This window comes from Psychroserpens sp. SPM9 (genome assembly GCF_025153525.1).
Lineage (GTDB): Bacteria > Bacteroidota > Bacteroidia > Flavobacteriales > Flavobacteriaceae > Psychroserpens.
In genome coordinates, this window is the sequence record NZ_JANZNR010000003.1 from 403,700 (window position 1) to 519,042 (window position 115,343).

At 35.4% G+C, this 115,343-nt stretch carries 112 protein-coding genes and 2 tRNA genes (2 of these 114 running past the window's edge); 56 read left to right on the plus strand and 58 right to left on the minus strand.

The features are described from left to right. A protein-coding gene (locus N4270_RS08140) for a DNA replication/repair protein RecF (protein WP_260096530.1) crosses the window boundary here: on the minus strand, positions 1 to 695 show its 5' portion. Its footprint begins 385 nt before the window's first position; 695 of the gene's 1,080 nt are visible here — the first part of the coding sequence; its start codon is at positions 693 to 695; the stop codon falls past the left edge of the window. Between the two features lie 121 nt (positions 696 to 816). Here N4270_RS08140 and N4270_RS08145 point away from each other — a divergent pair, with 121 nt between their 5' ends. From N4270_RS08145 to N4270_RS08175, 7 genes are all read left to right on the plus strand, one after another. Beyond that, positions 817 to 1,593: a tol-pal system YbgF family protein gene (locus N4270_RS08145; RefSeq protein WP_260096531.1), complete on the plus strand. Its 777-nt coding sequence runs from the start codon at positions 817 to 819 to the stop codon at positions 1,591 to 1,593. A gap of 14 nt (positions 1,594 to 1,607) precedes the next feature. Next, positions 1,608 to 2,093 carry a 6,7-dimethyl-8-ribityllumazine synthase gene (gene ribH / locus N4270_RS08150; protein WP_260096532.1) on the plus strand — a complete coding sequence of 162 codons (486 nt, stop codon included), beginning with the start codon at positions 1,608 to 1,610 and terminating at the stop codon, positions 2,091 to 2,093. 383 nt (positions 2,094 to 2,476) lie between these two features. Then, on the plus strand, positions 2,477 to 2,764 hold the full coding sequence (locus N4270_RS08155) for a riboflavin synthase subunit beta (RefSeq protein WP_260096533.1): 288 nt from the start codon (positions 2,477 to 2,479) through the stop codon (positions 2,762 to 2,764). Then, complete coding sequence (gene mutL, locus N4270_RS08160; protein WP_260096534.1) at positions 2,764 to 4,626, plus strand: DNA mismatch repair endonuclease MutL; 1,863 nt, start codon at positions 2,764 to 2,766, stop codon at positions 4,624 to 4,626. Before N4270_RS08155 ends, mutL begins: the two co-directional genes overlap by 1 nt. Further along, on the plus strand, positions 4,626 to 5,381 hold the full coding sequence (locus tag N4270_RS08165; RefSeq protein ID WP_260096535.1) for a rhomboid family intramembrane serine protease: 756 nt from the start codon (positions 4,626 to 4,628) through the stop codon (positions 5,379 to 5,381). The genes mutL and N4270_RS08165 overlap by 1 nt, the downstream gene beginning before the upstream one ends. Continuing rightward, entirely contained in the window at positions 5,378 to 6,265 is an 888-nt protein-coding gene (locus N4270_RS08170) for a rhomboid family intramembrane serine protease (protein WP_260096536.1), read from the plus strand. The genes N4270_RS08165 and N4270_RS08170 overlap by 4 nt, the downstream gene beginning before the upstream one ends. Positions 6,266 to 6,270: 5 nt before the next feature. Continuing rightward, positions 6,271 to 7,290 (plus strand): endonuclease/exonuclease/phosphatase family protein, encoded by a 1,020-nt coding sequence (locus N4270_RS08175; protein ID WP_260096537.1) that lies wholly within the window; start codon positions 6,271 to 6,273, stop codon positions 7,288 to 7,290. 25 nt (positions 7,291 to 7,315) lie between these two features. On the opposite strand, the gene N4270_RS08180 is transcribed toward N4270_RS08175, so the two are convergent. The 19 genes from N4270_RS08180 to N4270_RS08270 all read right to left on the minus strand — a co-directional run bounded on the left by N4270_RS08180 (position 7,316) and on the right by N4270_RS08270 (position 26,200). Then, entirely contained in the window at positions 7,316 to 7,624 is a 309-nt protein-coding gene (locus N4270_RS08180; protein WP_260096538.1) for a DUF6122 family protein, read from the minus strand. Next, positions 7,624 to 8,244, minus strand: a complete 621-nt coding sequence (locus N4270_RS08185; RefSeq protein ID WP_260096539.1) for a WbqC family protein — start codon at positions 8,242 to 8,244, stop codon at positions 7,624 to 7,626. Before N4270_RS08185 ends, N4270_RS08180 begins: the two co-directional genes overlap by 1 nt. Continuing rightward, entirely contained in the window at positions 8,241 to 9,476 is a 1,236-nt protein-coding gene (locus N4270_RS08190) for a lipopolysaccharide assembly protein LapB (protein ID WP_260096540.1), read from the minus strand. Before N4270_RS08190 ends, N4270_RS08185 begins: the two co-directional genes overlap by 4 nt. Continuing rightward, positions 9,460 to 10,782 carry an AAA family ATPase gene (locus N4270_RS08195; protein ID WP_260096541.1) on the minus strand — a complete coding sequence of 441 codons (1,323 nt, stop codon included), beginning with the start codon at positions 10,780 to 10,782 and terminating at the stop codon, positions 9,460 to 9,462. The genes N4270_RS08190 and N4270_RS08195 overlap by 17 nt, the downstream gene beginning before the upstream one ends. Before the next feature lie 18 nt (positions 10,783 to 10,800). Next, positions 10,801 to 12,381 carry a signal peptidase I gene (lepB, locus tag N4270_RS08200; protein ID WP_260096542.1) on the minus strand — a complete coding sequence of 527 codons (1,581 nt, stop codon included), beginning with the start codon at positions 12,379 to 12,381 and terminating at the stop codon, positions 10,801 to 10,803. 62 nt (positions 12,382 to 12,443) lie between these two features. Beyond that, positions 12,444 to 13,145 carry a 4-hydroxy-tetrahydrodipicolinate reductase gene (dapB, locus tag N4270_RS08205; RefSeq protein ID WP_260096543.1) on the minus strand — a complete coding sequence of 234 codons (702 nt, stop codon included), beginning with the start codon at positions 13,143 to 13,145 and terminating at the stop codon, positions 12,444 to 12,446. A gap of 3 nt (positions 13,146 to 13,148) precedes the next feature. Next, positions 13,149 to 13,745: a DUF5683 domain-containing protein gene (locus tag N4270_RS08210; RefSeq protein WP_260096544.1), complete on the minus strand. Its 597-nt coding sequence runs from the start codon at positions 13,743 to 13,745 to the stop codon at positions 13,149 to 13,151. Continuing rightward, on the minus strand, positions 13,735 to 14,634 hold the full coding sequence (locus N4270_RS08215) for a ParB/RepB/Spo0J family partition protein (RefSeq protein WP_260096545.1): 900 nt from the start codon (positions 14,632 to 14,634) through the stop codon (positions 13,735 to 13,737). The genes N4270_RS08210 and N4270_RS08215 overlap by 11 nt, the downstream gene beginning before the upstream one ends. Further along, positions 14,634 to 15,398, minus strand: a complete 765-nt coding sequence (locus N4270_RS08220; protein ID WP_260096546.1) for a ParA family protein — start codon at positions 15,396 to 15,398, stop codon at positions 14,634 to 14,636. The genes N4270_RS08215 and N4270_RS08220 overlap by 1 nt, the downstream gene beginning before the upstream one ends. A 125-nt stretch (positions 15,399 to 15,523) precedes the next feature. Beyond that, the gene (locus tag N4270_RS08225) at positions 15,524 to 18,376 is read right to left on the minus strand and encodes a pitrilysin family protein (RefSeq protein WP_260096547.1); all 2,853 of its coding nucleotides are present in this window, start codon (positions 18,374 to 18,376) and stop codon (positions 15,524 to 15,526) included. A gap of 174 nt (positions 18,377 to 18,550) precedes the next feature. After that, entirely contained in the window at positions 18,551 to 18,937 is a 387-nt protein-coding gene (locus tag N4270_RS08230; RefSeq protein WP_260096548.1) for a hypothetical protein, read from the minus strand. After that, positions 18,930 to 21,056: a methylmalonyl-CoA mutase gene (scpA, locus tag N4270_RS08235; RefSeq protein WP_260096699.1), complete on the minus strand. Its 2,127-nt coding sequence runs from the start codon at positions 21,054 to 21,056 to the stop codon at positions 18,930 to 18,932. Before scpA ends, N4270_RS08230 begins: the two co-directional genes overlap by 8 nt. Further along, positions 21,053 to 21,664: a hypothetical protein gene (locus N4270_RS08240; RefSeq protein ID WP_260096549.1), complete on the minus strand. Its 612-nt coding sequence runs from the start codon at positions 21,662 to 21,664 to the stop codon at positions 21,053 to 21,055. Before N4270_RS08240 ends, scpA begins: the two co-directional genes overlap by 4 nt. 3 nt (positions 21,665 to 21,667) lie before the next feature. Continuing rightward, entirely contained in the window at positions 21,668 to 22,312 is a 645-nt protein-coding gene (locus N4270_RS08245; RefSeq protein WP_260096550.1) for a hypothetical protein, read from the minus strand. 11 nt (positions 22,313 to 22,323) lie between these two features. After that, entirely contained in the window at positions 22,324 to 23,685 is a 1,362-nt protein-coding gene (locus N4270_RS08250; RefSeq protein ID WP_260096551.1) for a methylmalonyl-CoA mutase subunit beta, read from the minus strand. Continuing rightward, positions 23,678 to 23,983, minus strand: coding sequence for a septum formation initiator family protein (locus N4270_RS08255; protein WP_260096552.1), 306 nt, complete (start codon positions 23,981 to 23,983; stop codon positions 23,678 to 23,680). The genes N4270_RS08250 and N4270_RS08255 overlap by 8 nt, the downstream gene beginning before the upstream one ends. Then, the gene (gene udk / locus N4270_RS08260; protein ID WP_260096553.1) at positions 23,983 to 24,591 is read right to left on the minus strand and encodes a uridine kinase; all 609 of its coding nucleotides are present in this window, start codon (positions 24,589 to 24,591) and stop codon (positions 23,983 to 23,985) included. Before udk ends, N4270_RS08255 begins: the two co-directional genes overlap by 1 nt. A gap of 50 nt (positions 24,592 to 24,641) precedes the next feature. After that, on the minus strand, positions 24,642 to 25,097 hold the full coding sequence (locus tag N4270_RS08265; RefSeq protein WP_260096554.1) for a cytochrome c: 456 nt from the start codon (positions 25,095 to 25,097) through the stop codon (positions 24,642 to 24,644). Then, positions 25,094 to 26,200: a PQQ-dependent sugar dehydrogenase gene (locus N4270_RS08270; protein WP_260096555.1), complete on the minus strand. Its 1,107-nt coding sequence runs from the start codon at positions 26,198 to 26,200 to the stop codon at positions 25,094 to 25,096. Before N4270_RS08270 ends, N4270_RS08265 begins: the two co-directional genes overlap by 4 nt. Positions 26,201 to 26,327: 127 nt before the next feature. Between N4270_RS08270 and N4270_RS08275 the strand changes: the two genes are divergently transcribed. The 5 genes from N4270_RS08275 to N4270_RS08295 all read left to right on the plus strand — a co-directional run bounded on the left by N4270_RS08275 (position 26,328) and on the right by N4270_RS08295 (position 27,948). Next, positions 26,328 to 26,402 (plus strand) — tRNA-Pro (locus N4270_RS08275). 9 nt (positions 26,403 to 26,411) lie between these two features. Next, positions 26,412 to 26,485: transfer RNA gene (locus N4270_RS08280), tRNA-Arg, on the plus strand. Positions 26,486 to 26,543: 58 nt separating this feature from the next. Beyond that, positions 26,544 to 26,792 carry a GIY-YIG nuclease family protein gene (locus N4270_RS08285; protein ID WP_260096556.1) on the plus strand — a complete coding sequence of 83 codons (249 nt, stop codon included), beginning with the start codon at positions 26,544 to 26,546 and terminating at the stop codon, positions 26,790 to 26,792. Positions 26,793 to 26,902: 110 nt separating this feature from the next. Continuing rightward, positions 26,903 to 27,151, plus strand: coding sequence for a GIY-YIG nuclease family protein (locus N4270_RS08290; RefSeq protein ID WP_260096557.1), 249 nt, complete (start codon positions 26,903 to 26,905; stop codon positions 27,149 to 27,151). Positions 27,152 to 27,522: 371 nt separating this feature from the next. Further along, complete coding sequence (locus N4270_RS08295) at positions 27,523 to 27,948, plus strand: hypothetical protein (RefSeq protein ID WP_260096558.1); 426 nt, start codon at positions 27,523 to 27,525, stop codon at positions 27,946 to 27,948. Here N4270_RS08295 and N4270_RS08300 read toward each other — a convergent pair. The 9 genes from N4270_RS08300 to N4270_RS08340 form a co-directional block, all read right to left on the minus strand. Next, positions 27,945 to 29,126: an rRNA adenine N-6-methyltransferase family protein gene (locus N4270_RS08300; RefSeq protein WP_260096559.1), complete on the minus strand. Its 1,182-nt coding sequence runs from the start codon at positions 29,124 to 29,126 to the stop codon at positions 27,945 to 27,947. The two genes, N4270_RS08295 and N4270_RS08300, sit on opposite strands and share 4 nt — an antisense overlap. A gap of 7 nt (positions 29,127 to 29,133) precedes the next feature. Then, positions 29,134 to 30,222 carry an AI-2E family transporter gene (locus tag N4270_RS08305; protein ID WP_260096560.1) on the minus strand — a complete coding sequence of 363 codons (1,089 nt, stop codon included), beginning with the start codon at positions 30,220 to 30,222 and terminating at the stop codon, positions 29,134 to 29,136. Positions 30,223 to 30,260: 38 nt separating this feature from the next. Continuing rightward, complete coding sequence (locus N4270_RS08310) at positions 30,261 to 30,767, minus strand: TrmH family RNA methyltransferase (RefSeq protein WP_260096561.1); 507 nt, start codon at positions 30,765 to 30,767, stop codon at positions 30,261 to 30,263. A 3-nt stretch (positions 30,768 to 30,770) separates the two neighbouring features. Beyond that, complete coding sequence (locus N4270_RS08315; RefSeq protein WP_260096562.1) at positions 30,771 to 31,319, minus strand: hypothetical protein; 549 nt, start codon at positions 31,317 to 31,319, stop codon at positions 30,771 to 30,773. Then, a complete protein-coding gene (locus tag N4270_RS08320; protein ID WP_260096700.1) occupies positions 31,309 to 31,884 on the minus strand; it encodes a DUF4159 domain-containing protein in 576 nt (191 codons plus the stop codon). The genes N4270_RS08315 and N4270_RS08320 overlap by 11 nt, the downstream gene beginning before the upstream one ends. Positions 31,885 to 32,207: 323 nt before the next feature. After that, complete coding sequence (locus N4270_RS08325) at positions 32,208 to 32,912, minus strand: 16S rRNA (uracil(1498)-N(3))-methyltransferase (RefSeq protein WP_260096563.1); 705 nt, start codon at positions 32,910 to 32,912, stop codon at positions 32,208 to 32,210. Then, positions 32,912 to 33,550, minus strand: a complete 639-nt coding sequence (locus N4270_RS08330) for a peptidylprolyl isomerase (RefSeq protein ID WP_260096564.1) — start codon at positions 33,548 to 33,550, stop codon at positions 32,912 to 32,914. Before N4270_RS08330 ends, N4270_RS08325 begins: the two co-directional genes overlap by 1 nt. A gap of 107 nt (positions 33,551 to 33,657) precedes the next feature. After that, on the minus strand, positions 33,658 to 34,038 hold the full coding sequence (locus N4270_RS08335) for a Rid family detoxifying hydrolase (protein WP_260096565.1): 381 nt from the start codon (positions 34,036 to 34,038) through the stop codon (positions 33,658 to 33,660). Between the two features lie 13 nt (positions 34,039 to 34,051). Beyond that, positions 34,052 to 36,829, minus strand: a complete 2,778-nt coding sequence (locus tag N4270_RS08340; protein WP_260096566.1) for a putative LPS assembly protein LptD — start codon at positions 36,827 to 36,829, stop codon at positions 34,052 to 34,054. Between the two features lie 123 nt (positions 36,830 to 36,952). Between N4270_RS08340 and N4270_RS08345 the strand changes: the two genes are divergently transcribed. From N4270_RS08345 to bshA, 12 genes are all read left to right on the plus strand, one after another. Then, entirely contained in the window at positions 36,953 to 38,071 is a 1,119-nt protein-coding gene (locus N4270_RS08345; protein ID WP_260096567.1) for an N-acetylmuramoyl-L-alanine amidase, read from the plus strand. A gap of 53 nt (positions 38,072 to 38,124) precedes the next feature. Then, positions 38,125 to 39,069, plus strand: a complete 945-nt coding sequence (locus N4270_RS08350) for an MlaD family protein (protein WP_260096568.1) — start codon at positions 38,125 to 38,127, stop codon at positions 39,067 to 39,069. Between the two features lie 8 nt (positions 39,070 to 39,077). Then, positions 39,078 to 40,388: a 4Fe-4S dicluster domain-containing protein gene (locus N4270_RS08355; RefSeq protein ID WP_260096569.1), complete on the plus strand. Its 1,311-nt coding sequence runs from the start codon at positions 39,078 to 39,080 to the stop codon at positions 40,386 to 40,388. Next, on the plus strand, positions 40,388 to 40,726 hold the full coding sequence (locus tag N4270_RS08360; protein WP_260096570.1) for a hypothetical protein: 339 nt from the start codon (positions 40,388 to 40,390) through the stop codon (positions 40,724 to 40,726). The genes N4270_RS08355 and N4270_RS08360 overlap by 1 nt, the downstream gene beginning before the upstream one ends. 17 nt (positions 40,727 to 40,743) lie before the next feature. Then, positions 40,744 to 41,535: a (Fe-S)-binding protein gene (locus tag N4270_RS08365; RefSeq protein ID WP_260096571.1), complete on the plus strand. Its 792-nt coding sequence runs from the start codon at positions 40,744 to 40,746 to the stop codon at positions 41,533 to 41,535. 1 nt (position 41,536) lies between these two features. Then, positions 41,537 to 41,740, plus strand: coding sequence for a hypothetical protein (locus tag N4270_RS08370; protein WP_260096572.1), 204 nt, complete (start codon positions 41,537 to 41,539; stop codon positions 41,738 to 41,740). A gap of 15 nt (positions 41,741 to 41,755) precedes the next feature. Continuing rightward, positions 41,756 to 42,274 carry a PH domain-containing protein gene (locus N4270_RS08375; RefSeq protein ID WP_260096573.1) on the plus strand — a complete coding sequence of 173 codons (519 nt, stop codon included), beginning with the start codon at positions 41,756 to 41,758 and terminating at the stop codon, positions 42,272 to 42,274. Continuing rightward, the gene (locus N4270_RS08380; protein WP_260096574.1) at positions 42,261 to 43,754 is read left to right on the plus strand and encodes a PH domain-containing protein; all 1,494 of its coding nucleotides are present in this window, start codon (positions 42,261 to 42,263) and stop codon (positions 43,752 to 43,754) included. Before N4270_RS08375 ends, N4270_RS08380 begins: the two co-directional genes overlap by 14 nt. Positions 43,755 to 43,789: 35 nt before the next feature. Continuing rightward, the gene (locus N4270_RS08385; RefSeq protein ID WP_260096575.1) at positions 43,790 to 44,275 is read left to right on the plus strand and encodes an ABC transporter ATPase; all 486 of its coding nucleotides are present in this window, start codon (positions 43,790 to 43,792) and stop codon (positions 44,273 to 44,275) included. Between the two features lie 14 nt (positions 44,276 to 44,289). After that, entirely contained in the window at positions 44,290 to 45,513 is a 1,224-nt protein-coding gene (serB, locus tag N4270_RS08390) for a phosphoserine phosphatase SerB (RefSeq protein WP_260096576.1), read from the plus strand. 150 nt (positions 45,514 to 45,663) lie between these two features. Further along, a complete protein-coding gene (locus N4270_RS08395; protein ID WP_260096577.1) occupies positions 45,664 to 48,618 on the plus strand; it encodes a glycoside hydrolase family 3 N-terminal domain-containing protein in 2,955 nt (984 codons plus the stop codon). Between the two features lie 51 nt (positions 48,619 to 48,669). Then, positions 48,670 to 49,806: an N-acetyl-alpha-D-glucosaminyl L-malate synthase BshA gene (gene bshA / locus N4270_RS08400; RefSeq protein WP_260096578.1), complete on the plus strand. Its 1,137-nt coding sequence runs from the start codon at positions 48,670 to 48,672 to the stop codon at positions 49,804 to 49,806. Between the two features lie 6 nt (positions 49,807 to 49,812). Here bshA and N4270_RS08405 read toward each other — a convergent pair whose 3' ends face one another. Next, positions 49,813 to 50,322: a DUF421 domain-containing protein gene (locus N4270_RS08405; protein ID WP_260096579.1), complete on the minus strand. Its 510-nt coding sequence runs from the start codon at positions 50,320 to 50,322 to the stop codon at positions 49,813 to 49,815. 292 nt (positions 50,323 to 50,614) lie between these two features. On the opposite strand from N4270_RS08405, the gene N4270_RS08410 reads away from it, so the two are divergent. Continuing rightward, on the plus strand, positions 50,615 to 50,932 hold the full coding sequence (locus N4270_RS08410; RefSeq protein ID WP_260096580.1) for a four-helix bundle copper-binding protein: 318 nt from the start codon (positions 50,615 to 50,617) through the stop codon (positions 50,930 to 50,932). A 55-nt stretch (positions 50,933 to 50,987) separates the two neighbouring features. Beyond that, on the plus strand, positions 50,988 to 52,514 hold the full coding sequence (locus tag N4270_RS08415; RefSeq protein WP_260096581.1) for a GH3 auxin-responsive promoter family protein: 1,527 nt from the start codon (positions 50,988 to 50,990) through the stop codon (positions 52,512 to 52,514). Here N4270_RS08415 and N4270_RS08420 read toward each other — a convergent pair. After that, on the minus strand, positions 52,511 to 53,119 hold the full coding sequence (locus tag N4270_RS08420; RefSeq protein ID WP_260096582.1) for a hypothetical protein: 609 nt from the start codon (positions 53,117 to 53,119) through the stop codon (positions 52,511 to 52,513). The two genes, N4270_RS08415 and N4270_RS08420, sit on opposite strands and share 4 nt — an antisense overlap. 158 nt (positions 53,120 to 53,277) lie before the next feature. On the opposite strand from N4270_RS08420, the gene N4270_RS08425 reads away from it, so the two are divergent. Together N4270_RS08425 and N4270_RS08430 are read left to right on the plus strand one after the other, a co-directional pair. After that, positions 53,278 to 54,540: a putative DNA modification/repair radical SAM protein gene (locus N4270_RS08425; RefSeq protein ID WP_260096583.1), complete on the plus strand. Its 1,263-nt coding sequence runs from the start codon at positions 53,278 to 53,280 to the stop codon at positions 54,538 to 54,540. 1 nt (position 54,541) lies between these two features. Further along, a complete protein-coding gene (locus N4270_RS08430) occupies positions 54,542 to 55,315 on the plus strand; it encodes a TIGR03915 family putative DNA repair protein (RefSeq protein ID WP_260096584.1) in 774 nt (257 codons plus the stop codon). Here N4270_RS08430 and N4270_RS08435 read toward each other — a convergent pair whose 3' ends face one another. Together N4270_RS08435 and N4270_RS08440 are read right to left on the minus strand one after the other, a co-directional pair. After that, positions 55,316 to 57,028 (minus strand): FAD/NAD(P)-binding protein, encoded by a 1,713-nt coding sequence (locus N4270_RS08435; RefSeq protein ID WP_260096585.1) that lies wholly within the window; start codon positions 57,026 to 57,028, stop codon positions 55,316 to 55,318. A gap of 95 nt (positions 57,029 to 57,123) precedes the next feature. Continuing rightward, positions 57,124 to 57,936: a DUF1853 family protein gene (locus tag N4270_RS08440; protein WP_260096586.1), complete on the minus strand. Its 813-nt coding sequence runs from the start codon at positions 57,934 to 57,936 to the stop codon at positions 57,124 to 57,126. Positions 57,937 to 58,012: 76 nt separating this feature from the next. On the opposite strand from N4270_RS08440, the gene N4270_RS08445 reads away from it, so the two are divergent. From N4270_RS08445 to N4270_RS08460, 4 genes are all read left to right on the plus strand, one after another. Next, positions 58,013 to 59,134 (plus strand): DEAD/DEAH box helicase, encoded by a 1,122-nt coding sequence (locus tag N4270_RS08445; RefSeq protein WP_260096587.1) that lies wholly within the window; start codon positions 58,013 to 58,015, stop codon positions 59,132 to 59,134. A gap of 230 nt (positions 59,135 to 59,364) precedes the next feature. Beyond that, positions 59,365 to 59,796 (plus strand): PepSY-like domain-containing protein, encoded by a 432-nt coding sequence (locus N4270_RS08450; RefSeq protein ID WP_260096588.1) that lies wholly within the window; start codon positions 59,365 to 59,367, stop codon positions 59,794 to 59,796. 74 nt (positions 59,797 to 59,870) lie between these two features. Next, on the plus strand, positions 59,871 to 60,422 hold the full coding sequence (locus N4270_RS08455) for a DUF4251 domain-containing protein (protein WP_260096589.1): 552 nt from the start codon (positions 59,871 to 59,873) through the stop codon (positions 60,420 to 60,422). Positions 60,423 to 60,514: 92 nt separating this feature from the next. Next, positions 60,515 to 60,970 (plus strand): DUF4440 domain-containing protein, encoded by a 456-nt coding sequence (locus N4270_RS08460; protein WP_260096590.1) that lies wholly within the window; start codon positions 60,515 to 60,517, stop codon positions 60,968 to 60,970. Here the strand turns inward: N4270_RS08460 and N4270_RS08465 are convergent. Genes N4270_RS08465 through N4270_RS08475 form a run of 3 tightly spaced genes read right to left on the minus strand, consistent with a single transcriptional unit; the run spans position 60,967 to position 62,337 of the window. Beyond that, positions 60,967 to 61,158: a CpXC domain-containing protein gene (locus tag N4270_RS08465; protein WP_260096591.1), complete on the minus strand. Its 192-nt coding sequence runs from the start codon at positions 61,156 to 61,158 to the stop codon at positions 60,967 to 60,969. The genes N4270_RS08460 and N4270_RS08465 overlap by 4 nt on opposite strands. A 12-nt stretch (positions 61,159 to 61,170) precedes the next feature. Next, complete coding sequence (locus N4270_RS08470) at positions 61,171 to 61,758, minus strand: hypothetical protein (RefSeq protein WP_260096592.1); 588 nt, start codon at positions 61,756 to 61,758, stop codon at positions 61,171 to 61,173. A gap of 9 nt (positions 61,759 to 61,767) precedes the next feature. Further along, positions 61,768 to 62,337 (minus strand): YceI family protein, encoded by a 570-nt coding sequence (locus tag N4270_RS08475; protein WP_260096593.1) that lies wholly within the window; start codon positions 62,335 to 62,337, stop codon positions 61,768 to 61,770. 123 nt (positions 62,338 to 62,460) lie between these two features. Between N4270_RS08475 and N4270_RS08480 the strand changes: the two genes are divergently transcribed. Then, entirely contained in the window at positions 62,461 to 63,327 is an 867-nt protein-coding gene (locus N4270_RS08480) for a winged helix-turn-helix domain-containing protein (RefSeq protein WP_260096594.1), read from the plus strand. A 2-nt stretch (positions 63,328 to 63,329) separates the two neighbouring features. Here N4270_RS08480 and N4270_RS08485 read toward each other — a convergent pair whose 3' ends face one another. The 6 genes from N4270_RS08485 to N4270_RS08510 all read right to left on the minus strand — a co-directional run bounded on the left by N4270_RS08485 (position 63,330) and on the right by N4270_RS08510 (position 78,717). After that, positions 63,330 to 64,334 (minus strand): type IX secretion system membrane protein PorP/SprF, encoded by a 1,005-nt coding sequence (locus N4270_RS08485; RefSeq protein WP_260096595.1) that lies wholly within the window; start codon positions 64,332 to 64,334, stop codon positions 63,330 to 63,332. A gap of 29 nt (positions 64,335 to 64,363) precedes the next feature. Beyond that, on the minus strand, positions 64,364 to 72,580 hold the full coding sequence (locus tag N4270_RS08490) for a T9SS type B sorting domain-containing protein (protein ID WP_260096596.1): 8,217 nt from the start codon (positions 72,578 to 72,580) through the stop codon (positions 64,364 to 64,366). 63 nt (positions 72,581 to 72,643) lie between these two features. Further along, on the minus strand, positions 72,644 to 75,118 hold the full coding sequence (locus N4270_RS08495; protein ID WP_260096597.1) for a PorP/SprF family type IX secretion system membrane protein: 2,475 nt from the start codon (positions 75,116 to 75,118) through the stop codon (positions 72,644 to 72,646). 1 nt (position 75,119) lies between these two features. Next, the gene (locus N4270_RS08500) at positions 75,120 to 76,583 is read right to left on the minus strand and encodes a gliding motility-associated C-terminal domain-containing protein (RefSeq protein WP_260096598.1); all 1,464 of its coding nucleotides are present in this window, start codon (positions 76,581 to 76,583) and stop codon (positions 75,120 to 75,122) included. A gap of 90 nt (positions 76,584 to 76,673) precedes the next feature. Beyond that, positions 76,674 to 77,990 (minus strand): hypothetical protein, encoded by a 1,317-nt coding sequence (locus tag N4270_RS08505; protein ID WP_260096599.1) that lies wholly within the window; start codon positions 77,988 to 77,990, stop codon positions 76,674 to 76,676. Positions 77,991 to 78,264: 274 nt separating this feature from the next. Beyond that, the gene (locus N4270_RS08510; RefSeq protein WP_260096600.1) at positions 78,265 to 78,717 is read right to left on the minus strand and encodes a hypothetical protein; all 453 of its coding nucleotides are present in this window, start codon (positions 78,715 to 78,717) and stop codon (positions 78,265 to 78,267) included. A 448-nt stretch (positions 78,718 to 79,165) separates the two neighbouring features. Here N4270_RS08510 and N4270_RS08515 point away from each other — a divergent pair, with 448 nt between their 5' ends. Then, positions 79,166 to 79,774 carry a hypothetical protein gene (locus tag N4270_RS08515; protein WP_260096601.1) on the plus strand — a complete coding sequence of 203 codons (609 nt, stop codon included), beginning with the start codon at positions 79,166 to 79,168 and terminating at the stop codon, positions 79,772 to 79,774. 4 nt (positions 79,775 to 79,778) lie between these two features. Here N4270_RS08515 and N4270_RS08520 read toward each other — a convergent pair whose 3' ends face one another. Next, positions 79,779 to 80,702 (minus strand): M23 family metallopeptidase, encoded by a 924-nt coding sequence (locus tag N4270_RS08520; protein WP_260096602.1) that lies wholly within the window; start codon positions 80,700 to 80,702, stop codon positions 79,779 to 79,781. A 217-nt stretch (positions 80,703 to 80,919) separates the two neighbouring features. On the opposite strand from N4270_RS08520, the gene N4270_RS08525 reads away from it, so the two are divergent. The 9 genes from N4270_RS08525 to N4270_RS08565 all read left to right on the plus strand — a co-directional run bounded on the left by N4270_RS08525 (position 80,920) and on the right by N4270_RS08565 (position 87,068). Continuing rightward, positions 80,920 to 81,525 carry a Crp/Fnr family transcriptional regulator gene (locus N4270_RS08525; protein ID WP_367399956.1) on the plus strand — a complete coding sequence of 202 codons (606 nt, stop codon included), beginning with the start codon at positions 80,920 to 80,922 and terminating at the stop codon, positions 81,523 to 81,525. Positions 81,526 to 81,612: 87 nt separating this feature from the next. Further along, positions 81,613 to 81,963, plus strand: coding sequence for a hypothetical protein (locus N4270_RS08530; protein ID WP_260096603.1), 351 nt, complete (start codon positions 81,613 to 81,615; stop codon positions 81,961 to 81,963). Between the two features lie 26 nt (positions 81,964 to 81,989). Next, a complete protein-coding gene (locus N4270_RS08535) occupies positions 81,990 to 82,862 on the plus strand; it encodes a pirin family protein (protein ID WP_260096604.1) in 873 nt (290 codons plus the stop codon). A 56-nt stretch (positions 82,863 to 82,918) separates the two neighbouring features. Beyond that, positions 82,919 to 83,236 carry a GNAT family N-acetyltransferase gene (locus N4270_RS08540; protein ID WP_260096605.1) on the plus strand — a complete coding sequence of 106 codons (318 nt, stop codon included), beginning with the start codon at positions 82,919 to 82,921 and terminating at the stop codon, positions 83,234 to 83,236. A gap of 4 nt (positions 83,237 to 83,240) precedes the next feature. Continuing rightward, positions 83,241 to 84,128: a pirin family protein gene (locus N4270_RS08545; RefSeq protein WP_260096606.1), complete on the plus strand. Its 888-nt coding sequence runs from the start codon at positions 83,241 to 83,243 to the stop codon at positions 84,126 to 84,128. A gap of 29 nt (positions 84,129 to 84,157) precedes the next feature. Next, positions 84,158 to 84,757, plus strand: a complete 600-nt coding sequence (locus N4270_RS08550; protein WP_260096607.1) for a TMEM175 family protein — start codon at positions 84,158 to 84,160, stop codon at positions 84,755 to 84,757. Positions 84,758 to 84,885: 128 nt separating this feature from the next. Beyond that, the gene (locus tag N4270_RS08555; protein WP_260096608.1) at positions 84,886 to 85,449 is read left to right on the plus strand and encodes a TetR/AcrR family transcriptional regulator; all 564 of its coding nucleotides are present in this window, start codon (positions 84,886 to 84,888) and stop codon (positions 85,447 to 85,449) included. A gap of 72 nt (positions 85,450 to 85,521) precedes the next feature. Then, the gene (locus N4270_RS08560; protein ID WP_260096609.1) at positions 85,522 to 86,085 is read left to right on the plus strand and encodes a carboxymuconolactone decarboxylase family protein; all 564 of its coding nucleotides are present in this window, start codon (positions 85,522 to 85,524) and stop codon (positions 86,083 to 86,085) included. A 155-nt stretch (positions 86,086 to 86,240) separates the two neighbouring features. Then, complete coding sequence (locus tag N4270_RS08565) at positions 86,241 to 87,068, plus strand: DUF6503 family protein (protein WP_260096610.1); 828 nt, start codon at positions 86,241 to 86,243, stop codon at positions 87,066 to 87,068. Between the two features lie 54 nt (positions 87,069 to 87,122). Here N4270_RS08565 and N4270_RS08570 read toward each other — a convergent pair whose 3' ends face one another. After that, the gene (locus tag N4270_RS08570) at positions 87,123 to 87,887 is read right to left on the minus strand and encodes an arylesterase (protein WP_260096611.1); all 765 of its coding nucleotides are present in this window, start codon (positions 87,885 to 87,887) and stop codon (positions 87,123 to 87,125) included. 26 nt (positions 87,888 to 87,913) lie between these two features. Between N4270_RS08570 and N4270_RS08575 the strand changes: the two genes are divergently transcribed. The 4 genes from N4270_RS08575 (at position 87,914) to N4270_RS08590 (ending at position 93,707) form a co-directional block, all read left to right on the plus strand. After that, entirely contained in the window at positions 87,914 to 88,603 is a 690-nt protein-coding gene (locus N4270_RS08575) for an ABC transporter ATP-binding protein (protein ID WP_260096612.1), read from the plus strand. Positions 88,604 to 88,650: 47 nt separating this feature from the next. Next, positions 88,651 to 91,149 carry an ABC transporter permease gene (locus N4270_RS08580; protein ID WP_260096702.1) on the plus strand — a complete coding sequence of 833 codons (2,499 nt, stop codon included), beginning with the start codon at positions 88,651 to 88,653 and terminating at the stop codon, positions 91,147 to 91,149. Positions 91,150 to 91,307: 158 nt separating this feature from the next. Continuing rightward, positions 91,308 to 92,366, plus strand: coding sequence for a serine hydrolase (locus N4270_RS08585; RefSeq protein ID WP_260096613.1), 1,059 nt, complete (start codon positions 91,308 to 91,310; stop codon positions 92,364 to 92,366). A 405-nt stretch (positions 92,367 to 92,771) separates the two neighbouring features. Beyond that, the gene (locus N4270_RS08590) at positions 92,772 to 93,707 is read left to right on the plus strand and encodes a lipase family protein (protein ID WP_260096614.1); all 936 of its coding nucleotides are present in this window, start codon (positions 92,772 to 92,774) and stop codon (positions 93,705 to 93,707) included. Positions 93,708 to 93,783: 76 nt separating this feature from the next. Here the strand turns inward: N4270_RS08590 and N4270_RS08595 are convergent, their stop codons facing one another. The 3 genes from N4270_RS08595 to N4270_RS08605 form a co-directional block, all read right to left on the minus strand. After that, complete coding sequence (locus N4270_RS08595) at positions 93,784 to 94,506, minus strand: hypothetical protein (RefSeq protein ID WP_260096615.1); 723 nt, start codon at positions 94,504 to 94,506, stop codon at positions 93,784 to 93,786. Positions 94,507 to 94,518: 12 nt separating this feature from the next. Next, positions 94,519 to 95,247 (minus strand): DUF6090 family protein, encoded by a 729-nt coding sequence (locus N4270_RS08600; protein WP_260096617.1) that lies wholly within the window; start codon positions 95,245 to 95,247, stop codon positions 94,519 to 94,521. A 120-nt stretch (positions 95,248 to 95,367) separates the two neighbouring features. Then, positions 95,368 to 97,842 (minus strand): zinc-dependent metalloprotease, encoded by a 2,475-nt coding sequence (locus tag N4270_RS08605; protein ID WP_260096618.1) that lies wholly within the window; start codon positions 97,840 to 97,842, stop codon positions 95,368 to 95,370. A gap of 203 nt (positions 97,843 to 98,045) precedes the next feature. Here N4270_RS08605 and raiA point away from each other — a divergent pair, with 203 nt between their 5' ends. The 5 genes from raiA to N4270_RS08630 all read left to right on the plus strand — a co-directional run bounded on the left by raiA (position 98,046) and on the right by N4270_RS08630 (position 103,256). Further along, the gene (gene raiA / locus N4270_RS08610) at positions 98,046 to 98,348 is read left to right on the plus strand and encodes a ribosome-associated translation inhibitor RaiA (protein ID WP_260096619.1); all 303 of its coding nucleotides are present in this window, start codon (positions 98,046 to 98,048) and stop codon (positions 98,346 to 98,348) included. A gap of 135 nt (positions 98,349 to 98,483) precedes the next feature. Beyond that, the gene (locus N4270_RS08615) at positions 98,484 to 99,311 is read left to right on the plus strand and encodes an OmpA family protein (RefSeq protein WP_260096620.1); all 828 of its coding nucleotides are present in this window, start codon (positions 98,484 to 98,486) and stop codon (positions 99,309 to 99,311) included. Positions 99,312 to 99,501: 190 nt separating this feature from the next. Then, entirely contained in the window at positions 99,502 to 101,679 is a 2,178-nt protein-coding gene (locus N4270_RS08620; RefSeq protein WP_260096621.1) for a T9SS type A sorting domain-containing protein, read from the plus strand. A gap of 45 nt (positions 101,680 to 101,724) precedes the next feature. Further along, positions 101,725 to 102,015 carry a DUF3817 domain-containing protein gene (locus N4270_RS08625; RefSeq protein WP_260096622.1) on the plus strand — a complete coding sequence of 97 codons (291 nt, stop codon included), beginning with the start codon at positions 101,725 to 101,727 and terminating at the stop codon, positions 102,013 to 102,015. Continuing rightward, a complete protein-coding gene (locus tag N4270_RS08630) occupies positions 102,015 to 103,256 on the plus strand; it encodes a mechanosensitive ion channel family protein (protein ID WP_260096623.1) in 1,242 nt (413 codons plus the stop codon). Before N4270_RS08625 ends, N4270_RS08630 begins: the two co-directional genes overlap by 1 nt. Here the strand turns inward: N4270_RS08630 and N4270_RS08635 are convergent. Both N4270_RS08635 and N4270_RS08640 read right to left on the minus strand, forming a co-directional pair. Beyond that, on the minus strand, positions 103,253 to 103,642 hold the full coding sequence (locus N4270_RS08635) for an acyl-CoA thioesterase (protein WP_260096624.1): 390 nt from the start codon (positions 103,640 to 103,642) through the stop codon (positions 103,253 to 103,255). The genes N4270_RS08630 and N4270_RS08635 overlap by 4 nt on opposite strands. Before the next feature lie 50 nt (positions 103,643 to 103,692). Continuing rightward, positions 103,693 to 104,577: a DUF72 domain-containing protein gene (locus N4270_RS08640; protein WP_260096625.1), complete on the minus strand. Its 885-nt coding sequence runs from the start codon at positions 104,575 to 104,577 to the stop codon at positions 103,693 to 103,695. A 195-nt stretch (positions 104,578 to 104,772) separates the two neighbouring features. Between N4270_RS08640 and N4270_RS08645 the strand changes: the two genes are divergently transcribed. Continuing rightward, a complete protein-coding gene (locus N4270_RS08645) occupies positions 104,773 to 105,186 on the plus strand; it encodes a glyoxalase (RefSeq protein WP_260096626.1) in 414 nt (137 codons plus the stop codon). After that, the gene (locus tag N4270_RS08650) at positions 105,183 to 105,632 is read left to right on the plus strand and encodes a hypothetical protein (RefSeq protein WP_260096627.1); all 450 of its coding nucleotides are present in this window, start codon (positions 105,183 to 105,185) and stop codon (positions 105,630 to 105,632) included. Before N4270_RS08645 ends, N4270_RS08650 begins: the two co-directional genes overlap by 4 nt. On the opposite strand, the gene N4270_RS08655 is transcribed toward N4270_RS08650, so the two are convergent. The 5 genes from N4270_RS08655 to corA all read right to left on the minus strand — a co-directional run bounded on the left by N4270_RS08655 (position 105,625) and on the right by corA (position 109,405). Beyond that, a complete protein-coding gene (locus N4270_RS08655) occupies positions 105,625 to 106,305 on the minus strand; it encodes a DUF2461 domain-containing protein (protein ID WP_260096628.1) in 681 nt (226 codons plus the stop codon). The two genes, N4270_RS08650 and N4270_RS08655, sit on opposite strands and share 8 nt — an antisense overlap. A 78-nt stretch (positions 106,306 to 106,383) precedes the next feature. After that, entirely contained in the window at positions 106,384 to 106,602 is a 219-nt protein-coding gene (locus N4270_RS08660; RefSeq protein WP_260096629.1) for a hypothetical protein, read from the minus strand. Positions 106,603 to 106,659: 57 nt separating this feature from the next. After that, positions 106,660 to 107,562 (minus strand): mechanosensitive ion channel family protein, encoded by a 903-nt coding sequence (locus N4270_RS08665; protein WP_260096630.1) that lies wholly within the window; start codon positions 107,560 to 107,562, stop codon positions 106,660 to 106,662. Between the two features lie 150 nt (positions 107,563 to 107,712). Continuing rightward, complete coding sequence (locus tag N4270_RS08670) at positions 107,713 to 108,216, minus strand: Dps family protein (protein ID WP_260096631.1); 504 nt, start codon at positions 108,214 to 108,216, stop codon at positions 107,713 to 107,715. Positions 108,217 to 108,334: 118 nt separating this feature from the next. Next, positions 108,335 to 109,405, minus strand: coding sequence for a magnesium/cobalt transporter CorA (gene corA, locus N4270_RS08675; protein ID WP_260096632.1), 1,071 nt, complete (start codon positions 109,403 to 109,405; stop codon positions 108,335 to 108,337). 121 nt (positions 109,406 to 109,526) lie between these two features. Between corA and N4270_RS08680 the strand changes: the two genes are divergently transcribed. Beyond that, positions 109,527 to 109,829, plus strand: coding sequence for a hypothetical protein (locus tag N4270_RS08680; protein ID WP_367399957.1), 303 nt, complete (start codon positions 109,527 to 109,529; stop codon positions 109,827 to 109,829). A gap of 132 nt (positions 109,830 to 109,961) precedes the next feature. Beyond that, the gene (locus N4270_RS08685; RefSeq protein ID WP_260096633.1) at positions 109,962 to 110,384 is read left to right on the plus strand and encodes a hypothetical protein; all 423 of its coding nucleotides are present in this window, start codon (positions 109,962 to 109,964) and stop codon (positions 110,382 to 110,384) included. Between the two features lie 115 nt (positions 110,385 to 110,499). Here N4270_RS08685 and N4270_RS08690 read toward each other — a convergent pair whose 3' ends face one another. The 4 genes from N4270_RS08690 to N4270_RS08705 all read right to left on the minus strand — a co-directional run. After that, the gene (locus tag N4270_RS08690; protein ID WP_260096634.1) at positions 110,500 to 111,360 is read right to left on the minus strand and encodes an N-acetylglucosamine kinase; all 861 of its coding nucleotides are present in this window, start codon (positions 111,358 to 111,360) and stop codon (positions 110,500 to 110,502) included. Positions 111,361 to 111,421: 61 nt separating this feature from the next. Then, positions 111,422 to 112,423 (minus strand): type I glyceraldehyde-3-phosphate dehydrogenase, encoded by a 1,002-nt coding sequence (gap, locus tag N4270_RS08695; protein ID WP_260096635.1) that lies wholly within the window; start codon positions 112,421 to 112,423, stop codon positions 111,422 to 111,424. A 46-nt stretch (positions 112,424 to 112,469) separates the two neighbouring features. Further along, a complete protein-coding gene (gene pfkA / locus N4270_RS08700) occupies positions 112,470 to 113,456 on the minus strand; it encodes a 6-phosphofructokinase (RefSeq protein ID WP_260096636.1) in 987 nt (328 codons plus the stop codon). Between the two features lie 137 nt (positions 113,457 to 113,593). Continuing rightward, positions 113,594 to 115,343, minus strand: partial view of a translocation/assembly module TamB gene (locus N4270_RS08705; protein ID WP_260096637.1) — the 3' end only. It continues 2,651 nt past the right edge of the window; 1,750 of the gene's 4,401 nt are visible here — the last part of the coding sequence; its start codon lies beyond the right edge, outside the window; its stop codon occupies positions 113,594 to 113,596.

Here is a 115,343-nt window from a genome sequence, read left to right on the forward strand (position 1 = left end):
TCAAATAAATCACTTTTATAGGTTAGGTCAACACTTTCATTTTGATTACTTATAGCGTCATATCGCGCTTTGAAAATAGGAATAAAGGTTTCTAAAAATGCCTTACGCGTTTTAAAAATAGTAGTTCCGTAGGTATGTAGTTGTTCATTATAAACCTCAAGCGTCTGAGCATTAAACGTATTATTTAATGCAAAGTATTTGAGTAAGGCATTACGTTGTGTGAGGACTTTATTATAGTTTATAAGTGCATTCAAGTACGTTTTGTCGCTTTGCGAAATAACGCTATCGATAAATTTGCGTCGTGTATCACTACCTTCTATAATCAAATCGCGATCTGCGGGTGAAATAATGACTAAGGGAATAAAGCCAATATGATCGCTAAACTTTTCGTAGGCTTTCCCATTGCGTTTAATCATTTTTTTTTGTCCGCGTTTTAAAGACACAATGATTTTTTCGGTTTTTTCGTTTTTATTGAAAATACCATCAACGACAAAAAAATCTTCATTGTGTTTAATATTTTGGGTTGCAATAGGATTGAAATAGCTTTTTCCGAAGGCTAAATGGTAAATAGCATCTAAAGCATTGGTTTTTCCAACACCATTAGAACCTACAAAGCAGTTAATTTTAGTATCGAATTCAAAATCCTGACTTTCAAAATTCTTGTAATTCACTAAGCTTAACGTGTTTAAAATCATAAAATTAATGGAGATATTACCAATTCTACTTCTATTATTAGAAGCGGAAGTAAAAATAACAAATAATTTACCTTTTAAATCCCAATAAAAATTTTATTTTTGCGGGCACAAATAGAGAATTATGGCAACATATAAGAAAAGAGGATATAAACCGAAACCGGTTAAGGAAAAAGGTGAAAGCATAGACGTATCAGAACAAGATTCAACAACTGCTGAAGTATTTAACACCTTAGATGAAGGTGCTAATAAAGCTGAAGACTTTGTGGCGAGAAACCAAAAAGGGATTTTTATAATCATTGGTTTAGCCGCTCTAATCGTATTAGGTTATTTAGGTTACGGAAAATTTATTGCTGAGCCTAAAGCTCAAGAAGCGATGAATGAAATGTATACGGCTCAAAAATACTTTGATGAAGCAGTGAATGCCGCTTCAGGAAAAGATTCTTTATACACTTTGGCACTTAATGGAGGTGAAGGAAAATTTGGAATGGTAGATATTGCAAGTGAATACAGTAGTACTCCTGCTGGAAACTTAGCAAACTACTACGCAGGAATGGCGTATTTAAACACAAAAGACTACACAAATGCAGTGAAGTATTTAGGTGATTTTAGTACAGATGATGCTGTTTTAGGACCTGTTGCTAAAGGCGGAATGGGTGATGCGTTTGTTCAGTTAGAACAATTACCTGAAGCTTTAGAATATTACGAAAAGGCTATTGCAGCTTCTACAAATGACTATACAACACCTATGTATTTATTGAAGGCTGCTAATGTGGCTCAAACCTTAGGTCAATCAGATAAAGCTTTAGGATATTATAAAAGAATCAAAACTGAATTCTCTGATTCTGATCAAGCTAAAAACATCGATACATTTATTGGTAGAGCCGAAGCGAGTAAATAATTTATTTTATACTTATGGCAACTGCAAATCATAATTTATCAAATTACGATAAACGTACAATCCCAAACGCGAAAGACTTTCGGTTTGGGATTGTTGTTTCAGAATGGAATGAAACCATAACCAAAGGACTTTCAAAAGGCGCTTATGATGCGTTAATTGATTGTGGAGCTTTACCTGAAAACATCATCGAATGGGATGTTCCAGGAAGTTTTGAACTCATCTATGGCAGTAAAAAAATGCTGGAACAAAAGGTAGATGCTGTTATCGCTATTGGTTGTGTCATACAAGGAGAAACCAAGCACTTTGATTTTGTATGTGAAGGTGTTACGCATGGAATTAAAGAACTCAATCTAAGCTCAGATACTCCTGTTATTTTTTGCCTGCTCACCGATAACACCATGCAACAATCCATTGACCGTTCTGGTGGTAAGCACGGAAACAAAGGAACCGAAGCGGCTATTGCTGCTATTAAAATGGCCGACTTAAGGCGTAAGGCTTAAATTTTAAGCTATTAATTTTTATCTGCTTTACGGAGTTGTTCTAAATTTAAAATATTCTTCATTGTAAAAGAAAGCGCTGTTTGTTAACAATTTTTAGCAGATGTAAGGCTTAATTTCCTTGTAAATTCTGTACTTTTGATACACTAAGACTAATGACGTTTTGAGTTTATTTAAACAGAAAAAACCTAAGCGCTTTAATTATACTCCTAGACACCTTAAAGACTCTCAAGACGACGAGGATTTTAAAACCCAATGGGAATCTATAAGACAAAAAGGAAAGTATAAAGGTAAGCGAACAATAACTTTGCCAGTACTTTTGGTTATTTTAGGTATGATAATTGCAATATGGTATATTTTAACTCACTACGAAACATCATAGCATTATGGGAATTTTAAGCACAAGGAAAAACAAAAAATACAACTACCAACCGCGTTACTACAAAGGTGAAGGCAACCCTTATGAATTAAAGCACAAGTTTGACGATTACAGAGTTACCGTCGGAAATAATAAAGGTTTAAAAACGAAACTTAACAATGCTGTTGGAGATTATAAGTATAATGCAGACAAAACTGGCGCTAATCGTCGGGTGCTTATTATTATCGGACTATTAATTTTGGTCTTTATGTTTATTATTGATTTCGATTTATCCATATTCTCCCTAAAGCGCTAATGGCAGACATTATTCAATTGTTACCCGATCATGTTGCGAATCAAATTGCAGCAGGTGAAGTTGTACAGCGACCAGCTTCGGTTGTTAAAGAGTTGCTGGAAAACGCTATCGACGCAAATGCCGATACTATAAAACTTATTGTTAAAGATGCAGGTAAGACCTTAATTCAGGTTATTGATAACGGTAAAGGCATGAGTACCACCGATGCACGATTGAGTTTTGAACGTCATGCCACCTCTAAAATACGAACTGCCGAAGATTTATTCAGCCTTAATACCAAAGGGTTTCGAGGTGAAGCATTAGCCAGCATCGCTGCGATTGCTCACGTGGAAATGAAAACTAAACAAGCGCAAGACGAATTAGGAACACTTCTGGAAATTGAAGGCAGTACTATCAAATCTCAAGAGGTGACTGTGACGCCTAAAGGCACTTCGATTGCAGTAAAAAACTTATTTTTTAATATTCCAGCGCGACGTAATTTTTTGAAATCTAATAATGTCGAGCTCAAACATATCATTGACGAATTTCATCGTGTGGCTTTAGCCCATCCAAATATTGCATTTGTAATGTATCACAACGGAAGTGAGAATTTTAATCTTCCCGTGAGTAATTACAGACAACGTGTTGTTAATATTTTCGGCGGAAAAACGAATGAAAAATTAGTGCCTGTTGAAGAAGAAACCGAAGTCTTAAAAATCTCAGGTTTTGTTGGGAAACCCGAATTTGCGAAACGGACAAAAAATGAGCAGTTTTTCTTTGTCAATGACCGATTTATTAAAAGTGCCTATCTCAATCATGCGATTAATTCTGCCTATGAAGGCTTGTTAAAAGATGGGAGTCATCCTAGTTATTTTTTAAATCTAACGGTAGATCCTAAAACCATCGATATTAATATTCATCCGACAAAAACCGAAATAAAATTTGATGATGAGCATACACTGTACGCTATTTTACGTTCTTCTGTTAAGCATAGTTTAGGCCAATTTAATATTGCTCCTGTGTTGGATTTTGAGCGTGACATGAATTTGGATACACCTTACGATTACAAAAATAAAAATGCGGCAACGCCTCGTGTTGATGTGGATCGTTCTTTTAATCCGTTTCAAGATGAAAGAACCGTTTCAAAAGCTAACGGATTTTCATCAAACTCCTATAAAAAAGAACCCGCTGCTCAATGGGAAAGTTTATATGTAGGATTAGAATCTAAAGGCACCAAAACAGACCTGAATTTTAGTGAAGTTGAATTTGAAAGCGAACCAGAAACCAAATCACTTTTCACAAAAGAAACTTCTGTAGAAACCAATCAGACGACTTATCAGTTTCATAACAAATACATCATTAGTACCATAAAATCGGGAATGATGGTTTTAGATCAGCATCGTGCACATCAACGGGTTTTGTATGAAGGATTTTTAAAACACCTTACAGTAAAAGAAGCGGTGAGTCAGCAATTACTTTTTCCGTTAGTCTTAGAATTTTCTTCCGTAGAAATGGAACACCTTAAAGAGTTAAAGGAGGATTTAGAGCATACAGGTTTTGTGTTTTCGGCTTTTAGGGCTCATCAGATTGAAATAACAGGCGTACCCATAAATGTTCCTGAAAGCGAAGTATCTATCATTTTAGAGCAATTGTTGAGCGATGTTGAACAAGAGGTTCCCGATAGTAATTTTAGTGCTACCGATTTATTGGCAAAATCGATGTCGAAGAGTTTAGCCATAAAAACAGGGCAATCACTTACACGTCAAGAGCAAGAACATTTGGTTAATAGTTTATTTGCTTGTAAAGAACCATCGGTTTCACCTACTAATCGAACAACATTCATCACCATGAGTGTTGATGATTTTGACAAAAAATTTATGTAATGTTTAGAATCACAGACACTGTAAAGCATCTTATTATTATAAATGTGATCATTCTCATTGGTGCATTAACTATTGGCGGTGGTCATTTGTTTTTAGATTGGTTTGCGATTTATTTTCCGCAGAATGACCTATTCAAACCCTGGCAAATTATAACGCATATGTTTATGCATGCTGGTCCAGATCATCTTATTGGAAACATGTTACTATTGTTCTTTTTTGGAGTAGGTTTAGAATTGGCTATAGGAAAATCTAAATTTCTGTTTTTATATATTTCTGCCGGATTAGGAGCGACCTTATTGCCAATGATTATTGACTATATTCACTATATTCCTTTAGAGCAAAGTTTGATTAATGATGGATTGACGAAGGTTCAAATTAAAACCATGCTAACACAAAATGAAATACTAACGACGGTAACTGAAGCTCAAAAAGTTAAGTTACAGGAATTGTTTGAAATTTTTCATAAACGATCTTTAGGTGCTTCAGGCGCTGTGATGGGTGTGGTAACGGCTTTTGGATTTTTATTCCCTAACAGAGAATTTATATTGTTATTCCCTCCAATTCCTGTCAAAGTTAAATATCTGGTTGTTGGAATGGTTGGCGCAGACCTTATCTCGGCATTCTTTATGGGAAGTCCGTTATTAGCAGGAAATAATACAGGATATGTGGCTCATGTTGGTGGTGCAGCTACCGGATTATTGATGGCTTGGTATTGGAAAAAAAATCAGTTTAATAAAAATCGTTGGGATCGATGAGTTTAATTCAAGATCTAAAATATAAGTATAAGCTTTGGGCAATTAATGAAAAGTATATGTTCATTAATGTCCTTGTATTTGGTATTATAGCGCTCATTGGAGCGATTTATTTTTTAGCAACTAAAGGCAGTTTCAATAATTTTGTAGCGGATTGGTTTGCGCTTCATTCGGATTTTAAGGAGATGGTTTTTAAGCCATGGACGTTCTTTTCCTATTTTTTCTTGCATTTTGGGTTCATGCACCTCTTTGGAAATATGATTGGCTTGTATTTCTTCGGAAGGGTGTTTTTGACCTTTTTTAATGTCAAACAGTTTGTGAGTTATTACATTCTTGGTGGTTTATTTGCCGGATTAATTTTTGCTATTTCCTATAATGTATTTCCTGCATTAGTTGATCAAAACACCTATTTAGTAGGGGCTTCGGCTTCGGTGTTTTCGGTTCTGTTTGGTGCAACTGCAAAAGCGCCTAATTACACTTTCAATTTATTTGGAATGCTTAGAATTCCGCTTTGGGTCATTGCCGGATTGTACACCTTGTTGTTTTTGTCTTCTATTCCGTTAGGAAATACTGGAGGCGAATTAGCACATTTAGGTGGTGCATTTTTCGGGTATTTTATGACCTATCAGTTAGAGAAAGGCCGAGATATAAGTAAGAGTTTTCAAAATCTACTGGATTGGTTTAGTCAATTATTTAGTTCTAAAACCTCATTAAAAACGGTTCATAAAAGTGGAAAGTCTAAAGTAGCTGGTCATAATAAAGCTGAGTTTAATGAGTTTAATAAGCAGAAGAAAGTCGATTTAATTTTAGATAAAATCAGTAAAAGCGGTTACGAAAGTTTAACAGAAGAAGAAAAAGCATTCTTATTTAAAGCAGGCAAGGATTAAGCACTATGCGAAAACTCAAAAGATTTGAGAAACTTATATTTGTCATCAATTCGTTGGTTGCTTTTGCGTTGCTCTTATCTTATTTATTACCTTATTTAGAACCTAAAAAATTTGCCTTTCTTTCGGTTTTAAGTTTAGCAGTTCCGTTTTTAATTATCATCAATATTTTATTCGCTATTTACTGGTTGCTTAAAGTGAAAAAGCAATTATTAGTGTCGCTCGTGGTTTTAATTATTGGCTATAACTACGTGTTTTCATTGTACAAGTTTTCATCGTCTACAAATATTGATGACAGTAAAAACTTGTCTGTAATGAATTATAATGTCAGACTATTTAATGCTTTCGACTGGATTGACGATCCGCAATTAAAACAACATATTTCCAGTTTTATTTCTGAAAAAAAGCCTGATATTTTATGTATGCAGGAGTACAGACCAGATGAGGACATCAAACTTGAAGGCTACTATAAATATGAAGAACTTTCGGGACAGAAGGTTAAGAATGGCCAAGCGATTTTTACCAGATTTCCTATAATTAATTCTGGATCGATAGAATTTCCGAAGACCTCTAATAATGCCATATTTGCCGATATTGTTGCGGCAAGAGATACGATTCGGATTTACAATGTGCATTTACAATCTTCTGGGATCGATCCAACAGTTGAGAAATTATCTAAAGAGAATTCTGAGAATTTATTCAAACGGGTAAGTACGACGTTTAAAATGCAACAAGCACAAACAGAATTATTTTTACAGCACAAAAACAAATCACCTTACCCAATGATTATTTGTGGTGACTTTAATAATACTGCTTATTCTTATGTGTATAAAGAAATAAAGGGAGATTTAAAAGATGCTTTTAAGCAGGCAGGTAATGGTTTCGGACGTACTTTTGATTTTAAGTTTTTCCCTGTGAGAATAGATTTTGTGCTCGTCGATGAAGGTTTTGATATCAATGCCTTTAAAACTTTTGACGTGAAATACTCAGACCATTATCCTGTGATGGCAAAAGTAAAACTGAAGTAATATTTCCTATTAGTAAGGTCTTAAATCACATCATCCAACAATCAACCACATCGGCAAGCATATGAATGAGCAAACCGATTCCTATTAAACGCGTTTTTTTTATAAGGGCTAATACAAGGTAAATTCCCATAGCATAATAGGAGTGAAGCGGATGAAAATTAATACTACAACGTGTTGGGTCAAAAATTGGTGTCGCGAGTAAATGATCAAGGTCAATTATAATTGCCAAAGCCATAATAGTATATGCTTTTAGCCAATTTTTTCTAAAACAAACGAAAGCGATTAGCAAGGGAAAAACAAAATGAATGCCGTAATGTAAAATGGGCTGTACCATTAGAGAGTTAGTTGTTGAGACTCTAAGTACATTTCTGTATTTGGGCCTTCATTAAAAAGCAAATCGAGAATGCTTAAGTTAGATAAAAAGCCGTGTTTATCATCAAACATTTGCGCATAAGGTTTGAAATTTTGCTCAATTTCTTTTCGGCTATTGGCTAAACTTCTGGCATCTAACACATTTTTAGGCGCTAAGTCAAAGTGTTCTGTTGTTGTGTAGGATAAGGGAATTTGTAAGCAGTCAAAAATCACTTCAATACATTTAAAATTGAAATCCATAATAGTATCGACTTCCATTTCAAATAACGGCATTAAATCGTCAATATAAAATTCAAAAAAAGGCGATGTGCGATAGGCCGATTCTAAAGACTTGAGGTGTTGGGTTTGCCAGTTTTCAGTGTTAAAAACGGCAACATTTTGATATAATTGTCTGTTTTTTTGAGAGTAAACAACAGGAATATTTAAATCTAATTTACCATTAGCTCCAAAAATAGAGGTGCGATTTCTATAGGTTTGCTTCTGGTAATTATCACAAACTTCAAAAACCAAATCGTCGGCTTGAACCATAGCAACAACATGTGCAATGTTAGGGAAATACACAGGATGCAAAAGCGTTGTCATAAGCCAGAAATAAAGTTGCCAAGCCAGGTATATGCAATAAACATAATACCAACAATGAGTCCGATAGTTCCAAAAGGTACACCCATTAAGGTTCCTACAAGCGCAATTAAAATCATGAGTGAACCATAGGCAATGTTAACGAGTCTCGGATTTTGTTTTTCCGAAGAAAAACCTCTCGTAAGCGGTAAAATGGCAGCCAAAAAAGTAAGACTCATCAGTACAAAGCCATCAGCAGCAATCACTAAAGAACACAAGAACATGATTAATGATGCCAGTAATAAGCCGAACATGACTTGTCCGGTTAGTTTTTCTCTTTCATCGAGTAGAAATTTACCAAACTTATCAAATAGCAGAAGCATATTAGATAAAGGATCCATAATCCAGCTTCCTAAAGCAAACAATAAGTATGCAATGATAAGAGGAATGGCTAAATAAGTCATTCCTGTGGCCGATAATGCCTTGATGGAAAAGCGATACACCAGATAAATTCCGATGATAAATACCCATTGATTGGCTTGCGATTTGTTACTCATCCAAAACGCATAACGCAAATAGAGATTATAAATCTTATTTTTCGATTTTACAGCAGTAAGCATACCACTTCTGGCATATTCCAGGTTGGGATTGAGTTTTAATGCTTCTTTAAAATGCGTTAATGCTTTTTGTGTTTTATTATTTTCTAAATAACTCCAGCCTGCATTAGCGTGAGAATAGGCGTTTTCCGGATTATCATTTAATAAATCACTTATAGTATCGACAACTTCATCTTTACGATTAAGTTTGGTTAAAGCTGTTGTTCGAGCATTTAAACAAAAGGTACTTTTTGCATTGATTCGCAAGCCTTCATTTGCAAAATCTAAAGCCTCAGTATATTTTTTCTGATAGAGATAGATGTACGACTTTTGCCCAAAATAGTTTTCGTCGTAAGGGTTGAGTTCTATCGCCTTATTGATACTCATTAAAGCTTCTTTATCATCTTCTTTATGAAGGTAAAGCTGTGATAATAAAAAATAGACGTCACCATTATTGGGCTGAACACGTCTCAACTCTAAAGTGAGATGAAAGGCTTTATCAATCGCATCAGTTTGAAAAAGGCAATTGGCTAATAAGAATTTTGCATAAAAATCATCAGTGTCTTCGGAAATGGCCGACTTAAAATAAGGGATGGCCTCTTTGTATCGTCCGATTTCAAAAAGCTGAATTCCTCTTTGCAGATTAGCGCTTTCCATCATATTTCTTGATTTTTAAATAGCTTAAAATATCATCGTATAAACCAGAATCGTTGGCATAAAGCGCATAATTTTTAGCAGAATTAAACCATTCTTTAGTGGAAGGTTTCATTTTAGAAAATGCTTTGATAAGATCTTTAGTCACCAAAGGCTTTGGAATACCATCCTTAAATGATTCCATGAGTTTAGACTCTATGGCAATGTCTATACTGGATTTGATATCGGCTCCAGAATATTCAGCACTTTTTTTAGCGAGTAAACTTACATCGATGTCTTTAACAGGCTTATCTTTTAGTTGAATTTGAAAAATAGATTTTCTGGCTTCAGCGTCTGGTGGTGCCACAAAAATGATGCGATCAAAACGACCAGGTCGTCTAAAAGCCGGATCAATATACCAAGGCGCATTGGTGGCTCCTAAAATTAAAATGCCATCGTTATTAGAATCTATTCCATCTAATTCTGATAAAAACTGATTGATAACGGTACGTCCAGCCGTTTTATTAATATCATTTCTATTGGCTCCTAGCGCATCGATTTCATCTATAAAAATAACACAAGGCTTATGGTCTCTGGCCGCTTCAAAAATTTCATGGAGGTTCTTTTCAGAATTCCCCAACCACATATCTAAAATGTCGTTAATACCAACATTGATAAAATTGGCATTGATTTCTCCAGCTGTAGCTCTGGCAATATGGGTTTTTCCGCAACCCGGAGGACCGTATAATAAAATACCACCACCTATTTTTTTTCCGTAGGCTTTGTATAAATCTTTATGGAGTAGGGGTTTGATTATTTTTAAATCGATTTCTTCTTTTACCTTTTCCATACCACCAACATCAGAAAAATTAACGGTTGGTTTTTTTAGGAATGTGGTCGCATCTTCATCAAAAAAGTCATCGTCATTTGCTGTTGTTGCTATTTTGAATACAGATTCAAATTCTGAATTTGAATAGTTAGGATGGTCTTCTAAAATGGACTTGTATACCTCTAAAGCTTCGGCATGATTATTTTGCTTCATGAGGCATTGGCAATACAATTCTTGATAGGCTATACGGCTGTCATTCTGTTCAAGAAGTTCTTCAAGAATAACTTCGGTTAAATTGTATTTCCCTTGTTCGAAATAACACTTAGCGAGTAGATATTTATTCTCGCTACTATCATCTTTATCTATAATTTTAACCAGATGAAACTCAGCCTCATCATAGTTAAAATTAGTCATATATATTTTGGCAACTTGCAGTCTTAGAGGCGTATTTCCGGGGGAAACTTCTAAAGCTTCTAAAAGACTTTCTAAAAGCGAATCGTCCATGATGGTTGTAATTTTAAATTAGTTGGCTTTTTTCTTTTTTCTCCATTTACTAAAGCCAAACCATGCTGCTAATAAAATTAAAAAAGGAATAAGATAAGAGGTACGTTCTCCATTACCACCAACAGTTGTAAACCAGCGTTCCCATCGCGGATTTTTAAGTCCGTCCCAACTCATCCAGATAAATACAGGTTTTCCAACCACATGATTAAAAGGAACAAATCCCCAGCCACGAGAATCTACCGAATTATTGCGATTATCTCCCATCATCCAGTAGTAATCATTGTCAAAAGTATAGGTTGCGGAAGCTAGTCCTTCAATAAGAATTTGATTGCCTTGAGTGGTAACTTTTTTGCCTTCGTATTCAGAAATTAAACGTTTATATAAAGGCAATACTTCTAGGTTTAATTGTATCGTTGCGCCTTTCTTCGGAATATAAATTGGTCCGAAGTTATCATAATTCCAATTGTATTGTGGGCTATGAGGAAATACTCTTTCATCTCTCACGCCTTTTTCGCTGGCAGCAGGAGTGATTTTGGCAACATTAGGATGGTTTTTAAAACGCGCTAAAGCTTCATCAGTAATGGCTGAAAAATAATAGGTTTTTCCATCATTAAGAAGCACCATCTGATCGGTGATATCATAACGGTTTTTTAATTCGTTAGGATCGAAGGTTCTGTTTTTGGCTTCCACATAGTAACTAAACTGAAGCTTAGCACGATCGGGCAATGTGTTTTTTTGTCCGTTAATGTACACCACACCATTTCTAACTTCTAAGGAATCTCCAGGAACACCTACACAGCGTTTAACCAGATTGGTTTTTTTATCAATAGGCTTATAATAATTTCGATCTGGTGTAAAATCGTTCATATCGAGAAGCGTATCTGCTGGTTGGTTGAATACCACAATGTCGTTGCGATCAATAGATTCAAATCCGGGAATCCTCATATAAGGCAATTGCAATTTATTGATCAAAGAAGTTTTTCGTTCTTCAAAATTATCGTTGAAAGCATACGATTTAACATTTAATACAGGAATAGTATCATGTACCATAGGTGCAGCCACAGTCGTCATAGGAATACGTGCGCCATAATGAAATTTACTAACGAATAAGAAATCGCCAACATATAATGATTTTTCAAGCGAAGAACTCGGAATTGTAAACGGTTGAATAAAGTAAGTATGCACAACCGTAGCAGCAACAATAGCGAATAAAATTGAACTGGTCCAATCACCAGAGCTTGATTTCGGATTGATATCTCGGTCTTCTACATAGCTAACATCGGTTGCATAGTTTAAGTAGTAATTATAAAACCCAAGAGTGACAACAGCTAAAAACGTATCTAAATATTCATTTTTCCCAAAGCTTCTAGAGGTTTCTACCCAAACCACAGGTAGCATAATTAAGTTCACAATAGGAACAAATAATAGGATAGTCCACCACCAAGGACGTTTAATAATTTTCATCAAAATGATGGCATTATACACAGGAATAAATGCTTCCCATGCTTGTCGTCCTGCTTTAATATATAGTTTCCATGTTCCTAATCCGTGAACGAATTGGATGATTAGAATAAAAATTAACCACTGTGTAATAGTCATAATCCTGATTGGTTTCTTAGTGAGTTGAAAAGTATTTAAAAACGTTATATACTCTAGGCAAATTAACTAATATTTAAGACATCTTTCATTGTAAATATGCCTTTTTTGTCATGAATAAATTCTGCTGCAATAACAGCTCCCAAAGCAAATCCTTTTCTGCTATGTGCTGTATGTTTAATTTGGATACTGTCAACTTCAGAGTTGTAATTAACTTCGTGAGTTCCAGGCACATTTTCAATACGTTTTGCTAAAATACCAATCTCATTTTGTTTTGGCGCATCTAAGGTCCACTTTTTATAATTGGATCTTTCTATAATAGTTTCAGCAAGCGTAATGGCCGTTCCACTTGGTGCATCCAGTTTTTCGGTATGATGAATTTCTTCCATTGAAGCCGTATATTCTGGAAGCTTAGCCATCAATTTTGCCAAGGTTTTATTCAGCTCAAAAAAGATATTTACCCCTAAACTAAAATTGGACGCATATAAAAAAGACCCATTTTTTTCTTTGCATAAAGCCACCATAGATTCATAAGACTCTAACCATCCGGTAGTTCCCGAAATAACAGGCGTATTATGGTTTAAGCATGTAGAAATATTAGCCACAGCCGAGGACGGCAAACTAAAATCTATAGCAACATCAATCCCTTCCAATGTGTAATTTTCTGTAGCGCTGGATACTTTAAGGGTAATAGTATGACCACGTTGTTTGGCAATAGTTTCGATTGCTCTTCCCATTTTTCCGTAGCCCAAAAGTGCGATATTCATAATTTAGAATTTAAAATTCAAAGTGATCCCCAAATCTGTAGTATTTTCCATTTGGTTGTACTTGACGTGTGGTCTAAAAGACAAGTCTTCATCGACATTAAACTGAAGTAAATGCGCATCTACATTGGCATCAATAATATTTAAGGCATACATACCAATGGTAATCAACAACGCCAATTCTTTGTTACGCCTCAACTGTTGCTGCGCGCGTATGAGTCCGTCATCAGAAACATTAGGAAAGGGATCACCATCAGAACCTTGAGGAAATCCAGCCAAACGTCTTTTATAAGCATCACGATACAAGTCATAATCCTTATCATTTTTGACATAGAGATATGCAGGAATCCCAATCGCAGCATAAACGAGAGGAATTTTCCAATATTTTTTATTGTAAGCTTGTCCTAAACCCGGAAGTACAGCAGAGTAGAAGGCCGCTTTAGAAGGCGCTAAAACATTGATAGGTTCACGCTTTGTTTTTATTGAATCCTGGACGACAATTAAATCGGTTTTTACATCTTGAGGTGTTTTATCTTCCTGCGAAAATGAAAAACAACTAAATACGAGAGTAATGAATAAACTATATACTAATTTATTTGGCACGCTGAACGAGTTTTTTAATGCGGTTAAAATCTTCTTCGGAATGAAACGGAATGGTAATTTGTCCCTTTCCATTCTTTGCTACTTTAACGGCAATTTTATGGCCAAAGTATTCTGAAAATTCTTTTATGCCTTTTTTAACAAATTTAGGGAGTTCCTGAGGTTCAGACGTTTTTTTTGCTGAAGGGTTTTGGTAATTTTTAACCAGACTTTCTGTGGCTCTTACCGATAGTTTTTCAGAAATAATCTTCTCATAAATATCCAGCTGTACATTTTGGTCTTCAATATTAATAATCGCACGACCATGACCCATAGAAATAAACCCGTCTCGCATTCCGGTTTGAATGATAGGATCTAATTTTAGTAACCGAAGATAATTGGCGATTGTAGAACGCTTTTTTCCAACACGTTCGCTCATTTGCTCTTGAGTGAGGCTAATTTCGTCAATTAAACGTTGGTAGGATAAGGCAATTTCGATTGGATCTAAATCCTGGCGCTGGATGTTTTCAACCAAAGCCATCTCTAAAGATTCCTGATCATTAGCGATTCTTATATAGGCAGGAATTGTCGTGAGACCAATTAATTTGGAAGCTCTAAAACGACGTTCACCAGAAACAAGCTGAAACTTATTAAATTCCAGTTTACGAACTGTAATAGGTTGAATAACGCCTAATTCTTTTATAGAAGACGCTAGCTCGCGTAAAGTTTCTTCGTTAAAATTGGTTCGTGGCTGAAAGGGATTAATTTCGATAGCATCGATATCTAATTCAACGATATTACCAATTATAGTATCTGCATTTTTATCTTGAGCAGATTGAATATCATTTGAAGGGTCTTTCAACAATGCCGATAAACCTCTACCTAGTGCCTGTTTTTTTGTTGCCTTCGCCATTATACATTCTTATTTATAATTTCTTTTGCCAAACTTAAATAATTTGTGGCGCCTTTACTACTAACATCATATTTAATAATGCTTTCACCATAACTAGGTGCTTCACCTAATCTTACATTTCGCTGAATAATCGTTTCAAAAACCATATCACTAAAATGCTTTTGGACTTCTTCCACAACTTGATTTGATAAGCGTAGACGCTGGTCAAACATTGTGAGTAACATGCCTTCAATATCTAAATCCTTATTGTGGATTTTTTGAACGCTTTTTACAGTATTTAAAAGTTTTCCTAAGCCTTCTAAAGCAAAGTATTCACATTGAATTGGAATAATAACCGAATCCGAAGCCGTTAGAGCATTAAGTGTTAGCAAGCCTAAAGAAGGCGCACAATCTATTAAAATATAGTCATAAGCAGACTTAAGATGTGTGATTGCTTTTTTAAGCATATACTCGCGTTCGTCTTTATCTACAAGTTCAATTTCGATCGCTACAAGGTCTATATGCGCCGGAATGATATCTACGTTTGGCGAATCGGTTTCTATAATCGCTTCTTCGGCTGAAGCTGTATGTTCTAATAACTGGTAGGTTCCAATTTCAACTTGTTCGACGTCAATACCAAGACCAGACGTTGCATTAGCTTGTGGATCGGCATCTATAAGTAATACTTTTTTTTCTAAAACGCCTAAAGATGCAGCTAAGTTCACTGAAGTTGTTGTTTTACCAACACCTCCCTTTTGATTGGCAATTGCAATGATTTTACCCATTAATGATTTGGTTTAATTAAGCTCAAAAATACGATTTATTATGACTTTATAAAATGTAAGTTGTTAACAGTATTGCACAAAAAAAGCAGCCTTTTACCGCTGCTTTTTATGAATGGACTTAAAATCTACTTTTCTTCTGGTAAAAGAATCGCTTTTAAATAGCCATCTTGTAAATATTTTTTGGCAACATTATGAATGTCTTCAGTAGTTAAAGCATTAATATTTGCCTCATAATTTATCACATTATCAATATCTGATTGGTTGTAATCTGCATTTTTAATTGTAGATAACCAGAAACGGTTTTGTTCTAATTGTTCTTTACGTGTTAATAATAAGGCCTTTTTCACTTTGTCTAAATCTTTTGCTTCCGGACCGTTATCAATAATTTTTTGAAGTTCGGCAATGGCAGCAGCTGCAAGTTTTTCCGCATTTTCAGGTGCACATGGAAAAGAAATACTAAAGTTAAAAGTTCCGTAAGGTATTTTTCTAATCGAACCTCGGGCTCCAGCACCATAGACACCACCTTCATCTTCTCTTAGTTTTTCAATAAGCTTGATGCTTAAAATTTCACCTAAAGCGTTCATAGCTCTGGCTTCGTTTACATCATATTCGGTCTCACCTCTAAAGATAAGGTTGACCTGACTTTTAGGTTCTGAACCTTTGTTATAGATAAATTCTTGCGCACCATATTTTGGTCTAAATGATGGTACTTTGTACGCTTCTTTTGCTGCTGTTCCTGGTAATGAAGCGATATAGGTTTCAGCTAGCTCTGCAATTTGACTAGCATCAACATTCCCTACAAAATAAAAGTTGAAATCTCCTGCATTTGCAAAACGTTCTTGAAACTTTTCATAAGCTAAATCGTAATTAGCCTTGTCTAAAGCTTCACCATCTGGAAAGCCTGTATATCTTGGGTTTCCTTCGTTTAAAAATTCACCTAAAGCAATTGAAAATGAAATATTTGGATTTGATAAAATGTTTCCTAAAAATGCTTTTTGTTTACTGATATACGACTGAAACGCTTCTGGGTCTTTGTCTAATTTTGTAAAATACAAATGAATCATCTGAAACATGGTCTCCATGTCTTTAGGCGTTGTTGCACCTCGCATACCTTCATCTAAAGATCCAATATATGGACGAACATTTGCGATTTTACCAGACATAACTTTAGTCATGTCGTTCTTTTTTAAACCGTCAATTCCAGCTTCAAATAAACCACCATTGGCACTAGCTGTTTCTTTTAAAACATCGTCAGCGTATAACGACGTTCCTCCATAACTAAAGGCTTCAAAAAGAATTTCGTCATTTTTAAAATCGGTTTTTTTGTAAATAACCTTGGCGCCATTACTAAGTGTTAAGGTTGTTGTTTCATTAATTTGACCTTGATTATTAACTTCAGTGTTTGTAATGCTACCTTTTGTTGGTTTATTTGGCATTAATTCTGAACGTACCGCTTCATCTTCATAACCTTCAATGTCACTGTTTTTAACACTGTCTAGTAAATCAATAACTTCCTTTTCGGTTACTTTTGTGAGTCCTTCTTTTTTCGGACCTGTTAAAACCACCAAACGATTATCGTCGTGCAAGAAATTTTTAATTAGACCGTTAACTTCTTCAATTTTGATAGTTGGTAATTGTGCTTCAGCAAATTTATAAGACCATTCTACACTTGGCATCGGACTCTCCTGAAGGAAGTTTTGAATGTATGAATTCACTAATCTGCCAGATTCTTGTTTGTCTCTATCTTTGTATGCACGTTCTAATCTTGCTAAATAATCTTTTTTTGCACGTTCCAATTCCGAAGCATTAAATCCGAAACGCTTTACACGTTCATTTTCTTCTAACAAAGTTTTTAAAGCTTCTAATTGTCCGGTTTCATTGGTTTGTGCTACCGATTGATAAGCATCTTTGTTTCCAATAATTCCTCCGTGATACGAAAATCCGAAAATAAATGGCGGATTAGGTTTGTTGCTGTATTCACGTAATCTATTATTAATCATTCCTGTAAAAAGGCTTTCGACCATATTGTCTCTGTAATCTTTTACAGTTCGGGTCTTTTTAGAAGCGCCTTTATCTTTGTAATAAATTTGAACCTGACTTCCGGTAGCTTCTTCATCCCATTCAATCGCAACGAAAGTACCTTCGTGGTTATCGGATCCAAATTCTTCCCTAGGTTTCGGATTTTCTGGATTTTTTAAACCTGAAAAGTTTTCTTTAATCTTTTTTTCAAGGGTTTCAACATCTAAATCACCCACAGCGATAACAGCCATTAAATTTGGACGATACCAATCGCTTTGGAAGTTTCTCAGACTTTCATAACTAAACGTTTCCAGATTTTCTTTGGTTCCGATAGGTAAGCGGTCTGCGTATTTAGAATTATAGGCAATTTTATCAAGATATTTTGATTGCATTCGGGTTGAAGCGCCAAGACGTGTTCTGTATTCTTCGATAACAACACCACGTTCTTCATCAATATCTTTTTCGGTTAATAAAGCGCCGCCAGCCCAATCCTGAAGAATTTGAAATCCTTTATCCAGCTTTTCTGGATCGTCACTAGGAATTGGAAGGATATAAACGGTTTGATCAAAACCTGTATAGGCGTTCAAATCGGCACCAAATTCCACACCAATACTTTGCAGGTAATCTACCAGCTCGTTTTTCTTAAAATTGGTAGTCCCATTAAAGTTCATATGCTCCATGAAGTGCGCTAAGCCTTTTTGATCATCTGTTTCCAGAATGGAACCGGCTTTTATAGCTAAACGTAATTCTACTTTGTCTTCAGGTTTTCCGTTGTTTTGAATGTAATAGGTGAGACCGTTACTAAGTACGCCCGTTTTGACATCTGGATTCATTGGAATTTCTTCGGCAGCCGAAATTTCTTTCTTCTCTACAGTGGTTTCTTGAGCAAAAGAAATGGTAGACATAACGAAGGCCACAACCATGCTAAGCATGAGTTTTGTTGATGGTTTTTGATACATGTTTTTGAGTTTAATTGTTTTAATGATAAATATAACTAAGTTTTTAGTTGAAAAGAAATAGATTGTACTATTTTTCTTATTAATCTTCCGAAGATAAAAAACAAGTTATTGATTTAAAGAAGTTTAACAAGTTTTAACGCTTTAAACTGTGTAGAGGTGTAGTGATGTGAGTGTTTATTTTTTTACAGATTTAAACACGAGTTTTTGCTTGGATGTGTTTCTGGAAAGCGTGATTTGTTTCGACTGAAGATCATGAATAGTCCATAATGTTTCACCTCTTTTGTTTTTAATACTAATCACATTGCTATTGAGTGACCAAGTGCCTTCTAAGTCTTGTACAAAGCTAAATACGGAAGTAAAATCTTTATTTAATAGCATGGTCGTGCCTTCTAAGAAGGACAGCATTTCTTTTAATTCTTCCTCAGTTCTATCGGGATTGATAATGTCTACAAGTTCCCATTTTTTGGAAAGATTGTCGGTATTAATTTCTAAAGTCTCTTGTGCTTCTGTTGTATACAGACCTAAGAAGAAAATGATTAATAAGTACATGGATTTATTCATCGATAAGAATTTCTAAAATTTTAATAGCAGCATCGCTGATTTTTGTTCCTGGACCAAAAACGGCCACAGCACCAGCATCAAATAAATACTGATAATCTTGCTTCGGAATTACGCCTCCTACGATGACCATAATATCATCGCGACCATATTTTTTAAGTTCTTCTATTACTTGAGGTACAAGTGTCTTATGTCCTGCAGCTAAGGATGATACACCTAAAATGTGAACATCATTTTCAACCGCTTGCTTAGCGGCTTCTTTTGGGGTTTGAAATAACGGACCAATATCCACATCAAAGCCAACATCGGCATAACCTGTAGCAACAACTTTTGCACCACGATCATGACCATCTTGTCCCATTTTGGCTATCATAATTCGAGGTCGGCGACCATCTTGCTCAGCAAATTTATCGGCTAAGGCTCTAGCTTTTTTAAAGCTTTCATCATCTTTTATTTCTTTACTATACACGCCAGAAAATGATTTTATTTGTGCTTTGTAACGCCCGAATGCAACTTCTAAAGCATCACTAATTTCTCCTAAAGTAGCACGTTCTCGTGCTGCATCTACTGCTAAAGCTAATAAATTATCGTCACCTGAACGTGCTGCTTTGGTTAATTTTGAAAGTGCGTCTGTTACCGCCTGTGAGTTTCTTGTCGATTTAATCTGCTCCAAACGTTTAATTTGTCCGTTTCTCACCGTTTGATTATCAACTTCTAAGGTTGTGATAGGATCTTCTTCTTCTAAGCGGTACTTGTTAACGCCAACGATAATATCTTGACCAGAATCGATACGCGCTTGTTTACGCGCAGCTGCTTCTTCAATTCTCAGTTTGGGAATACCTGCTTCAATAGCTTTGGTCATACCGCCTAAAGTTTCAACTTCTTCGATTAATGTCCAAGCTTTTTGAGCAATATCATGTGTTAGTTTCTCTACATAAAAGCTTCCTGCCCAAGGGTCAACTGTTTTTGTGATTCCTGTTTCTTCTTGCAGAAATAATTGGGTGTTTCTTGCAATACGTGCAGAGAAATCGGTAGGAAGTGCAATCGCCTCATCAAGTGCATTGGTGTGCAAACTTTGAGTGCCTCCAAAGGCAGCCGCAGCAGCTTCAATGGTTGTACGCGCTACATTATTAAATGGATCTTGCTCTGTTAAACTCCATCCCGAAGTTTGGCAATGGGTTCGTAATGCTAAGGATTTCGGGTTTTTAGGTTGAAATTGACTTACGAGTTTTGCCCATAACATTCGGGCAGCTCGCATTTTGGCGATTTCCATAAAATGATTCATACCAATGGCCCAAAAGAATGATAATCTAGGCGCGAAAGTATCAATATCCATTCCGGCTTCGAGCCCCTTTTTAATGTATTCTAATCCGTCAGCTAAGGTGTAAGCCAATTCAATATCACAAGTAGCTCCAGCTTCCTGCATATGATAACCTGATATGCTAATGCTGTTAAATTTTGGCATATACTGACTCGTATATTCAAAGATATCAGAAATGATTTTCATTGAAGGTGTTGGCGGATAGATATAAGTATTTCTCACCATAAACTCTTTCAGAATATCATTTTGAATGGTTCCTGCTAATTGTTCAGGAGCGACGCCTTGTTCTTCCGCAGCAACAATATAAAAGGCCATAATAGGTAAAACAGCACCATTCATGGTCATTGACACCGACATTTTATCAAGAGGAATCTGGTCGAAAAGAATTTTCATGTCTTCAACCGAATCGATAGCAACACCTGCTTTACCAACGTCGCCTACCACACGTTCATGATCGGAATCATAGCCTCTATGTGTGGCTAAATCGAAGGCTACAGACAATCCTTTTTGTCCGGCAGCGAGATTTCTTCTGTAAAATGCATTACTGTCTTCCGCAGTTGAAAATCCAGCATATTGACGAACGGTCCATGGTCTACGAACATACATGGTTGAGTAGGGGCCTCTGAGATGAGGCGCAATACCAGCCACAAAATTTAAATGCTCAATATTATCTAAGTCATTAGCAGAATAAGTTGATTTCACGTCTATGCCTTCCGCAGTAAGAAAGGAGTTCTTAGCTTTAGGTTTTTGATTGTCACCTTCGGACTTTAATGTTATATGTTGAAGATTTTTTCGCATTATTTCACGACTATTTTTTCAATGAATGAATTATAGTTTTTGTTGGTATTTGAAAAGATATTAATGGCAAAGGATTTGTAATTTGATGAAATAAAATACATCGTGTTAAAGCTATCTATGGCATTAGCATCGGTCATTTTATAAGCTGCTTTAAAGACTTTAGTTAAGGTGGTTCCAGAATAGCCTGCATTCAACTTTTCGCAATTCATGTTTAATAAGTCGGCATAAGCACTACAAGAACTAGATAACAAGCCTAGTAATTGAGCAGATTCTTGCTTAGAAAAGGGCACAAAATCCATCATTTTCACGCTAATTAAGGTTGAAGAGGCAATATCTCTAAAATAATAGATGTTTCCTTTGCTAAATTTTAAATAGTTGAAACGCGCTCTTTCAATGCGTCTTTCTTCAGAATTAGGGATTATATCAATCAACTCATCGTATTCTTTTTCAGAAAATTTCTGAAAATACACGGGAAGAAATATCTTGATATTGTCTTCTCCTAATTCAAAATAGTCACCAGGCACATCATTACGTTTCGTGTCTTTGGACGCCTCTTGACAGGCAAAAAGCACCATACATAATAAAGTTATGATATACCAGTATTGCTTCATGAATTAGTGGTTGTGACCTGCGTGAGGATCGTGTGCTTCTTCTTGTTTCGCTTCAGTTTTTGGAACTTCCTGGCTAAAGTCCATATCGTAAATTCTAGAGTAGTACAAATCTAAAGCAACATATAATGCCAGATTTTTATCGTCCTTCATTCCAAAAGTTTTACGTCTTAACTGATCGCCAAACATACGTAAGCTCATGCTATTAGTGTCAATCAACGCATTAAAGGTTTTACGTAAAGGTTCGTCTTTTATTTTTGGGCCAATACATTTAAAAATAGGATGGCTAAAGTTGGTTTTGCTTCCATCAGGATTTGTAGTCCATAAATTCTTGTCTTGTTTTAAGGCTTCTAATACTTTTTTAGAATGTTCAGACACCATGGTTCTGTAGTCTACTTTATAAGAAACGGCCTGACTTACGAACAGACTATAAGCACGAGAAAGAATAGGTTTATCTGGAGTGTAGAAATTGCCTAAGTCTTCTTCAAATGATTGCACAGCTTCCTGAAAAAGCGCAGTATCCATACCTTCACAATCGATTAATTTTTCAACACTAGGATATTTATAGTCAAAAGCTACGTTTTGAGGTTTATCGTCTTTACAATTAAAAAGACATAGACATACTACTAGAAGTGTAAGTTTTAATTTCATAATTGATGATTTTATTCGTTTTTAAGTCGTTCTTGTTCTACGGTTTCTGCTAAGCGTTTTTCAATAATAGGCTCGATCAATGTTTTTACTGGATTGGTTTTAACAAAAGGATACAATTCTAAATCAGCTTTCATTTTATCTTGCAGATTAGGGTGTTTATTAGTACCTAGCAAAACATGGTCTCCGGTATCAAACAGCGCCTGTTCTTTGGCAGCACTTTCTTTGATTTTCTTTTGAATGGTTCCAGCCTTGAGTTGGGCAAGGAAGCCACCATTACTTTCAATATCTTTAAATAATTCTAAAGCTTTTTCGCTCAATTGGGTGGTTAATGATTCAATATAGTAGGCACCATCTGAGGCGTTATTGACTTTATCAAAATAGCTTTCATTTTTTAAAACCAATAACTGGTTACGTGCGATACGCGTTCCAAATTCATTGACTTTGTGATAAACAGCATCATAGGGTAAATTAGTGATTAGAGATGCGCCACCTAAAATAGCACTCATGCATTCGGTAGTTGTGCGAAGCATGTTGGTGTTGTAATCGTAAATGGTTTTGTTACGTTTAGTAGGTGTGACATGAATATCGCAAGTTGTATTTATATTGTACGCTGAAGCCAAGGTTTTATAAAGTAAACGTAAGGCTCTGAGTTTGGCAATTTCAAAAAAATAATTGGTGCCAACCGAGCAATTGAAAATGACGTTTAGATCTTGTTTTTGAGCGGCATTGCGTTCAGAATCAAAATGATTAAAATATTCGTTTAGATGTGCAACAGCATAAGCAAGTTGCTGAATCATATTAGCTCCAGCATTCTGATAGAGACTTACATCAATACAAAGTGTATTGGTATGTTTTACAATGCTCTCAAACTGTTTATGGTCTTCATTTAAGTTGTGGTACCAATTTCCTGTTCTCGCCAGATGACCAACGATATCCGTATGAATTGTAATTTGTTTTTTTGAAGGTATGGTTTTTACATATTCAGATGAAAGAAATTGTAAGTTGAAATGCATTGGAGTAGAAGTGACGTCTATATCTTTTAAGAGGTCGCTTACCGAAATGTTATCATTTGGAATGATAAACTCAATGGCTTCAACACCTTTTGAAATAGCATCTATAGCAGTAGCATTGGATTTTTCGGTATTAGAAACGAATATTGATTGGCAAATTTTGAAAGCACTTGCTTTGGTTTCAGAAATTGTAGGTAATGCTTCAAATTCGTCGGCATGATAAAAAGGTTTCACGTCAATACCTTCTAGCGTATGCCATATTAAAGTATCGTTATAATCGGCACCTTTTAAATCGGCTTGTATTTTTTGTTTCCATTGTTTAGAAGAGACCTCAGGAAAATCGCTAAATAATTTTTCACTCATCGGTTTTTTCTAGTTTTAAGCTGTCTTCATATTCAATAATGTAAATATCTTCATCATCTTTCTTCATATAGTATTTCTCTCGTGCGAGTTTCTCGACACCTTCATCGGTGCTTAATTCTTTGATGGCTTTTTTGTCTTTTTCGATTTCGTTTCGGTAATAAGCCTTTTCATCTTCTAAATCGGAAATATCGTTATTCAATTCATTGTGAATTAATAAGGAATTAGAATCAATAAAGAGCATCCATACCGCAAACACGATAAAGACAATTACAAATATGTTTTTTAAATATTTAAGCATTAGTTTAACTTTTCGTTGATAATAGTTTTTACTATATCAACTGCAACAGTGTTGTATTTGTTGTTTGGTATTATAATATCTGCATATTCTTTCATAGGTTCAATGAACTGCTGATGCATAGGTTTCAGGGTGTTTTGATATCTGGTTAAAACTTCGTCAATATCGCGACCACGTTCAGAAATATCACGTTTTAATCGTCTTATTAAACGTTCATCACTATCGGCATGGACAAAGATTTTAATATCAAATAATTTTCTTAATTCAGGATTGGTTAAAATTAAAATCCCTTCAACAATCATTACTTTTCTCGGCTTTGTATTGATGGTGTCTCCAGTACGATTATGTTTTACAAATGAATACACAGGTTGGTCTACCGCGTTACCTTTGCGTAGTTCCCGAAGGTGTTTTTCTAATAGTTCAAAGTCGATAGACCTTGGATGATCAAAATTAATTTTCACACGTTCTTCATAGCTCAAATGTGTGGTGTCCATATAATAGGAGTCTTGTGAAATCACGCCAACTTCTCCTTCGGGTAATTCGTTTAGTATTTGATTAACTACAGTTGTTTTACCACAACCTGTTCCGCCTGCGATTCCTATTATAAGCATAAATTAAGACTGAATTTTTGATGAACAAATTTAATAATTATGAAAGAAAATCACTCCTCAATTTTTGAAACTTCTTCGGGAGTTATCAACTTATCATTAGTATTGCCCCAACTGTTGGTGATATAGTTCATTACATCAGCAACTTCGGCATCTTCGAGTCCTAGAGGCGTCATTGTTCCATTGTATTTTACGCCATTAACTGTGATTTCACCAGATTGGCCGTATTTGATAGATTTTATGCTTTCTATTCGGTTATTCATTAGGTAATCAGATTTTGCTAAAGGCGGAAATGCTTTTGGAACACCTTTACCGTTAGGTAAATGACAACTCACGCAGAAATTGGTATAGACGTCTTTACCACGTTTCATGCTTTCAGTTAATTTAGGATCTTTTTGAATCTTATTATTTGTAGGATTACTTACTTCGGAAAGAGTTTTGTTTTTTTCTGAAGAATTACAAGATACAAGTAACGCAACAGCTACCATTGTGACTATTTTTAGTTTCATTTTGTTTTGATGAGTTTAACGATTCCTAAATTTTCAATACCAACATAGATGAAGCCATCTGGACCTTGATTGACAGAACGCACGCGTCCTAAACCGTCCAAAAGACGCTCTTCTTTGACGACTTTTCCATCTTTGATATAACAATTGTCTAAGTACTGAAATTTAAGTGAGCCTACCAAAAGATTGCCTTTCCAGCCTTTGTATTTATCGCTAGAAATAAATTCCATTCCGCTAGGTGCAATTGATGGTACCCAGTAGTGGAGCGGTTGTTCCATTCCGGCACGTGCGGTTTCATCTGTGATTTTAGTCCCTATATAATTGACACCATAAGTAATTATTGGCCAACCATAATTTTTTCCCGATTGGATAATATTGATTTCATCGCCACCTTTCGGGCCATGTTCATGCGTCCATATGGCTCGTGTTTCAGGATGAATTACCATACCTTGCGGATTACGATGTCCGTAAGAATAAATCGCTGTCTTAGCATTTTTACTGTTTATAAACGGATTGTCATTGGGAATAGAGCCATCAGCATTGAGGCGATAAACTTTGCCACCATCACGTGTAATATCTTGCGGATTTTCATCACGATTGCCGCGTTCACCAATAGTAAAGTATAAATAACCTGCATCATCAAAAACGATACGGGATCCAAAATGCTGACCTCTCGCGGTATTTGGCGTCGCTTTATAAAGAACTTCTTTGTCTGTAAGCATATTGTTTTTGAGTTTTGCCCTCATCAACGCAGTGTGACCGCCTTTTTCTTCGCCTTCAGATGAGGCGTAAGTGAGATAAATCCATCCGTTAGCTTTATAGTTGGGATGCAGTTTAATATCAAGCAAGCCCCCTTGGCCACGATTGTAAACTTCTGGAACCCCTTCGATTAGTGTTTTTTGTCCATTTTTAAAATGAATGATCTCACCAGATTTCTCGTTGATTAACATGGAGCCGTCAGGCAAAAAAGTAAACGCCCAAGGATTCGAAAGATCAGAAACGACGAGTTCGTAAGTGTGTTCATTATTGACAGGGTTTTTATCCTGAGCACAGGCACAAACACTGAGCAAACAAATAAAAAATACAGAAAGTCTTATAAATTTCATGAAAAATTAATTTAAGCTTAAATTTAATAATAAAAGTTATCAATTTTTAAAGAAAAGGTATATATTTGCACCTCGAAATTTTAGAGAAATTATTAATTTTGTAACTCTAAAAATAGATAACCATTTTCGGGGTGTAGCGTAGCCCGGTTATCGCGCCGCGTTTGGGACGCGGAGGTCGCAGGTTCGAATCCTGCCACCCCGACTTTATTGAGGGCTCTTAGCTCAGCTGGATAGAGCACCTCCCTTCTAAGGAGGCGGTCGAAGGTTCGAATCCTTCAGGGCTCACAGAATCCCTTTCATTTATTTGGAAGGGATTTCTTATTTTAATTTGACATGATAACTGATGTGTTTTACTTATATATTGTATTCTGAGTCTATAGATCGTTACTACGTTGGCTATACTTGTGACGATTTAGAAGAAAGGTTACGCAAACATAATACTAATCATAAAGGGTATACAGGTCAAACTAATGATTGGCGAATAGTCTATAAAGAATCATACAATAGTAAAAGCGAAGCTTATGCAAGAGAGCGTTTTATAAAGCAAAAAAAGTCACGACATTTTATAGAACGTCTCATTGCCGACACATAGAGCATTCCGCATTTAAGCGGAACGGTCGAAGGTTCGAATCCTTCAGGGCTCACAGAATCCCTTTCATTTATTTGGAAGGGATTTCTTGTTTTAATATGACATGATAACTGATGTGTTTTACTTATATATTGTATTCTGAGTCTATAGATCGTTACTACGTTGGCTATACTTGTGACGAGTTAGAAGAAAGGTTACGTAAACATAATACTAATCATAAAGGGTATACAGGTCAAACTAATGATTGGCGAATAGTCTATAAAGAATCATACAATAGTAAAAGCGAAGCTTATGCAAGAGAGCGTTTTATAAAGCAAAAAAAGTCACGACATTTTATAGAACGTCTCATTGCCGACACATAGAGCATTCCGCATTTAAGCGGAACGGTCGAAGGTTCGAATCCTTCAGGGCTCACAGAATCCCTTTCATTTATTTGGAAGGGATTTCTTGTTTTAATTTGACATGATAACTGATGTGTTTTACTTATATATTGTATTCTGAGTCTATAGATCGTTTTTGATGTTTTATTCAAATAAACTCATAGTTTTATTTCCAAATCTTGCAAACTAGTATAGAAATTCTTGTTTTTCAGTAAATTAGTGTTGTATTTCATCGGTTTTCTGAATCTTAACTTGCATTACATCGAGTATTTTGGTCACTTAATCGATATTTTTGTTTGAAATCATAGAATTTAGACGTACCTTTGACCTATATTTCATTAAACCCCAAATCGATGAAAAACCTACTTAAAAACACAATTGCGTGTGTAATTGTTATGACTTCATGTTTTAATTGTTCAGTTGAATCAATTGAAAACGACCAATTAGAAGCCTCTATGTTAGAGAGCTCTGCACTTCAGTTAGACCCTTGCAGTAATCAAGATCCACAAGCCAGAATCACTAATAACGGGACTGTTCCTGTGACTTTAGAAATTGCAACTATTGATGGTACGATACTACATACTGTTGTAGATTTAGCTCCTGGAAGTGTGTCTGGATATTTGACTTTTGCTTCTGATGATATTATTTTCAATGTATCAAAGAATACTACTGGAATTACTGATGAAAAAGTGACCCATACTATGGAGCAGTGTATGAGTTTTGATATGGAAGTGGATACAGACAATTATTTAATTGACACTGTGCCTGTAAGCCTTTAATTGAGCTTGGAGCAAACAATTAGTATTTTTTCGTTACAATGATTTGTGGTGAAAAATAGATATTCCTTACCGCCATCTTTAATGCGATATTTTTTTCGAAGGTTCTGAACAGATTCTGGAAAATTTCTTATCGTCATATTAGCCTTAGTAATTTTAAGGGCTTTTAGATTTTTTTTATTGTAATCTATAATGGATTCAATTTTAAATGTGCGACCAGGAAAATCAATTAATTTACTGCTGGTGTATAAGTGGGAGTGTTGATGCAGCTTGATAAGATTCAGTTGTTCAGCTAAAATATTAAATCCTCCCGATTTTAAAATAGCCGAATTAGGTTCGTAAAGATAGTTTTGAGGATCGTCAAATGTCACTATGGCTTTAGATTCATCTTCTAATTTATACGAGAACTCATCTTTATCGCCTTCAATAATATTAACGGTTTTGATAGTTATTTCACTATTAAAACCGTTTTCTATAATCCATAAAAGCTCTTTTACTTCATTTTTAATTGCAATGATATGGATTTCTTTAACGTGTTTTAATTCACTAATGCCAACAGAAAGGTCTAATAAAGGTGATGTTTTAATTGCAATATTTTTAGATACTTTCAATAAGTCATCTAAATGATTTGGAACATTAGGCTCACAATCCTTTAAGAAAAACACTTTTCCTTTTTGATCATGTCTTCTTGAGGGATCTATATAAATCCAATCATAATCTTGTTTCGTAGAAGTGATATAATCGATACCATCATCGGCAATCATTTGTATGTTTTCAACGCCTAACTTGGTGTTGTTGTGGGTTACTATTTGCGATAATTCAGTATTTATTTCACAATGAGTCACGTTTTTAAATACTTTTGAAAAGTAGTAGGAGTCTACTCCAAAACCTCCAGTAACATCAATAATTGAAGTGCCTTTAAGTAATTCGGATTTGTATAAGGCGGCAATTTCAGAAGATGTTTGCTCAATATTTAGTTTATTAGGATAGTAAATACCTTCCGTCAAAAACCAGGTAGGTAATTTGGTCTTGCATTTTGCTTTGGCTTCAATTTGTGCTACAATGTCTGAAGTACTCACATCTTCAAAAGTTGTGCCTTTGAGTAGAATTTTTGAGATATCAGACTTAAGATTAAGGCCAATAAATGCTTGGATATCGCTATTTAAAAGTTTGGTATTCAATTGTAGATTACAACCCTTGAGTTAATTTTTTTACCATTTTATTATCAGATAAAAATTCTTTCAAAATCACCTTTATAGCTGTGTATGCTGGTACAGCGACAACCATCCCTACGACACCAAAAAGCAAACCAGCGATGATTATTACTAGGAAAATCTCTAATGGATGCGATTTTACACTTTTTGAAAAGATATAGGGCTGACTGAAAAAATTGTCCACTAGTTGCGCAACAACAATAATGATACATGTGTAAAGCATTTTTGGTAAAGCTACATCACTAAAGCTATCTCCTAAATTATTGGTCATAACTAATAGAAGCATTAGAAACCCGCCAATCAACGGACCTATATACGGAATTAAATTAATAAGCGCGCATAAAAAGGCAATCACAACAGCGTTCTTCACACCAATAATTAAGAGTCCGATAGTATAAATAACAAACAGAATCAAGATTTGAAAAAAGAGACCTACAAAATAACGCGACAGTAAATCTGAAATTTTTGTAAAGGAGCGTTTAGTGTTGGATTCTTTATCATTAGGAACAAAAGTCAAAATACCTTGTTGAAATAAATTGCTGTCTTTTAAAAAGAAAAATGCAATAAAGAGCACAGACATGAGTCCGATACTAAAGCTTCCAAAGCCTGAGACAATACTATTTAAAAAGTTAGGAATCACACTATAATCCAGATTCGTAAGAATTTTAGATTCTTTAATTGCTTTTTCGGCGTCGATATGATTAAGTTCGAGATAAGCAATACTCGATCGGTAAAGTTCTTCAATTTTTTCTTGTAAAGCAGCTATGTCTAGTAGTGATAAGTTTTGGCCTTGTTCAACGAGTAATGGGATCAATAGACTTACAATACCAACAAAAACACCAATAAGAAATAGCATTGTTGTAATAACAGCCAAGGTGTTTTTAAACTTTAAACGTCGTCTCAAAAAGATAACGATTGGTCTTCCAATGAGTGAGATTACGGCAGCAATTAGAAGGTAAACAATGACCGATTGAATTTTATAAAGAAAATATAATACTAGAGCAATAGCCACAATAATACCGATAGCTCTGAGTATTCCGTTGGCAATAGTTTTTGAGTTCATTAGATTGATTTTACTTTATTAATATATAAAGACTTTACTTAATTTGATTTAAGTTGCTTCGTTATTTCATATAAAGTGATGCTTGTCGCCTGTACAACATTCATACTGCTATTTTGTCCGTACATATCGATATGAATCACCGCGTCTGAAGACTTTAAAACCTCTTGTGAAACCCCAAAATTTTCATCGCCAATGACTAATGCAATTGGTGTGTTCTTCGGAAAGGTGTAATGGGTTAAAGCAGTACTTTGGGTTGTGATCTCTAAGGATACTATATAAAAACCTTTGCGCTTCAATTCTGAAATGACATCATTAATCTCTGTTTCAACTGAATGTTTTACAGCTTTCTCTGTTGCTCGAGACGTTTTAGTCATCTTTCGTCCTAAAGGAATTTGTGCACCACAAAAAATTAATTCTGTAATACCAAAAGCATCAGCAGTTCTAAACAAACTTCCAATGTTTGGCGCATTTGTGACATTCTCACAAACCAGAGTAATGGGAAATGTGTGTTTTTCAAAATGAGTCGAGTAGTGGTCGAGTTGCATAATTCAATCTAGTTGTATAGAATTTAATAAGGTTTTTATTTTCTCAGGAGGACTAAATATGTATATACCCGTTTCTTCTCTTGGGTAAGATAACTGAATGATATATGTGATGGCACCAGTGCGTTTTAGTAGGACTTCATGAAGCATATACTGGTCATCAACAAAAATCAGAAAGTTTAACTGATGAAAGCTTTGGCCATTTATTTCTGTATTGCGTTCCTGGTAAAAAGAATTAAATTCATGTGTGTCTAACACCATTTGTTTCACAGCCTCATAATAAACGCTGTTAGATAGGTTATCTTGAGAGGTGTCTTTAGTGATTTTTAGAACAAAAGAAGCTTTGTCAGTGTCGTCTATTAATGAGAATAAAACCTTGTCTTTAAGGTTGTAAACGGGTTGAATCACGCGCCATTGCTGACTGTTGTATCTTATGCTGAATGGATGCTGTTTTGCCTCAAAACCTTTGATGTTACTTGAATTTTTACAAGAACAACTTATTAAAAACCCGATAAGAATTAGGTGTTTTGAAATGGTATTGATTTTAGTTTTCAAAAGCATATTTCACAATATTAGCGCCCATTTTAAGTGCTTTTTCTCTAACATCTTCTGGGTCATTGTGAACTTCTGAATCTTCCCATCCGTCTCCTAAATCACTTTCAAAAGTAAATAATAGCACCAGTCGGTTTTTGTGAAAGATTCCTAGAGCTTGCGGACGTTTACCATCGTGTTCATGGATTTTAGGCAAACCATCAGTGAATTTGTACGCCGTACTAAAAATTGGGTGTGTTTTGGGTAATTCTACCAGTTCCAGATTAGGAAATACTTTTTTAAGCTCTTTTCTAATATAAGGTTCCATACCATAATTGTCATCAATATGTAGAAATCCGCCAGAAAGTAGATATTTTCTTAGGTTATCAGCATCTTCATCCGAAAAAAATACATTCCCATGACCTGTCATATGCAGTAACGGAAATTGAAAAATATCGATGCTACCAACTTCGACGACCTGAGGTTTTGTGTTCATTTTTGTTTTAATATGGTCATTACAATATTCGATTAAATTAGGTAAAGCAGTAGGGTTGCTGTACCAATCACCACCACCTTTGTATTTAAGCATTGCTAAGTCTTGAGCTAATGCTACAGAGCTTATTAAGCTTATCACAAGTGTGCATGTTATTGTAAGATTCTTAAAGTGTTTTGAACTAATCCTCATAAGTTCAAAAATAAAAAAAATAGAGTTATGAAACATATCCTTTTAACGTTATTTATGACCTTATTATTTTTTTCTTCGGAAAAAAGAAAGTGCTAGATCAATAATTATGATGCTTACATTTCTTTCGTATTGAGGCTGTTCTGATAGTTTACGGACTAATAATCTTATAAAGTATAATCATTCAAAATACTGATTGTAAATGCTTTAATTTTTATCAATTAAACTTATTATTCATTTATATACGATACAGAATGACAAGCGACAATGGCAGCAGTTTCCGTGCGTAATCGTGTATTACCCAGGGTTACTGGAATGAATTGTTTTTCGATGGCTTGATTGATTTCTTTAGGACTAAAATCGCCTTCTGGTCCAATAAGAATTGTAACGGCTTCATTTGCTTTTAGTTCTTGCTTTAGTGATTTTTTGTCGGTTTCCTCACAATGCGCAATAAATGTTTGTCCGTTGAATTCCTGATTCATATACGTTTTAAAAGAAATAGCCTCATGAAGTTCTGGTAAATAGCAATGTAGCGATTGCTTCATGGCTGCTTGCAGTATTTTTTCATAGCGATCAGCTTTTATGACACGACGCTCGCTATTATCACAAAAGATAGGAGTAATACTGTCTATCCCTATTTCGGTTGCTTTTTCTAAAAACCATTCGTAGCGATCGTTCATTTTGGTTGGCGCCACAGCTAAGTGAAGCCTGTAGTTTCGTTTAGGCTGTAGTGTTGCTGAAGTGATTTGTGCCATGCAGTTTTTGATGTCAGCAATCGTGATTTCAGCAGTAAACAACCAGCCCTTTCCATTGGTAATATGCAAAACATCGCCTACAGATTTCCGCAACACTTTGGCAATGTGTTTACTTTCTTCTTTAGAAAACTGAATCTCAGAATCCTGTTCTGTTAAATCTTGATTATAGAAAAGTTGCATTATTTTCTAGGTTCGGTCACTTTTAAAACCTTAGCTTCTTCAATTAGTTTTTTGTCTTGTGTCATTAAAACCACATAATAAGCCTTGATTTCTGGAATATCAATGGTGAAAATATCATTGACACTGTGATTTTCTTTGAGGACTTGTTTTTCAAACTCAGGATGTAAATCACCATAAGTAAACCATCCCAGATCACCTCCTTGTTTTGCAGTGTTATCCATTGAATAGCGTTTCGCTAAATCTGTAAAACGGTAACCTTGTTTGTATTTAGAAATGACATCTTGACGAATGTTATTGATTTCTTCCAAAGATTTAATAGAGCCGTCTAAGTATACACAGCTGACTCTATAGTAAGGGATTTCATATTTTTCAATGACCTTATAATAGGTTTTTTGTGGTGCATCCTTGAAATATTTTTTAGAACCTATTCCCATTTTAAGAATGTCTTCAGCCATTTTGGTCTTATGCTTTTCTTCGTTGAAGACAATAACTTTTCCTTTAGCTTTTTTATTCTTTTTGAAGAATAAGTTGACATCGTCAAGTGTTTGAACAGAATCTAATGATTTTTCAAAATTATCTTGAGCAACGACTATTGAAGTCATAAAAATAAGTGTGGCAGACAGTAATGTTTTAAGCATAGTAAAGTGTTTTAATAGGTTTCAAAAATAAAGCTAAGAAGTAACTATAAAACACATGTTTCTTGAAGTTTTTAAGAATTGATTGTTTATAACTCTTAAAAGGGCTTTTATTTTACGGCGATCATGCTGATTTCTACATTGACAAACTTTGGTAAATTGGCAACTTCAACTGTTTCGCGAGCTGGAGCTGTATCGGCATCAAAGTATTTGGCATACACTTCGTTTATTTTTGAAAAGTTATGCATGTCACTAATAAAGATAGACGTCTTAATCACATTTTCGAATGTCATATTTGCAGCCTGTAAAACGGCTTTAAGATTGGTCATCACCTGTTCTGTTTCTAAAACAATTGAATCTAAAACCAATTCACCTGTATTAACATCAATAGCGATTTGACCCGAAGTATATAAAGTGTCTCCTGTTAAAATCGCTTGATTATAAGGACCAATTGGAGCAGGAGCATTAGGTGTATTGATGATGGTTTTCATGATATTGTATAAATTAAAGTTGTTGATCTCTTTGTTTACGCTTATCGTATTTAAGGTCTTTAAGTAAGTTTGAACGAATGCCGATAAAGAAGTTCCATGAGTTATAAGGTCCAAACGGTACCCAGGTAAAGTTCATTCGCCAGCTTAATAAATCACGCTCAAAACGTAATTGTGTAGCTGTGAATCCTTGGTTGACAAAGTCATAACCAGAAGACGCACCAACCGACCATCGTGGTGACAATTCAATATCGCCAGAAAACATTAACGAATTGTTAGAGATGGTATTCTGCCTTGCCGAATTGGTATAATTCACAGCATAGGCTAATCTCAAACTCCAGGGGATGCTATAATTATAAAACTCTGAAGGCTCTTCTTTTTTCTTTTTATCTCTGTCGTCATCTGTGAGACGCTGATCTGCAAAATCCTGAGGTCGACCAAATAAATCATCGGCGCGACCACCACTTCTTAGATTTTCTTGTATAGCGGCATCATTTTCAGGGTCACCACCTTCAAATTGTTTGCTGGATAAGGAATAACTAATATTAAGATTAGCAGATGTTAGTCTGAAAAGACTTCCGCCATTGTTGATATTAAATTGATCGATTCTTTGGTTATTATTATTCAAAGCATACGGATCGAGTACCATTCCGAAGTTAATATTCATCTTATCTTGAAGAATAGTTGTACCTCCCGAAATTCTCAAAGGACTCCATTGCAATGAGTCACCTGCAAAATTATAAGAGGTCTGAAAATTAAGGTTGTTTAAAAGTTTGATTTTTTTAGGTTCAGTAGCTGTACTGTCTTTGTCTCTAACTTTGGCTTCAAAATTATTTCCTATAGAAATCCCCATCGAGCTAGAGAATGTACGGCTTGGAACACCAAATAATGAGCCTTCAAACCGTGTGTACTGAACACGTTCGGCTTCACCAGCAGTAGTACCATCGGCATCAACGATTTCAAAAGTATCGTAATAATTATCAAAGGCCGGATTGATATTATAACTAATTGACGGTCGCATGACATGACGAATTTTTTTAATCAAAGGGTCTTTGCCTTCCTTTTCAAAATCAAACATGCCGTAAATAGTTGTTCCTAAACTTGCGCTAAAATTATAGGTAAAGAAACGGTCAAAATGGTTTAACTCTTCGGTAACAATTTCTTCCGCATCTTCATCGTAATATCTATTAATGGTATTGAGTGTCCAGTTCTCTTCAAAATTTGCATTGGCACTCATACTGAAGTAATCAAATATCTTAAAGTTAGTAGACACAGGTATAGAATGCACAGCGCCAACCTGAGCATCATCGAACATTTCCGATTTAAAAAACAGTGAATCGGTGGTTTGAATTCTGTTTTCAGCTCTTACGTTGTATTGGACATTTATATTCTGAATGATCCCTTTTTTAGTTCCCGTTTTAGGTTCAAAAGGGAAAACTCTGCTAACACTTCCTTGAAATGTAGGTAGAGTTAAATTGATTTGTTCGGTATTAGTATTTTGCGAATGGGTAGCTGTAACACTCATGTTTACCTGAGGTTCGCCTTGAAATGTTTTAGAGTAAGAAACCGAAGACGCTAAGGTATTGTTTAGTGAGTTGGTTAAATTCAACTGATTAATCGATTGTCTGTAATATTGACTACTTCCTAGGTTCACAGAGGCAGAGAATCGAGAACTCGGATTGGATTTAGCATCTTGGCTGTGCGACCATCTAATATTGTAAATGGTCGATTTTGAAAAATCTGGAAACCCACGTTCGCTATTAATTAAATTCTCGTAACGAAAACTTAGATTTCCTCTAAATTTATAGCGTAGCGCGTAATTACTTTCAATTCGAAGTCCATAACTTCCATTGGTGTAATAATCACCTAACACAGCTAAATCTAAATAATCACTAATGGCAAAATAATAACCACCATTTTGTAAAAAGTAACCTCTGTCGTTTCCTAAATCTTGTCCGGGAGTAGGCATTATCACACCAGATGTTTGTTTTTTGGTCATCGGAAAATATGCAAAGGGCAATCCGATTGGCGTCGGAACATCATAAATAAACAAGTTGGTGAGTCCGGTAACTACTTTAACTCCAGGAACCACCTTAGCAGTTCGCATTAAAAAATAATATTCGGGATCGTCTAAGTTTTCAGAGGTCGTAAACTTTCCGTTCTGAATAAATAAAATCGAATCATTTTCAATCTTTGTTTTCTCAGCGATGATGGTACCGCCACTTTGTTCGGTTCTCGAATTAAAAACCAGACCTTTTTTGTTTTCAGTATTAAAAATGATAGAATCAGGTTCTATCACACTTTGTCCTTGTGTAAATACAGGTGCTTGAGAGTAAACACCAGCCGAATCCTTTAAGCGTCCCGCAAACACTAGGTTTTTGTTATGGTCGATGACAATAATGCCTGCTTTGATATTCATATCCTGATAATCAACTTCAGCATTGTTATAAAGGGTCGTTTGGTTTTTTCGTTGATCTAACCTAACGTAATCTGTGGCTTTGTATTTGACAATATCAGCAAGCGCTTCCTTTTTCTTCGGAACAGAATCTTTTTTGGTGCTATCTATTTCTTTGGTATTTATAGGTGGTGTAAGTAGAGAGTCGACATTAATTCTTACCGAATCGTTAACCGTTTTGGGTTTGATGGGTTCTTTAGAATTTGGCAACTCTTGTGCAAAGCAAAACATGTTAATAAACATGGTAAAACTTAGGGTAAAAAGTATGTGTAAGCTTTTTGTACGCAATGCTTTTAAATGTATTTTTGCTAAAGTATGGCTCGGTTTTTGAATTGCCAAAATTACATATATTTTTTATGATTAATTTATAATTCAATCAATTTATATAAAGTATTCAAAGTACGAAAACGATTGTATTTTAATACCCTAAAATAAAACGAGTTGATAAAACGTTAAACATCTATGAAAACGACACTACCATATAGATTCTTACTAACACTTTTGTTAATTACCAGTTTTTTAACATCTGCGCATGCACTTCAAGGTGATAAAGATAAGTTTATTGTGGTCTTAGATGCTGGTCATGGCGGTCATGATTCTGGAAATCTTGGAAGCGGTTATAAAGAAAAAGACATCGCGTTAAATATTGTTAAGCAAATTGGAAACACTTTAGAAAAACACAAAGACATTAAAGTTATTTATACCAGAACAAAAGATGTTTTTGTGACTTTAAGAGGTCGTGCTAAAATTGCTAATGATGCCGATGCAGATTTGTTTGTTTCTGTGCATTGTAATGCTCATAATTCTTCGGCTAACGGAACAGAAACTTTTGTTTTAGGTCTACACGCCAATCAACGAAATTTTGAAATTGCAAAAAAAGAGAACGAAGTGATTTTTTTAGAGGCCGATTATGAACAACACTACGAAGGGTTTGATCCTAATTCTCCAGAGTCTTTTATTACGTTGAGCATTTTACAAGAAGATTATCTCGATCAAAGTATTAGACTAGCAAGACATATTGAAGATAATTTTAAGGCCCAGCAAAAACGTAAGAGTAGAGGTGTAAAACAAGCTGGTTTTTGGGTGCTTCACAATACCTATATGCCAAGTGTTCTGGTTGAAACGGGATTTTTAACCTACAAAAAAGAAGGGGCGTATTTAAACTCTAAAAACGGACAATCAAAAATGTCTAAATCCATTTCGGATGCCATTTTAGATTATAAGAAACAGTTAGATTTAAACGTCGGTAAAAATATTTATCAGGATAATTCAGAAACTGCCGATGTAGCTATTGAAGGTGAGCCACAAATTATAGAAAATGTGGTTTTCAAGGTTCAAATTGCAGCAAGCTCTAAAGAATTAGCGCCAAAATCCTATAACTTTAAAGGTCTAAAAGATATTTCTAGAGAGAAAGTGGGTTCGGTTTATAAGTATTATTATGGTTATACTTCAGATTATAATATTGTAAAACAGTTGCAAACCGAAGCACAATCTAAAGGGTATACCGACTGTTTTGTAGTTGCTTATAAGGATGGAAAAAAAATTGATGTTTCCGAAGCATTGAAATCTGCCTCTAATTAGACACATTCTTTATATTATTTTGTTAATTTTGTTGTAACCCAAAATTGTAAAATTTGAAAGTTTCAAGAGAAGTAAAAACAGCCATACTGGTACTTTCGGGTATCGTATTATTGGTATTCTTATTTAATTATCTCAAAGGAGAAAATCTATTTGAATCGCCAGACACCTATTACACCGAATTTGATTACAACGCTTTAAGTAGCTCATCTCCAGTAACCGTTAAAGGAAATAATGTTGGTAAAATAAAAAACATCAAATACGATTATAATACGGGTAAAACCCGTGTTGAGTTTACTGTTGATGATCAACTTCATTTTTCGAAACTAAGTAAAATTAGACTCTACAAAACAGGTTTGATGGGTGGTAATGCACTAGCTATCGTTATAAGTACAGAAGGAGAACAAGCCAAACCCGGTGATTTTTTAGAGTCTGAAGTCGAAGATGATTTAGTCTCTAGTTTGACTAAAAACTTTTCGGGTGTTAGTGATAATTTAGATTCGACCTTAAAAACAGCCGATTCTCTTTTAATCAATTTAAATGGGATTGTTGCGGATGAGTCTGAAGACGGACTTAAAAACGCGATTGCCGAATTAAATGCAACCATGAAGTCGTTTAAAGCCGTATCGTATTCGGTAAATGCACTGGTAAAGAAAAATGATGAAAAACTGAGTTCGGTTTTGGGTAATGTAGATTCTATTACTAAGAATCTCTCTGCAATTACTTCAGATTTACAGAACGTTAAATTTTCAAAAACTGTTGCAGAACTTGATAAAACTTTGGCTTCTGTTAATGCTTTGATGACCAGTATACAAAATGGAGATGGTACTATTGGCAAGCTCTTAAAAGACGAGGGTTTGTATGATCACTTAGAAGCTGCATCTCAGGAAATGGAAGAATTAATTAGAGATATTAAGTTGCATCCTGCGCGTTACAGACGTATTCTTTCTAAGAAAGAAATACCGTATACACCACCAGAAGAAGACGATCAAAATAATTAAAATCACTTATGGAATATTTACCACAACTATTATTTGCCATAGCATTGGTTCTGGGCATTGGTTATTTTGCTAAAAATGTTCGAAAACTATCACGTAATATCAAACTTGGTCGCGACCTGGATATTAGCGATAACAAATCGCAGCGTTGGAAAAATATGGCCATGATTGCACTTGGGCAAAGTAAAATGGTAAAACGACCTATTGCAGGTATTTTGCATGTGGTGGTGTATATTGGATTTGTAGTCATCAATATTGAGGTTCTTGAAATTATAATTGACGGACTTACAGGACAACATCGAGTGTTTTCTTCTTTGGGAAGTGTTTACGGATTCCTGATTGGTGTTTTTGAAGTGCTTGCAGTATTGGTTTTTGTTTCTGTAATTATATTTTGGATTCGTCGAAACGTAATACGATTAAAACGATTTCTAAGTTCTGAAATGAAAGGCTGGCCTAAAAATGACGGGAATAACATCCTGTATTTTGAAATGGTATTGATGACCTTATTTTTGGTGATGAATGCTACAGATTTAAAGTTTCAGGCGATGGATTCTGGAAATATAGTGAGTCAGTACATCGCGCCTTGGTTTAGCAATTTTTCAGAAAATACCATTCATATGATTGAAAGATCAGCTTGGTGGTTACATATTATTGGTATTTTAATCTTCTTAAATTATCTGTATTTCTCTAAGCATTTGCATATTCTGTTGGCGTTTCCAAATACCTACTACGGAAAACTAACACCAAAAGGGCAATTTGAAAACAATGAGACTGTAACGAATGAGGTGAAAATGATGATGGATCCCAATGTTGATCCTTTTGCCGCGCCCGCTGAAGGAGCAGATGCAACGGTTCCTGCTAAATTTGGTGCTAGTGATGTTCAGGATTTAAGTTGGCTCAATCTGTTGAATGCTTATACCTGTACTGAATGCGGACGTTGTACAAGCGAATGTCCGGCTAATCAAACCGGAAAGAAATTATCACCTAGAAAAATCATGATGGATACACGTGATCGTTTGGAGGAAGTTGGTAAAAATATCGATGCCAATAAAGGTGAATTTAAAGAAGATGGTAAGCAATTGCTTGGTGATTATATCACAAACGAAGAACTTTGGGCGTGTACCAGCTGTAATGCTTGCGTTGAAGCTTGTCCGGTAAGTATCGATCCATTAAATATTATCATGCAAATGCGTCAATATTTAGTTATGGAACAAAGTGCTGCACCAATGGAGTTGAATAATATGATGACCAACATTGAAAATAATGGCGCGCCATGGCCTTATAATCAAATGGATCGCCTCAATTGGAAAAATGAGTCGTAATGATGTTTTTTCTTCGGAAATATCAACTCTTACTACTAAGCATTGTTTGTTTAAATAGTGCTTTTGTAAGTGCGCAATCATATAAAAAAGATTCATTACAGATAAAAAGTTATATCCGTATTGAATACCGTAATAATTATGTGAAAGATATCAAGCTTTTAAGAGTGATGTGCGATTATTGTACAGATATTCAAAAAGAAGCTATAGGAGAAGAAGCCGTTCGCAGAGGTGAATATGAGAGCTTAAATCCTAAGAATAAATTAAAAGATGGTGATAAGAAACTCGCCATATATATTAGAATTGCAAAAAAGGATTTTGCTGCAATTAAAGAGAATTAAAACACAAGATTAAACCTATGAGCGAATTACTCAAAGTGCCAACAATGGCAGAATTTATGGCAGCAGGCAAGCAACCCGAAGTACTGTTTTGGGTAGGTTGCGCAGGAAGCTTTGACGATAGAGCAAAAAAAATCACCAAGGCATTCGTGAAACTTTTAAATAAAGCTAATGTCGAATTTGCGGTATTAGGAACCGAAGAAAGTTGTACAGGTGATCCAGCCAAGCGTTCTGGGAATGAGTTTTTATTTCAAATGCAGGCAGTGACTAATATTGAGATCATGAATGCTTATGAAATTAAAAAAATAGTAACTGCTTGTCCGCATTGTTTCAATACCATAAAAAATGAATATCCAGGTTTAGGCGGAAACTACGAGGTGATGCATCATACGCAGTTTTTAAAAGCATTGCTTTCAGAAGGTCGCTTAACTATTGAAGGAGGACAATATAAAGGCAAGCGTATTACATTTCATGATCCTTGTTATTTAGGTCGTGCTAATGATGTGTATGAAGCGCCTAGAGATTTAATTAGAAAGTTAGACGCCGAATTGGTAGAAATGAAAAGCTGTAAATCTCGCGGATTATGCTGTGGTGCAGGTGGTGCGCAAATGTTTAAAGAGCCAGAGCCGGGTAATAAAGACGTTAATATTGAACGTACTGAGCAGGCTTTAGAAACCAAGCCACAAATTATCGCTGCAGGTTGTCCGTTTTGTAATACCATGATGACCGATGGTGTGAAAAATAAAGAAAAAGAACAAGATGTCGCTGTTATGGATATAGCTGAGTTAATTGCTAATGCACAAGATTTATAAGATGGCACAAGTTGATAAAAAACGGGTTGTTGTTGCTGCATTGGTAGGCGGTATAGTGTTCTGCGTAATTATTGTGATTTTCGATTATTTATTAGGAAGGGGATTTTCTTTAAAACGTTTAGCTTTTTATTTCCCTTTTGCGGTTTTGATGTACGGGTTTTTAACCTACAGAAATTTCAAAAAACACGATAAAAACAATCAGTAATCTTAGGATCTTAACATGGACTTCACCAATACACAAATCCACCATGATACGTTGCCAGATATTGATGATGTTGTTTTAAAGCCTATTTCGAGCCAGTATATTAAAGTTATTATAATTAATAAACTTCTACTTTATACGGTGTGTTTCGGATTCTTAATTCTCGGAAAATTCATGATCACAAAAGCTGGGTTTCAGAATAATTTTTGGCTGATTATCTCTATCGTTTTTATTTTCTGCGTGATTAATTTTGTTTTGGCCTTATTAGCCTTTCGTAAACGTAAATATGCAATACGAGAACACGATGTGATTTATGCACATGGTTTAATTGTTAATACGATTACTACAGTTCCTATTTCCAGAATTCAACATATCGAAGAATCCCGTAGCTGGTTGTCTAGACAGTTCCATTTGGCTACTCTTAATATTTATACAGCAGGCGAATCAGGGAGCGATCTAAGTATAAAAGGTTTGCCACAACATGAAGCTCGCCAGGTTAACGACTTTATAAGCGCTAAGGTGAATGAAAATAACTGATTTTTCTCAACCTATACGACAGTCTTCAAAAGGAATTATAATCATTTTTGCTTTTAATGCCTTTAAGTTTTTTAAGCGCTTTTTTGTGCTTTTTATTGCTTTCGGCTTGTCACTTTCCAAAAAGAAATCATTTGCAAACCTGACATTAACAAACCTTATTTTGATTTGTGTCGGAATTCTCGTGGTGCTTCTCATAATTGCTGTTCTGAAATATTTAAACTTCAAATTTCATCTAAGCAAAGACGATTTTCATTTATCGACAGGCATTTTTAATAAAGACAATACGATCATTCCGAAATCGAAAATTCAAAATGTTTATATCAAGCAAAATTTTTTACAGCAAATCATCAATGTGGTTTCTCTAAACATCGAAACTGCTGGTGATACTAAATCGGAAATACAAATCAGTGCATTAGATAAACCAACAGCTTTAAGGCTTAAATCTGAATTGTTTCAAAAAGCGAAGCAAATCGATGTTCAAACGGAAGTCACTGAAGCAGAAAATGTGTTTTTTCGGGTGTCTATTAAGCGTTTACTACTTGAAGGAATTTCACAAAACCACCTGAGAAGTTTTGCGATTATTGCGTCTTTTGTCTTCGGATTGTATTATGAGTTTAAAGATTATGTAGAAGAACTTCGATTAAGAGAGCGCCTGGAAGACATCGTACATCTGGATCAGGAAAGTGTTTTGAATATCATTCTTCTAAATTTAGTTGGTATTCTGGCCGCTGTGATTATTTCTTTATTGTTTTCTGTAATCAAAACAGTGATAACCAATTTTAATCTTGAGGTTATTGAAAATCAAAAAACAATTGAGATAAATAAAGGGTTGATTAACAAAGTTTCTTTGAGTTTAACACCAAGTAGAATTCAGAATATTGTTATAAAAACGAATCGTGTAAAAAGATATTTTGGTTTGCATACATTGTTTGTAAAACAAGCGATGGTGAATGCTAAACAGCGAAAAAACTTTGTGATTATTGCATTAGAACAACAGCAAGTCAAGCATTTAGTTAATAAGCTTTTGGTTAATTATTCAGGCAAGTCTGAAGCATTTAAGCCTAAACCTTACTATAAGAGAATCATGGCTTTACGAGCGGTCATTACAGTGGGATTACTCACTGTTTTAGGGGTTTTAATCTTCGGACGAAATTTTTGGTGGATTACAGGTTTACTGCTAATCTTGAGTGTGTTATACGTTTGGATAGGTTATAAAAAAGCGTATTATAAGATTGATGAAGACTATGTGAGCATTGGAGGAGGTGTCATTGATACAACCACTAATATTCTCGAAATCAATAAAATTCAAGCTGTTAAATTACGACAAACCATATTTCAAAAGCGTCATAAAATTGCGTCTGTATTTATTGCAACTGCTTCTAAAACCGTAAAGATTCCCTACATTTTGGAAAATGATGCAAAATCAATCGCTAATTTCTTGTTATTTAAGGTGGAATCACAACACAGAGATTGGATGTAAAATCGTATGTTTGTGTCTGTAAAAATAAGTGATATATGCTAGTAGATTTTAATACACTTCCTGAAGAATCACGCGTTTGGATTTATCAGGCCAACCGATCATTTACTGAGGAAGAGCTTTCAGAAATAAAAGAAAAACTCGATGTATTTATTTCAAATTGGACCGCTCATGGGAGCGATTTACAATCCGGATACACTATTGAATATAAGCGATTTATAGTTTTAGGTTTAAATCAAAGCTTAAATGCAGCTACTGGTTGCAGTATTGATGCTTCCGTACATTTTATTCAGCAATTAGAAAAGGAATACAAGGTCGACTTAATGGATAAAATGAATGTCTCTTATAAACAAGGAGCATATGTCGCCTACAAATCGTTATTAGACTTTAAAAAAATGGCAAAAGACAAAGCGGTCTCTAAAAATACCATTGTATTTAACAACTTAGTAACTAATATTGCAGAGTTTAAAGAGAATTGGGAAGTTCCCGCAAGTGAAAGCTGGCATAGTAGATTTTTAAAATAGTAAGACCGTTTTAAATGAGTAATGAGATTTTTTTACTGAATATATCTGGGCAAGATAAACCTGGATTAACATCGAGTTTAACAAGTGTATTGTCAGATTATGGCGCTAAAGTATTAGATATTGGTCAGGCAAACATACACGACACCTTATCCCTAGGCTTTTTATTTAAAATCGAATCTGGAAAGAAATCGGCTGCTGTTTTAAAAGACTTGCTCTTTAAAGCCTATGAGCTTGGCGTGACAGCAAAATTCACACCTATTACGCTTGAAGATTATGAGCGTTGGGTGAATCTTCAGGGAAAAGATCGCTACATCATAACCATTTTAGGAGAACGCTTGTCGGCCGAACAAATCTCGCAAGTGACGAAAGTCATTTCTGAAAAGAACTTAAATATCGATGCTATCAAACGACTTACTGGTCGTACCTCTTTAGTTAAGGAAGAGGCCTATCCTCGAGCTTCTATTCAATTATCGATTCGTGGAAAAATTGATTGCAAGTCTGATTTTACTGAAAAATTCATGCAAATTTCCAGAGACTTGGATGTCGATATTGCCTTTCAGGAGGATAATATCTTCCGAAGAAATAGACGCTTGGTGTGTTTTGATATGGATTCTACATTAATCCAAACTGAAGTTATTGACGAATTAGCCGAATTGGCAGGTGTTGGAGCAGAAGTAAAAGCCATCACCGAATCGGCCATGAAAGGCGAGATTAACTTTAATGAAAGTTTTGAAAAACGTATGAAGTTACTCAAAGGATTAAGTGAAGATGTGCTTCATGACGTTGCTGTTAAATTGCCTATAACCAAAGGTGCTAAACGACTTATTGATACTTTAAGAAGTTACGGATTTAAAACAGCGATTTTATCTGGTGGTTTTACGTATTTCGGACATTATTTACAAAGCGTTCTTGGTATAGACTATGTCTATGCCAACGAACTGGAAATCAAAGATGGAGTGCTTACTGGTGGCTATATTGGTGATATAGTCGATGGCGAGAAAAAGGCTGTTTATCTTCGAGAAATTGCTGAAAAAGAAGGCATAGATATTAGTCAGACTATTGCTGTTGGTGATGGTGCTAATGATTTACCAATGCTCAATCTTGCAGGATTAGGGATTGCGTTTCACGCTAAGCCAACTGTAAAAGACAACGCACAAAGTTCTATCTCCAGTATTGGATTAGATGGTGTTTTATATCTTTTAGGTTATCACGACAGGCACATTGATTTGCTCGACTAAATAGACTTTATTCGTCGCATGATGTGTATTGTCTTTTTGTTTACAACCTTGGTTATAAATCTATCTTAAAGTCTTTCAAGTTCCTTTCAAAAATACTATTTTGGCATAGTTTTTAGTTCTCATTAAGAACACACCAAAAACCTATAGTTTATGCGATATGTATTGTCCCTCATTTTAACCTTATTACTAACACTCCCTGTTTTTGCTCAAGATGCAGCTCATCCCTTGGCTGCCAAAAATATTGAAGCCCAAAAAAAATGGGTCGATAGTGTTTATAATGCCATGAGTATTGAGGAGAAAGTCGGACAATTATTTATGGCGAGAGCGTTTTCTAACAAGAATAAATCCAACGAAAAAGAAATCGCCACACTCATTAATAAGTACCATATTGGCGGATTGATTTTTTCAACAGGCGGTCCCGTTGCTCAAGCAAAACTTAATAACTTATATCAGGCTATATCCAAAACACCATTACTTATTGGTATGGATGCCGAATGGGGTTTAAGCATGCGTTTAGACTCGACCTATGCCTTTCCGTGGAATATGACTTTGGGTGCCGTAAAAAATGATAAGTTAATCGAACAAACCGGTTACAAAATTGGAGAGCATTGCCGACGTATTGGAGTGCATTTTAATTTCGCTCCTGTCGTAGATATCAATACCAATCCTAAAAACCCTATCATAGGCAACCGTTCTTTTGGAGAAGATCGTGATAATGTGACTTTAAAGGCTTCTGCATTTATGAAAGGAATGCAGGATGCTGGTGTTCTAGCCAATGCCAAACACTTTCCTGGTCATGGTGATACCGATAGCGATTCTCATAAAACATTGCCGACTATTAACTTTAATAAAAAACGTATTGATTCGATAGAGTTGTATCCATATAAACAGCTCATAAAAGAAGGGTTATCCAGTGTGATGGTCGCTCATTTAAATGTACCGAGCTTAGAGCCGCGTTCTGGTTTTCCATCGTCTTTATCAAAACATATTGTTACAGATATACTGAAAGATTCCTTAGGTTTTAAAGGGTTAATTTTTACGGATGCTTTAGAAATGAAAGGTGTTTCTAACTATAGCGTGCCTGGCGATATTGATTTAGCAGCTTTTAAAGCGGGTAATGATGTATTGTTGATTTCTGAAGACGTTCCGCAAGCGATCAAAAAAATTATTGAAGCCTATCAGGCTAAAGATATTTCTGAAGAACGCTTAGCACATTCTGTTAAAAAGATTTTAATGGCTAAGTATAAAGTTGGGTTGCATCATTACGAGCCTATTGGCACTGCTAATTTGGTTAAAGATTTGAATCGTATTGAAGATGATGTTTTATACGAAGAATTGTTAGAAAGTGCTGTTACGGTTTTAAAAAATAAATCGGAGCTTTTACCACTTCGCCATTTGGAAACCAAAAAAATCGCTTACGTAGAACTTGGTGATGATTCTGGTTCTGTGTTTTATGACGAACTGAAAAAGTACACCAAAGTTCATAAAATTCAGGCCGATAAATTAGACGAACTTATTACGAAACTTGAAAATTATAATACTGTAATAGTTGGGTTTCATAAAAAAAATGACAATCCTTGGCAAGGCTATACATTTAATGAAAGAGAAAAGGTTTGGCTCTATGAAATGGCACGAACTAACACGGTTATTTTAGATGTTTTTGCCAGACCCTATGCGCTTATCGATTTATTGACGTTGGAGAATCTTGAAGGTGTCGTCATGAGTTACCAAAATAGTGAAATTTCGCAGCAAAAATCGGCGCAATTACTTTTTGGTGCTGTTCCTGCTAAAGGCGTTTTGCCTGTGTCTTTAGGCGAGCATTTTAAAGTAGGTGATGGGATTCATTATAATGAAATGTCGTCATTGAGTTACGGACTTCCAGAGCGCGTAGGCATGAGTTCAGAGCGTTTAGCACGATTAGATTCTATCGCACAATATGCTGTAGATCAAAAAATGACTCCAGGTATTCAGCTTTTGGTCGCTAGAAAAGGAAAAGTCATTTACAATAAAAATTTTGGAAAGCACACCTATGAAGGTAATGAAAAGGTCAAATTTGAAGATTTATACGATGTGGCATCGCTTACTAAAATCTTAGCAACCTTGCCTTTACTCATGGAACTAGAAGAAAAAAAGGCGGTTTCGCTCAACACTAAATTATCCAGAATTCTTCCAGAATATGCCACTTCTAATAAAAAGAATGTCACCATCAAACAAATGTTATCCCATTATGCGAGATTGCGTCCATGGGTTCCGTTTTATGTATCGACTTTAGATTCTGTAACTAAAAAACCAGATCCTAAATACTACAGAAGATCGGCAACACCGCGTTTCAGTATTAAGGTAGCAGAACAAATGTACTTGCGACATGATTATCCGGATTCCATTCAGAAAATCATTTTAGATACCGAATTATTGTCAACACAGCGTTATCGCTATAGTGATTTACCGTATTATATTCTGAAAAAATATATAGAAGGCTATTATAAAAAACCTTTAGATGAATTAGTTCAAGATCATTTTTACCGCAGTTTGGGCGCCAATTACACAACCTATAATCCTTCGACAAAATTTAGTGATAAGTATATTATTCCGACAGAAATTGACGACTATTTCAGATATCAAAAAGTTCAAGGCTATGTACATGATATGGGCGCTGCCATGCAAAATGGTGTAGGAGGTCATGCTGGTGTGTTTAGCAATGCTAATGATGTCGCTAAAATAATGCAAATGTATCTTCAGAAAGGCTATTACGGCGGAAAGCGTTATTTGAAACCTGAAACGATAGATAAATTTAATACCTGTCATTTTTGCCATAAAAATGTAAGGCGAGGAATAGGTTTCGACAAACCTCAACTAGGTGATGAAGGGCCGACTTGTGGTTGTGTTTCGATGACTAGTTTTGGGCATTCTGGATTTACAGGAACGTATGCTTGGGCAGATCCTGAAGAAGAAATAGTCTATATATTTTTAGCTAATAGAACCTATCCACATGCTGGAAAAAACCTATTGTTGCGTGAAAATATTAGAACCGAAATACAACGCTTAATCTACGAGGCGATTAGTGATGAAGAGAGTGCTAATGATTTAGCAGAAACTGTAGATTAACGAAGTAAGTGCTTATAAAAGTCACTTAAATTTAATACTTAAAACATTATAATGCGAATAGGAATTGTTTGTTATCCCACATTTGGAGGAAGTGGCGTTGTTGCTACAGAGTTAGGTTTAGAATTATCCAAACGTGGTCACGAAATCCATTTTATCACTTATAGTCAGCCTGTTAGATTAGAACTACTCAGTAATAATGTTCATTACCATGAGGTTACCGTTCCTGAGTATCCTTTGTTTTTATATCAACCTTACGAATTGGCTTTGTCTAGCAAATTAGTTGATATGGTAAAGCTTCATCAAATTGAAGTTCTGCATGTACATTATGCGATTCCTCATGCTTATGCCGCGTATATGGCTAAGAAAATGCTGCAGGAAGATGGGATTTATGTACCCATTGTTACCACGCTTCACGGTACAGATATCACGCTTGTTGGAAGTCATCCCTTTTACAAACCGGCAGTCACATTTAGTATTAACAAATCTGATGCCGTAACGTCGGTATCTCAGAGTTTAAAGGACGATACTTTACGTTTGTTTGATATTAAGAAAGAGATTAATGTAGTGCCAAACTTTATCGATTTGGTGAAATATGAACCCCATTTTACAGATTGTCAGCGTGCAATGATGGCTACTGAAGAAGAAAAAATTATCACCCATATTAGTAACTTTAGATCGGTGAAGCAAATTCCAGATGTGATTAAGGTATTTTATAATATTCAGAAGGAAATTCCGGCGAAACTAATGATGGTAGGAGAAGGACCAGAACGCGAGCCAGCTGAGCAATTATGCAAGAAATTGGGAATTAGTAATAAAGTTGTTTTCTTCGGAAACAGTAATGAAATTGATAAAATTCTCTGTTTTAGTGATTTGTTTTTGTTGCCATCTTTAACCGAAAGTTTTGGCTTGTCTGCTTTAGAAGCTATGGCGTCAGGTGTTCCTGTGATTTCAAGTAATACAGGTGGAATTCCTGAAGTTAATGAGCATGGTTTTTCAGGGTATTTAAGTGAAATTAATGACGTAGAGGATATGTCTAAGAATGCACTTTATATATTATCTGACGATCAGCGATTATCAAAATTTAAATCTAATGCCAAAGCTGTCGCTCAAAAGTTCGGTATTCATAAAGTTGTACCACAATACGAAGCGATTTATGAAGATACTTTGAAAAAGTGTTTGATATTGTAACAGAGTTTAGAAGTCCATAATCCAATCGTCCAAAGTTTTGTCGCTGGAACCATGTAGGACAGAAATATCGCCTGTAGACTCAAACACAACGGCTTTAACTTCACTTAACTGTATCACATTAGCTTCACGTAGTTTTGCTTTTAAATCAGATTCTGTGACATGGCATTTTTTAAGACTGCCTTCGATGATTTTTCCGTCTTTCATGAGTAAAGTGGGTTTATTATCCATGAGCTTTCTAATACCTTTAAAACGTCTCCCATAAGCAACTGTCATTTGGATGACATACATAATTAGTAAACCTACGATACCCTGAAGTAAGGATACCGATTTGGAGATGATTACTGTGGCCATGATAGATCCGATAGCTACAGTCACTGCAAAATCAAAACTAGACATTTTTGAAAAGCTTCGTTTTCCGCTGATTCGAGTTACAAGAACTAAAGCGATATAAATTCCAATTGCTGTTAAAATTATGGCTATTAAACTTTCCGACGTAATAGTAAACCAATCTTCCATGTCTGTATTTAATTTTAATTTGTTGTATTAGACCATTAAATATACTGTAATTAAAATGTTTCTGTTGTAATTTATGTGATAGAGGTTATTTTTTATGCGTTAGAATTAATAATGCTACTTTTCGCATCAACATTCTTCATAATATGGTTTACTGAGACTCCTCAGAATAGTTTTAATAAGCATCAATAAATTCGTTACTTCCATGAAATGAGTTAATGTTTTTAGTGTTCGCATTATTAAAGTGAGTCAAATTTCACTTACTTTCTACATTATTAATCAAATCCTTAGAATTATGAATATTACATATGAATCTTGTATTGAAGCGTGTCAAACTTGTTTGGTAGAATGTCAAAATTGCTTATCTGAAATGGCTGGTAAAACGAGTATGAATGATTGTCCGAAATGTTGTATTCAATGTGTCGATGCATGTTATATCTGCATTAAAATGATGGCGTGTGATAGCGCGTTTGTAAAACAATATGCACTTCTTTGTGCCGAAATATGTGATTATTGTGCCGATCACTGTGAGGCTCATGATCATGATCATTGTAAAGCTTGTGCAGCGTCATGTCGTAAATGTGCTGAAGAATGTCGAAAAATCGCAGCATAAACTACAGTTATCCATTTCTATTTAGCAACTTTCATTAACGATTATAAAATCACATATGGCAATTTTAGGTAATATTATTAAAAGTTTTATTCAGTTAAAAGATACCTTTTCTTCAGAAATAGAACACACTAAAGCTCAAGAAGAGGTTTTAAAACACTTGTTGGAAAAGGCTAAAGACACCCAATTTGGGATGCATTATAAATTTCAGGATATCCTTGACGCTGATAATAGTGCTGAAGCATTTGCTGAAACTGTACCTTATTTTGACTATACTAAAATTAATGAGGAATGGTGGTATAAACTCCATGAAGGAGATACCGATGTCACTTGGCCTGGTAATCCTTCGTATTTTGCACTGAGTTCTGGTACAACAGGAACCACTAGTAAGCGGATTCCTGTGACAGATGAAATGATTGAAGCTATCAGACAAGCTGGAATTAAGCAAGTATTTGCCTTAAACAACTATGATTTACCAGCCGATTTTTTCGAAAAAGAGATTATGATGTTGGGAAGTTCAACCGATTTGAATGAAAAAGACAACCATCTGGAAGGTGAAATAAGTGGGATAAGCGCCAGTAACATTCCGTCGTGGTTTAAAGGCTATTACAAACCAGGTGAAGATATTGCCAAAATTGATGATTGGGATAATAGAGTACAACGTATTGCAGAACGTGCAAAAGACTGGGATATTGGTGCTTTGAGTGGTATTCCTTCATGGATTGAACTGATGCTGCAAAAAGTAATCGATCACCATAAAGTTGATAATATTCACGATATATGGCCTAATCTTCAAGTATATACTTCCGGAGGTGTAGCCTTTGGTCCGTATGAAAAGAGTTTTAAAGCCCTTATGGGGAAACCTGTAACAGTTATTGACACCTATTTAGCGTCTGAAGGTTATATTGCTACTCAAGTGCGACCAGAAACCGATGCCATGCAACTTAACACGAATAATGGTATCTATTTTGAATTTGTTCCTTTTCAGCCAGAATATATCAATCAAGATGGTTCTTTAAAAAATGAGGCACCTTCATTGACATTAAAAGATGTAGAATTAGATCAGGATTATGTCCTTATCATAAGTACCGTTAGTGGTGCATGGCGTTATTTGATTGGAGATACCATAGAGTTTACAAATATTGAACGTGCGGAAATTAAAATTACAGGTCGTACAAAATTCTTTTTGAATACTGTAGGTTCACAGCTCTCAGTCAATAAAATGGATGCTGCATTAAGAGATTTGGAAACACAATTTGATACCACAATACCAGAATATACCATTTGTGCACATAGGGCAGAAGATGGAGAGTTTTATCACTGTTGGTATTTGGGTTCTGAATTAAAAAATGCTGATGAAACTGAAATTGCCAAAGCCTTAGATACCTCATTAAAAGCAGCAAATAAAAATTATAAAGTTGCACGAAGCAAAGCTTTAAAAGGTGTGAAGGTCAAAGTTGTAGCACCAGAAAAATTTTATGACTGGAATGCCAGAAATAAGAAGAAGGGCGGACAAGTAAAAATGGAACGTGTGATGGGCGAGGAAAAATTTGAAGCGTGGGAAACCTTTATTTCTCAAGCTTAATCTTGTGAGGTTTCCGTGTTGCGTTGATTCACCAACTCCATAATCTCTTCAGGGGAAAGATAATATTTCTTAATACGATCCTTATAAGAAGTGGTAATTTGAGCATGATTTAATATGAAGTCCTTAGTTTTTAAAATATAATCTTCCATGCCATGAAATACAGCAAAGGTGTCTGCTGCACGTTCAGCTTCTACAATATGATTTTCTGAAAGCAAATATTTAATGCCGAACCAAATCAGGTTGAGCTTACTTCGGTCTTGATAGTCGATGATATGTCCAAGTTCATGACCAATCCAACCGATTAATATTTCCGAAGGAATATCTCTGGTACGAAACTCTTTATCAGAAATTTTGAAGGTTTCACTAATCAAAATTACAAATCTTCTATTGTTTTTACTTCTGAAAAAACTCCCAAAAGTTGGTCGCGCTTGCATAGTCGATTTCTTAATATTTTTCTTGAATTTAAATTCAATCGGAACGCTGTCTAATTGAGGGAAATAAGATAAAGCAGATTTGGCTTCAGTTTGTATGGAATCTGGTATGATATGTTGTGCATTCATTTGAAAGCTTTGTATTAAGATTAAAAAAGTTACGACCTGTTTCATGAGGATACAGTATAAACATTGTTTATGTGTGACATTGTAAGAAATGAGAAAATTATTGACGCTTATAAAAATAACTGAAAAATTACAACATATGTTTGAATTTTAGCGACATTATTTAGTAATATTTACGATATTTGTACTATAAATTAATCCTACTTATGTCTTTTGAACGTACCCAAGAAAAATTAAAAATTTTAGCCGATGCTGCAAAGTATGATGTCTCCTGTTCTTCAAGCGGAAGCCAACGAACCAATAAAAATAAAGGACTTGGTGATGCCACAGGAATGGGAATTTGTCATTCTTATACTGAAGATGGTCGCTGTGTATCCTTACTCAAAATTCTTTTAACCAACTATTGCATTTTTGATTGTGCTTATTGTGTGACTCGAAAAAGTAATGATATTAAACGAGCTGCATTTAAAGTTCAGGAAGTGGTCGATTTAACCATTAATTTCTACAGACGAAATTATATTGAAGGGCTATTTTTAAGTTCGGGTATATTTAAAAGTGCCGATTACACCATGGAACGTCTGGTGGCTGTTGCTAAAAAATTGCGCTTGGAAGAGAATTTTAACGGATATATACATTTGAAATCAATTCCGGGTGCTTCAGATGAATTGATGCGAGAAGCCGGTTTATATGCAGACCGACTTAGCGTCAATATTGAAATTCCTACAACATCAGGATTAAAAAAATTAGCACCAGATAAAAAGCGTGAAGATTTTATCAAGCCGATGGTGAAAGTGAAAAATGAAATCATTCAATATAAATCGGAAAGGAAGATTATAAAAAACACGCCAAAGTACGCACCAGCTGGTCAAAGTACTCAAATGATTATTGGTGCTAGTGGAGAGAATGATTTTCAAATTATGCAAACCTCAAATCATTTTTATAACACCTATAATTTGAAGCGTGTATATTATTCTGGCTACGTACCTATAAGCTATGATGATCGCTTACCTCAAATAGGAAGTGCTGTTCCTATGATGCGCGAAAACAGATTGTATCAAACCGATTGGCTGATGCGTTTTTATGGTTTTGATGTGAGTGAAATTCTAAATGCTAAGCATCAACATTTAGATTTAGATGTTGATCCAAAATTGAGCTGGGCACTTAGAAATTTGCACGAATTTCCTGTAGATGTGAATACAGCAGACAAGCGCATGTTGGCTAGAATTCCGGGTTTAGGAATGAAGTCAGTGTATAAGATTTTAAATGCACGTCGCTTTAGAAGATTAAACTGGGAGCATCTTAAAAAAATAGGTATTGCATTAAACAGAGCACAGTACTTTATGATCTGTGACAGCAATCAGTTTGAGCGTAGGGATTTGTCTCCTGAAAAAATTAAAGGATTGATTCTACAAAACTCTACGAGTAAGTACAGCAAATCATTAAGTAACCAATTAAGCTTATTCGGATAAAATGCACAATCGAAACTTAATTTATGATGGCACTTTTGATGGGTTTTTAAGCACAGTCTTTTATGTGTTTGAGCAACAAATAGATGCTGTGACAATTCAAAGTGAATCTGACGTGCAACACGGATTGTTTTCTGAAAATGAAACTATAATCACAGATGAAAAAAAAGCCAATCGTGTTTGGAAAGGTTTAAAAAACAAAGTGTCTAAATTTGGGCATTATCAATTGTATTATGCCTTTTTAAGCGAACAAGCTGGTGTTGAAAATCTATTACTGGATTTTATAAAGTACGTTTTTTCAACCGACTTAAAAGTTGATAAAGACTTTTCACATCCTTCCGTTTTGAAAATAGCACAAATTGCCAAAATGGTTGGTCGTGAAAAGCATCGAATGGAAGCGTTTGTGAGATTCAGACTAACAAAGGATGTGATTTATTTTGCAAGTATAGAACCCGATTTTAATGTATTACCTCTAATTTCAAAGCATTTTAAACGGCGTTATGCTGATCAAAAATGGTTGATTTATGATATCAAACGTCAGTATGGTCTCTTTTATGACCTACAGAAGGTAGATATTATCGCTATGGAATTTCCTTCAAATTTCGATTTTACTAAAACGAATGTGGACTACTTTGATCAACAGGAATTTGAATTTCAGAAACTGTGGCAAGATTATTTTAAAAGTACCAATATTGAATCACGAAAAAATATGAAACTCCATATTCGACATGTGCCTAAACGTTATTGGAAATATTTAAGTGAAAAACAACCTTATTAATTAACGTCCTAATCGAGTTACATAAGCTTTAGCCCAGTCCTTAATTCTCGGTCCGAAACATTCTAAAATAGCATCAACACCAATCACACTACCTTTAGATAATCGACCTAAAACTGCTATTGGGATGTCTTCGTCATTTTCTTCAGTTACAACATAGGCATCTGGATTTGTATCTATACCCAACTTTGAGTGGATGGGCTCGATTAAATCATTGTGAATGAGATTAGTGATTATGGGAGTAGTGACTTCCAAAAGTTTAGGTGCATCTAAAACACTGTTAATCATGATGTCTATTTGTACTGTTTGTTGTTGTGCATTTTCTAATTGCCATCCCATATTATTAAGTTCGATATCTGGATCATTAACATAATCCAAACTAAGAATATTGGCATCTACCAACGCCAGAATTTGTTGCATACTTTCTACTGGTGGTCCGTAAGAAAACCGTTTACTTTCCTCATCAAGCGCAATGACTTTTTCAATAATAGCTTCGTCTAATTGGGCGTGAGAAAATGACTTGTATAGGGTTGGCTGACAATGTCTCCAGACTTGACCAATGCAGTAATCAAGACTAATTGTCGTTAATCCTGAAGCCATTTGTATATAAGATTTAATGGTATTGTATGTTGAACTGTTATCTTGAAAAAGGTCGTGTTTCGTTTCAGAATCATCTAACCATTTAAAAACTAAGCTTTCGATTTGTTTTTGATTTAAATCATGATTCATCGCTTCAAACTTAAGTTCAGTGAAAACCCTAGCAGTTATTTTAGAAATAGGTATGGTTAAAAAATCAAGGGAACTCACCTTAATTTGAGTCCGTGATACAGCTTCTAGTTCCGTTTTAAAATAATTCAGTTCTTCATCTGTAGGTTTGAACCAATCATCTATATGCTTGTTTAACGGTTTGGGAGCCATTGGTAGGCCGTCTAACGAAAATGGAATTAATTTGAGGGGCTGTGCTTCGTTACTAATATATTGTGTTTTAAAAGTTGAAGGGTCTGTAACTTTAAATGTTCCAAACGAATTGGTGACCAGATCACGCATTACATCAATCATTGCTAAACCAAAACCTCGTATTCCAATGTTGATATGCTTTTGATTTTTAACGCTTTCAAATTGAGATAATGGATAGCAGTCTTCAAAAACGCTTATGTTTTGATGAGCATGAGCATGCGCTTTCCATTTTTTAATCTGCTTTGATAATTGAGTAGGTTGATGACCAATTGTAATTAAAGCATCATCACAAATGTAGCTGCTGTCTTTGGTGAAAATTTGAAGTTGCTTTTCCTTAAATTCAATACGTTCAACTTTAGAATTAATGAGTTGAAAACCTTCAGGGTCAAGTGATTTGGTAAGGGATTCATATCGTTCATGAAAGTAGTGTCCCAATTGTTTTCTCGGAGGAAACGTATCAGGTGCTTGATCACTCTGTACGAAATGTACCCATTCATGATAGGAAGGAAACGTTTCAATTATACGATCTCGATAGTGAATTTCTGGTCGGCCTTCTAAATTTTTTAAAGCTCTTTCACTAATGTTTGTCCAATTAGCATCAGATTGATCTGTATACCAAACTTGTCCGGCACCAGGTTCATGGCAAGGTTCAAAAGCTAATATCTGAATGTGCTTGTTAGCTTTAGAAAGGTTCATTATAAGATTTTCTAAAGCATGTAATCCGCGAGGGCCAATTCCAATTATAGCTAAGGTTGTCATAGTAGAAGTTTAGTTTACAAACAAATCTAATACTTATCACGCATGTTAATTAACTGTAATGCTAGATTTAAGCGTGTTTATAAGAATTTGAAGTTTTACCACCACACCAAAAAGCCTTTAGATACTGTACCGTTTTCAGTTTTTATCCAAAATAAAGGGGATTGTTGTTGTTCTAAAAATGTATGCGAATCCAGAATAAAATTAGCATAATTCAACCAATCAACATCAGTTTGCGGTTCTAAAAACCAATCCAATTTATTTGGTATATAGAATTCGCAGGCTTTAAAATGTTCTAGTTGCTTGGTATGTATATAAAAGCCACAAACACAATCTTGATTGAGCTGTTCAAAATGAATCTCTTGCTGATAAGGCACAAAAAGTTGTGCTTTAAATAAGACTCGTTGTTCAAAATGATAATCGTTTAGGCCTAAAAGTTTTAATGCCGATTGACAATCGCTTGAATAGAGTAGAGGCAACTGTTTTTTTGTGAGTTTGGTGAGTTTTTCTTTGAGACTGTCTTTTCGGTTGGGGCCAATCCATTGGTCTGTTTCTGAAGTACCTAAACTGGCATCATACACATAAAATTTATAGATAATTTCCAGATGAATTGGTTGGTTATCAATAAGTAGCAAGGCATCCAATTCGCCCAGAGTATGTTTCTCCCTTTGGATTTGAATATTTTCAGCTAATAATTGTATGGATTCATATGCATCCATCTGATTGAACGCAAATTGTTCCGCTAATTGACCAAGTCGGAGTCGTCGCTTCAGTTTCCGAAGAAAAACCAAAGATGTTTCATTGGGCAATTGGAGTTGTTTGAGATCATATACAGCACCATTTTTCCAAAGTAAATGGGTATTGCAATAGGCTTGATATAGCCGTTGAATATGTTTTGAATCGATTTCCATTTCAGTTCGAAATTACGAATATTAATTCTGAAAGCTAGCAGAATAACAATACCTTTGCAGACAATTATAATTGATTATGGACAAGACATTTTTCGACTTAGGCGTTTCAAAACCTTTAATTAAAGGGCTGAAAGAACTCAACATAAAACAACCCACTCAAATTCAGGAAGAAGCCATTCCTGTGTTGCTTAAAAATGAAAACGACTTTATTGGCTTAGCTCAGACAGGTACTGGTAAAACAGCAGCTTATGGATTACCTATTCTTCAGAATATCAACCCCAAAAAAGACCATGTTCAAGCTTTGATTTTAGCACCAACGCGAGAATTGGTACAGCAAATTCAGAAGCAATTATTCAAATTCACTAAGTATTGTGATGCTAAAATTTTTGCTGAAGGTGTCTATGGTGGTGAAAAAATGGACATTCAGTTAAAACGCCTGCAACGTACAACTCATATTATTGTAGCAACTCCAGGACGTTTATTGGATTTTATAGAACGTGGTGAGGTTAATATCAAGCACATCGACACATTGGTTTTAGACGAAGCTGATGAGATGTTGAGTATGGGATTTAAGCAGGATTTGAATAAAATTCTCAAGTATACCACAGGAACAAGGCATACTTGGTTGTTTTCGGCGACGATGCCTGAAGAGATTCAGAAAATTATCAAAACTTATATGGCTGCTGATGCCATACGTGTAGAAATAGACAGAAACAGTATCGTAAATGCTAATATTTCACATCATTATATTGTCACTTCCATTAAAGAAAAAGTCAATATAATCACGCGTTTACTAGATAAGTATGATGAGGATAGAGGCATTATTTTTTGTAGAACTAAAGCAGGAACCAATCAACTGACAGAAAAATTAAAAGCTGAAGGTTTTTCGGTTGATGCCTTGCAAGGTGATATGCAGCAAAAGGAACGTGATAAGGTAATGCGCGCATTTAAAAACCAGTCCTTACAATATTTAGTGTCTACCGATGTTTCGGCTAGAGGTATTGATGTCAATAATCTTGCATTTGTGATTCATCATCAGCTACCAGATCAGCTGGACTATTATACTCATAGAAGTGGTCGTACGGCCAGAGCAGGTAAAACAGGTGAATCTATAGCGCTTATTATTTCTGGTGAAGAACAAGAAATTCAAAACATTCAGAAAGATTTAGGAATTAAGTTTAAACAAATGACACTTTAAACTATTTTTAAAACTTATCGGCAAATGGCGTGTTTACTAAATAAATTAGTCTACTTTCGCAGCCACTTAAATACGTAGCAATACGCGTTTAGGTATTACACAAATAGAACTCCTTAGTATGGTCACTAAGGAGTTCGTCTTTTTTGTATATACGACATTATAATTTGGGATTGAGCAAATGGGATTCAACGACTTTTTATAGTTTGGCTTAAATATTAAAAAAGAAACCTATGAAAAAGCATATCTTATTATTTACATTATTTGCAACATTTATTATAGCCTGTCAAAATACAACTAATGCACAGGTACCAGATGCTGTTAAAGCAACATTTCAAAAAATGTACCCTGGTGAAAATGATCCCGACTGGCACAAAGATTCCAACGGAAATTATGAATCCAATTTTAAAATAGATGGCATAAAATACAGAGCTGATTATGCGCCTAACGGACAATGGATTGAAACCGAAAGTAGCATCGATGTAAAAGATTTACCTAAAGCGATTAAAGAGGTTATAAAATCAGATTATGACAGTGATGATATTACCGAAGTTGAAAAAGTAGAACACCATTCTAAAGGCTTGTTTTACGATGTAGAATTCAAACAAAAAGGAAAAAATAAGGATATTGAGTTTAGAGCAAATGGTGAAATATTGAACCAGTAATGCCTTTATAAAATGTTAATTAACAATACAATGCGCTCTAATATTCGTATCTTAATAACTCAAAACTTTTTGGTATGAAAACTAAATTTATGCTGTGCTGTTTGTTGGTCTCTTTATTATTGTCCTGCAGTTCAACAAAAACAGCAGCCACACCAGAACAAATAGTAGCGCTAGATGCTTTAATTGAAGAACAAGCATTTACTATCAAATCAGATTGGGCTTATCCGCAAACATCAAGCGGTTTATTAGCTTTGCAAAATTCGGGCTTGTTAGCACCAGGCGACGCTAATGCAAGTCGGTTTAGTCTAATGGGAAATCCTAATTTTTTAAAACTTTCAGGTGAAACGATTGATTCTTATTTACCATATTTTGGCGAGCGTCAGGTGGTGACAGATCGTAATGGAGGTGGTAGCATTGAATTAGAGGATATCATTAGTGATTATGAAGTGGAAAAACAAGAGGATAATAGCTACATGTTAAAATTTAAAGCGAAAAGTAATAACGAAAGCTACACTATTGTTATAGAGGTTTTTCCAAATCATAAAACAGAAATGATAGTGAGAGGTTCTAAGCGTTTTCCTATTCGCTATACAGGACAAATTGAGCCTATTTTAGAATCACTATAAGGGCATTTATCAATGTTTAGAGCTGTCTATTTTAAATCTAAAGTTATCTTATATTGCTGAAAATCTATAACTTTAGTACAAATACATATTTTATGAAATCTCTCATCACAGCTTTGGCACTAATTGTAACGTTTCATTCTGCCATAAGTCAAACCTATTCAGGAGATAAAGAAGACATTGCTCAAATATTAAAAAATACCGAAACATTTTCAGGTTATATAAAAACTTCAGACTATAAAATGATTGGAGCTTCTTACACAAAGGATGCTAAGATTTTTCCAAATAACAAAGAAATTATAGAAGGCACTGAAGCGATTATTAATTATTGGAAACTTCCTAAAGGTGTATCTATTAAGCACCATAAAGTCACTTCACATGAAATCAAAATTTTGGGAGATGAAGCCTATGATTATGGTATTTATCAAGGTACAACGTTATTGGGCTCTGGTGAAGAAGTCTCCTGGAAAGGCAAGTATGTAATCGTCTGGAAAAAAATAAATGGGACTTGGAAAATGTATTTAGACATCTGGAACAGTATCCAAAATTAATTAATTCCTAAATCCTTTTTTAGCTGATTTAGCTTTTCTGTAGCATTTTGAAACGTTTCTTTGTTGTCTTTATACTGTAAAGCAATCTTAGTATGGCATTGGCTACAAGTAAACTCCTTTGTGGTTAATATATCTTTTAAATCAAACTCAATTGTAGCATTACATTTTGGACAGGGTATACTTGACATAAGCTATGTGTTTTAGTGCATACAAGCTGTATCTTTTAATTTGATGGCTTTAAATCGTTTCCAAATGGCTTGATCAAAATCTAAAGGCGACAACTCAACTAGTATATTAGTTGTTTGCGATGTATCACAAAGATAAGTTTTTACTTTTATGTTTAAAGTCATCATCGCTTCAGAATTAAAGGCATCATAAACTCTAATTTTTCCAATAAAATCACTGTTGGCATCATTGGTTTTCACAAAAAGAACGGTTGTTTCTGGCACTTCAAAATCTTTCTTTTTATTCACAGCTTTCATGAGTCCGTCATAATAAAACCCCATCTGTTTTTCCAAATCTTTAGCACTTAACTTTTGGATACCTTCAATATGCCAAACAAACATATAACACCAAAAATCGTCATGATCTTGAGCTCTCCATTGTTTAGCAAAACGAAGGTCTTCGTAGCCAGCATAATTGATTTCGGGTGCGAATCCGATAGGAAATTTAATAATTTCTTTTAACCAAGTTGTGTCCGATTCTAAAACCCCTAACGATTGCTCTTCTTGTCCATGCATTACAAAAGCACACATCAAAAACAGAAAAGTGACTAGTTTAATTTTCATAAGCTAAAGTTATAAACTTATTTTTACTTCAAAGCCAATAGCGTCAGAAATCGCACCATCACGCAATTTACTGTTATAACTCACACCCCAAAGCATTCTGTCGATTTTAAACTTTGTAGTCATTTCTTTTTTTTCAAAATTTACTTCCGCCTGAAACGAGATAGGTTTTGTAATTCCTTTTAGAGTTAAATTGGCATATATTTTCATATGTGTGCTGTCATGATATTCAACGCTTGTAATCTTTAATACCGCTTCTGGAAACTGAGAAACGTCAAAAAAATCGGGATCTTTTAAATGATTCACCAGACTTTCATTGGCGTCTTTTACACCGATATCATCACATATAATAGAGTTCATATCAATAATAAATTGACCGCCAGTTATAAGTTGATTTGTTTTTTCAAAATACCCTTCTGAAAAACTTATCCTACCATTATGGCCACCAAAATAAAAGGTGTATTCTCCAGACCATTTAATGTCACTTTTAGTGGTGTCGATTTTTAAACGCTCTTGTGCACAGATATTTACGAAAGAGAACATACTGAATACGACTGCGATAAATTGTGTTTTTAATTTCATGATTTTTTGATTTTGTTTTGGTGTAAAACTAGAGGTGACTCAGGTGAAAAATGTCAAAAAAATGTAAAAGAAGTGTCAACGGTTGCAAAAAGTCATTAAATATTAAGTTATTTACATTTAATTATGGAAAAACGACCTTTTTACTTTATTACGGGTATTTGTATTGTTTTAATACTACTTAGTGTTATATCTTGTTCGGACGATTCAACTAGCAACGATTCAGCAAAAATAAAAGTAGCCTTACGGGAAGCTGGTAATCAATTGTTATTAAGACAGCAAGATTCTACATCCATCATTTTACCTGTATTGCAAACAGAATCTTCTAAATACCAATTAGCATTTCAAAATCATCTATCATTTGAACCTAATGAACTGGTGGCCGTCATCGATAGTAGTTTTACTGTCCTGTCATTGTCTCAAAATTATCGTGTAGAAGTGATACAATGTGCGACTTTAGAAGTAGCTTACAGTTATGAAATCCATAAAGACGAAGAACAAACACTTATTCCTTGTTCTGGGCGTTTTTTGCCGGAAGATTGCTATACAGTTAGGGTCACGTTTTTAAACACCTCTCAAGGATTTTTTAGCAGAAATACATTAATCTATACAGGTCTTGCCGCTTTGTTAGTGGTTTTACTAGTGTATTTCAAAACAAAATCGAAACGAACGATGACTTCGGAAAGTACTTCGGAAAACTATTCTGAAATAGGTAGTTTTAAGTTTTATCCTGAGCAAAATAAACTGGTCAAAGCCGCTACTGAAATTGGCTTATCCAAAAAAGAAGTTGAGCTTTTAGAAATTTTTGTTGCGCATCCAAATCAGGTCATTAAACGTGATGAGCTAAGCAAAAAAGTGTGGGAAGACAATGGCGTTATCGTCGGAAGAAGCTTAGATACATATATCTCTAAACTCCGAAAGAAATTAAAAGATGACGATCGTATAAAACTAACCAATGTACATGGCGTAGGTTACAAATTGGAGTTATTATAGTATTACTTTCTGTTATTACCGTTATTCTTATACTTTCTGTAACTCGTTCCTTTAGTACAGGCACAATTACTGGCATTTTGCAGAAAATCGATTCCAATGGTAATACTATGTGTTCCCGAATTATATCCCGAAAGATCATTAATCGTCAATTGATAAGAATAGGCGAAATAGAAATTGTTTTTCATGATACCTGCCATCGGACCCAAATTTAGGGGTTTGAGGTACTGGTCATTTAAAAAACGGTAGGAACCACCAACAAAGTAGTAATCACCATCACGGTTAAATTGTCTGTATTTAAAGTTAAGATCGGTTGCCGAACGGCCGTCACTATTAAATAACTGAAAAAACAGAGAAGGTTCGTATTCTACATTTTTATTGTATTTATTAGTGAAAACGTATCCTGTATAAGCTTGAAAATTTAAAAGTTTACTAGGTTCATATCCATCATAAAGATCAATCTCTTTATCTAAAATATTATTCGCATTAAAACTAAAATAGAATCTGTTGTAGCGGTAAAGAAAGCCTACATCAAAATTGTGATTAGATACCGCTCTATCATCAACAATACTTGGGTCTACGATTGGGATTTCTTCAGTAGGTTGAAAGTTTTCAATATCTATTCTAAAACTATTGATGTTATAGGATAACCCAAAGGATAAATACTGTTTTGACTTGTAATCTAAAATAATATGATGCGCAAATGAGAACTTAATTCCCTTCTGACGTGTATTTCCGTTTCTATCATTATACATCGATAGACCAACTCCCGATTGATTAGCAATTCTGAAGTCAGCATATAACGCCTGATTATCTGGAGCGTTTTTTATACCTACCCATTGGGTGAGTCCGTTAGCTCTAACTTTTAAATTATCTCCAATACCAGCATAAGTAGGAGAGATAATAAAGTCATTATCGGCTAAGTATTGTGTCCAAACAGGTAAGTTTAATTCTTGTCCGTAACTAAACGACAAAAAGAAAAATGTTATATATAGTAGGGATTTTTTCATTGTAATCGGTTTTAATTTGTTAGGGATTATTACCTGTAAAGTGTGAAATGTCCAACATACTCTTTATTCACTGTTGGATTGTTAGGTCTAACCACGTACCAATAGTCACCCGTTGGAAGCTCTGTACCTTTATAACGACCATCCCAATATTCACCAACGCGGTAGGTAGCCACTTTTCGACCATATCTATCAAAAATGTCGAAGGTTAAATTTGGAAAATCTTCAACACAGCCTGGTGCCCAAGTATCAACAACACCATCACCATTTGGTGTGAAATAATTAGGAATACATGGGCCATTGATTTCAATTTCAATTTGAGCCATAACTTGACAGCCACTACTGTCGGTCACAATAACCGTGTATATTCCAGATTCGGTTACAACAAACACATTTGTAGTTCCAAAATCTTCATCATTAAATGTAAATTGATACACTCCAGTTCCTCCAGCTGCATTGGCAATGATTTCACCCTGAGAAGCACCCTCAACTAAAAGTAACGACAGCGGGTCAAAACTTTCAATATCAAATAATTCGGTTCTTTGAATACAACCATTGGTATGTCTTACATCAATATAATGACCAGTTCCTGGTACGACATTGGAGAATATAGGACTTGGTTGATATGGTCCGCCATTTAACGAATAGTCTAATTGAGTTAAATCTGTATTGCTCTCATCAACAGTGACAGTAACCGTATTTGTCGTGATATTATTTTCACATAAGTATTCGATTTCTACGGTTGGATTAATAGTCACCGGATCAGGGAATGTGATATTCCATTCAGATTCACAACCTTGAGCATCACGAACAAAAACCGTATGATCTCCACCATTAAGATCGGTAAAATCAAATTGTGTTTGAGTAGCACCACCAGTCGTATACACACCATCATAATCATCCAGGCTAACACTATACGGTAAGCTTCCTCCAGAAATATTGACACTAAATTCGCCATTACCTTCGCCTTCACAAGTTTCTTCAAACAATGAGTCTGGTACAATGCTCAGAATAACTTGAACAGGATCGTTAATAGTGAAATCAAAAGTGACATAACAACCTAAAACATCTTGTACAATAACATCATATGTTCCAGGAGCTAAGTTTTCAAAAATATTGGTCTCAAAAAATTGATCTAACTGTGGTGAAATCGCATACTTTATAATACCAGTTCCACCTGTAGCATTTATCTCTAACACACCATCATTATTGCCACTACAGGTTACATCATTTACGGTAAAATCAACTTCTAAAGGAGCTGTTGGTTCGGTAATAGAAATTGGAGATGAGACGTCATCGCAATCGCCACTTTCAACATAAACAACATAAGTGCCAGCAACTAATTCAGTAAAAACACCAGGGCTATTTTGAATAGCGTTGATAGTGTTTCCTGAAGTATCTTGAAGTGTATACACATAGTTTCCTAAACCACCTTGAGCTGAAGCCATGATGCTACCCGTATTATCACCAGCACAATTTATAGTTGGATTTGTAGACTGTAAATTAATCGTTAAATCTAACAACGGATCTACCGTTATTTCATTTGAGACTTCGGCAGTACACCCATTAACATCTCTTACATAATAAACATAAGTACCTGCAGGTACAGGGAATGTTGTAGAAGTACTAAAAGACCCTAAAGTTGTAGTAAATGAACTGTCATTACTATAAGTGTATGGTCCTGTTCCGCCAGAAGTACTCAACGTTAATGCCGATTCTGTTAAACAGGTTTGAGATGTTGTTTTGACAAGGTTTACTTCAATAGGTGTTGGTTCTGAAATAACAATATCTACGGATGTCATTTCACATTCGTTCCCATCAGAAATACTAATAGAATAAGTTCCAGCGCCAAGATTATTAAAGACATTGGATGTTTGCGGACCAGATGTACTTGGTGTTGGTAGTATCGTGTTTAAAGTGAAAATATACTCGGTACCTTGTCCGCCAGTAATATTACTAACCGTTATTGAAGCATTCTGATCTCCAAAGCAATCTAATAGAGGCGCATTTGGTGTAAAAGTAGCGTCAATTGGTGTTGGCTCTGTAAGTGTAATGTTTTCTGAAGCAATACAGCCTTCAGCATCCATAACATTTACAGTATAGTTTCCTGCAGATAAATTTGTAAAGGTTCCATTAGGAGAATACGCAACTGTTGCATCACCTGTGAGTTCATATTCATAAGTTCCCCATCCACCATCAGCAGTTGCCGTAATAGTACCTTGGCTATTATCACAAGAGACATTTGAAGTTTCTGTGGCACTTAGCGTTAAAGCTTCGGAAGGTGAACTGATAATCACTGTTGAAGTAGCAGAACAAAACGGACTTTCAGTTTCGGTAATGACAACTGAAAATGTTCCAGCAGTAAGCCCTGAAACAGTTATCGGGTTTGTAGAGGTATTGGCGTTTACAACTCCAAAAACAGAGGTTGAACTACTATCAAACACTTCATAAGTATAAGCGCCAGAATAACCGTTTACTTGCAAATCAAATGTTCCCGTATTGTCACCAAAACAAGTGACAGTCGTAGATGTTGTTGTAAATGTTGGATTTATAGCTTGAGGAACAGAAACCGTAGTATCTTCGGTACATGAAGTTACTGTGTCGGTTATAGTGATGGTATACACTCCAGAAGGTACGCCTGAGAATACATTTCCACTTAAGTTTACTGAAGCAGGATTTGGACTAATTGTATAGGTAAATGATCCAGAACCTCCAGTATTAGTAACAGTTACTTCACCATCATCATTATTACAAGAAGGTAAAACCGAAACATTAGGTGTCATTTCAATAGGCGCATAAATATCGACTGAAACTAGATTTCCACAACCATTAGCATCTTGAATTTCTATAGTATGCGTTCCAGAAAATAAATTCGAAATAGTAAAAGGAGCGGTTTGTGTTTGAAAAGCTCCACTATCAATGCTATAACTATAAGGAGCAATCCCAGCAGAATCTAAAGTGACTTCTATGCTGTAGTTGCCTTCGGTTACAGTACAGGCATTAGTAACTACAGCAGATATCACTGGAGCATCATCCATAGGTAAAACTACTACAGGACTGGTTATGATGCAGCCATAAGCATCTAAGGCATGTACATAATAATTCCCAGCGTCTCTGTTAAACGTACTTGCGGAAGCCCAATTGGTATCGGTTGCTATAGGTGCAGTTGGTGTTGTAGTGATTTGATACTGGTAAGGTGCAGTTCCGTTTTGTGCAACAGCACTAATGAGCCCAGAATTAGGATTACAATTTGCATTTTGATCTACAGAAACGGATAAATCTAAAAGGATTGCAGATTCTGAAATATTGAATGGAGCTGTGACAACTCCACAACCCGAATTGCTTCCTGAAGTTTCAGTAATAGACACAAAATAATTTCCGAATGGTAAAGGACCTAAGTCTGTAACAGTAAGTGATCCATTTCCAGGAACAGTATCAGAACCCGTAATTCCGGTAGAAACTAAACTTAATGCATCAAAGATTTCATATGTCACATCGACTGAAGCTCCATAAGTACTATTAATAGTGAATGATACATTTCCATCATCACTACCAGTACAAGTAATATTATTGGAACTTACAGCACTGAGTGTTAAGGTTGAAAGCGTAGGTATAGGTGTTGTTGCAGGTTCGTAGTAACTACACAATGTCGATTCGTCATAAACGATAAAGGTATAGGTAACGCCTGGTAATAAGTTTGAAAAGGTAGCCGATTGACTTCCTGTTGAATCTTCTGGAATCCATGTTCCTGCAGGTGGTGGCGGCGGAATAAATCCTTGGTAAATATCAAAATAGAAAGGACCAGCACTCGATAATGTTGAACCAACACTAACAACGGCTTCACCACCATTAATACAATCCACAGTAGCGGTTATTGAAATATCTAAATCGGTAGGAGGTGAGGCTACTAAAACATCCTGTGCTAAAACAGAACATCCGTTAGCATCAACTACATTAATTTCATATAAACCAAAGTCAACCACATTAAAACTTACCGAAGTAGAGCCTGTAGCATTAAGTTCAGAATTTGAATAATTCGTACCTGTTACAAAATAATTATAAGGTGCTGTTCCGCCAGTTACTGAATTTATAATTATAGAACCTTGAGAAATACCTCCAGAAGTACACGTGATATCAATAGCGTCAAAATCAACGATAATAGGATCTGGTTCACTTATAATGATAACATCAGTAGCTGTACATGATTTAGCATCAGTAACTGTAATAGTATAAGAGCCTGCTGCTAATCCCGATGTTTGCGTACCGTAATCGGTTCCTGTCGTGTCATTAGTAACGTTTATAGTAAAAGGCGGTGTACCTGTTGATGTATCAATAGTGATGTCGATGGCACCATTAGTATCACCATGACATAAAATAGGTTGGGTTTGCGTAACCACGCTGAGATTTGGAAGCACTATTGGGTTAACCGTTATGACACTTGATTCAGCGATACATCCATTGGCATCAGTAATTTCAAACTGGTAGGTACCAGAAGTAGCCGTTGTATAAGTGAACGTAGTTCCTGTGGCACCTAATGAGGTGTAAGGATTTCCGTCTATAGAAACGGCGTATGTAAATGGTGCAGTTCCCGTAAGTGTGCCTTCAATAGCAGCATCTGGTGTTGCTGTACAATTTAAATCTTCGGTTAAAACAACGGTAATTGTTGGTGACGGAATAGGATCAATGGTATAAGATTCACTATAAACACAGTCATTTTCATCTCGTACTTGAAAGGTATAGGTTCCAGGTTCTAATCCTGAAAATGTAGTGGATGTTTGGTAAGGTGTAGCTGATGACGCAGGCGCAATAATTTGGTATTCTAAAACTCCGGTACCACCAGTGACTCCAGTGATAGTCACTGTTGCTATATTTGACGGGCATGTTATTGGTGAATTATCAAATTCTAAATCTGTTGGTGGATTTAAAGGATCGATGGTAATTTCATTGGTAATGAAGGTACAATCATTAGCATCTTTTATGGTGATGGAATAAGTTCCAGCCGATAAACCTGTAAATGAATTACTAGTTTGAAATGTAATACCGTCTATACTGTAAGTAAAAGGAGCATCACCGCCAGTAACACCAGTTACAGTAATGGTTGCATCTGAAGTACAAGTAAAAGGTGCAGTTAGTTCTGCGGTACCAGAAATAGCATTGTTTTCAGCAATGCTAACTGTTTGCGGTAATGAGTCACATACAGAACCACCTACTGAATACTGAACGACCACTTCGTAATCACCTACTGGAAGTCCGGTAAACACTGGAGATGTATAAAACGTTGTACCTCCATCGATACTAAACTCTAAGCTATTGCCATTTGCAGCAGTCACATCAATTGTGATGGTTCCTGTATCACCACTACCACCACAAGCAATGTCTGTTGTGTTGATGTTAAATTCTGGTTCTGGGATGCCATCCACAGTAATTGTTGTACTGGCACTACAGTTGTTCGAATCTAGAACCGTAATATCATAAGTACCAGCTGTAGTTACCACTATTTCTGGAACGGTTTGAAAATCGGTTGAACCATTTACAAAATAGAAATAAGGAGGTGTTCCGCCTTCAGGATATACTGTGATTTCACCATCAGTACAGGTTAAAGGAATGGTTACAGCAGCTGTAACGGTTAGTAAAGGTGGTTCGACAATAGTTACGTCTTCAGTATAGAAACATCCATTTTCAGTTTCTACAGTGACGGTATAAGTTCCCGGATTTAAATTATCAAAACTATAAGTATTTTCTAAAATTGGTCCGACACTATTTACTAAAGTCGCACCTTGATATATGGCAAAAGAGTATTGCGGGTCAACGTCATTGGCAGCCAGTTGAATGCTCCCTTTATCGCCATGACAAAGCGGTTGAATAATGGTTGTTGTTGCCGTAAAATCACGCTCTCGTATTTGAACATCAGGAACCGTAAACACACATGGGTTTGTTGGAATTCCAATTTGTCTGATATAAACCGTATACGTACCTGGTGTATTAACCGTAAAAACGTTACTGGTTTGATAGTTAATGTCATCTAAACTGTATTCGTAACCAGAAGGCACATCAATCACAGTTATACTTCCTGGAGTGGTACAAATAATATCTGTAGCAATGACATCGGCATTTAATTCATTTTGATAGACATTAAAGTAGAACTGCACAAAGCAACCACCAGAATAGTTTATGGTTAATCTAAACTGACCAGACGTATTAGCCAGAAAGTCGGGACCATTACCAACCTCATTCCATGTACAGGTATCATCTTCATTGGCACAATCTGGATTTGTAACCGCAGGGCAACTCGATTCATCAAGTTGCTCCCAGATGATGGAGGTTGCACTAGAGATATTGGTTTCAATAAATCTGGAATCTTCAGCGCCACATAAGAAGATATTTGGTAATAATTTTCCGTTATTAGGGCAGGTAACCACTTCGTCAGCGTAAGGAATAACAGGATTTTCTATACTAGTTCCAAAAACTTCAACAACATACTCTTGTTCAATGGATTGACAAGGTGCAATTGCAGTATTAAATGAATAGTAAGTTCCGGTGTCGGTAACTGTAATCGTTTGTGTTGTACCAATTACTGGTGTTCCTGTTGGACTTGTAGACCAAGAATACGAATCGTAGCCATTTGCAGCTATAAGCTCTACACTATCGCCACATAGTACAATGTCCTCCGTAAAGACACAATCCAAATCGGTTAAAAAGTTGGTCGCTTGAGGCGAAAGTAAACAGCCTGTATTACTGCTTAAACTTGGGTCATCTGTAATTTGAAAGGTTGGATTAAAGAATCCGTTATACGAAGCAAAAGCTTGGTTGTTAATAATGTTTGAACAAGCATCGGCGAGTTCACTACAAGTATCAACCACTTGTACTTCAATACGAATTTCATAAACGGGATCATTTTCTTCCACTAAATAATCTTCGATGTTAAAAATAATCTCTCGTGTATTTGGATCATAACTCGCCACAGTTACGCCAGGAGGTAAAATCAAATCTTCAGGATAATTAAAAATAATATTCACTGGAAGGACATCCCTTATTTGAAAGTTTGTAGCATTATCATTTCCGGTATTTTGAAAACCAATCACGTAGTTTAAGGAAGCTCCGAGATCAACGGTTTGTCCGCCAATATTATTCCCAGCATCATCTTCAACGATTTTGGTAAGTACGATATTAGGTTCAATGATTTCAACAGCAAAGGCAAAGAAATATGGGAAATAGGTATCGCCACTGGTTTCAAGTGTAATAACACCAGAAGTAGCATCGTTGGCTATAACGGTGTTTCCTGGATTTGGAATGGCCATCACGCCAGTATCAAATCCTAATGTGTTTGTACTATTAGGAACTCGGTTGTTTACAGGTGTTGCGTCTAATTGTGTCACCGAACTATTAAAAAAGTTCCCTACCGGACGATCGGCAGTAGAAAGGCTTATGCCGTTTAAACGTAATCGATCCCCTAAAATCGGACTATCACCTTCTAAAGTTGCAAAGGCAAAGTTGGCTCTTACTGGTGCAGGCGCAGGAATTGTTCTAAATCCGTCAACAGGAATATCCAAAGTTGGGTTATTTCCGGGTACACTAATAGCACTAAATCCATCAAAACTTGTAATGGATTTTCCTGGCAAGGTCGGATCTTCATATACAATAAATAAGGACCATCCAGCAGATTGGCCTGTTCCATTATACGGATCAAAGTTTGCGGTTTCTCCAATACCAGAAGACACATTAGCTACCGTGTATGTTCCTAAATCGGTACCACTTCCAAAACTCGTTACAATTGCGGTTACATCAGCAAAACAGGCATAAGAAAAACTATCTCCGCCATCGACCGTAGTACCATTTGCATCATAAATAATGGTTCCTTGAATGTCGTTATAGCCTCCTACAGGCCCTTTGAATTTTACAGAAGTAATGGGTTCAGCACCCGGATTAACAGCTCCCCAGTAAAGCCCAGCATAAATAATTCGGTAACAATTTGGGTTTGGAATATCTAAATCTGAACTTGAAGAACTAAATGTCGATGCATCACCATCAATATCAATGTATTGCATGTTGACATTATGGTTGTAAACAGAATTATCGTTAAAGGCATTATTATCTGGACCCAGTATATTATTACCAATTAAAACGATATCTCCTTTTAAATCTTCATTAAATCTAGGTGTAAAAGGTTCATAATTTTGGGCATAGGAGTGAAGGCCAAAAAGTATGAAGATTACAATGGTGGTTATTCTTGAAAATGTAGGTCTTTTCATGATGCTTAATTTTTTAATTCCTTTTTGTCAGTGGGGCAACGTCGAAAAAGTAATTGGGCCTTGTTAATTTTCTATTTTCACGAGGGACATTTTTACATTATAGGGTCTGTTTCCTTTTGATTTCAGGGCTTCATTAGCGGCTTCAATATTGTCAAATTTATCATAATAGATATAGTATTTACTAGTATTTACATCGTAGAAGAAATCGACATTAGATCGTCCAGAAGCTACTATTTTGGTTACAAAATCATTTCTTTTATTTACATCAGTATGCACAGCAATGGTTAGGTAATACCCGTTTTCAACATTTTGAACATTCTTTAAAATTTGAATGTTATCACTTTGTTCTTCGCCAAAATCAAAATCTTCAGTTTTCAGTGGTGTACTACTTAATGATGTGGTCTGTTTGATGTTTTGTAAGGTTGCTCTGTCTTGAGAATAACGTTCTTCTTCATTATCAAAGGCAGCACGTTTAATACGACGTCGTCTTTCAAATTCAGTAGCAACTCTGATATCTTCCAGTTTTACTTCTAAATCAGCTTTTGCCTGAGTAGCTTTTAATTGTTCGGCTTCTAATCGTTTAAGTGTTTTCTGATAGTAAAGATAGACGTCATCATTGGTGATAGTGTCTGCCTGAAATTTATCATCATATAGTTTCTTTAAAGCCTCAATTTTATCATTTCGGGTTTTAATCACTTCATCAAGATTTGATTTGATTTCGTTTAAAGCATTGTTTTCTGCTGTAATACTTTTGAAAGGTTTTGGCTGAACTGCTATACCTTGTTCGCTTAAATCATTTTCCTCTTTTAAATCTTTAAGATCTTGGTTTTTGACGGCAACGATATCATCAAATTGTTTCAATAGTTCATTTTGAGCCGATTTTGAGTCCTCAGTTTGTTGTGTAATCTCATACATTGATTTCTCTAACTCATCTTGCGGATTGCTGATACGTTCATCTTTAGCGTTTTGCTCCGCTAATAATTTTGCTTGAGCCTCAGCTTCTTCTTTAGCTTTTTGTTCGGCTAGTAATTTAGCTTGCGCATCAGCTTCGTCTTTAGCGTTTTGCTCCGCTAATAATTTTGCTTGAGCCTCAGCTTCTTCTTTAGCTTTTTGCTCTGCTAATAGTATAGCTTGTGCTTCAGCTTCTTCTTTAGCTTTTTGTTCTGCTAATAATTTAGCTTGTGCTTCAGCTTCTTCTTTGGCTTTTTGTTCTGCTAATAATTTAGCTTGTGCTTCAGCTTCTTCTTTAGCTTTTTGTTCTGCTAATAATTTAGCTTGTGCTTCAGCTTCTTCTTTGGCTTTTTGTTCTGCTAATAGTTTAGCCTGAGCATCAGCCTCTTCTTTAGCTTTTTGTTCGGCTAGTAATTTAGCTTGAGCATCAGCTTCTTCTTTGGCTTTTTGCTCCGCTAGTAGTTTAGCTTGTGCTTCAGCTTCTTCTTTAGCTTTTTGTTCGGCTAGTAGTTTAGCTTGTGCTTCAGCATCGGCTTCTTTTTTAGCCTTCTCTTCAGCGGCCAATTTCCGATTAGCTTCAGCTTTGTTTTTATCAATTTTTGAGATGACTGGTTGTCTTTTCTTTTCAGAAATAAGTAGTCCTGCAATCTCATCACCACTACTGTAATCATAGGTTTCTCTACTTTTGAACCGGTAAGCTAAGGTGATATCATGAGATGGTCCAAAATCGGTTAAATCTCCAATAGCCTTTTCAAAATTATATTCGATTGCAATCTGAGAAGAAATGTTGATTCCGACACCGCCAGAAACGCCATACACCGAATTATAACCAGCCTGAGCCCAAATACCTTTAGGTACAGTAAGCATAGCGATGGCTGAAATAATAGTTTCCTCTTTTCTGAATTCAGATTTTAATAAACCAGAAAATTTACTTTCATCAAAAAAACCACGACTATTCATGTAGCCTGTGTACATCACATGGGCTTGAATACTTTGTTCAGGATTATCTTCGATAAGCATTGAAGATTCAAAATTATAAAGTGCCAGATTATTGATAGATACCCCAAAATCTACAAACGCAGTTCCGTAGTTAATTCCCGGACTCACATGAAGTAAAAAGTTTTCAGGGACATTTTGTAGCGACGGATCATCAAAGTTGGTGATCACATTTCCAGTATTGATGCCGCTTTTATAAGCACCAACGTTTAATCCAAAGGTTAAGTTGCTATCTCTGTTTAATCGCACATTGTAAGCAAAGTTGATCATCCCACCAAAAGTGGTTAAAACACCATAATTTTGTTGAAACAAGCCTAAGCCTGCTCCAATATTTTCTCCAAATCGCCCAGAATAACTAGCGAGATAGGTGAGTGGTGCATCTTCAAATTGAACCCATTCTCTTTTATTAAAAATACTGATGTATTTATTTTGCTCTCTTACAAAGCTGAATGTTGGGTTAATGGTATATCGGTTAAAAGTTAAAGAGTTTCTTACAGGCAGGCTAAGTGATACCACTCCATCATCTTCTTGAGAATAGAACATCTGTATTGAACAGAGACATAATACTAAAACCAAAAGATGTGTTTTCATACTATTTCACTACTGTTATTGAGCCTTTTTTTGTGTCGTTATTTGCGGTGGTTATGATATAATAATACACCTGATTGACACTTGTTAGATTTAAATTATTTTCGGGCCAGTTATTGAGATACTCGTTGGTTTGCATGACAATTTTGCCGCGATTTGTCATGATGATCACTTCGGTATTTGTACCTGTTACATACTGTTGAGGGATGACCCATGTATCGTTTATGCCATCACCATTAGGGCTGATAACATTTGGGATTTTTTCTACATCGGGAAACGGATCTAAAGCTTCATTAATTTCAAATAGAAACTCTCTGGAGCCTGTGCAGCCAGACGTTTCGGTGACTACGATTTTGTAAGTACCAAAATCTGTAGCCTCATAACTAGCTTCCGTAGCATCAGTAATTAAGACATTGTTTAAATACCATTCATATTCTGGTTGTAGAGCTGTGGTTGTTACTTCAACATATAGGGATTCATCTTCTTCAATACTGTTTACTTCTGAAACGTTAATCGTACCCTCAAAAAGTTCGCTTTCAAGTGTTATTTCTCCTGCTGCAGAACAGTCTCCTAAATCAACAACTACTGAGTATAATCCAGATTCGCTGGTTTGGTGCATTTGATTGGTTGCGTCTTCAATAATCGTTCCGTCTTTATACCACTGATAGCTATTACCACCAATGGTGCTTAATGTTGTACTGCCTTGATCTGGACAAAATGGATTTCCTAAACTTGACGAAATACCAGCATTGGCTTCTCCTGAAGTGACTTCACTAATTGTCACACGATTTGAAAATGAATCGGATGTACAACTACCATAATTAGTTTCGACAAAATAGGTGCCTTCTTCACTTACGTTAAGTGTCGGACCTTCAGATATAAAAACAGAAGTGGTAGGTCCGGTTTCTTTGTACCAATTAAAGGTAAGTGAAGGGTAGTTAAGCGGTGAATCGTTAGATCCGTTGCCTGGATTGTCGATGGTAAGAAGGTAGCTTCCGCCAGCACAAAAAGCTCCAGTAGACACTAAATTGTTAATCGTAAATGGTGAATCTTGAATTTTATAATAAGCAGCAAAGGCTACAGATTTTGAACTGGTTGCAGCAGGTGAGCTACTTTTAATCCTGATTTTATATCCTTCACCAGCAGTATCTGTCGGTAAAGAAAACTCTAAAGTTGCTGGTGAACTTGTGACTGCACCAGGTGATGAAGTAAAAATTACTGTAGGATTTGAAAAATCACCTTCAGTATCGGACAATTCGATGGTGAACTGATTGGAAGCCGTTAAAGCTTCTTCAGGGGAAAAAACAAATGTTGCACTGTAGGTATTAAATGAATCGCTTGCGCAGGCCTGACTAAACCCCAGATTTGGAGTTCCAATAACAATTTGAGCATTTAGTAATCCTTGCGAAATACAAATGATAAAACAAATTCTGAAACAGAGTTTATATGCAATTTTAGTAGGATACATTTAGTTTGGGGCGTAATTTTTATCGTATAAGCAAATGTTGTTTAATGAGATGCTATTTCTATTAATTAATTTGGGGTTTTCTGGGGTTTATTAATCATCATCGTCATCGATGAGATCATTAGAAGCAATAATTCTATTGATTCTTAATCTGAAATCAGGCTGCTTTAAATTCGTGGTATTGATGAATGTTTCAGAATCTGGTCCTTTTGAATACACATTATCAAATGCTCTACTTCCATACCAGTTTTCTAAATCATCATTATTACTGAATCCATTTCTGAAGATATTTCCTTTACAGTTATTAAAATAGGTTCTCGTAAAGCTGATTTTATTTAAATTCTCACTATTGATCTTAATGTTTGCGTCAAGAATAACCGCAGGATTAAAGCCTGAAATCACACTTTTATCAATTGAGAAAGCTGTGTCGTTTCCAACATAAATGGCTTCATTGACCAATCCGATTTTAATATCATTTTTTAAATCACTAGACAGGTTTATCAAGGTTAAGTTTTCGGCTTGTACACTAGTTTGACTTTTAGTGAAATCGGCATCTTCTTTAATGTCGTAAGCCGACACATATAAACATCTTGAAATTTCAGAACCTGAAACATAAGGTGATCTTATAGCTAATGAATTCATTAAATTACATTGGGCACCATAATTAAACTTGTAATCGTTGATGTTGGACTTGTATGAGACCATCTTATCTAAAATCACATTGCCACCAAGAATACTGAATGAGTTACCTTCACAGTAGCTCACCATAATATTTTCTATAATCGTTTGCTGACCAACACCTGCTAGTGTCAATGCATTGAAATAACCATAATCTCTGGTTCTTTTTCCAGCGTATTCAATTCTTACATAACGCAAAATTCCCGAATAGCTTTCAGGATTGTCACCACCATAATTAATGCTTTTGGCATCAGAGGGACGTAAACCGTAATTTAAAGAAGCTTCGTTTCCATATTTGCTAGTAGGTGCGTTTCCAAGAATAAAGAGTCCGCCCCAATCACCAGGTTTCTTAACACTTCTACTCGATGTAAAAATAATGGGATCGGTATGGGTACCATCAGCTATGATTTTTGAACCATTGCTAATTGTTAGTGAGCCTTTGGTTTTAAAATCTCCAATGATAACAGTTCCTGGTTCTATGGTAATGGTTGTACTATCTGTAACAAAAACATCACCAAGTAGCAAGTAAATATCTCTTTTATACAATTTGGTGTCTTTGGTAATATCGCCACTTAATATTTGAGTAGGCTTACCATATTCAACTTTGTTTGGTTGAAATTCGGTCCAAGGATTTAGCCAGTTATTATAGCCTATAATTCCTTTTTCTTGCTGAGCAAACATATTGCCATACACTAGTAAAAAGAGTAGTGTAATTAAAGTAACTTTTTTCATAATAGGTTAAATTCATTTGTAAAGATTAGTTGGGCACTAAATAGATAACCAAACATAAGGACAATACTTATGAAATGCAAAAAATATCGACGAAATACACTAAAATATATATAATACAAGAAAAATCTTACAAAATTAACAATTTTAAGCAAAGCAATGTAAGAATAATTAACTATCAGCAAATCAGATACTTAATAAAATAGTCCCAAAAGGGTAAAAAAAAAGCCACAACAATGACGTTGTGACTTGGTCAATAATTAAAAATCACTAATAACTAATCCGTTTTAAAATCGTTGTATGTATGCAATGATTTAAGTGTTTCTTCATAAAATAAGATAGCTGCGATTAAATCACGAGTATCAGAATAGGGTAATATTTTTTTCTGAAACTCAACAGTACTATCAAAATAGCCTACAGAAGCTTCGCGGTTTGCTTCTAATGCTTTTTTGTTTTCTTTGGTTGTAGGAATTCCAAGTGATTCCATGGTCACACCTGGCTTCGTAGCAAAAGCAATATTGGGTAAAATATTAACGATAACTTCTATACGTTCACTGTATAATGTTAGTAATTCACCTTTAGTTTTTTTGTTAAGCTCATCATGACTATGGTATTTGGAGATATTTACTTTTCCACTGATAATGTTGACGGGATCCTTCTTTTTTTGAGCGAAACTGATGCTTATCATCAGAAAAAAAGTAGTGATAAATAAAGTAGATTTTGTTTTCATTTTTAGGGTTTTTAATAGATATGGGTTCAACAAAACTATACATTTTATTAAATAAAACAACTTTATTTTAAGTTTTTTTGAAATCTTTTTTACGGTATGAAATGCATATTTCTTGGATAAACTGCATAAATACTAGTTAAAATGCAAATTTATACGACGAAATACTCCGTCTGTTTTTTAGGGTGATAACCCACTTTTAAGCCTTGAAATTTTAAAAATTCAATCTTAAATCTGAATATATTCACCAGTGTTTTTTGCATAGAAGCTATCAAAGATTTGCTCCTGAGGTTTAACGCATTCATTCTAGACATACATTTAAAAGGAATCATTTCATCGATAGAATTGACGTCTTTAAACGTTTTATCGTAAAATTTGAGCATTCATATGATTTTTAAGGGTTTAAGATAAAAAACTTGCAATTTTGATTCAATCTTAAATGCTTAACCTCATGAAATCTTTAACTGCCTTTATTTGTATCGCTTGTTTTATTGGGACTCATTTTCAAATAAGTGCTCAAGAATCTACTACAGATGCTTCAGAACGTCACCCAATTTATGAGTATTCTGAAACTCATTTAAATAATACAGACACCATTCCTGGCTTTGATTCTAAACCTAATAAACTTAAAGTGTCTGGGACTATTTATGAAAGCGATGGTGTTACGCCAGCTAAAGATGTGATTTTGTTTATTGAGCAAGCCGATGAATTTGGCGATTTCGATTTAAGAGAAGTTAATGATCAGCGTTATGTTGAGAATAGAGGATGGATTAAAACGGACGCTGATGGGCAATATACTTTTTACACTTATGTTCCTGGAAATGACAGACGTTATAGACAACTTCAACAATTGTTTCCGGTGATTAAAGAGGCTTCAAAGCCAGAATATGAAATTGCTAGTTTTTTATTTGAAGACGATCCGTTACTTACAAAACGTTGCCGCAGACAAATTGCTAAGGCAAATCAACTCGATAGAATTTTAAAACCTAAAACGGTTGATGGTGTATTAGTTGTCCAAAAAGATATTGTATTGTCTTCAGGTGCTGAGGCGTCAAAATAATCTCTTATTTTTCAATCACTAATTTCTGACCAATTCGCAGTACAGATGAGCGCGTAATCGTATTTGTTTTGCACAAGGAAGCAATAGATACATTATTCCGCTTAGAAATTCTAGATAAAGTATCTCCAGGTTTAACCACGTATATTGATTGTTGCTTGATTAAACTCGCTATAGCTTCTTCTTCAGATAATAAAGGTTCAATTTTACTCTGGCGTTTTGAATTATGTACAATTGGTCGTGTCCATCTTCTGGTTACCCAAAGCTCATTAGATCTGATAGTATTACTATCGTTAAACTCAAAAAGGTATTCAGGGTTGATGGCAACACCTTTATAATTAACAACTAAGTGTAAATGACTTCCTCTGGCATTTCCAGAAACACCACCTTTTCCTAAATACTGACCTCGAACAATACTGTCATTTTCTTTGACACCATATTCCGATAAGTGTGCATAAACGGTTTCTAAACCATTATAATGTCTGACCACAACAGTTTTTCCGTGGCCTCTACTGTAGCGCGACATACGAACAATACCATCAAACATAGCAAACAGACTATCGCCAGTTACTAAGTCAATATCAATACCTTTATGAGGGCGACCTCTTCGCCAACCATAACGCGAGGTGACGACTTTTGATTTACCTATAGGAGAGTAGTAGGTGGTATCTTTAAATTTAAGTTGCAACGGGAATTCTAAGTCAACATCTTTATACGGATTATAAACAGTATGATCCCAGTATTCAGATTTTATATCTTTAGGTTTTACGGTAAGCGTATCTTGGTTTGTAATTGTTTCCGCTTTTAGAGAATCGGGAGTGATGATTTGAAAGTTAAACTCAGAAAGATCGGTGAGTTTTAACTTTGGTTCTTTTTGAGCATGAACACTTAAAGTAAGTACAAGTAGTAAACAGGAAAATAAAAATCTCATAGATTACAAAAACAGCTAATTTTTTTGATGGACGAATTTAAAAAATAAAACTATTAAAAAATGTTAATTTGTTGTTAGAGTTGCTTTTTCGCTTGTTAATTACTGATTATCAATAGGTTTTATTGAATTTTATACTGAATTTTAAGTCGGTCATAGGCTCAAAGTTTGCTATAAACTAGAAATAAGTTCTACGAATTTTAATTACCTTTAAGCACCTATGATGTTACCAAATTTTAAAAAACACCTAATTGAGAAAGGCGGATTATCTGAAGAAGAATTTACTCAGATTGAGCCTTTCATCACAACCAAAAACGTAGATAAAGGAGAATTTATCTTAAAGCAAGGTGATGTCTGTTCACATTTCTTTTTTGTAGAGCAAGGTCTGTTGCGTTTTTATGCCCTTAATGAAGACGGCAAAGAAAATATCTTACAGTTTGCTACTGAAAACTGGATTGTAAGCGATAGAGGCAGTGTGTATTTTAAAGCACCTTCGACCTATTATATTGATGCTTTTGAAGCAACGACCGTTGTGATGATCGATGAAACTTTTATCGACCAGGTTTCAGAACTCAATCCGAATTTTAGAAAACAAAATGAACGCTTACTACAAAATCACATTCGTCAATTATACAAACGAATCAGCCAATTATTAGGAGTTTCAGCTAAAACACGGTATTTAGATTTTGTGGCGATGTATCCAGACATCATGTTGCGTGTTCCGCAATGGATGATTGCTTCGTATTTGGGAATTACTCCAGAGAGTTTAAGTCGTGTGCGTAAGGCTTTAGCTGAAGAAAATTTCAATCCGTATAAAACTTCCTAACACTGCTTTTATACATCTTACCATAGGTCAATGCACAGCGTTTTAAGTTAGTGTAATTTTACAGTACTTAAAGAAAGGAAGATTATTATGAGACATTTAGAAGTATTAGTGTTTACAAAAAACACAACAACACCAAACATTTTAAATTGGAACGTTTCTACAGTAACTGATGTCGAAACAGCTATTGAAAAATTACAACAACGACCTTATAAAGTTGTTGCGATTTCTGAAGCAATGTCTAATTCGGATAAAATGAAGTTAAACCGATTAATTTCAATAATATCAGATACCATGATTGTGGTTAACTATAATGAAGGTACCGATTTAGCTCAAAAAGTCAAAACAGCTTATTGGTCAAAAAATAAGCCAGGTGCTGCCAGACAGTATTTAGATAATGCATTTGAAATACAATTAGCGAATAGCATCTATTTAAATTAATTAATAGTAAAAGAAAGGATAAGATAATGAAAACAAGACGTATAGAAAAAGTAACCCAACCTGGAACACCACATTTTGTGGGTGACGGATTTAGAGTGCATAACTTTATTCCAGGCACATCGACGATGAAACGTATGGATCCGTTTATCATGTTAGATTATAATTCAAAGTATCATTTTCCGGCAACAGACCGACCAAAAGGTGTAGGTGTTCATCCTCATCGCGGATTTGAAACCGTAACGATTGCCTACAAAGGTCGTGTTGAACATGGCGACAGCGCTGGCGGTGGAGGTATTATTGGTGAAGGCGATGTACAATGGATGACCGCTGCTTCAGGCGTGTTACATAAAGAGTTTCATGAAACTGAATGGAGCAAAACGGGTGGCGAATTTCAAATGGTACAATTGTGGGTGAACCTTCCTGCAAAGGATAAAATGAGTCCGCCTAAATACCAAGCCATCGCCAATGCAGATATTACAAAAGTGGCATTGCCAAATGGTGATGGTGAAGTTGAAGTAATTGCCGGTTCATACAAAGACACCAAAGGTGCCGCTTCGACATTTTCACCTATAAATATGTATAATGTTAAGCTGAAAAAAGACGCAAAAACGGAACTTACGTTTCCGAAGCATTATACCACAGCATTATTGATGGTTGAAGGTGATGCGACCATTAATGGAGAAACCTCTGTGCCTCAAGATCACTTTGCAATGTTTAGCAATGATGCAGAAACGTTTACTGTTGAAGCTTTAAATGACACAGTAATCTTGGTTTTAAGCGGTGAGCCTTTAAATGAGCCTATTGCAGCACATGGTCCATTTGTAATGAATACTCAAGAAGAATTGATTGAAGCATTCCAAGATTTCAATACCGGAAAATTCGGGTATTTAGAAGACTAATATAACACCTTAAAAGCGGTCCATTTCTGAACCGCTTTTTTTTATATCTTTAAAAGATGAGAACGAATTACATAAACGTCCCATTAAAAAAGAATGAAGAGAAAAAGCGCTTCGAAATAGAGGTGGATGGCAGTTTTGCTTTTATTATTTATAAAGAAAAACCTAGTCAGATTGCCTTAATCCATACCGAAACCGATGCCGCTTTGGCAGGAAAAGGTGCCGCCAGTGCTGTTGTTGAAAAGACATTACAGTATATTGAAGACCACAATAAGCTTTTATTGCCGTTGTGCCCATATGTATTTGCTTATATTAAAAAACATCCTGAATGGAAACGCATAGTCGATACACATTTTAAAGGATACGATAAATTATAAGAAGATGTCTAATACCAAATTAATTATTGAAGAACGTGCCGCAAATATTGGCAATTTTATGGTGGGTCGCTTATTGCCGTTTCGGCAGAAACGAATGGTTGGTCCTTTTATTTTTATTGATCATATGGGACCTGTTTGTTTGAGTGATGACGAAAATATGGATATTGCCATGCATCCGCATATTGGTTTATCGACCTTGACTTTTTTATTTGAAGGCGCTGTGATGCATCGGGACAGTTTAGGAACCGAAGTCGAAATTACGCCAGGCGCTGTTAATTGGATGACTGCAGGTAAAGGGGTTGTACATACCGAACGTACACCTGAGCGTTTACGACATTCTAAAAAAATGATGCATGGCTTACAAATCTGGGTTGCTTTACCAAAATCTGAAGAGCAATGTGAACCGTCGTTTGCTCATATTCCGGCAGAAGCTATTCCAACCTGGGAAGACAATGATGTTCAGTTTAAACTTATCGCTGGTTCGGCCTTTAGAAAGCAGTCTCCGGTTCCTGTTTATAGTCCGCTGTATTTTATAGAACTCAAATCCGAAGTGACAAAAACAGTGTCTATTGGAGCGCATTTATTTGGAGAAAGCGCGTTGTATATTTTAGAAGGTAGTATTAAAAGTGACGGACATACCTATGGACCCAAACAGTTATTAGTTGCTAAAGATGCGACCCTATGTTCGTTTGAGATTCAGGCGAATACTATCATTTATATATTTGGAGGCGAAGCATTTCCTGAAGAACGTTTTATAGAATGGAATTTTGTAGCATCAGATAAGGCCTTAATTGAACAAGCAAAAAATGACTGGGCAGAGGATAAGTTTCCGAAAGTTCCAAATGAAACGGTTCGAATTCCGTTGCCACCACCAAGACGATTTGGTGGATAACATGCAGTACTAATCAGTAATAATCAAAAATGAAAACAGGACGATTAGAAGCTTTTAGTGATGGTGTCTTAGCCATTGTCATCACCATCATGGTACTTGAAATGAAAGCACCAGAAGACACTACATTTAATGGGTTGCTAACAGTAGCACCTGTATTTATAAGCTATTTGATTAGTTTTATTTATTTAGGAATTTACTGGAATAATCATCACCATTTAATGCAGGTAACCAAAAAAGTAAATGGAAAAATTCTTTGGGCTAATTTACACTTGCTGTTCTGGTTGTCGTTAATTCCGTTTATCACAAGTTGGGTAGGAGAGCATGGTCATTATTATGAAGCATTGCCTGTGGCGACCTATGGTTTTGTGTTGTTGATGTGTGCAATCGCCTATTTTATCTTAGAAAGTGTTTTAAAGAAACATCATGATGACAACTATGCCCTTAAGAAATTAACGACATCCAAAGTTAAAGATTACCTGTCTTTAGGATTGTATTTAATAGCCTTACCATTAGCCTATGTGAATACTTGGTGTTCTGTGGTATGCTATGTCCTCGTAGCAATAATATGGATCATGCCAGAAAAGAAACTAGAGGAGTTGATGGATGATAATGAAACAAATAATAGTTAAAACTTATCGGGCCTATTTAGGTTTCTCCATTAATATGAAGCAACAATCGAAGCATAAAAACACAATACTATGTTAAAATGTTTGTCATTACTAAACGATTGGTTAGTTTTGTCCTGTAGTATTCTATAATGGCAAGAAAAAAACAATATAAAGAAGCCGAAGTCATTAATAAAGCCATGCATTTGTTTTGGCGTAATGGCTATGAAAACACATCGATGCAAATGCTTGAAAAAGAAATGGGCATTAATAAGTTTTCCATCTATTCTAGTTTTGGTAGTAAACATGGTTTGTTTATTGAAAGCTTAAAAAGCTACAAGGCCAAAAGAAAAGTATTGTTCGACAAGTTTAGAAACGCTACAAAAGGTGTTGAAGATATCAAACAGTTTTTTTATGATTCTGTGGCCGTTTGTTATCAACCAGACAATGAAAAAGGGTGCTTGTTAACTAATACCTATAATGAATTCTCTGCAAGTGAAGACGATCTTGTTAGCAAGGAGGTGACCGATTTTATGGCTAATCTCAAAAGTTTATTCATTGAAAAGTTAAAGATGGATCCCTCTAAAGACGAAGATACGATTTTAAAGCAGGCTAATTTTTTAGTATTAGCAAAACATGGTTTGGCTGCTGCAACCCGAGTAAACAGCCCTAAAGAAATAGAAGATTTTATTGAAATGACATTCCAAAACTTATAACATTTTTTTTACAATAAAACTAAACGATTGTTTAGTTATTTAATCTTAAATATACATTTAATAATAGAAATTATGACCACATTAAAAATTCACAACATTGAAACTGCTCCAGAAGGAAGCAAAACATTATTAGAAAATTCTCAAAAGGCTTTCGGAAGAATTCCTGGTTTACATGGTGTATTAGCAGGTGCGCCACAAATATTAGAAGGTTACCAAAAGCTTCATGAATTATTTACACAAACCTCATTTAACGAAGAAGAATTAACTGTTGTATGGCAAACCATCAACGTAGAGCATGCTTGTCATTACTGTGTGCCTGCACATACTGGTATTGCGAAAATGATGAAAGTAGAGGATGGGATTACCGAAGCCTTACGCAACGAAACACCTTTAGAGAATGAAAAATTAGAGGCTTTGAGAACTATGACCTTAACGATAGTTCGTAATCGTGGACACGTCACCCAAGACGATTTAGATAGATTTTATGCTGCTGGTTATGGCGAACAACAAGTGTTGGAAATCATATTAGGTTTATCTCAAAAAACGATAAGTAACTATGTAAACCATATCGCAAATACACCTGTAGATGCAGCTTTTGAAAAGTTTGCTTGGTCTAAAGAACAAGTGGAATCTTAATTCTGCTGATTGATTGATAGCGTTAAACCTTCCGTTAATTCGGAAGGTTTTTATTAACAACTATATATCAAGCTTCAACATAAAACCATCAATATATTAATAATCTTAACCTCGATTTAAATATTAAAATGAGGCCTTTCAAAATAAATAGGACTATGCATAACTCAAAATTAATGCTTGTAATTTTCTTCGGAATGTTATTAACTGCCTGCGGAAATAAAGAAGCAAAAACCAATGTTACTAAAACTGAAGAAATTCAGCAACCAGAATTCCAAAATAAAGGACACGAATTAGTCTATAATATGACTCAGAAAACAGGGAACTATCAAGATTTATTGAATTTAAAAGACATTGTTTTCCATTATACATACCGCACACCAGACCAAAAAGAAGACATATCTATTGAATCATATATTTTTAATGGAGAATTGTCTCATGGTACTTATTTAAAGCACGAACGCACCTTACCTGATTTAAAAGGAAAACTGGAGCAAGGCTACAATGGCACTGACTTTTGGTTAAAAATTGACGGACAAATAGTGAACGACAGCAGTGCTATCGCAAGTGTAGCTTTTACTCGTAAGACCAATTTTTATTGGTTCGCTATGATGCAAAAATTATTGGATCCTGGTATCAATTATGACTATTTGGGTCAAGTAACTACTGATGGTAAACGATATGATGTGGTGAAAGTCACTTTCAATGTGGACGAAGATGTCGCTTCCGATACTTATCAGTTATATATTAATCCGGAAACTCATTTAGTAGATCAGTTTTTATTTACTGTGGTATCCAAAAAGGTGACCGACCCACTTTTGATGCGTGTAGAATATGAAAAAATCAATACTGTTTTAATACCGACTTATCGCAAGTATACCAAATCAGACTGGGAAGCAAATGTACTTAATGATGTTTGGATAGAGGAAATCACTAAAGACGTCAAGTTTAATCAGAACTTAAATAAATCACTCTTTAGTAATTGAATTGCAAACTGAGTTGATGCTGATTATTTTAGACGTCAATAATAACAATTTGCATTACAATATATTTGAAGCCTTCACCAAAGGCTTCAAATACTCCCAAACAGTATTGGCAATAATTTTATGACCTTCAATAGTAGGGTGGATGCCATCATTTTGATTGAGTTCAGCAATGCCGCCAACATCTTTCAAAATAAAAGGAATAAATATCAGCTTATTATTTTCAGCCAGTTCCGCATACATATTCCTAAATTCGGAAGTATAATCCTGACCCATATTTGGTGGCAGTTCCATACCTGCTAATATGATTTTTGTGCTTGGGTCTTTTTTCTTTACCGCATCAATAATGGCTTGTAAATTGTTTCGTGTTTCAGCTAAAGGCACACCACGCAAGCCATCATTAGCCCCTAATTCTAAAAGGAAAATGTCTATGTCCTGATTTAATATCCAGCCAATCCGACTTCTACCTCCTGCAGAAGTTTCACCACTAACACCCGAATTAACAACCGTATAATTCAAGTCCAGTGTATCTATCTTTTGCTGAACTACTGCTGGATATGCATCATCTGTTGAACCTAATCCGTAACCTGCAGTGATACTGTCACCAAAAAAGAGAATCGTTTTGGTTGCTGAAGTATTGGAATTTTCGGTCTTTTCTTCGGTAACCGTATTATCACTAGTCTTTGGATCTTGTTTTTTAGTACTTTCTCCACAGGATGCTATAAAAAAACAAAGCACCATAAAATAACAAAACTTTAAGAGTTTAGGTGATTCAGAATTTAGAAGAATTGAAACCAATTGATTATTTTGAGCCTTATTCATAAATGAAGCAATAAATTAAACGATTTATGTCAAAGATATTAAAGATTAATGGTCTTGAAAAAACATATACAAGCGGTAACAAACAATTAACAGTATTACAAAATATTAGTTTTGATGTGGAAAAAGGGCAGACCTTCTCTATAGTAGGTCCTTCAGGGAGTGGCAAAACCACTTTATTGGGTATTTGTGCTGGATTAGACACACCTAATGCCGGAAGTGTTGAATTGTGCGGTTATGACCTTAGCACCTTAAGTGAAGATGAGCGTGCTCAATTACGGAATAGGGAAGTGGGTTTCATTTTTCAAAACTTTCAGTTATTACCGACGCTTACTGCTTTAGAAAATGTTAGTGTTCCGCTAGAACTCCAAGGCGCAAAACATGCGGCTAAACGTGGTATGGAACTACTAGAACAGGTTGGGTTGGCAGATCGCTTTCATCATTATCCGTCGCAACTTTCAGGTGGCGAACAACAGCGTGTGGCTTTGGCTAGAGCATTTTCCAATGCACCTTCTATTTTATTTGCTGATGAACCTACAGGTAATCTGGATGAGGAAACCGGAGAAAAAGTGATTAAGTTGTTATTTGATTTAAATAAAGCTTCTAATACCACATTGGTCATCGTCTCTCATGATTTAGACTTAGCAAACCGTACCCAACAAATCCTTCGATTAAAAGGTGGAAAAATAATAACGAATCAACCTACGACAGCCCATTGAATTCACAACCACTAACATCAAAAACTAATTTGCCATGGCTCTTTAAGATGGCATGGCGAGATGCTAAAGCCAGTCGCGTGCGCTTGGTATTGTTTATGGCATCTATTGTATTAGGTATTGCCGCTGTGGTGTCTATACAGTTGTTTCGGGATAATCTTCAGGATAACATTCAGCAACAATCTAAGTCCTTAATGGGTGCCGATTATCTTATTGATATTAACGAAACGCCTAATGAACGTGCACAAGCTATTATCGATTCTCTAAAGCCTATGGCTACGGAAGTCAATTTTGTATCGATGATTGCCTTTCCAAAAAATGGAGGTACAAAGCTGGTTCGTGTTAGAGGACTGGAAGGTACATTTCCCATTTATGGGAAAATGAAAACCCAACCAGAACATGCCTCAACATCATACCAAGAAGATCAAGGTGCGTTGGTCGATGCAACGTTGATGCTTCAATATAATATTGTGCCAGGAGATTCTATTAAAGTAGGGCAATTAACCTTACCAATTATTGGTTCACTGAACAGTTTACCTGGTAGTTCTGCAGTGATGTCTTCTGTGGCGCCTCCAGTCGTCATACCGTATGGCTTGGTACCCAACACCGAATTACTACAATTTGGAAGCCGAAAAGAATACCAGTTCTATTATAAAGCTGATGCACAAACAGATTTACAGCAATTAGAGGACGTTTTAGAACCCATGCTGGATGCTGAAAATGCCGATTTAGATACACATACAAGCACGAGCAGACGTTTAGGTCGTCGTTATGAAAATATGGGTAAGTTTTTAAATCTTGTGGCATTTATTGCCTTGCTTTTAGGTTGTGTTGGTATTGCGAGTTCGGTGCATATTTACATTAGGGAAAAACTGAAACATATTGCGGTTTTAAAATGTTTAGGCGCTTCAAGACGACAGAGTTTTTTAATTTATCTCATACAAATTGCTGGAATTGGTATTATAGGCGGTTGTATTGGAGGTCTTATTGGTATTGGTATTCAGGAATCATTTCCGTATATCTTAAAGGAGTTTTTGCCTTTTGAGGTCACTATATCTATTACAGCGCAACCTATTATTATGGGTGTTGTACTTGGATTTTTAATGGCTGTGTTATTTGCATTATTGTCGCTATTAAACACCTGGTATGTATCACCACTTTCAGCTTTACGCATCAGTGATACCAACAATGCGCTGCAACCCAAATTAGCTAGATTTGCTGTTTTTGGTGCGATTATTTTATTCTTGTTTTTGTTCTCTTATTGGTTATTGAGACACATACCTTATGCCATCGCTTTTGTAGTTGGTGTGCTCATCACCTTTGCAATACTCGCTGGAATTGCAAGATTAACCATGCGCATGATAAAAGTATGGTTTCCGAAGTCTTTGGGTTATACAACACGTCAGAGTTTATTAAACCTGTTTAGACCCAATAATCAGACTCTAGTCTTAATCGTCGCAATAGGTTTAGGAACTTTTTTGATTAGTACCTTATATTTCACCAAAGATATTTTATTGTCCAAAACTGAAGTCGGTAATACGGCACAATCGGCAAACATCATTTTATTAGATGTACAACCAGAACAAGGTGTTGCCATTAGCAAAACCATTTCAGATAATAACTTAGAGGTTATCGATCATATTCCATTAGTTACTATGCGCATTCACAGTGTTAAAGGTTTGGTTGCTAATGCTGCAGAGCAAGATAGTACAGTACATATAAGGCGTTGGGTTTATAATCATGAATTCAGAACGACGTATCGTGATAGCTTGATTGCTTCTGAAGAAATTCTAGAAGGGGAGTGGACACCGCAAGTTGCATCTGGTGATGTGATCCCTATTTCCATTTCTGAAAATCTTGCTGAAGATGCTCAGGTTGGAGTCGGTGATTCTATGGTGTTTAATGTGCAAGGCGTACTGATGGAAACTGTTGTAGGCAGTATTCGTATGGTAGATTGGGGACAATTACAGCTTAATTTTTCTGTGGTATTTCCCAAAGGTGTTTTAGAAAACGCACCACAGTTTAACGTTTTAACGACAAACGCACCTGATGAAACCAGTTCGGCAGATTTGCAACGTGATGTGGTGGCAGAGTATCCTAATGTAACGGTTATTGATTTAAGACAAGTCTATACGATTGTTGAGGATATTTTGGGCAAGGTGACTTGGATCATCAACTTTATGGCATTCTTTAGTATTTTAACAGGCATTATTGTTTTAATTGGTTCGGTTAGAACGAGCAAATATCAGCGAATTAAAGAAAGCGTTTTACTAAGAACCTTAGGAGCTAAAAACAAGCAAATTCTCAAAATTTCGGCTTTGGAATACCTATTGCTAGGCCTCATTGGTAGTTTGGTTGGTATTTTACTAGCATTACTAAGTGCCATGTTACTGGCCGTTTTTGTGTTTAACGAACCCTTTGTACCTTCAGCCATTCCATTTTTAGTGTTTTTGCCTGTCATTTCACTTTTGGTCTTAGGTATAGGACTCAGCAATATTCGAGGTGTGTTACAGAGTTCGCCTTTGGAAGTCTTGCGACGAGAGGTATAATTATTTTTCAGAAATGACCTAACTATTTATTCAGAAAACGTATAATAACCAGTTCATCCCTAATATTTTACAGTTCGGTAAGTCATAATTTGTCATTGTTCTAATTTGAAAGATATTTGTACTATCATTTACAATTGAAATTAGTACACCATCGAAACATGAAACACAACAAAAGAAAAACATCGAAAGGCAAACAGATTTTCAGAATTGTATTACTTCTTGGGACATTCATTTCCTTATGGTTTGTTCCGTGGATTTTAGTAAAGGCATGGATATTGCCATTGCCAGACACCGTTCAAGAACAAGTAGACCAAACCTTGAGTTATGGGTTTGATGGTGTGATTGTATATGTCGAAGAAGCCGGAAAACCACCAGCCTTTTACACAGCTGGCTATCATAATAAAGAGGAAAAAATTCCAGCCAAACCAAACGCTTTATTTAAAATCGCCAGTATTAGCAAGTTGTATGTCGCTGTTGCCATTACTAAACTAACCAATGAGAATCGTATTTCTTTAGATAAAACAGCAGCAGATTACTTTCCAGAACTCGTGGGAAGAATTGAAAACGCAGACAAGATTACTTTGCGAATGTTGGTTCAACACCGTAGTGGTATTCCTAATTTTACAGACAATCCTGACTTCTGGAAAAATCAACCCAACACCAATACCGATGTGCTTCAATACGCACTTGACTTGCCTGCCAACTTTGAGCCCAATGAGGATTATGGCTATTCCAATACCAATTATTTGTTGCTTTCAAGAATCATTGAGCAGGTTACTGGAGGTTCGCGTCAAGAGTACTTCAATAAGGAAATTTTGATGCCTCTGGGGTTGAAACATACGTTTGGTTCTCTTGATGACGTAAAAAATCTAGATGCTGTCATGAGTGGATATTATGTAGGTATTGAAAAAGACTTTAAAAACGAGAATAACGGCATGATGATAGCTACAGCAGAAGATGTTGGCATCTTTTTAAGAGCTTTAAACGACGGGACATTACTTAATGAAGACGAAATGAAACTCTATAGCTCGCTTTATGAGTTTAATCATGGCGGATTGGCGCCTGGTTACCAATGTATGGCAGAATATCATAAAGATATTGATGCCGTGGTTATTCAGTTTATGAATACGACCGATTTTGAAGGCTATCAGTGGAATTTATTAGAAATAACCCACAGTCGCGTGGTCAAGATTTTACGTAAAGCAAAAGACAACTAAGAGGTGCTTATTTAAAAATGTACAGAGGATTGTGCAGCATACTTAAATTATATAAGCCATTTATATTGTGTTTATTTTATAATTTTCAAACCTAGCCACAATTGGCTTGTACATAATTCTAAACGATATATAACAGCGTAGCTGTCATAGATCTAGAATTATGTCTAATACCGCTAAAAAGCGCTATGACGCAAACGGTTATAAAATGCCCTATAATTTATATTATGTAAAATAGAATTATTTGGTATTTCAGAGCTCTACTTTCTTTTCACCTGGTTTTAAAAGTTTATAAATGTTTTGCCTTGAGCAAATTACATAGTCTACGTATTTACAAAACCACGTAATTATACGCTTATAATATTAAGCCGTCTCTTCTAAATTTGAATACACCAAAAACCTAAACGTATGTCAACTCTCGATTTAAACTGCAAACTTCTATGCGCTTCTGAAGCGGCCTATTGTATTTTGCCAAAAAGTAAACCCGGAAAATATAATCCTTGTGATTCTCATACTTCCGAAAATATCAAAAATCAGTACAACGCCGTTGGTTTTACCGAAGATCCTTATGTCTGTGTTAACGGCGAAATTGAAGCCGCACTGGTTGGAAAAACCGACTATGGCATCGTCGTAGCTTTTAGAGGCACCTTACCGCCTGCATGGAATGTGCCAGCCATACTCGACTGGATCGAAAATATCTTTTTAGCAACGCCTACAGGTAATATCTATCTGCCAGGGAAAGTCCATAGCGGATTCCTACTAGCGGTACAACTGCTCGAACATCAGGTTATTAACGCGATTCATTGCTTAGATCCGTATCACAAACTTCCACTTTACTTAACAGGTCATAGTAAAGGTGGCGGCATGGTGCCGATTGCGGCTCACTATTTTGAAAATAAATACAATATTCACGCGACTCGTACTATTAGATTCGCTGGTCCTAAACCTGGAAATCAGGATTTTGCCGATGCTTTTGAAGCTAAATTTCGCTATGATGTGAATTTTCAAAACTACTTAGATATTGTACCTCTTTTAGCGCCTTCTGATGACTTTATCAAATTGTTATTGCTAATCCCTGGCTTGTCCAATAGATTAAGAGAGTTACTAATTGCTGCCAGTCATTGGGATTATGTAAATGTTGGTGCCGATGCCTATATCAATTCCGATGGACACCTAGCGGCTCCTCCTTCGATTGAAGATCGTATTGGTGAAATTTTCTTGAAGTTAATGGAATTAGATGGTGCTGCAATTGCAGACGCACATCATATTAGTTGTGGACCAAATGCAACAGGAAGATATCGCTACATGCAAGGTGTTTGCCAAGGTCATGTTTGTAAATTCTAAATTGGTTAGTAGCAATTAATTTGAAAGTAACAGACTTTAGTTTCGGCTAAATCTGTTGCTTTTTTTTGCTGAACAACTAATCTGCTATTAAACCCTCTAGCGTTGATTTTGTTCCTTGTAAGTCCTCTTGAAAATTATCGATGAGATTCCCATAACCACTTATATACAGAAAGCGTAAAGAGGCAATTCGAGCCTTATGGTCTTTATCTTTAAGTAGGTAACTAATACAGTCATTACGGCAAACAAAATCGGTGATAAACTCAGCATACCAGTCTTGGGTTTTCTCAATTTCGGCTAAATTAGTCGTCATTTTATCATAAATGATTTTCTCCAAATCATCAATGTCTTTTAAGTACAGTTTGTACATGCTATTTATCTCTATCAGTTTTTGAGAAGCTTCACTTTCATCCAAACTGGCATTATCAATCAAATTAATCAAATGCTTATCTAAGGATAAGGTATTCACATCAAACAAAATGGTACTTATCAAACTCCCGGCATTGACTTGGGTTTTGTCATATTCAAGATCTAATACCTTGCGATAGGTTTGATTTAAGCCTTCGAGGTTTTCTTTAAATGCGCTCACGGCTGTAATGTCTTTTTCCAGTTGTACCAAAACCTTTTGTTGAAGCTCACGATTGTCATCTCGCAATTGACGTTCCTGGTTCCAGTTGTTAATCCCTAAGGCGAATAAGATGCCGATAATTACTAAAATAATCTCACCTAAAGCATAAACCAGATAATTTTTAAACCGCTTCCCTTCTACCATTTTAAATCGTATTTTATTAAATAATTTCATAAACTTAGTGTTCTACTTTTCAGAATGTAAACGTTTATCAATTTCCTCCAAAATTGCTGTTTGATTCTTTTTTAATTGTGACAGAGTCGGATATAAATTCTGAAATACTAATCCGTAATGTACCGCCAAACGCGCTTTGTAGTGATCACTCAAAAAGTAAGGAAGCACATTGGGATTGGTCATCTTCCCTAACAGTAAATCTGCAATCCACGGCTCATTTTCTTTAAGATAAAGCATGTTATTATCAATATCATCTCCAATACGTTTGTTGATTTCCTGTAATTGGTTATCAAAAAGTCGGTGATTGGCTAATATCTGTGAAACCAAGGTGTCTTGTTCCACTTTGGTATTATCGACATAATTATCTAATAGATTAATCCCTTTTTCCTGAAGACGAAACGGGCTATACGACAACGCTAACTGGAAGCCTTGTGGTTTTCGCATATAATCTACAGCTTCAACGGTATCACTTAAAAAAATATGAAACGCCTCTTTCCTATTATCGATATAATTTAAGGTGGCAGCAACTATGGTCGTATCAATAACTAAATCCTGATGATATACTTCTAAGTAACTGTTTAAGCGGTTTTTTGACGCTTTTATTTCATTGTTGTTATTGATGCTAATGGCTATCAGGATTCCTATAACGACTAAAACAATCTCACCAATACCATACATAAGGTATTTGTAAAGTCCTTTTTTTGATATGAATCCCATACGTTTCTTATTAAAAATGCCCATGTGTTTTGCGCTACACTTTGTAGGTTAAATATAGCTTAATGTTATGACAATAAAAAAACACCTTTTAATAAGTACTAAAAGGTGCTTTATATAACTGAAATAAAAAAAGTTTCAATCGTATTATTTCGGGTCTAAAATCGTTTCAATACGTTTCACAATATCTCTGTAATGGTATTTCGTTTCTGTATTTACAGCTCTGTTGCCTGCGGCAGCGACTTGACGTTTTAAAGTGTTTAATTCACCACGAACTAAGGCTCTTATATCAGACTGTGAAACGTCAAAATATTGGTTGGTTCGTTGCGGATTGATCTCTTCTGTCATCAAATAAGCCATTCGGTCTACATAAGCACGTTGCAAATTACGACGGTATACATCTACGTTTTTGGTAAAGTTAACTTCACTCCAAATGCCTTTTCGTAACTCCTGAAGCATCGTTAACGCACTGTAGTTGGTCGCATCAATAGTATGATGATCTATTAAGCGTCCTAAACGGTCAAAACTCAATAAAGCATTTAAATAGCGGCTTTGTAAACGTCTCAAACGCTCAGTATAACCTGCGTAATCAATATTTTGAAGCAAGGTTTTGTCTACCAGCCAATTTGGCGTTTCAAAAGCATTTTTGTGCAACCATTGCAAGGATGCCTGTTGTTTTGCTTTTGGTACTGTGGTGTAAGCAATACCGCCTTGTCTTGGTGTGGTTAAATATTCTTCAACACCGCCTACATTACCAAGAACATGACCTACATAGCGATTATAACAGCCTAATAATTCGCCATATAACTCTTCTAAATCTTCATAATTATTGGTTTCATCACTGGTCCATTTTGGTAAATTAAGCGCCACATATTTTAAGTTTTTCAGAGCATAATTTGAGGCTTTAATCGCATCATTTCCAATATCTTCAGTCTGTGAGGTTGGGTCAAACCTACTACTCTGCTTTCCGAAGACATATTTAGGATCTCCTGCTTTATCCATAATCCACTTGTCTAAGGTTTTTTGCTCAGCTTCTGCCGATGTGGCGCCTGGAATTTGTCGGTAACCCCATTCTATCGCATAGTGATCATAGGGTCCGATTTGACGAATAAATCGTATGTTTTCATCACCAGGTTGCGCAATATAATTGTAGCGCGCATAGTCCATAATTGTTGAAGCAATCCCAAATTCTTGTGTAAAAGCGCCATTTCTGTAACTTTCAACATCATAAGCTTTACTCGCACTCATATTATGGGGTAAACCAAGCGCATGGCCAACCTCGTGAGCAATAACCATTTTCATCATCTCGCCTATCTCTGCTTCTGAAGTATTTAAGGTTCTTGCGGAGGGATTTGCCGCTCCCGTTTCAAGTAAATAGCGGTTTCTGTACGAACGTAAATGGTTGTGATACCAAATGATATCACTTTCAATAATCTCACCACTTCTGGGATCAGAAACGCTTGGTCCCATGGCATTTCGGGTTTCACTTGCTACATAGCGTACGACTGAATAACGAATGTCTTCCGGACTAAAATCAGGGTCTTCTTCTTTGCTTGGCGGATATTTTGCTATAATCGCATTTTTAAATCCGGCACTTTCAAAAGGACCTTGCCATAATTCAATACCTTCTTTGATATATTTTCGTAAACTTTCTGGAGTCGCAGGATCTAAGTAGTAAACAATAGGTTTAACGGGCTCTACCAATTCGCCTCTGGCATAGGCTGCTGGATCTTTAGGTTCTAATTTCCAGCGACGAATATAAGTCTTTCTATCGGCCTTTAGTTTTTCACTACCGTAGTCAATCTGACTCATGGTAAACCAACCTACACGCTCATCTGCAAAACGTGGTTGCATTGGTTCTTCAGGGAGTAAAATCATCGATTGATTCATTTGCAAACTAATCGTTTCTGCCGAACGTGCCGAAGGTGGCTGAGATGCATTATAGGTCATATCTTGTACAACTTCAATATTCAACGGAAAACTTTTCATTGAGTTTATAAAACTGCGTGAGGCGTCTAGGTTACGGACTTTATAGGTGGTTCGTAACCGACTCTGAAGTCCGCTAATCGCTTTGACATCTGTACTATAAAACTTAGTCACATCAACAACCACAGCAGAAGAATCTTTACTAAAAGCTGCAATATCAAAGGCAAATAATGTTGGTTCGTAATTGTTTGATTTTACTGAAATACTAATCGGTAATTCGTCATCGGCCACCGAATTGTAAGAGCGTTCTTTAATCAAAACCTTGTCATTAAAACGTTCCCAGGCCACGAGGCGCTCTCCAGTTTTAGAACCTGCATTAATGTAACCACCACCTAAATTTGCTGGTAGTTTAGCAATACGGCTCACCAGAAGCATGTCTTTTCCTAAATGGGTGTGAGGAATTTCAAAAAAGTACTTCTCTCCTACTTTATGGACTTTAAACAAGCCATCATCGGTAACGGCGTCTTTAGTAATCACCTTATCATAAGGTTTAATTTTGCCCTGGTTTTTACTTGGAACAGGAGTAGCAGCTTCAGTTTTTTGGTCTTTTTTCTTTTTACGTTTGGATTGTGATTGTAGAGACATTGGCATTACGCAAAAAAGTAATGCCAAAGCAAATAGCCCTAATTTTTTCATGAGTTAGATAGTTTCGTGTGATTTAATGCTTAAAATTAATCAAACGTAGCTCAAAACATGCGCATTTCACAAAATTTTAAGTCTCATAGCATATGAGGTAATATTACTAAGGATACAGTCATTGTGATTTAATCTACAATAGTACTTTGTTAGCATAAAGAATAAATGAATCGTATTTATTCTACTCATTTAAAATACAAATTATGACTATTAATTATGAATATCACGATGTTTCTGCAAGTGCTACTTTAGAAACATTTACAAAAGAAAAATTGGAACCTATCTTTAAACGCTATGACTTTGTTATTAGAGCTGATGTGTTTTTTAAAACTGAAAATACAACCAGCGATGCTACGGGAAAAATTTGTGGTATTAGGTTAAGCGCTCCAGGTCCTCGCCTATTTGCTGAATCGTCCCATGATAATTTTCAGGAGGCTGTTTCAGAAACGGCAAACGAATTATTGCGTCAGCTTCAGAAACGAAAAGAAAAAATGAAAACCTTCTAATTTTAAGGCAATCGCTTAACAGATGATTTTCAGTAATTAACATTGTATCGTTAATAAAATTAAAGAGGATGAAAGTCCGAAACCGATTTTACCTCGTAGATATAAACGTAAACCAAAAACACTAATTAAAAGATTATGAAACGAATTTCAGTACTAATATTATCAGCATTATTTTTAACAGCCTGTGTTTCAAAAAAGAAATACTTAGCCTTAGAACAAGATAATGGTGAATTGAAAAGTGAATTAACTAAAACTAAAGTTGAAAAGGAAGAATTAGAAACCAAATTTGCACGAATTCAAGAGCGTGTAGACAGCTACAATTCTAAAATAAATGAACTCACCGAAGACAATAATGCCAAACTCGTATCTGTTGATGGTGTTGTGATTTCTGAAAATCAGAAAGAAGCCATGCGCGAGTCTCTTAAAAATGTGCCGCCAGCTTATATGGCAACTGCAAAAACGCTAAAAGATTCTATGAATTTAGCGATGCAGTTTAACTTAAAATCTTCTATGGAAAACATTGAAGAAGATGAAGATATCGCTATCAATATTGAAGAAACGGTAGTCATGATTTCTATTTCTGATAAGATGTTATTCAACTCTGGAAGCTATAAAATTAGCGACAAGGCCAATGATATTTTACAAAAGATTGCGAATGTGATCAATTCTGAAGAAAGCTTAGACGTTATGGTTGAAGGTCATACCGATAACAAGTTAATGAAAAGCAATGCTGCAATAAAAGACAACTGGGATTTAAGCGTATTGCGTGCTACCGCCGTTGTTAAAAAATTACAAAATGATTACAATGTTGCTCCAGAACAGTTAATTGCTGCTGGACGTAGTTTTTATCAGCCGCTAACAGACAATGATACTAAAGAGAACAGAGCCAAAAACCGTAGAACACGTATCGTTATTTTACCAAATATCGATAAATTCTTTGCGATGATGGCTGCCGATAAATAGTTAACTTGACCTATATATGGTTAATTAATCCATGAAAGACTATCACAAATGTGGTAGTCTTTTTTTTGATGTATAGCGAATCAGGTCAACAGTAACAAGAATCATTTAATCGATATATCAAAGACTTTGTTTTGACAATCAGAAAAGTTTTCTACTTTTGGTAGGTATAATTTTAACTTGCTGATTTCCAATGAAAAAAATTACACTTCTCTTTTTAACGTTTTTGCTGTCTTTGTCAGCATTTGCACAACCTTCCATAGCACGTCAATGGAACGAAGTACTTTTAGATGCTGTTAGATCAGATTTTGCAAGACCAACAGTACACGCACGAAACTTGTTTCATTCGTCGGTAATTATGTACGATGCTTGGGCACTGTTTGACACCCAAGCCGAAACTGTATTTTTAGGTAAAACCTTCGGCGGTTATGATTGTGAATTTACAGGTATTACTACGCCTACTGATGTTGATGCAGCCCGACACGAAATTATAAGTTATGCCATGTACCGATTGCTAAATCACAGATTTGAGCAGTCACCAGGTGCCACCGAAATTGAGCAAGAGATTACAGATCTTTTTACAAGTTTTGGGTATGATACTAATTTTTCTTCAACCAATTATAGTACTGGTTCTTATGCGGCACTGGGGAATTATCTGGCCAGTCAAATTATCGCTTTTGGTTTACAAGATAACTCCAATGAGCAATTTGGATATGCGAATGCTTTTTACGTACCTGCAAATCCGCCATTAATTTTAGAAAACTACTACGAAACCAATGATATTAACCCTAACCGCTGGCAACCTTTAGCTTTTGATGTATTTGTAGATCAAAGCGGCAACGAATTCCCTGCAAATACGCCTTCGTTTTTGAGTCCAGAATGGGGAGCCGTTACACCATTTTCATTGTCGGTAGAAGATTTACAAATTTTAAATAACGGATTTGATAGTTATGTGTATAACGATCCAGGTCCTCCAGCATACATCCAGAACTCTAATGAAGATGGTATCGATGATCCTTACAAATGGAACTTTGCTTTGGTAGCCTCATGGTCGGCACATTTAGATCCTAATGATCCAACGATGATTGATATTTCTCCTGGAGCCATTGGAAATTACGATTTAGCCAATTACCCAGAAACTTTTGAAGAGTATCAGGCATTTTATGATTTCACCAATGGTGGTGATGCCAGTACAGGTCATCTCTTGAATCCGGAAACCAATTTACCTTATGTACCTAATGTAGTCAAGCGTTCAGATTATGCGCGTGTGTTAGCTGAATTTTGGGCAGATGGTCCAGACTCCGAAACGCCACCAGGCCATTGGTTTACTTTATTAAACTATGTGAGCGACCATCCATCTATTGAAAAGCGAATTGCAGGTCAAGGTCCTATTGTAAGTGATTTAGAATGGGACGTAAAAGCTTATTTAGCACTTGGAGGTGCCATGCACGATTCGGCAATAAACACTTGGGGAATTAAAGGGTATTATGATTATTTACGACCAATATCTGCCATTCGTTATATGGCTGGAAAAGGCCAAAGTACCAATGCGTCATTACCAAGTTATGATCCGCATGGCTTGCCCTTAATTGACGGATTTATAGAATTGATTGGTGATACCGATCCGCTTCGAGGTGATAGTGGTGAGAATGTAGATCGGATTAAGATTAAGGCATGGAAAGGTCCCGATTTTATTTCAGACCCAACAACCGATACTGCAGGTGTAGATTGGATTATTGGTACACATTGGTGGCCCTATCAACGCGGTACCTTTGTAACACCTCCATTTGCAGGTTATTTATCGGGTCACTCAACCTTTTCTCGAGCAGCTGCGGAAGTATTAACACGTCTTACAGGAGATCCGTTTTTTCCAGGAGGCATGGGGACTTTTGATATCGAACAGAATAACTTTTTAGTCTTTGAAGTGGGACCTACAGAAAATATGACCTTACAATGGGCTACGTATCGCGATGCTTCAGACCAAACAAGTTTATCTCGAATTTGGGGAGGAATCCATCCACCCGTTGACGATATCAAAGGTCGTATTATAGGAAACAAAATTGGAAATGAAGCTTTTGATTTAGCATTAGATTATTTTGAAGGCACTTTAGATGTAACAACTGTTGAACAGCAAAACAGCATTACAATCTATCCGGTACCTTTTGAAAATGAATTGCACATTAAAAATCAGCTTCAGCAAGAACTCCGCTTAGAAATTTATAGTATAGATGGGAAACTTGTACACCAATCGAATCGTATTAACACTCATGAAACAGTAGCGCTTTCGGCATTAGAAACAGGCCTGTATGTGGTTAAAATTATGACGAAAGACAGCAACACAATACACGTTAAAAATGTGGTAAAATACTAGATAATCTACTTTGCTTAAAGTACTTTTGCAGCAAATTAGTTGATTATGTTTTCACTGTTAAATTGCTTTAGGATTATAGCGCTTTTAGAAGGTGTATCTTATATATTATTGTTATTTATTGCTTCGCCCTACAAACTCCTTACAGAGGATGATACTTATGTAAAATTATTAGGAATGCCACATGGTATTTTATTTCTTATTTACATTGTTCTGGCAATCATAGTAGGTCAAGAACTTAAATGGAATGCCAAAACGCAAGCCTTTGTGATTCTGGCTTCTATCATTCCGTTTGGAACCTTTTATGTTGAAAAAAAATATTTAAAGCCGAATAAATAATGGAAAAAATTCAATGTTTTTTCTACGATTACTTCGTTTCTATTGGCGTTTCAGAGCTTTCCGCTAAGTACTTCAATATGATTTGCTTGTTGCTGATATTGATTATAATCATCTTTATAGCCGATCGCATTACAAGACGATTAATCATCAATTTTTCGAGCCGTTTTTCTGAACAAACCAAAACTAACTTTGATGACTTGCTGGTCAATCATCGGGCACCAAGACGTATTGCTCATTTGGTGCCATTGGTATTAACCATCAAGTTATTTCCGATTGTATTTTTTGACTTTCCGCATTTTGAAACCTACATCTTGATGTTGGTTAAAGTGTATGCCATTTTTTTGACTATATGGATTATTCGTAGTGTTTTAAAGACTTTTGAATCGTACTTTAAAACGCTACCAAGATTAAGAGATAAACCTATTGATAGTTATATTCAAGTAGTGATGCTGTTTATCTGGATTATTGGTATCGCTTCCATTTTGGCGATTTTAATTAATCTTTCGTTCTTAAAATTCTTTACCACTTTAGGAGCTGCTTCAGCCATTTTATTACTGATTTTTAAGGATACTATTTTAGGCTTTGTAGCGAGTATTCAAGTCGCTATTAATGATAGTGTGCGTATAGGTGATTGGATTACTATGGAAAAGTATGGTGCCGATGGAGAAGTGATTGAAATAAACCTGTCTACGGTTCAGGTTCAGAATTTCGACATGACCATTACCAACATTCCGACCTTTGCCTTAATTTCAGATTCGTATAAAAACTGGAGAGGTATGCAATCTTCTGGTGGCCGACGTATCAAACGTTCTATTATTCTGAAAGCTTCCAGTATTAAATACCTTACTGAAGATCGTATCGAAACGTTCAAGAAAATTCAGCTGATTACAAATTATATAGAAACCCGTCAAAAGGATATTAATTCGTTTAATCAAAACCAGAATATTGACAAGGACATCTTGATTAATGGTCGTAATATGACCAATTTAGGCGTGTTTAGAAAGTACTTACAAACCTATATTGAAAACCATTCGGCTATCAATAAAGAGATGTTTATTATGGTACGCCAGCTGGAACCTACACCTCAGGGCTTGCCTTTAGAAATTTACTGTTTTAGTAGTGATAAACGCTGGGAAAATTACGAATATATTATGTCTGATATATTTGATCATGCCCTCGCTGCAGTCCCTTATTTTGATCTCGAGATTTTCGAATTAACACCAGGTTTTAAGCCGTCTTAGTCACTTAGTCGATCTTTTACAAATTCGACTTCTGTTTTTCCGTGAGGTGCAGGAAGGCCATCGGCTCCTAAGTTGACCATAATAATATTATCGACCGTTAATATTGTCTCTCTGGTCATTTTATTTCGAGCCTCACATTTTAAGGTCAATGAGGATTTTCCAAATTTGACAACTTCAATTCCGATTTCAACAATGTCTCCTTGCTTGGCAGAAGCCATAAAATTGATTTCTGAAATGTATTTGGTTACAATTTTAGAATTCTCTAATTGAATAATAGTATACAATGCTGCTTCTTCATCGATCCATGCTAAAAGCTGGCCTCCAAATAAGGTTTGATTCGGATTTAAATCTTCGGGTTTAACCCATTTACGTGTATGAAATCTCATTAATTTTATTGTTTTTACTTATATTATAATATTGTCCTCTGTACTGAAAACTAAAACAAGGTGTTAGAATCCTCATTAGGAATGGTTAATTGACAACCCAATTCGGTGTTTAGTTTTTTAATAAAATAGGCCGATAACAACGGGGATTCTTTCTCAATATTCTGATGAATAAAGAAATCTATTTCCTTGATGCCTTGCTCCTGCCACTCTTTTAACCGCACAACCCATTCGTCAAGTCTGGAATAATCACTCTCATGATTCGCGCCAACATACCTAACAAATGCTGTTGGATTAGTGAGTCGCATATGCATTAAATCACGTCGTCCGGCAGTATCAACAATCACATTCGCTATATTATGCTGCTCAAACAGATTGTATAATTGGTTGGCGACTGCTTCATCATTATACCAATTGGTGTGTCTGAATTCTACAGCCAGCGGAATAGCTTTTGGCCAATGTTCGATAAAGTGCACGACTCTATCAAAATCTTTAGGCGCAAAGTTAGAATGTAGTTGCAGAAAAACAGTCCCGAGTTTTTCCTTCAGATGAACGGCATTACTTAAATAGTGATCAACCACCGCCTGAACCTCTTTGAGACGTTTCCAATGACTTATTTCTTGACTCAGCTTCGGAAAAAACTTAAATCCTTTGGGTGTTTTATCGTACCATTTTGAAAATTGTTCGGCAGGGAAAATTCGATAAAAAGTAGCATTCAGCTCGATAGCATTAAATTGGTTAGAATAATACGCCAATTCATCTTTGGTGCCTCTTGGATAAAACCCTTTTAAGTCGGCTTTATTCCACTTGGCACAACCTACATAAATCTCAGGAGTATTGTCGTCTTTAACTTGATTAAGTGTTCTGGCCGTATCTATGTGATCTTGAGGCAAACTTAGATCTAAATCTTGCGGATTATCAACGCTTCCAAATTTCATTTACTTGTTTTTACCAAAGGTAGTTTTTTCATTTCCGAAATAAAACGATATGGTATTAGAAAAATCTATAGACTTATCACTATTCTCAAATTTGTTAATAAGACCGTTGACAACATAAAAAAGAGGTCACTAAACACGAAGACATTATTTCTATTTTAGTAAGAGTTATTAACTATTATAACACAAACTAAAGCCATGAATGATCGATCTACCAATCTCAAATCCATACGTCCGACGATAGCTTCAGCTCTAGTCAATGAACAGATGAGTGTTGACGAATGTTTTCAAAATGCGACCTTACGACCAATTATAAAAATGCAAAATCACTTGTTGATTGTTGTGTTTAGAAACTATATTTCAAAACATAAAAATGTGTTTTACGACTTATCGGTACCGAAACAACTCGCCTATATCGAAAATGCGATTCATAAGGATATGAAGTTTAGAAATTCAGTAAAAGGAATGATTATAGGGCAGTTTACGGTTGAAGAATACGAGTTGTATATTCAAAACTCTTCGGCTTTAAACAAACGTATGATGACCATTGTTAAAGAACGTCTGGTGAGTAATGTTCAATTGTTTTCTCAACCACTTGCCAAAGCCATATGAGTGCTTTAAAATCTCAGCTTTTAGAGGTTTGTTTTAGTTATGTAAACAAACGCATTGCTAATTATAAAGATGAAATTGAAACCATTAAAGATGCTATTGATAATAATGACAAAAGCGATGATGATGGCGATGATTCGGGCAACGGAAAGCTTTTTAATGACTTAGAAAAAAATGCACAATACCTGAGTGACGCTCATAGAATGTTAGATACGCTTAAAGGAATCAATCCCAATACAACACATACACATGTCGTTTTAGGAAGTCTTGTGAAAACAAATGTGTCTAATTTTTATCTGGCGGTAAGCATCGGGAAAGTGGATATAGCAAACAACAGTTACTTTGTTATTTCAAAGTCCTCTCCTATTGGTGAATTGCTGTACAATAAAACGAGTGGAGATTCTATAACGTTTAACCAGTCGACCTATAAGATTCTCGACATTAAATAATGGATTCCCCATTTAAATTGGTCGTCAGCACATCGCTCATATAATCAAAAAAGGGTCTGATGGCTTTAAAAGACGCATTAACATCATCAATGAAGCTGTCGCTGGCCACTTGAGCATCTGTGTATTTTTTTACAAAGATATATTGCTTTTTACGAATCAAATCGATTGCAGGATGTGCTTTGTCAAAATCTCTTGGAGCCGTTTTAAGTTCGTCACCTACAAAATCACCCCAGATTGATTTAAATTTTTTATTACTAATAATCGAACGAATGGTCTCATCATCTTGTTCGAACTCACGACGAATTCGCAATAAATCATCTTTGTTGGGTTCCCAGAAACCAGTGGCGATAAACGATTCATTATTAGGTTGAATATGCACATAGTAACCACCTCTTAATTCGGGTTTTTTTCTGTGGAAAGAGCCACCAAAATGAGTCTTATATGGCAATTTGTTTTTAGAGAACCGTACATCTCTGTAAATTCTGAAGAGTTTAAATGTATCAATAACATCATGCTTGTTCAAGGCGTCATTAATACTTTTATAAGCCGCTTTTGCTTGCGCTTCGTTAGTTTTAAATTCTTTTTTATGGTCGTTAAACCAATCTCTATCGTTGTTTTTTTCTAGTTTTTTAAAGAAGTCGAGGATGTCCTTCGAGAATTTAGGCGTTGTCATAGGCTGTTGTTTTCAGAATAAAAGTACAAAAAAGCCTCGATAAAAATCGAGACTTTGGTGTTTCTAAGGTATTCCTTATTAATGATTGTCATCACCAGCTTCTTCAGCAGCTTCTTCAATTTCGTCTTCAAGATCTTCAGCCGCATCTTTAACATCGTCTGAAGCATCTTCTATGTCGTCTTTGACGTTATCAATGGCTTCTTCAACTTTTTCGTCTGGTGTTTTTTCCTCTCTACAACTCGTCGTGAATAAACTTAGTGTAAATAAGGCGATAAATAAATATGTGCACTTTTTCATTGTATTAGATTTTAAGAGTTACTATTTGTTGTTTAAATGTGTTTTTTTTGTTTGTGTTTAATTATCAGAAAAACTTTTTTCCAGCTCCGGTGAATCAACATTCAGTTTATTTCCAAACTGTAACGTTCGTATTGGAAACGGAATATTAATAGCTTCCTTATCGTAAGCCTTTTTGATTTCAATAATGGCTTTGGTTTTAGCCCTTAATTTTTCAAGCATGTTTTCGGCATCAATCCAAAATCTGCATAAATAGTTAATTGAGCTGTCACCAAATTCGGTGTAATAAAATTCTACATCATCTGCACTCTTTACTTGTTCGAATGCATTGGCGATGGTTGTTTTGGTTAATGTTTCAACCTGTTCCAGATCTGATTCATAACCGACGCCACACTCTATAAAAACTCTCATTTTAGTTGTTAATGAGTAATTTTTTAGTGGATTTTCTAAAATCATTTTATTGGGAATCACCACGAGATTATTATCGGCTTCTTTAAGCGTGAAATCTTTTAAGTTGATATCCATAATCTCACCAGAATAACCATTGGTTTCGACCCAATTGCCAATTTGTATTTTTTTTCGGAAAGAAATCACAATACCAGCAATGGTATTTGACAGCGTTCCTTGTAGTGCTAAACCAATCACTAAACCAGCAACACCTGCTCCAGTTATTAATGAGGTTAAGGTTTTACTCAGGTCTAATATTCCTAGAGCCAAAAAGAGTCCGACCAAAACGACCATTACAGCACTAATTCTTGAGATAATGCTGCTAATAGATTCTTGCTGTACTTTTTTAGACACTAATTTATAGGTGATTTTATTCACATACTTAGCTATAAAATAGGCACTTATAAGCACAATGATTGCTAAAGCTAAATTTGGTAAGTTTTGAATAATGGCATCCAGCCAACCTAACAGTTTTGTTGTTAAATTATCAAATGCCTTATTTATTTGTTCATTCATTTTTTGTCTTGTTTAGGTAGTGATTTTTGTGTGTAGATGTTTTGATTTGACTATCAAACCAATACTGTAAATATCACAATATTGGTCTGATAGGCTTAGCTCATATCATGAAGATATTAGTGCTAATGCTGTTTGAAAGTTTGGATTAGATTAAGATTCCAGAATATTTTGCTTCAATTTTTCTGAAGATTTCTTAGTCCATGCATCTAGCATCCAACTTGCTTTTTCGAGTTCTCTAATATAGGCGCCAATAAGATCTATGGTTCCTTCGTCACCAGCATTGTCGGCGTTTTTAACGACAGTACTCATTTGTGCTAACAAGAGTTTATGGTCTTTAATGACTTCAACAACCATCTCTTTATCAGATTGCAACGGTGAGATTTCTTTGATTTCAGAAATTTCCAGATAATCAGACAATTTGCTCATAGGATGGTATCTTAGCGTTAATATACGCTCGGCAATTTCGTCAATTTTCGTTCGTGCATCGGTGTACAAATTTTCAAAAGTTTGGTGAAGGTCGAAAAAATTCTCGCCTAAGACATTCCAGTGAAAATTTCTAAGTTTCTGATAGTAGATATGGTAATTGGCAAGTAATGTATTTAATTCTACGACTACTGGGATTAACTTTTCATCATTCATGTTCAAATAACTCATTTCGTTTGTTTTTTAGTGTTAATAATTAATTACACTATATAAACTATAGGATATTTGAAATTTGTCAAGGGATTTAACAGCCTTTAACGATTTTAGGAATGAGTTAACATAAATTACGTTAAAGCCATCGCTTTCTTCTAAAATAAATTAACATAAGAATGAATAGTACAAACATCACTCCTAGCAACACAAAATAACCATTTTCAGTATTGAGTTCGGGCATGTTTTTAAAATTCATACCATAGATGCCAGCAATGAATGTTAGCGGAATAAAAATAGTAGCTATAATGGTAAGCACTTTCATGATCTCATTCATTTTATTGCTTATAATAGTCATGTACATATCCATTAAACTCCAAATCATTTCACGATATAAATCAACAGATTCACTCACCTGGATGATATGGTCATACAAGTCACGCAGATAACTATGGGTTTTTTCTTCGATAAAGGCACAATCTGTTTTTTCCATACGGTTGATGACTTCTCTTAGCGGATAAATAGACCGACGCATTTTGAGAATCTCTTGTTTTAATTGCTGAATTTGTCCAGGTGTACGATCGTCGGCTTGATTAGATTGAAAAAGTAAACCTTCTAAATCTTCAACTTTGTCACCCAAAACTTCAATAACCGTAAAATAATTATCGACTACAGCATCTAAGATGGAATACATGAGATAGTCTGAGCTTTGAGCGCGAATACGTCCTTTAGCTAAATTTAAACGTTCTCTCAAATCGTCAAACACATCACCATCGGCTTCTTGAAATGTTAATACATAATCATCTCCAAAAATCAAGCTTAAATGTTCGTAGTGAATTTCATCATCATTTTTGATGAAGAGCATTTTAAAAACAACAAACATATAATGCTCAAACTCTTCCAGCTTAGGTCGCTGACTCGTATTTACAATATCTTCTAGGGTTAAAGGGTGTAGTTTGTAATGTGTTCCTAAGGTTTCAATATCTCCTACATTGTTGAGACCGTTTATGTTAATCCAAGTTACCTGATCGTTTCCTTTAAAATTGAAAGCATCCTGAACCGAGTTACTATTGATCGTTTTACAATCATCTTTTGAGTAATTTATAATCTCAATGGCAGTAATTGCTGATTGTTTTTTTCCTTTATAAGCAATGGTTCCTGGAGGAAGATTGGATGCTTTGTAAGATTTTTTTTTCTTTTTTACTCTCATAATTAATCATACAGTATGATACAGCTAAAAGTATAAAAACTTTTTGGTATAGCAGATGTCTATACTGAAATTAGAATAAGCAATATAAATTACTGGTTTTAAGCGAATAATTGGTATAATTTTGAATAATTATAAATTAGCCTTGCATATTGAGTTATTTTTTACTAATATGCAAGACTATTACTACAAATACAGATACATGGGAAGACCTCCAACAAGACCAATAAAATTCAGAGACGGATTTTATATCGAAATAAGAAACAAAGGTAAAAATACCGGAATTAAATTACACAGAGACACTAAAGAACAAATGTTACGTACCATAAAAGAATATGAGCAAACGAAAGATGTTCTTATTCTTGGTGAATCTAAAAACGGAAAATGGGTTAATAAAACACCTGTGATGCACGTGGTCGAAGATTAATAAATTAACACCTTTCTAGTGTTGAAAACTCAACTTCATTTTATGTTATTCGTAAAATTGAGTTGAGTTTTTTTAATTTATATCATTAATTTTTATAAATTGTTGCGTTTAACTAACTAAATACTACTAAACATGACAAATTATTCAAACACCAAACCGCCTGTGTGGTTTTGGATTGTAGCCGTTGTTGCCTTAATTTGGAATGGTATGGGAGTTATGGCTTATTTAGCCAGAGCTTTTGCTACCGACGAAATGATTGCAGCGATGACAGAAGAACAACAAGCAGAGTTTTTGTACGAGCATCCCGCTTGGTACACTGCCTTATTTGCACTAGCTGTTTTTTGTGGCGCACTAGCCTGTATTGCACTTTTGATTAGAAAGAAATGGGCTTATTTACTGTTTATCATTTCTTTTTTATGTGCAACCGTTCAGCAAGTGTATCTTATGATGGAAATTGAAGGTATAAGTAAAATTATGCCGATAATGATTATCGTCATTTGTGCCGTTTTAGTATGGTTCTCAAAAATGTCCATATCAAAAGGATGGATAAGATAAAGGTTTAACCAACCATTTATTCAAAAAAAAGGCATTAGAATTTCTAATGCCTTTTTTATATAAATAGTATAACAACTTAAAATGAGTTGTATTTAGATAGTTAATCGCTTTATATCTACAGCTGATTGGTATGGTAAGTCACTAAACCTTCAATTGGTCTTCTTTCAAAATTACCAACTTTAAATCCTAGTTCTTCTGCTACTTCACGGATTTCAGTTTCAGCAAAAAATGCTATCGAACCTGCAAAATGAACAGGAACTGTTTTTAATTCTTCACGATATTGAAAGATCATATGGTTAGCAAATTCACGAATCCCCTTGCAAATCAGCTTTTTGATATAGGAAGAATCTTTGTTTAAAAACATAAATTCGGCAAAACTGGCCAAATAGGCATTGGGATTGGGTTGTTTGTATAAATTATACTTGATATAATCGGCATCCAGGTTGTATTTGTGTTCAAAAGCAACTTTTATATCCTCAGGCATCTTATTATAGTAGTAATCTTTGATTAATTCTTTCCCGTAATAATTACCAGAGGCATCATCCATAAGCGTATACCCTAAAGATAAAACACGTTGATGTAAGCGTTGCCCATCATAATAGCTACAATTAGAACCCGTTCCCATAATACAAACTACTGCCGCTTCATTTTCGTGACTCAGTGTTGCTCTTACAGCAGCCATAGTATCTTCATGAACTTCTATTTCAGCATTAATAAAAATGGATTTAAGAACTTCGGTAAGCATCAGTTTTGGATTTTCAGTACCGCAACCTGCTCCATAAAAAAACACATGAGTGACCTCGTGGTTAAATGCCATGAGTTCATCACTTTTTCTGATGATTTTTTTTAATTTTTTATCCTTAAGAATAGCTGGATTAAGCCCTTTGGTTCTAATTTTTTCGTGTAATTGTTTGCCGTTATTATCAACAACTATCCAATCGCACTTTGTTGAGCCACCATCAGTGATTAAAATCATGAGTTTTGAGTAAAACAAAATTGGTAGTTACAAGAACTACCAATTTTAGATTAATAATTTATTATAACGCGTTAACCTTTTGGGCTAAATCAACTAATTTATTAGAATATCCAAATTCATTATCATACCATGATACTAATTTAAAGAATTTAGGGTTTAGCTCGATACAAGCATCAGCATCAAAGATACTTGTGCGTACATCACTAACAAAGTCCTGAGAGACTACGGCATCTTCAGTATATCCTAAAACACCTTGCATAGAACCTTCAGACGCTTTTTTAAAGGCCGCTTTAATCGCTTCTAACGAGGTTGCTTCTTTGGTTCGTACTGTTAAATCAACGACGGAAACATCGGCTGTTGGCACACGAAATGCCATTCCTGTTAATTTTCCGTTTAATTTAGGAATTACTTTCCCTACAGCTTTTGCAGCTCCTGTTGAAGAAGGAATGATATTTAACAATGCTGAACGTCCTAATCTGTAATTCTTACGTGATGGTCCGTCAACTGTTAATTGCGTTGCTGTACTTGCGTGAATTGTTGTCATTAAAGCTTCTTCCAATCCGAAGTTATCATCAACTATTTTTGCCATTGGAGCTAAACAGTTGGTGGTACAAGAAGCATTAGAAACAATGGTATGATCTGCTGTTAATTCATCGTCATTAACTCCCATAACAAACATAGGAGCGTCTTTACTTGGCGCTGAAATAACTACTTTTTTAGCACCAGCTTGAATGTGATAATCGGCCGTTTCTAAAGTGGTAAAAATACCTGTACATTCTGCGACAACATCAGCACCAACTTCATCCCATTTTAAGTTTTTAGGATCTCTTTCGGCAGTGACTCTTACTGTTTTACCGTTGACTACTAAATGACCATCTTTAACTTCAACTGTTCCGTCAAAGTTTCCGTGAACTGAATCATACTTCAGTAAATATGCTAAATGCTCAACATCTAATAAATCGTTGATGGCAACGACATCTACATCTTCTCTTTTTACGGTTGCTCTAAACACGATTCTACCAATTCTACCAAAACCGTTAATTCCTAATTTTAAATTTGACATATGTTCTTTTTTTATATCTTTTTTGTTAGTATTTAATTTAATGTTATTACGTCGTCATGATATCAGACACACGTAATAATTCCATATTTATTTCAGATTTGCCTTTGACCGCTTTATCTAAAGGGGTTAAAGCTATTTTATCATTTAATAAGCCTACCATATAATTGGTTTTATTTTCCAGCAGACTTTCAACCGCCTTTACTCCCATTCTACTAGCGAGGACGCGATCAAAACACGATGGCGACCCACCTCTTTGCATATGGCCTAAAACAGAGACACGAACATCGTATTCAATCATGTTTTCTTCTACATAATCTTTTAGTTCGAATACGTTTTTACCAATTTTATCACCTTCTGCAACCACTACAATACTGGAAGACTTTCCGGATTGCTTACTACGTCGCAAAGATTCTAATAAACGTTCAAGACCTAAATCTTCTTCAGGAATTAGAATTTCTTCAGCACCTGCTCCAATACCGACATTTAAAGCAATATGACCAGCATCTCGTCCCATGACTTCAACAAAAAATAATCGGTTATGCGAACTAGCGGTGTCACGAATTTTATCGATGGCATCCACCACAGTATTTAAGGCAGTGTCATAACCCAAAGTATGTGAGGTTCCGAAGATATCATTATCAATCGTACCAGGAATTCCCATGACAGGAAAATCAAATTCCTGATTGAAAATCATAGCACCTGTAAAGGTTCCATCACCACCAATCGCTACTAAAGCGTCAATATTGGCCTCGATTAATTGTTGATAGGCTTCTTTACGGCCTTCGGCTGTTCTAAAGGTTTTAGATCGTGCAGATTTGAGAACCGTTCCTCCTTTATTAATGATACCTTTTACACTACGTGCATCCATTGCCTTAAAATCACCTTCAATCATACCTTCGTAGCCTCTGTAAATTCCGGCACATTCAATATTATGGAAGGCACAAGTTCTAACAACCGATCGTATGGCAGCATTCATTCCTGGAGAATCTCCTCCTGATGTAAAAACACCTATTTTTTTTATGGTTTTCGACATGTAGTTTCTGTTTCAAAAAGTAAACTTAGTAAACAAATACTACAATAAAAATGGAATTGAACTTTATTTAACAGGTCTTTAAAAACTCAAACGTTTTCGTTAATAAAAAAGATTAAAATTGTTAAAAACCGAGTAAATTAATTGCTTATTGAGTCCTTTTCTGTTTTGAATTTCATAAACTCTGGAGTCATTTTGACGTCAGTTTCTTCTTGTTTCTTTTCCTCCTTTTTGTCTTTGTCTTTGTTTTTTCCTGAGAAGATAATTTGCAGGAGTTCTTTAAAGGTATCAAACTCGACATTATAGGTTAAACCAGCACCTTGCGTATAGCCAATTTCTTCACCAAAATTTCGAATGCTATTTTCTCTATTAAAAAAGGTAGCTTTGAGCGTACCATCGTCATTTAAAAGCACATCGATTTGTACATCACCAGCGATCACAGTCTGGTTAACACCACCAATAGGGACACCTACTTTACCATTAATTAAAACCCGATCACTAATTTTAGTGCTTAGTGTTAATCCGATTTCATCCCTGGTTTCATAATCTGAAGTTACCGTACCTGCTTCATAATTAACGCCAATACTAAGTTTACCATCTTCATCAGTCAAGAAGCTATTAAAAAAGGCATTTACACGATCAGAAATGGTGCCATAGGCTTGCTGTCCTAAACTCAATTCACTAGCAAACGACCCTGTAGATAATAAGAATAAAGCCTGATTGGTTCTGCTTTCTTTTGTTTCTAATCGGTATTCTAATTCTGATCTGATATTTGAATCTACAGTTGGAAAATTAAAAGTAAAATCTGGATCTGGCTGTTCAAGTTGTCCAGACAAATTCACTTCTACTTCTACGTCGATACTTCTATTTATTGGCGCATCAAGTAATACTGAAGGGTTAGCGCGTGTTGCATAAATAGCTGTTAAACCAACTTCGGCTTTTAGAGGATCACCTTCCCAACGTAAATAACCTCCAGGTTGTACTGTAAGTTTCTTTTGTACCAATCCTGCATAAGCAAAATTGTAAGTTCCTTCAACGATTTGAAAATCACCAAACATTTGAAATTTACCATTCGTATTAATATCGAATAAAAGGTTACCGTTACCTTTTCCTTGAATGGTACTTCCTGAATTTTTATCAATCAATATTTCTATGTCGGCGTAAGGGTTGACGAATAAGTTGAACTCTAACTCTAAACCTTTAACTTCGGTAGTATTGACGATTTCGCCTCGCAATCGGGCTTCTTTTTCTTCCGGACTTAAAAAATGGATATAGGAATTGTCACCATAGGTTTCAAAATCACTCAACGGAATTTTAAATATGGTGCCTTGAGCAGTGCTTCCGTTGAATTCTATTTTAAGTTCGTCTGTAGGGCCCGAAATTTCTGCTTTACCATCAACGAAAGCTGTTCCGTAGTACAATTCATCTTCATTAAATTCGGTGTCTAACACCAGTAAACGATTGGTATCTATTTCTAAACCGAGTTTCCAATCGGAAAAATTCTGGTGGCCAATATAACCATTAAGTACCGCTTTTGAGAAGTATTTAGAATCGGTAATATCCACATTCTGAAAGATGAATTTTTGAGATTCTAATTTTACTTGTGAGTCAAAATCAAAACTGTAATCGATATTTAAATACGGAATTGTCAATCCGGCATTATCAAGTAGTAAATCACCATTAAATTGCGGGTTTTTCAGACTTCCAGTCACTGTAGCATTACCCGTAACCAAACCTCGAATATTAGTAATAACACCTTCACCAAACGGATTTAAAGGATCTAACAGAAACTCTTCAAACGCCACATCAAGATTGATTGTATTGGCATCAACATCTAATGTTCCTTTAGCATCCAGTGATTTTAAATTGTCATTTTTAAGCGTGACGTCA

Coding starts and splice junctions, on each gene's coding strand:
- N4270_RS08415 (WP_260096581.1), top strand. CDS start 50,988: ATGGCAATTTTAGGTAATATTATTAAAAGTTTTATTCAGTTAAAAGAT.
- bshA (WP_260096578.1), top strand. CDS start 48,670: ATGCGAATAGGAATTGTTTGTTATCCCACATTTGGAGGAAGTGGCGTT.
- N4270_RS08640 (WP_260096625.1), bottom strand. CDS start 104,577: ATGAAATTTGGAAGCGTTGATAATCCGCAAGATTTAGATCTAAGTTTG.
- N4270_RS08290 (WP_260096557.1), top strand. CDS start 26,903: ATGTGTTTTACTTATATATTGTATTCTGAGTCTATAGATCGTTACTAC.
- N4270_RS08180 (WP_260096538.1), bottom strand. CDS start 7,624: ATGGTACAGCCCATTTTACATTACGGCATTCATTTTGTTTTTCCCTTG.
- N4270_RS08645 (WP_260096626.1), top strand. CDS start 104,773: ATGAATGATCGATCTACCAATCTCAAATCCATACGTCCGACGATAGCT.
- N4270_RS08245 (WP_260096550.1), bottom strand. CDS start 22,312: ATGAAATTAAAACTTACACTTCTAGTAGTATGTCTATGTCTTTTTAAT.
- N4270_RS08425 (WP_260096583.1), top strand. CDS start 53,278: ATGTCTTTTGAACGTACCCAAGAAAAATTAAAAATTTTAGCCGATGCT.
- N4270_RS08595 (WP_260096615.1), bottom strand. CDS start 94,506: ATGAAATTATTTAATAAAATACGATTTAAAATGGTAGAAGGGAAGCGG.
- dapB (WP_260096543.1), bottom strand. CDS start 13,145: ATGAATATCGCACTTTTGGGCTACGGAAAAATGGGAAGAGCAATCGAA.
- N4270_RS08170 (WP_260096536.1), top strand. CDS start 5,378: ATGAGTTTAATTCAAGATCTAAAATATAAGTATAAGCTTTGGGCAATT.
- N4270_RS08665 (WP_260096630.1), bottom strand. CDS start 107,562: ATGAATGAACAAATAAATAAGGCATTTGATAATTTAACAACAAAACTG.
- N4270_RS08310 (WP_260096561.1), bottom strand. CDS start 30,767: ATGCAACTCGACCACTACTCGACTCATTTTGAAAAACACACATTTCCC.
- N4270_RS08500 (WP_260096598.1), bottom strand. CDS start 76,583: ATGTATCCTACTAAAATTGCATATAAACTCTGTTTCAGAATTTGTTTT.
- N4270_RS08530 (WP_260096603.1), top strand. CDS start 81,613: ATGAGACATTTAGAAGTATTAGTGTTTACAAAAAACACAACAACACCA.
- N4270_RS08620 (WP_260096621.1), top strand. CDS start 99,502: ATGAAAAAAATTACACTTCTCTTTTTAACGTTTTTGCTGTCTTTGTCA.
- N4270_RS08545 (WP_260096606.1), top strand. CDS start 83,241: ATGTCTAATACCAAATTAATTATTGAAGAACGTGCCGCAAATATTGGC.
- lepB (WP_260096542.1), bottom strand. CDS start 12,381: ATGACTATTACACAGTGGTTAATTTTTATTCTAATCATCCAATTCGTT.
- N4270_RS08175 (WP_260096537.1), top strand. CDS start 6,271: ATGCGAAAACTCAAAAGATTTGAGAAACTTATATTTGTCATCAATTCG.
- N4270_RS08650 (WP_260096627.1), top strand. CDS start 105,183: ATGAGTGCTTTAAAATCTCAGCTTTTAGAGGTTTGTTTTAGTTATGTA.
- N4270_RS08670 (WP_260096631.1), bottom strand. CDS start 108,216: ATGAGTTATTTGAACATGAATGATGAAAAGTTAATCCCAGTAGTCGTA.
- N4270_RS08625 (WP_260096622.1), top strand. CDS start 101,725: ATGTTTTCACTGTTAAATTGCTTTAGGATTATAGCGCTTTTAGAAGGT.
- N4270_RS08335 (WP_260096565.1), bottom strand. CDS start 34,038: ATGAAAACCATCATCAATACACCTAATGCTCCTGCTCCAATTGGTCCT.
- N4270_RS08230 (WP_260096548.1), bottom strand. CDS start 18,937: ATGAATAAATCCATGTACTTATTAATCATTTTCTTCTTAGGTCTGTAT.
- N4270_RS08475 (WP_260096593.1), bottom strand. CDS start 62,337: ATGAAATTAAAAACACAATTTATCGCAGTCGTATTCAGTATGTTCTCT.
- N4270_RS08420 (WP_260096582.1), bottom strand. CDS start 53,119: ATGAAACAGGTCGTAACTTTTTTAATCTTAATACAAAGCTTTCAAATG.
- N4270_RS08305 (WP_260096560.1), bottom strand. CDS start 30,222: ATGAACTCAAAAACTATTGCCAACGGAATACTCAGAGCTATCGGTATT.
- serB (WP_260096576.1), top strand. CDS start 44,290: ATGAGTAATGAGATTTTTTTACTGAATATATCTGGGCAAGATAAACCT.
- N4270_RS08570 (WP_260096611.1), bottom strand. CDS start 87,887: ATGAATAAGGCTCAAAATAATCAATTGGTTTCAATTCTTCTAAATTCT.
- N4270_RS08590 (WP_260096614.1), top strand. CDS start 92,772: ATGTCAACTCTCGATTTAAACTGCAAACTTCTATGCGCTTCTGAAGCG.
- N4270_RS08240 (WP_260096549.1), bottom strand. CDS start 21,664: ATGAAGCAATACTGGTATATCATAACTTTATTATGTATGGTGCTTTTT.
- mutL (WP_260096534.1), top strand. CDS start 2,764: ATGGCAGACATTATTCAATTGTTACCCGATCATGTTGCGAATCAAATT.
- N4270_RS08190 (WP_260096540.1), bottom strand. CDS start 9,476: ATGATGGAAAGCGCTAATCTGCAAAGAGGAATTCAGCTTTTTGAAATC.
- N4270_RS08360 (WP_260096570.1), top strand. CDS start 40,388: ATGATGTTTTTTCTTCGGAAATATCAACTCTTACTACTAAGCATTGTT.
- udk (WP_260096553.1), bottom strand. CDS start 24,591: ATGCTTATAATAGGAATCGCAGGCGGAACAGGTTGTGGTAAAACAACT.
- N4270_RS08455 (WP_260096589.1), top strand. CDS start 59,871: ATGAAAACTAAATTTATGCTGTGCTGTTTGTTGGTCTCTTTATTATTG.
- N4270_RS08560 (WP_260096609.1), top strand. CDS start 85,522: ATGACCACATTAAAAATTCACAACATTGAAACTGCTCCAGAAGGAAGC.
- N4270_RS08430 (WP_260096584.1), top strand. CDS start 54,542: ATGCACAATCGAAACTTAATTTATGATGGCACTTTTGATGGGTTTTTA.
- N4270_RS08525 (WP_367399956.1), top strand. CDS start 80,920: ATGATGTTACCAAATTTTAAAAAACACCTAATTGAGAAAGGCGGATTA.
- N4270_RS08410 (WP_260096580.1), top strand. CDS start 50,615: ATGAATATTACATATGAATCTTGTATTGAAGCGTGTCAAACTTGTTTG.
- N4270_RS08565 (WP_260096610.1), top strand. CDS start 86,241: ATGCATAACTCAAAATTAATGCTTGTAATTTTCTTCGGAATGTTATTA.
- N4270_RS08250 (WP_260096551.1), bottom strand. CDS start 23,685: ATGAGTGAAAAATTATTTAGCGATTTTCCTGAGGTCTCTTCTAAACAA.
- N4270_RS08450 (WP_260096588.1), top strand. CDS start 59,365: ATGAAAAAGCATATCTTATTATTTACATTATTTGCAACATTTATTATA.
- N4270_RS08395 (WP_260096577.1), top strand. CDS start 45,664: ATGCGATATGTATTGTCCCTCATTTTAACCTTATTACTAACACTCCCT.
- N4270_RS08385 (WP_260096575.1), top strand. CDS start 43,790: ATGCTAGTAGATTTTAATACACTTCCTGAAGAATCACGCGTTTGGATT.
- N4270_RS08375 (WP_260096573.1), top strand. CDS start 41,756: ATGGACTTCACCAATACACAAATCCACCATGATACGTTGCCAGATATT.
- N4270_RS08325 (WP_260096563.1), bottom strand. CDS start 32,912: ATGCAACTTTTCTATAATCAAGATTTAACAGAACAGGATTCTGAGATT.
- N4270_RS08440 (WP_260096586.1), bottom strand. CDS start 57,936: ATGGAAATCGATTCAAAACATATTCAACGGCTATATCAAGCCTATTGC.
- N4270_RS08580 (WP_260096702.1), top strand. CDS start 88,651: ATGGCATGGCGAGATGCTAAAGCCAGTCGCGTGCGCTTGGTATTGTTT.
- N4270_RS08470 (WP_260096592.1), bottom strand. CDS start 61,758: ATGAAAATTAAACTAGTCACTTTTCTGTTTTTGATGTGTGCTTTTGTA.
- N4270_RS08485 (WP_260096595.1), bottom strand. CDS start 64,334: ATGAAAAAATCCCTACTATATATAACATTTTTCTTTTTGTCGTTTAGT.
- N4270_RS08615 (WP_260096620.1), top strand. CDS start 98,484: ATGAAACGAATTTCAGTACTAATATTATCAGCATTATTTTTAACAGCC.
- ribH (WP_260096532.1), top strand. CDS start 1,608: ATGGCAACTGCAAATCATAATTTATCAAATTACGATAAACGTACAATC.
- N4270_RS08320 (WP_260096700.1), bottom strand. CDS start 31,884: ATGCTTAAATACAAAGGTGGTGGTGATTGGTACAGCAACCCTACTGCT.
- N4270_RS08155 (WP_260096533.1), top strand. CDS start 2,477: ATGGGAATTTTAAGCACAAGGAAAAACAAAAAATACAACTACCAACCG.
- N4270_RS08295 (WP_260096558.1), top strand. CDS start 27,523: ATGAAAAACCTACTTAAAAACACAATTGCGTGTGTAATTGTTATGACT.
- N4270_RS08265 (WP_260096554.1), bottom strand. CDS start 25,097: ATGAAACTAAAAATAGTCACAATGGTAGCTGTTGCGTTACTTGTATCT.
- N4270_RS08520 (WP_260096602.1), bottom strand. CDS start 80,702: ATGAGATTTTTATTTTCCTGTTTACTACTTGTACTTACTTTAAGTGTT.
- N4270_RS08345 (WP_260096567.1), top strand. CDS start 36,953: ATGAAAACGACACTACCATATAGATTCTTACTAACACTTTTGTTAATT.
- N4270_RS08480 (WP_260096594.1), top strand. CDS start 62,461: ATGGAAAAACGACCTTTTTACTTTATTACGGGTATTTGTATTGTTTTA.
- N4270_RS08685 (WP_260096633.1), top strand. CDS start 109,962: ATGACAAATTATTCAAACACCAAACCGCCTGTGTGGTTTTGGATTGTA.
- N4270_RS08405 (WP_260096579.1), bottom strand. CDS start 50,322: ATGGAAGATTGGTTTACTATTACGTCGGAAAGTTTAATAGCCATAATT.
- N4270_RS08510 (WP_260096600.1), bottom strand. CDS start 78,717: ATGAAAACAAAATCTACTTTATTTATCACTACTTTTTTTCTGATGATA.
- N4270_RS08380 (WP_260096574.1), top strand. CDS start 42,261: ATGAAAATAACTGATTTTTCTCAACCTATACGACAGTCTTCAAAAGGA.
- N4270_RS08540 (WP_260096605.1), top strand. CDS start 82,919: ATGAGAACGAATTACATAAACGTCCCATTAAAAAAGAATGAAGAGAAA.
- N4270_RS08285 (WP_260096556.1), top strand. CDS start 26,544: ATGTGTTTTACTTATATATTGTATTCTGAGTCTATAGATCGTTACTAC.
- N4270_RS08355 (WP_260096569.1), top strand. CDS start 39,078: ATGGAATATTTACCACAACTATTATTTGCCATAGCATTGGTTCTGGGC.
- N4270_RS08270 (WP_260096555.1), bottom strand. CDS start 26,200: ATGAAATTTATAAGACTTTCTGTATTTTTTATTTGTTTGCTCAGTGTT.
- N4270_RS08535 (WP_260096604.1), top strand. CDS start 81,990: ATGAAAACAAGACGTATAGAAAAAGTAACCCAACCTGGAACACCACAT.
- pfkA (WP_260096636.1), bottom strand. CDS start 113,456: ATGTCGAAAACCATAAAAAAAATAGGTGTTTTTACATCAGGAGGAGAT.
- N4270_RS08465 (WP_260096591.1), bottom strand. CDS start 61,158: ATGTCAAGTATACCCTGTCCAAAATGTAATGCTACAATTGAGTTTGAT.
- N4270_RS08460 (WP_260096590.1), top strand. CDS start 60,515: ATGAAATCTCTCATCACAGCTTTGGCACTAATTGTAACGTTTCATTCT.
- N4270_RS08605 (WP_260096618.1), bottom strand. CDS start 97,842: ATGAAAAAATTAGGGCTATTTGCTTTGGCATTACTTTTTTGCGTAATG.
- N4270_RS08330 (WP_260096564.1), bottom strand. CDS start 33,550: ATGCTTAAAACATTACTGTCTGCCACACTTATTTTTATGACTTCAATA.
- N4270_RS08255 (WP_260096552.1), bottom strand. CDS start 23,983: ATGCTTAAATATTTAAAAAACATATTTGTAATTGTCTTTATCGTGTTT.
- N4270_RS08225 (WP_260096547.1), bottom strand. CDS start 18,376: ATGTATCAAAAACCATCAACAAAACTCATGCTTAGCATGGTTGTGGCC.
- N4270_RS08635 (WP_260096624.1), bottom strand. CDS start 103,642: ATGAGATTTCATACACGTAAATGGGTTAAACCCGAAGATTTAAATCCG.
- corA (WP_260096632.1), bottom strand. CDS start 109,405: ATGAGAGTAAAAAAGAAAAAAAAATCTTACAAAGCATCCAATCTTCCT.
- N4270_RS08690 (WP_260096634.1), bottom strand. CDS start 111,360: ATGATTTTAATCACTGATGGTGGCTCAACAAAGTGCGATTGGATAGTT.
- N4270_RS08220 (WP_260096546.1), bottom strand. CDS start 15,398: ATGGGTAAAATCATTGCAATTGCCAATCAAAAGGGAGGTGTTGGTAAA.
- N4270_RS08585 (WP_260096613.1), top strand. CDS start 91,308: ATGAAACACAACAAAAGAAAAACATCGAAAGGCAAACAGATTTTCAGA.
- N4270_RS08630 (WP_260096623.1), top strand. CDS start 102,015: ATGGAAAAAATTCAATGTTTTTTCTACGATTACTTCGTTTCTATTGGC.
- N4270_RS08145 (WP_260096531.1), top strand. CDS start 817: ATGGCAACATATAAGAAAAGAGGATATAAACCGAAACCGGTTAAGGAA.
- N4270_RS08575 (WP_260096612.1), top strand. CDS start 87,914: ATGTCAAAGATATTAAAGATTAATGGTCTTGAAAAAACATATACAAGC.
- N4270_RS08495 (WP_260096597.1), bottom strand. CDS start 75,118: ATGAAAACACATCTTTTGGTTTTAGTATTATGTCTCTGTTCAATACAG.
- N4270_RS08165 (WP_260096535.1), top strand. CDS start 4,626: ATGTTTAGAATCACAGACACTGTAAAGCATCTTATTATTATAAATGTG.
- N4270_RS08655 (WP_260096628.1), bottom strand. CDS start 106,305: ATGACAACGCCTAAATTCTCGAAGGACATCCTCGACTTCTTTAAAAAA.
- N4270_RS08550 (WP_260096607.1), top strand. CDS start 84,158: ATGAAAACAGGACGATTAGAAGCTTTTAGTGATGGTGTCTTAGCCATT.
- N4270_RS08505 (WP_260096599.1), bottom strand. CDS start 77,990: ATGAAAAAAGTTACTTTAATTACACTACTCTTTTTACTAGTGTATGGC.
- N4270_RS08600 (WP_260096617.1), bottom strand. CDS start 95,247: ATGGGCATTTTTAATAAGAAACGTATGGGATTCATATCAAAAAAAGGA.
- N4270_RS08490 (WP_260096596.1), bottom strand. CDS start 72,580: ATGAAAAGACCTACATTTTCAAGAATAACCACCATTGTAATCTTCATA.
- N4270_RS08445 (WP_260096587.1), top strand. CDS start 58,013: ATGGACAAGACATTTTTCGACTTAGGCGTTTCAAAACCTTTAATTAAA.
- N4270_RS08215 (WP_260096545.1), bottom strand. CDS start 14,634: ATGGCGAAGGCAACAAAAAAACAGGCACTAGGTAGAGGTTTATCGGCA.
- N4270_RS08365 (WP_260096571.1), top strand. CDS start 40,744: ATGAGCGAATTACTCAAAGTGCCAACAATGGCAGAATTTATGGCAGCA.
- N4270_RS08370 (WP_260096572.1), top strand. CDS start 41,537: ATGGCACAAGTTGATAAAAAACGGGTTGTTGTTGCTGCATTGGTAGGC.
- N4270_RS08435 (WP_260096585.1), bottom strand. CDS start 57,028: ATGACAACCTTAGCTATAATTGGAATTGGCCCTCGCGGATTACATGCT.
- N4270_RS08185 (WP_260096539.1), bottom strand. CDS start 8,244: ATGACAACGCTTTTGCATCCTGTGTATTTCCCTAACATTGCACATGTT.
- N4270_RS08515 (WP_260096601.1), top strand. CDS start 79,166: ATGAAATCTTTAACTGCCTTTATTTGTATCGCTTGTTTTATTGGGACT.
- raiA (WP_260096619.1), top strand. CDS start 98,046: ATGACTATTAATTATGAATATCACGATGTTTCTGCAAGTGCTACTTTA.
- gap (WP_260096635.1), bottom strand. CDS start 112,423: ATGTCAAATTTAAAATTAGGAATTAACGGTTTTGGTAGAATTGGTAGA.
- N4270_RS08555 (WP_260096608.1), top strand. CDS start 84,886: ATGGCAAGAAAAAAACAATATAAAGAAGCCGAAGTCATTAATAAAGCC.
- N4270_RS08660 (WP_260096629.1), bottom strand. CDS start 106,602: ATGAAAAAGTGCACATATTTATTTATCGCCTTATTTACACTAAGTTTA.
- N4270_RS08195 (WP_260096541.1), bottom strand. CDS start 10,782: ATGGACGATTCGCTTTTAGAAAGTCTTTTAGAAGCTTTAGAAGTTTCC.